Below are 112,567 nucleotides of genomic sequence, written 5' to 3' on the forward strand. Positions count from 1 at the left end.
GGCGCCCGTGCCGGTCACGACCCAACAGCGCGAGCTTCGAACTGCACGGTCCATCCGTCACGGCACGGCGAGAATCTCGGCGCCCGTGCCGGTCACGACCCAACAGCGCGAGCTTCGAACTGCACGGTCCATCCGTCACGGCACGGTGAGAATTTCGGCGCCCGTGTCGGTCACGACCAGTGTGTGTTCGAACTGCGCCGTCCACTTGCGGTCCTTGGTGACCACGGTCCAGCCGTCGTCCCAGATTTCGTAGTCGATACCGCCGAGGTTGATCATCGGCTCGATGGTGAAGGTCATGCCCGGCTCGATCACCGATTCGATGGCGGGCTGGTCGTAGTGCAGGATGACCAGGCCGCTGTGGAAGGTGGGGCCGACGCCGTGCCCGGTGAAATCGCGCACCACGCCGTAGCCGAAGCGGTTGGCGTAGGACTCGATGACGCGCCCGATCACATTGAGCGCCCGGCCCGGCCGAACCGCCTTGATGGCCCGCATGGTCGCCTCGTGCGTGCGCTCGACCAGCAGTCGCACTTCCTCGTCGACATCACCGGCCAGGAAGGTCTTATTGGTGTCGCCGTGCACGCCGTCGATATAGGCGGTCACGTCGATATTGACGATGTCGCCGTCCTCGATCACCGTCGAATCCGGAATGCCGTGGCAGATCACCTCGTTCAGCGAGGTGCAGCACGACTTCGGAAAACCCTTGTAGCCCAAGGTCGATGGATACGCGCCGTGGTCGCACATGTATTCGTGCGCGATGCGGTCCAGCTCATCGGTGGTGACACCGGGCGCGACCGCCTTGCCGGCCTCCTCGAGCGCCTGCGCCGCGATCTTGCCCGCGATCCGCATCTTCTCGATGGTCTCGGCCGTCTGCACCCAGGGTTCACGGCCCTCGTTCACGGTCTTCTTCCACGCATACTCCGGGCGCTCGATCGAGCGCGGAACCTCACGAGTGGGCGAGAGCGTGCCGGGAACAAGCGGCTGGCGGGTACGCACTGACATGGAACAAGAGTATCCGCACCGGTCATCGGGCACTGTCCTTGCCCGAGCCGCGAACGCGCGGTCAACCGAAGGAATAGTTGCGGACCACGGTCCGTTTAGACTAATGGTTGACGTAGAAACTTCACACGAACAGGACTCGAGCTGTGGAACTGGGACTCACGACTTTCGCGGAGCTGTACCCGGTCGGCGACCGACCGGCGCCCACCGCGGCCGAACGACTGCGCGAGGTGGTGGACGAGGCGGTCGCCACCGAGCGCGCCGGACTCGACGTCTACGGCGTCGGCGAACATCACCGCAAGGATTTCGCGGCATCCGCGCCGGCGGTCGTTCTGGCCGCGATCGCGGCACGGACCGAACGCATCCAGCTGACCAGCGCGGTCAGCGTGCTGAGCTCGGACGATCCGGTACGGATGTACCAAGATTTCGCCACGCTGGACGGTCTCTCGAACGGTCGCGCCGAGCTGATGGCCGGACGCGGTTCGTTCACCGAGAGCTTTCCCTTGTTCGGTTACGACCTGAGCGATTACGACGAGCTCTTCGAGGAGAAACTGGCGCTGCTGCTGCACATTCGCGCGGACGAGCCGGTTACCTGGAACGGCAAATTCCGTGCCCCGCTGCGCGATGCGGTGATCTACCCGCGCACCGACAACCGGCCGCTGCCGGTCTGGATCGCGGTGGGTGGCAGCCCGGAATCCGTGGTTCGCGCCGGACTTCTCGGCCTACCGCTGGCGATCGCGATCATCGGCGGCCAGCCCGCACGTTTCAAGCCGCTGGTGGATCTGTACCACCGGGCACTCGAAGAGGGCGGCCACGAGAAGCAGCCGGTGGCGGTGCACGCGCACGGCTATATCGCCGATACCGACGAACAGGCCGTCGCCGACTTCTACGCGCCGTATGCCGGGGCGATGAGCACCATTGGGCGCGAACGCGGTTGGGGCCCGATGACCCGCGCACAGTTCGATGCCCTGCGCTCCCAGAGCGGTTCCCTCTTCGTCGGCACCCCGGACTACGTCGCGGAAAAGATCACCGACATCCGCGACACCCTCGGCCTGGACCGCTTCATGCTGCACACCAGCGTCGGCACCCTGCCGCACGAAAAGGTGCTACACACTATCGAATTGCTCGGCGCGAAGGTCGCACCGCAGGTGCGCTGAAGGACCCTCACGAGGTCAGGACATTCTCCTGGTGCCGTGGTTGCGGTGTCGGAAGCGCGGTGAGAATTCCCAAATCGGGTCGCGCGCAGGCGTAGAAGCGGTCTCTGCCTTCCGACGCCGTCGCGAGTGCCAGTCCGACGGCCTCCGCGGAGACCGACTGATCGGTGTGCAGTACTCGCAGGTCCCACACCTTCTGCTGCCAGGTCCGCGCCGCCGCCACGGTCGGACCATCGGCGAGCAGGAGTATCGCTTCGAGCAGATCAGCGCGGGCATCTTCGGCCGCGACCAGCATCGGCCAACCTTCCGACAGCTCCAATGTTTCATGCCCCGGCCACAGTTCCGGATGTCTGGCCGCCGCCATCTTGATATGCAGCCGAACCTCGTGCTTGATGGCCGCGGCGAAGGCGACGTACGCCTCCCGCCGAGCGCCGTCCCATCGTGTCGCATGCTGGCGGTCCCACTGCAAGCGGTCCTTGCGGATGTTGAAGTAGTAACCGATCCAGGCCGAGGTGGCGCCGGTCACGATCGCGATCGCAGCACTGTAGAGGGCAAACACCGGCCCAGCGTAGTTGGCCGACCATCCACGCGCGCAACAGATCTCGGCCTCAGCGGTCGCACTCGCGCCGCGCGATACGGAGGCTAGAGCCGTCGCGGCGAGCAGTGGATGTAGCCCAGGGGCCTATCCGCCGAGTTGCGCTTCGAAGGCGATGCGGTCGCCCCGGTAGAGCGCGCGGACGCGTTCGACGGGCGCACCCTGTTGGTCCACGCTGCGCCGGTGCAGGAGTAGCAGCGGCAGAGCCGTAGTGCACTCCAGCAGGGCCGCCTCACGTGGAGAGGCCAGGACGGTTTCGATGCGTTCGGTGGCCTTGCCGAGTACCACGCCCGAGGCGCGCACGGCAGCGTAGAGCGATGTCGTCGGATCGTAGGTATCCCGTAGGTGGCCGAAGCGGTCGAGAGGCATGAAGGTGCTCTCCAGGCCGATGCGTTCGCCGTCGGCGAGGAGTACGCGTTCCAGGTGCATGACCGGGGCGCCCAGGGTGAGCCCGAGGTCACGGGCGGTATCGGCGTCGGCGGGGACGTCCTCCCAGCCGACCAGCAGCCGACCCGGCACACGGCCGTGACTGATGGCCCCCTCGGTGTAGGAGCGCAGCGACAGCGGCTGCACCATCTTCGGCCGGGACACCACCGTCCCCCGGCCCTGGCGGCGGATTCGGCCCTCCACCAGTAGATCTCGCAGCGCCTGCCGGACGGTTTCGCGGGCGACCTCGAATCGAACGGCGAGGTCGCGCTCGGAGGGGACGGGGTCACCCTCCTCCAGATCGGTCAGCAGCTGCTCGAGTTCGGTGCGCACCAGGTACGACTTCGGCAGCCGCGGCGCCGAATCGATACGCCCGCCGCGCATTTCATCGGCCCCGGCTCTCGTCGCACCTGATGTGTCCATACCGTCAGCCTACCCCGGATTGGTCTATACCAATTGTTAACCCAGCGTTCGCGCGCGCAACACTCCTTGGTCTAGACCATTGCGCATCATGTATTCATGCGATTGGTCATCATCGGCGGCGGAATCCTCGGCACCGCGCACGCCCTGGCCGCCGTCGGCCGTGGTCACGAGGTCGTGCAGCTGGAGCGGGAGCCCGAGGCACGCGGTGCGACGGTGCGCAATTTCGGCCTGGTGTGGGTTTCCGGACGCTCGGCCACCGAACTGGACTTCACACTGCGCTCCCGGCAACTGTGGGAGGAAATCGGCGGCAAGGTGCCCGGTGTCGGATTCCGGCCCGCCGGATCGATCACGCTGGTGCGCACCCCCACCGAACTCGCGGTCGCCGCGGCCGCCGCGGCGAGCCCGCATGCCGGAGCACGCGGCTTCGAACTGCTCGAACCCGAACAGGTGCGCGCGATCAATCCGGCCTTGCGCGGCAAATTCCTTGCCGGACTGCACTGTTCGACCGATGCCGCCGTGGAATCCCGGCAGGCACTGCCCGCGCTGCGCGCCTATATGACCGCATCGGACCGCTACGCCTTCCATGCGCGCACCGAGGCGCGTCAGGTCACCGATACCGGTTCCGGCGCAATGGTTCTCGACGATCAGGGCCGCACCTTCGAGGCGGATCTCGTGTTGGTCTGTCCGGGCGCCGCGCATACCGGCCTGACCCGCGAGCTCGTCGGCACCATCCCGGTGCGCCGGGTCCGGCTGCAGATGATGCAGACCGCGCCGCTCGGCGAACCGCTGACCACCGCGATCGCCGACGGCGACAGCTTCCGCTACTACCCGGGCTTCGCCGGTCCGGAGTTGGACATGCTGAACGCGGAGCAGTCGCAGGCCGCGATCGCCGCCGAGCACAGGATGCAGCTGCTGTGCGTACAGCGCTTGAACGGCGGTCTCACCATCGGCGACACCCACGAATACGAGGAGCCCTTCGCCTTCGATGTGGAGGAGGCGCCGTATGAACACCTCACCGCCGTTACCGAGGAACTGCTGGGACGCAAACTCCCGCAGGTGGTGCGGCGCTGGGCGGGCGTCTACAGCCAGAGCAGCGATCCGGCCACCATCGTGACCCGTGTGAAGGCCGATACGCACATCTGGATCGTCACCGGTCCGGGCGGCCGCGGTATGACCCTCGGCCCCGCGATCGGCGCGGAAACCGCCGACCTGCTGAATCTTTGAGGAGCATCGTGTCGGATAAGAACATCACCCTCGCCGTCCTGGATATGGCGGGCACCACGGTCGCCGACGGCGGACTGGTACTGCGCGCCTTCGATGCCGCCGCGACCAGTGCCGGTATCGAAACCGAAGGGCCGCAACGTGATAAGGCCCGCCAGTATGTGCTCGACACCATGGGCCAGTCGAAGATCGCGGTCTTTCGCGCCCTGCTCGGCGACGAGGAGCGCGCACGGGCCGCCAACCTCGCCTTCGAGGCCGCCTATGACGCACTGATCGACGAGGTCGATATCACTCCGATACCCGGTGCGGCCGAGGCGATTTCCGCACTGCGCGTGGCCGGAATCAAGGTCGCGCTCACCACGGGCTTCAGCCGCACTACTCGGGATCGGCTGCTGAATGCGTTGGGCTGGAACGACATCGCCGATCTGACGCTGGCCCCCGCGGACGCCGGACGCGGACGCCCATACCCCGATATGGTCCTGACCGCGCTGCTGCGGCTCGGCATCGATGCCGTGGATCAGGTTGCGGTACTCGGTGATACGACCAGCGATATCGCCAGCGGTCTGGCCGCCGGTGCGCGAATTGTCGCGGGGACGCTGACCGGCGCACATAACGCAGCGCAGTTGCGTGCGGCGGGAGCCACCCATGTGCTGGCCTCCGTGACCGAATTCGCGGACTTGATCCTCGACCGAACCTGATCGCCCCGAATCCCCCGTCCCTTCGATTCCACACCCGACACGAACCGAAAGTTGCAGTCATCGTGCGTACTTCGAACACGCAGGGCCGTCTGGCACGCACCATTTCCCGGACCGCGCTGGCCGTCACCGCCGTCACCGCCGTCGCGCTCACCGCGGCCTGTGGCGGCACCGGCACCGACAGCGGCGGCGGCAAAACCATCACCGTGTACTCCGCCGACGGTGTCGGCAGCTGGTACACGACCCAATTCGACGAATTCAAGAAGAAGACCGGCATCTCGGTCAACCTGGTCGAGGCCGGTTCGGGTGAGGTGGTCAACCGGGTGGACAAGGAGCAGTCCAACCCGCAGGCCGATGTGCTGGTGACGCTGCCGCCGTTCATTCAGAAGGCGAAGAGCTCGGGGTTGTTGCAGGACAGCGGAATCGACACCAGCTTCGTCGCGGCCGGCGATAAGGATGCCGACGGCAAGTACGTCACGCTGGCGGGCAACTACCTGTCCTTCATTGCCAATCCGTCGGTCGACACCAGCAACCTCACCTGGGACGACCTGCTGAAGCCGGAGTTCAAGGGCAAGCTGCAGTATTCGACGCCGGGTCAGGCCGGTGACGGCACCGCGGTGCTGATCCTGCTGCAGAATCTGCTCGGCAAACAGGGCGCACTGGACTACCTGGCCAAGTTGCAGGCCAATAATGTCGGCCCGTCCTCGTCCACCGGCAAGCTGCAGGCCAAGGTCGACAAGGGTGAGCTGGTTGTCGCCAATGGCGATGTCCAGATGAACCTCACCACCGTCAAGGATAAGGGCTCGAAGTTCAATATCTTCTTCCCGGCCGCCGCCGGCGGTAAGCGCTCCACTGTCGCCGTGCCGTACGTAATGGGCCTGGCCGAGGGCGCTCCGCACCAGAGCGAGGCGAAGCAGCTCATGGAGTTCCTGCTCTCGGCCGACGCGCAGAAGTCGCTGCCCGACACCTTCGCGGTGCCTGCCCGCAAGGAGCTGCGTGATGCCCCGGCGACCGGTTCCGGTCCCTCGGCCAGCGCCGTGCTCAAAGGGGTCGAAGTCGTGAATGTCGATTGGACCAAGGTGCTTTCGGACCTGGACACCGATGTGGTGGCTTACAACAAGGCAACCGGGCAGTAGGTCCACTGAAACCGAGGAGCCGAAATCATGTCCGTCGGTGACGCGCATCCCAGGTCGGTAATCGCAGCCGAAATGACCACCACCGCAATCGAACCCGCGATTGTGTTCGACCGGGTGGGGGTCAGCTACGGCCGCGGCCGCAAGACAACGGTCGCACTGACCGATTTCAATCTGCGCGTCGCCGCCGGTGAGACGGTCGCGCTCCTCGGACCGAGCGGCTCGGGCAAGTCGACCGCACTCGAGGCGCTGGCCGGATTCGTCCGGCCGACCTCGGGTGCGGTGCGGCTGGCTGGGCGCGACGTCACCGACCTGTCGCCCGCCAAGCGCGGGATCGGTGTGGTCGTGCAGTCGTATGCGCTGTTTCCGCATATGCGGGTGCACGACAATGTGGCGTTCGGTTTGAAGGCACATCGGGTGCCGCGCAAGGAGATCGACGGGCGCGTCGCCGAGGCGCTGGCAATGGTCGGCATGGCCGCCTATGCGAAGCGGCTACCCCGCGAACTGTCCGGTGGTCAGCAGCAGCGGGTGGCGATCGCGCGGGCGCTGGCGATCCGGCCGAGGGTGCTGCTGCTCGACGAACCGCTGGCCGCGCTGGATGCCCAGTTGCGGCAGTCGATGCTCGGTGAGTTGCAGCAGTTGCGAAAGGCATTGCCGGATACGGCGATGCTGTATGTCACCCATGATCAGGCCGAGGCGCTGGCCTTGGCGGATCGGATTGCGGTGATGCGTGATGCCCGGCTGGTCGATATCGACACCGCCGAGAATCTGTGGCGGCGGCCGCCGAGTGACTTCACGGCGGCTTTCCTCGGTGGCGCAAACCTGTTGCCCTGCATCGTGAATCGGGTATCGGGCGCCACAGCGCTGGTTACCGTCGGGACTTTTACGCTGCGGGCCGAGGCACCGGATATCCCCGGCGGTTGGGGCGTGGACGCACCCGGATTGCTTTGTGTGCGTCCGCATACTGTGCAGATCGGTGCCACCTCCGAGCGGAATGCGGTGCGCGGCACCGTTGTATCGAATGTGTGGCGTGGAGCTTCGACGCGATTGCGGCTGACGGTCGACGGATTGGGTGACGAGATCACCGCCGATATGCCCGGCCATCTCGATACCGAGGTCGGCGGGATCGTCGGCGTGCGGTTCCCCGACCCGGCGGGAGTTCTGATTCCACCGACCATCGGTGCGGCAGGGACTTCGGCCGCGCACGAGCCAGGCGTGCCGAAATGAGGGGCGGCACGATTCCGGCTCGGTGGGGCGCCGTGTTCCCCGTTATCAGGGGACATCTCCGCTGTCCCGGCGACGACCAGAGCCCAACCGCCGAGTGGGTGCCGGTCTTCGCCGGGACCACGGTGGGACTCACCTCGACGGGCATATCGGAGCCGGGCGGCAGTGAGGCTCAGGCATGAGCACTTCTGCCCTGCTCGAACCACAGCTCACCGAGAACGCTCCGCCAGTTCAGCACAATTGGCGGCCGGTGCTGTGGACCCTGCCGCCGCTACTCGTGGTGCTGCTCATCGCGGTGTATCCGATATTGCGGGTACTCGCCGAATCGACCGAGACCGAGGACGGTCGGGGGACGGCCGTCTGGTCGCAGGTGCTCAGCTCGGAATCGTTCCGTAATGCGTTGTGGCGCACCATTTCCATTGCGGTCTGCTCGACCGCCGGGTGTCTGGTGCTCGGCACGTTTCTCGCGATTGTGCTGGCATTCGTGCCGTTTCCCGGTTCGGCGCTGGTCGGCAGATTGATCGATACGGTGCTCACGCTGCCGTCATTCCTGATCACCTTGGCCTTCACGTTTCTGTACGGCACTGCCGGTGCTGTCAACGCGCTGATCGCCAGGATCGCCGGGGACAAGACGCCGGTGCTGGATTTCCTGAGCACACCGCTCGGTGTGATCCTCGCCGAGATCACCTTCTTCACGCCGTTCGTGGTCCGCCCGCTCCTGGCCGGATTCACTCAACTGCCGCGCGAACAATTGGATGTAGCGGCCAGCCTGGGCGCATCGCCGTGGCGGGTGCTGCGTCAGGTGGTCATGCCGGAGGCATGGCCCGCGCTGGCGGCGGGCGGCAGTCTCGTACTCCTGTTGACGCTCAACGAATTCGGCATCGTGCTGTTCACCGGCGCGAAGGGCGTGACAACCCTACCCGCGCTGATCTATACCCGCGGCATCGTGACCTTCGACCTGCCGGGCGCGGCAGTACTGGCCTCGGTGCAGGTGCTGCTGTCGCTGAGCCTGTATATCGGGTACCGGCTGATCTTCGCCCGGCTCGCCGGCCGCGTCGGAAGGGAGAGCTGACCATGCTGGTCTGGACGCGTCGTGGCCGGGGAATCGTGTTGGCTGTTTTCGCGCTTGTCGTGGTCGTGGTGTTCGTCGCGCCGATCGCCACGGTCGTCGCGGCGGCGCTGGCGGGCAGTTGGACCGGTCCGCTGCCCTCGAATCTCGGACTCGCCAACTTCCGTGCGGCGCTGTCCGGCCAAGAGGCCGCGAGTCTTTCGGTCAGTCTGCAGACCGCACTGCTCTCCGGCGGGGTCGCCCTGATCCTGGGTACCTGGGCCGCACTTGCCGCGCACGAGGCCCCGGGCTGGTGGCGCAAACTCACCGACGCGGTCTTCCATCTGCCGGTGGCGGTGCCGTCGGTGGCCATCGGTCTCGGCGTGCTTATCGCCTTCAATGAGCGGCCGCTGCTGCTCGGTGGCACCAAATGGATTGTCATCGTGGCACATTCGGTGCTGGTGCTGGCCTACGCCTTCAGCGCGGTCTCGGCCGCACTCGACCGGCTCGATCCCGCCTACCGGCAGGCCGCGGAATCCCTCGGTGCGGGTCCGGTTCGCGTGCTGATCCAGGTGACGGTGCCGCTACTGCTGCCCGCGCTCGGCGCTGCCGCGGGTTTGGCGATCGCGCTGTCGATGGGCGAGCTCGGCGCGACCGTCATGGTTTATCCGGCCACCTGGAAAACATTGCCGGTCACCATTTTCGGGCTCACCGATCGCGGTGCGGTATTCGACGCGGCCGCGAGTACCTGCCTGCTGTTGGCGGTGACGCTGATCGCCTTGGTCGTCCTCGGTCGGCTGCGTGGTCGCGCCGCGCTGCGCTGAGCACCATACGATGGCTCCATGTCAGCACTGCCCCTGATCTTCACCGCGGGCTGGGCGAGTGGGGTCAATGCCTATGCAGTGGTCCTGCTGCTCGGCATCTTCGGCGTGACCGGCCTGTCCGATGAGGTACCGGAGGCACTGCAGCGCACCGATGTACTGATCGCGGCCGGTGTGTTGTTCCTCATCGAGGCCGTCGCGGATAAGGTCCCCTATCTCGACAGCTTCTGGGATGCGGTGCACACCATCGTGCGCCCGGTATCGGGTGCGGTTGTCGCGGCACTGCTCGCCGGCCAAGACGGTTCGCTTCCCCAGCTGGCGGCCGGTGCGGTCGGCGGAACCACCGCCCTGGCAAGCCATCTCGTGAAGGCCGGAACACGGATGGCGATCAACACCTCGCCGGAGCCCGCGAGCAATATCGTCATGAGCCTCATCGAGGATCTGACCGTCGGCGGCATCGTCACCATCGCGATCTTCCACCCGGTCGTCGCGGCCGTCTGCGCGGGCACACTGCTGGTGATCGGCTTGATCCTGGTCTATCTGCTGGCGAGCCGAATCCGCCGCTACCGCATTCGCCGCAGACAACATCGCGAGGCCAAACGCGCGGCGGCCGTCTAGGCGGGTTTGCGCCACACCAACGAGTAGCGCCAGAAGACCAGCCGCCGCACCCGCGCACCCGGCAGAACCGCCGCGACCCGCGCCCGCACCTGCCGCGTCGTCAGCGGCGGATCGAGCACAACCGGCATGACATCATGGGTCTCCTCGATCGCATACCAACTTCCCCGCCCACGCGCCCGAAGAATCCGAAACACCATCCCGAACAACCGATGCCCGATCACCGCCACCAACTCGACGGGCAATTCCCGAAGCAGATCGGGCCGCGGCAATGCCACCGCAGCGATCACACCACCCGGCCGCACCGCCCGCGCCAACACCGGCAGCACCTCATCGAGCGGCATATGGTGCAACGTGCTGATCGACACGATCGCGTCATAGGCGCCCACGGCCAGCGGCTCCGTCAGCACATCCCCGAGGATGCAACCGACATTGTCCGGCGTCGCCTGCTTCGCGGCATCGATCATCACCGGTGACCGATCGATCGCGTCGACCTGCTCCACCCGCCGCGCAAGTTCCCCCGCGAAAGCCCCGGCCCCACAACCGACGTCCAACACCCGAGTACACGGGGTGGGCAGCTGCCGTATCAGAAACCGTTGGTAGTACGCGTTGTGACTCCACTTGAACTTGCTCATCAAGCACACCCTGCCACGCGTCTGCCGAAAGTACTTCCGCGCCCGAAATTATGTTCCGGTCGCGGCGAAATTCCGTTGCGGAGCAGAGGTTATCGATCGGGTGCGCCGCGGCGTGGCGGCTGATCGACACTGACCTCGCACGAACTCGGATGGACGGGGATGCCATCCGTCGATCACACCAATTTGGAGACAGAATGTCCGAGTCGGTCATCCAGCTGCCCACCGACGGCGAAACGGTTATCGAAACCTATGAGCGAATCGCTCGACGCGGGACGCTGGTTCCGGTCGAGCTGGCCGGCGGCGTCGCCGCCTGGAGCGCCGCGAGCTACCAGGCGGTGAGTGAAGTACTCGCCGGTGACGGCACACTCTTCAGCAAGAACGCCAAGAACTGTCCGGCCCTGCACGACGGCACCATTCCGGCCGACTGGCCGATGCGTGCGCTGACCGATATCGACCATATGCTGAACAAGGACGGCGAGGACCACCGGCGGTTACGCAAGACGATCAGCGCCGCATTCACACCGGCTCGGGTGGCCGGACTCGAGCCCCGGATTCATCAGATCGCCACCGAGATCATCGATGACTTCGCCGACGAGCCGGGCGAATTCGATCTCGTCCCGCGCTTCACCACGCCGTTTCCGGTGCGGGTGATCTGTGAACTGTTCGGTGTGGAGAAGGCCGATCGGTCCCGAATCCGGGACTGGTCCACCACGATCGTGTCGCACACCAGCACCATCGAGCAGATGCAGACGGCCATGGGCGAGATGATCGCGTTCTTCACCGAGCTCATCGAAGGCAAGCGGCGCGAGCCGGGCGATGATATGACCTCCGCCCTGATTGCAGCCAATACCGACAATCTGACCACTGACGAGCTGGTCAATATGTTGTGGCTGGTGATCGTGGCCGGACACGAGACGACGGTGCACCTGCTGGCCAATGCGATCATCGCCCTCAGCGAGAACCCCACGCAGCTGGAAAAGGCGCGCACCCAGGACCGCTGGGCGGATGTGGTCGAGGAGGCACTGCGATACCGGTCCCCGGTGTACAGCGCCAACCTTCGCTACGCCCAGCAGGATGTCACCATCGCGGGTGTGGACCTGCCGAAGGGCGCGATCGTCATCTGGAACGGCAATGTCGGACGGGACCCGGACCGATACCCGAACGCCGATGTCTTCGATATCGATCACGATCACCGCGGTCAGCTGGCCTTCGGCCGCGGGCCGCACATCTGCCTCGGCGCTCCGCTGGCCCGGCTGGAAGCGCGCATCGCGCTCTCCACACTGTTCAACCGCTTCCCGCAGTTGCGCCTGGCGGGTGACTCAGCGTCACTGCAGGTCAGCCCGCAGATCCTGACCGCAGGCCCGCTCACTCTGCCGGTGCGGTTGCATCCGGACGAGTGATCACCGGCGCCGGCTGGTCGATGGTCTCGGCCAGCCGGCGTTTGCGGAAGTCCCTCGGGGTTTCGCCGTAGCGCGTCTTGAACGCGGCGGAGAACCAGGTGACGGTGAATCCGCTGCGCGCGGCGATTTCGCCGATTGTCAGTGTCGTGCTCAGGCTTTCGAGCATGGCGCGCGCCGCACGCAGTGATTCATCCTGACGCACTTCACGATACGTGGTTCCGGCTTGCTCCAACGCGGTGCGCAACTGCCGTGGCGACCAGCTCAATGCCCGAGCCACGGCGGCCAGCCGGAGGTCGGCGACGCCGGTATTCTCACGCACATACCGGCGCACGGCCTCGGCTGTCTCGGCCAGCTGGGGTCGCTGCGGGGTGCTGTCGCCCATGGCCATCATGCACAGCAGTTCGGTGGTCCGGTCGCAAACCGCGTTGAATTGCCTACCCGTGAGCCGGGATCGCTCGGCATGGGTGTCGCGGATCATGCTCCGGGTGATGCGTCCGAGTCCAGAGTCGAGATCGAATACCGGACGGCGCGCGCCGAGGGGCGATATCGCGTGGTCGACCTCGGTGCGTGGGATCTGGAAGCCGAATGCCACCGAGCTGGGCACCCCCAGCCGCAGGGTCTGATCCAAACCCATCAGCACCGCCTGACCCGGTGCGATACAAGTGATTTCGCGATCATCGGCGACCGTGAATGTGCCCCGCTCCGGGACCACCAGCCAGTAGAAGTTATCGGCAGGTCCCCTGCGGATATTCGACGGCGTGCGGAAGGCCAGCCGATCACCGGGCTGATCCCAGCGCAGCAGGTTGTAGCTCCCCGCGTGCTGGGTGATCAGCGTGACCTGCCACCGGTTCCGGTCGCGATACCGATGATCCATCGGAACGATGCTGTTCGCCACGGCGGTCCATTCATCGACGCCGGTCACGTGCAGTTCGTCATATCTCATGCCGACACCCCGATCACCCTCAACGAATAACGATATCCGCTCCGCTGAACAAAAGGTCGGCCGGACGGATTCGAGGCGACGGTGCCGGGGCCACCAGCTGCGCGTGCGGTGCCCGGCTGTGCAGTTCGCGCAGAAACACTTCCACCGCCAGCTGTGCCAACTGTCTTCCGGGACAGATATGCCTACCGAATCCGAAGGTGAGTGGCGCTTTTCCGGTGCTATCCATGACCAGTGGATCCGCGAATGCCCTTGGATCGCGATTGGCGGCGGCGATCAGCACGAGCACCGGTCCTCTCGGAAGCGTTGTGCCGCTTCGCAAGGCGATGGGACGCACGACATTCCGCTTCCATCCCACCAGCCCCGTGTCGAGCTGTAGCACCTTGGCCGCGACGCGTGTGACACCCGCGGGTTCGCCGAGCAGCTTCCACCACTGCCGATCCGGGTCGCCGAGCAGCCGCAGCAGGCCCTGCTGGATGGTGCCGCTGATGGTATGCACACCAGCCGCCAACGAGTTCGCGACCGCGGACACGGCCACTCTGGGCGGGATACCGGCCGCACGAAGGTGCCGAGGAAACCCCGTGACGTGCTGTCTGCTGTGCGCCACCGCCATGCCGCTGACCGTGAATAACCGGCCGAGTGCGCCGACCGCGTCGGCCAACTCGCGTCCGCGCATCCGCCGACCGAGCAGCCCCGACTGAGCACCGCTCCAAACCGCCACCGCAGACCAATCTCGTTGGGGCAGACCGACAGTTTCGCCGATGACGCGGCTGGCGTAAGTGATCGACATCGCCGTCACGTCGAGCGGTTCGGTTGCCGCTGCCGGCAGCGATTGCCGGAAATGCTCGGCGAGCGACTGGGCCCGCTCGGATCGCATGTGCGCAGGCACCGTGAAGTATCCGGTCGGACCCGCCATGGCGGCCCACACCCGCTGGTGCAGGACGTCGTCGGTCAGGTCCGCTGTAGCCTTCGCGGGCAGCGGGAGCAGGTGCCGACAAAGATGGCCGACGGCACGCGGATTCGCGGCAATGCGCCCGAAACCGACCAGCGGTTGCAATGATTGCGCATTCGAGATCTCCGGGGCGCCGGCTTCCAGCAGTTCTCGCACATCGTCGTAGCGCCACACCATGCGTAGCCCGGAATCATGGTGATAGCTGGGTTCAGGCCACGCGTGCAGCCGCCGGTACCCCTCGTCACGTTCGGAGTAGCTCAACTGATTGGGAGTCAGTTGCGCGAAGGGAAATTCCGCTGACATGCTGCCTGCCTGTCGCTCGATCGATGCAGCAGATATTCTGCCCGACAGGCGAACTCGCGTATTCAAAGCACACCGCAAAACGCAGGTTCTCTGCCCCGAAACATAATCGGCACCGAACCAGCGTTCGCCGGCGGAAGGGATCGGACCTCAGCTGCCGGGCCGCGTTGGCATAGGTCCGGCCCCCGGGTTACGCATGAGCTATGCACAACGATCGACGAATCTGATCGTGGGCACGCTACTGGCGTTGGTTTCCGCGTTGAGCTACGGGCTTTCGGATTTCTTGGGTGGGGTCGCGTCACGGCGTGTCGGATTCGGGCGTGTTGCCCTGCTCGGCCAACTCGGGGGTTTCGTCGGCACCGCGCTCGTCGGCCCATTCGTCTCGCACACAGTGCCCCAGCCGGTGGATCTGTGCTGGGGAGCTCTATCGGGCGTGGGGACCGGCATCGCGATGACCTTCCTGTTCCGCGGAATCAGCCGCGGGGCAATGTCGGTGGTCGTACCGGTGAGCGCCGTTGGCGGTGTCGCGCTGCCGGTTCTGATCGGAACCGTTCTGCTCGGTGAACATCCGGCACCGTCGGCATGGGCCGGGATCGTGCTCGCGCTGCCCGCTCTCTGGCTTGTCTCAGGCGGCACCACCGGCACCGGTCCGATGGCCGGGGGCCGTCATCGGTGACGGACTGATCGCCGGCCTCGGCATCGCCGTGCAGTATCTGGCGCTGGCACAAGCGGCGCCCGCGGCCGGGATCTGGCCGGTGACGGCGGGCCGGGCCGCGACCGTTGTCCGCGCTACAGGAGCGACTGCGCCGCAGCCAAGTCATCGGGCTGGCCGCCGCATTGCTCGCCAGCACGACTATCGCGACTTCCTGATCGCGACGACTCGGTAACGGAGGCTGCTCACAACAGCTGGGGCAGCATGATGAACTCGGCGGTGAGTGCGAGGACGGACAGGACGATTCCCGTGACCGCCAGTGCCTTGGCACCGCGCTGTCCGGTGCAGCCGACGATCCCGAGGACGAGTCCGGGAATTGCGAAGGGGAGGCCGACCAACGGTCGCACGCCGGTCAGGTCGATCATCGGCAGGAACGGGAGTACGCAACCGATGATCCCGAGGATCGCCGACGCTACGGCGAACCATGGACCCTGCCGCTGACCGGTCGCGTGTGGACCGCCTTGCCATCCGGGATCGTTGGTATATACCCAGGGTTGTTGCTGCTGATAAGGATTCGGACCCGGCGGCGGGGTGGGCGCGGAGTATCCGGCGTTCGGGCCGGGGTGCCAGGCCGGGTTGGCCGGTTCCGGCGGCGGGCTATACGACATCGGTAATCCTCACTCACGAAATCCCCGAGAATGGCCTTCTATCGTTCGCGAGCCACGATAGCCGCATACCTGACGTTCGGCCCGATGCCTATGCGCTCGGTACCGCCGTCGTCACAGGAATAATGGCCGCGGTCGTCGCAAACCATGCGCACCTGCTGGCCGAACTCGATTCGGAAGGAATGGAATTCGCTACGCAAAGCGCCTGGTCGTGCTGGGCACGGCGACCGAACTCGCCGATGCGGCCAGGTCCGTGGCGGGCGCGCGCTCGCCGACCAAGCCGTTCTGACGCGCAGCGGCCCGTCAACCTGTGTCTGGCCCAAATCCGCTGGGCCGAAAGCAAACCGACCGCGCGGTTGATTCAACAGGCGGGTGCGGTCGCGGGTGGCACGCTGATCGACCATCCCGCGCAGCGATCGAAGGCGACCTTGCCGAGCACACTGCGCATCGCGCGGCCGGAGACAATGCTCGCGATACAGGTGCCCTACCGGGTAGCAGTGAGTTGGCCAGCCTGCTTGCCGCGATGACGCTGATCCAGCAGTGCGGGAATCACTCCGGCCGGTCGGCACCGTGGGTCGAACCGCTCGGCGCACTGCGCGCACACGACACGATCGGTATTCGCGCCGCGGCGGCAGCGGCCTGGATGGTCGCCGAATGAGTTCTGACACTGTCGAATTCACTGGCAGTGGCGAATTCGGTGGCGGGCGTGCCGCGCCAGTCGACCACGCGGCACGCCGGGCGGTGCGCCCCGTTGCGCCCGCCGTCACTGTGCCGGCGACGTTGGCGTCCGGGTCGGGTCATTGGTCGGACAACGCCGACCCGGGACGTCACCAATTGAGCAGTAACGCTGTCGGGGCAGTGTCACTATTGCGGACGAAGGTCGCCGTCGAGACTTTACTGTTCAGGCAAACGGCGGCGGCCACCGGCCACGTCGGTTACCAGATCAGTGTAGCCGTCGACGAGTTCCGCCAAGTGGTACCAGTGTTTATGGGTATTGTCGCTACGCGCGCCATCGACATCGATGGCCGTGTTGGCATCCACCCAGCTGCGCGCCATGCGATCCACCACCGCACCGAGGCTCTCGGTATGTAGCGAAGCACCATTGCGATGCTGCGGGATCTCCTGCGCAATCCACTCATTGATATCGTCGACGAGTTCGCTACGACGGCAATCGATTTCGGCCACGAGGTTCATGTCCTGAATCTCGGCACGGCGTGCGTGCAGTTCGGCCAGGGCGTGTGCGGAACGCAGTAATTCACGATCTTGAAAACGTCGTCCCTGAAATGCACACAATATCTGCGGAGCGGTCGGCAGCACCCCTACCGTAGGTGCGCTCATCGCCGTACCCCGAATTCACCCGACACCAACGCGCTTTGTACCAACATGATTGGCTCTCGATTCGGTTATCCCGGTCATCGGATCGGTTCTTCACAACTAGCGTAGCTGGATCATGCTCTTACAAATGCAAGAACGCAAGAGTGCGTTCTCATTGCTGCGGTAACGACGTGGTCACCGACCAGCGACCCCACAGACAGCTAGTGACAACGACTTTCACGCTCGATACTCGCGGGGAGCTGGACCGGTGGCCAAGAGTTTGCCACATCATCGCCCGGCGCGTGGGCGGTATGCGATCGCCGCCTACGGTCGGGGAGTCCCGAGGTAACCAGTCACCCAGCGGCGCCTTGTTCGGATCGGCGACGGCGCCTGCGCGTAGATGAGCGCGCGTGCCACCCGGCGCGATACGCGCGGTGCATTCGATCGGCGTACCCCGGCGGCAGCTCGGACAGACCGGCGGCCACGTCGATACCGGTGCCCGACAACGCGATCCAGATCTCTGCCGGATGCCGGCGCCGGTAGATCGGCGAATCGCCGAGTCCGGTGTATGCGAGGGGATTCCGTCCCACACGATATCCACTCGCTCATCGGTGAGGCCGCGATCCTCGAGGAACTTCGCGACGAAGTCCGCGCCGTCCATTTCGAATCGCTGTTCACCGTTGGCTATTTCGGCGAGGCCGATATCGTGCAGCCCTGTTCGTGCGCGACCAATTCCGTGCGGCACGAGCCAACGGAGTCGACGGCAATGAATCCGGTTGTGCCGCAGCCGGTCTCCCCGTCCACCGCAGCGTAGATCCGATCCCGAGGACAGTGCGGCGTGAAACGGCATGGGCCAACCCCTGATCTGATCGTGCCGTCCTGAATTCGGAGAAACCAGATGTTCGGCCGATGCGCGCGCCAATTCGGCGCCGTGATCCGCAACGAGCGCGAGTGCCATAGTTGATGCCCGCGGCCACGCCCGCCGAAGTGAGGATCGGACCGTCGCGCACTAAATGGCAGTGGCGTCCACATCGATTCCGGGATAGCGCACCGCGAGCTCACCGCATGCCGGCCAGTGCGTGGTGGCCCGCCGCCCCGTCGAGGAGCGCGGCCGCGGAGAAGACGAATGCCCGGCCAGATCGAGCAGCAGCACACCATCCGAAACCGCCACCACGAAGTCGCCGCGCTCGGCCGAACTCATGCCCCATTCTCGAGACGACGGTGCCGCGACTACAAGGACGAGCACCCCATAGATCCGGCCACCGAGCCGCGATCTACCGTGACAAGGGAATATCGCAGCGAAAACTCCGAACTTCGTTGCTGCAAAAGGCGGTAGTCTCTGACCACGCTGCGAATGCATATTTGCGTGTGTGGCGGGCACTTACTACAGACATGTACGCAAGAGTGCTAACGGGTGCGCCGGGCGAAAGGGTTGTCATGGCAGGCAAGCGCACAGTCCTCACCGCGGGTTTGCGGCGGCTCTCGGTGCTGCTGACCGAGATGCGCGAACACGCGGGGCTCAGCAAAGAGGACGTCAGCGGCAAGACGGGCATCAATATCACCACGCTGTACCGCATCGAGACGGCGCAGGCGCGCCCGCAGCGGCGCACGCTGATGGCGATGCTGGATCTCTACGGCGTCACCGAACAGCAACGTGACGATGCGCTCGAACTCCTATCGGACGCGCTCAAGCCCGGGATGTCGCGGCCATACGAGGCGACGCTGACGGAGGTGCACGCGGCCTATATCAACTTCGAATCCGAGGCGCTCTCGGCTCGGCACTACCAAACCTCCTACATCCCGGGACTATTGCAGACCTCGGACTATGCCGAGGCGGTCATCGACACCAATATGCCGAAGCTGGACGGAGCCACGGTGTCGCACAATGTGCGGGCGCGGATGGATCGGGCCATGCATCTCACCAAGGCGGATCCGCTAGAACTGTGGGTGGTGCTGGACGAAGCCGCCATCCGGCGCATGGTCGGCGGCCCCGATGTCATGAAGGCACAGCTGAAGCGGCTGCTCGACGATTCGCAGATGAAAAACGTCATCCTGCAGATACTTCCGTTCAGCGCGGGGGTGCATCCCGGCATGGCCGGATCCTTCACGCTGCTGGACTTCAAGGATCCGGCCGATCCGGAGCTGGTGTACGTCGAGGGCATCGCGGGTGATCAGCTGATCGAGGGCCATCCCCAGATCCGCCGCTTCGGCATTATTTTCGACCAGCTGCGCGCCATGGCGCTCAGCCCGCGCGACTCCATGGCGCTGATCGACAGGGCCTCCAAAGAGATGAGCTGATCAGCTGCGGCTGGCTCGTCGATAGCCGACCGCGGCCGGGATCGCGAAGACTACGAGCGCACCGATACACCAGGCGATGGTGGCCAGTAGCGGGTCGCGCACCGGCCCGCCGACGGATAGCCCCTTCATGGCATCGATGGCGTAGGACATCGGCTGATGCTTCACAATCGGCTGGGCCCACGGCGGATAGGCGACCAGCAGCACGAACCCGGTGCTGAAGAACATCATCAACGATGATCCGAGCGAAACAGCCTCCACCAGTGCGGCTTTCGCGCTGAACACGGCCACCGCGGTGACCACGGTGGCGAAGGCGATGCCGAACAGCAGCGGCACCGCGAACAGCGCGATTCCGGCGAGCAACCCTTGCTGGAATCGGAAACCGAGCGCAACGCCCACCGCGAACATCACTGCCGTGCACAGCACAATCCGGATCCCTTCGGCGACAATGCGCGCGATCAGTCCGGACGCGCGGTGCACCGGCAGCACCCAGAATCGGGCCAGCAGACCTTCGTCGCGCTCGCGTCCGAGGGTGATGGCACCTGCCACCGAACCGGACATCACGCCGACCAGCGCCGACATCGGCACGAAACCGTACAGCGCACTCACCTCGGAGAACTCCGAAATCTGTTTTCCGAGAACGGTATTCAGTACGATAAGCAGGAGCGCGGGAAAGACGAGCGACTGCACGACGGTCAGCGGATCACGCCACCAGCGCATCAGCAGCCGCTTGGTCTGGATCATCGTCTGCGGGATCAGTAGACGCCAAGTCTCGGTCCGACCATAGACCTTGGGCAATTCCGCCGTGGGAGTCAGTACCTCGGTCATGCCGACCTCCGGATCGAAACGAATACCGCGCCCGCACCGAAGAGAATGATCTGACCGAGTATCCAGGCCAGCCCGGGCCCGAGGACCGACCAGCCGACCACGCCCGCGTGGCCCGATGGATCACCGGCCAGCGCCCGCAGCCCGTATACGTACTGCGAGACCGGCTGGTTGCGTGCGAACCCCTGGATCCAGTGCGGGAATTGGCTGACCGGGGAAAGTCCGCTCGACACCATGCCGAGGATCAGCTGCGGCAGGATCAGTGCCTGGGTGGTCGCCTCCGGGCTCTTGGTCAGACTGCCGAGCAGATCGGCACCCAGGCACAGCGCCAGCCCGATCAGCATCGCGAACCCGATGAAACCGATTGTTTCCCACCAGCTTCCATAGAAGCGGAAGCCGATCACATGGCCGCACACGAGGGCCGCGGCCAGCGCGATTCCCGCCCGGCCCAGCGCGGTCGTGACTCGCGCGGCCAGCGGCACCGTCGAATGCATCGGCATCGATCCGAACCGCACATTGAGCCCGTCCTTGGCATCGGCGGCCGCCCGGAATGCGGCCGTAATGGCGCAGAAGGCGATCGCCTGCATCGCGATCATGGGCATGAGGAATTGCGCGTAGTTGCTCAGCCCGCCCCGCCGGAGCGGGTTCAGCGACATCACGAGGTTCAGCGGGACGTAGAAGCCGACGGTGAAGACCACCGGCGCGAGCAGCGCGGTGAATAGTTCACCATTGCGCCAAGACGGCCGGACCAGGCGCGAGGTCAGCGCCCACCATTGCGCCACCGTCGCCATCCGCGGCGGTGGCGCGTCCACCAGCCGCTCGCTGCTCAGGCGGCGGTTTTCCCCGTCGTCGCGTTCCTGCTGAACGGTGCTCGATACCGCGTCGCTACCGATGCTCATCTGCACGCTCCCATCCTGCGCGTCAACCGTGCTTGTCGGTGGGGAACCGGCTGTTCCCAGCATGTCGCACGCAGCCGCGGCCGGTACTGCTTTCCGCACTCTTCGAGTACGTATCGCATGATCAATCTCGCTCGCTCTCGATCCCCTGCCCACCGAAATCGGGCGCGCGCCGCCACCGTGTCGGTTGAGCGGCTCGTCGTCCAATCTCGCCGCACCGATGACGTTTCGATACCGCCCCCGGGTGTCGCAACGACGACTCCGAGGTGGCGATGAATCCCACCAAGGTGTTCTGCCGACTCGAGCAGAACAACGTCCCGAGGGTGCGCGAATTATGCAGTGTCGCTATCGGTTTCGACGGAATGTCCGATTCGCGAGGTGACTACCGTGCCCGGGGTGAGTAATGTATGCCCCGATGACCAGCATGGAAGCCCGTTTCCGTGAAGCAGCGCGGACCGTGCCCCTCCCCAGTCCTTGGAATCTGTCCGCCTACCTCGCAAGTGTCGCCGCGCACCGTGGTCGTTCCATCTCGCTGCAGGCGATCCCCGCGGCCGCGCTCGCGGATATCGGGTGTCGTGGCAGCGGACTCTGGATCGCGCGCGGTCACGACGACATCATCATCTACGACGCGTCCGCCACCGAGCGCAATGCGGATCACATCATCCTGCACGAGATCGGTCACATGCTATTAGGGCACGGCAAGGAAGGCACGGGGGCGAGCGAACCGATCACCCCGTCGCTGGCCGCACTGCTGCCGTCCATCTCACCGTCCTCCATCAAGCATGTACTCGGCCGCGAGCATTTCGGCGCCGACCGCGAACGGGAAGCGCAGGTATTCGCCGATATGACCATGGTCTATGCCACCCTGCCGCGCCGCCCCGCGCGTTCGTTCCGACTTTTCGGGCGCGGGCGCTAGCCACCGGGTAGTCGGCGGGTGCCCTCACGTAATCCGTCGACGAGATCCTGATAGCTATCCGCCAGCTCGTTGAGCTGCACCCACGCGTCATAGAAGACAGGTTCCGGCGCCTCGGACAGCGGCACGAACGCCTGCGTGGTCATTCTGGCCAGCCGATCCACGATCTCGCCGACAGTTTCGGAGTACAACTGCGCCTCGGAGCACGGCACCGGCATCGCCAGCGTCACCCACATATCGATCGACCGCACCAGTTGGCCCCGCCGCCGATCCAGCTTGGGGATCTCGCGCCCGGGCGTCCGCTCGCGAATTTCGTGCAGTTGCGCCAACTCCCCCGCCGCCTCCAGCATCGGATGATCGTCGTGCGGTAGCCCGCGGCATGCGGCCAGCAACATATCCCGGCCCGGAACCATCCGGTTATCTCCGACATCCCTCATCTGAGCCTCCCACCGACGCCGGAATGTGCCGCCATCGGCGAACCACCCGACCAGCAATGTCGTTTCCGCACCGCACGACCGCACGTCACACTTCGATTATCGACCCAGATCCGTGCCCGCGACCGGAAACGCCGATATCAATCTGTTACAGACCGGCGCGCTCGTGGCAAATGCGCAGTAACCCGAACTATGGTCCAGATGATCAGCGACCGAGTGCGGCGAGAGCAGCTCCGACTACGCGGGTACACCGTCCGCCAGATAGTCCTGACCGCCGACATAGAACGTGCGACCGGATTCGCCTGCGGCACTTGCGGCCTCGCCGACGGCGGCGGCGAACGCCTCGACGCTGGGCAGTGCACCGTGATCGCGGCGAGCCGAAACCGCCTCGGGATTACGGCGTTCCAGCAGGCGGACAATGATCGTGCCGTCGATCATGTCGCCGGACACCACATTCAGCCCGATACCACGCTCGGTCAGCTCCGGAATCATTGCGCGCAAGGCGTCTTCACCCGCTCGCTTGCTCGCCGCGATCGGCTCATAGTCCGCCGGAACGGGTTTGCGGCCGTGGAAGTGGGCCTGATGGCTGGTCACGAAGACGATCCGGCCACCGGATGGCAGGTGCGGCAATACCTCTCGTACCAGACGGACCTGCGCGTCACGGTTCAACGCCATCGCGTAGCCGGGTGCGGCATTGCGCTCGAGACCGCCGGATGCGTTGAGCACCAACACATCCAGCCGACCGAACTCCGTCACCACATCGGCGATCATCGCCCCGGTGGCGTCCGCATCCGCGATATCCGCACCGACGATCGAGGCACTGCCGCCGGCGGCGCCGATCTCATCGGCGATCGCCTGGGCGCGCTTGCGCTTCTCCCGATAGTTGATGATCAAGTGATCACCGGTCGCCGCCAGCACTTTCGCCGTCTCGGCCCCTATCCCCCGCGACGCGCCGGTGATCAGCACAATCCGTCGTTCCGTCGAGTCGCCCACCATCTGCCTCTCGTTCATCAGCCCACAGCAACGCTTCTAATTTAGAATCACTATGGTAGTTCGAAATGAGAAGTGCAAATGGAGCCAAGCCGTCGCGCGGGCGAAACGATCCGGCGCACGCGCCCATGCTGGCCACCATGGAGCTCATCGGCCAACGCTGGATCCTGCGCGTCCTCTGGGAGTTGGAACCCGGCCGCCTCGGCTTCCTCGAACTGCGCCGCCGCATGGGCAACTGCTCGTCGAGCATGCTCTCGACCCGCCTGCAACACCTCCAGACCGCGGGCGTGATCACCAAGAACGCGGACAAAACCTACGAACTCACCCCCGCGGGCCTCGACCTCACCGCGGCCCTCCAGCCACTCTGGAACTGGTCCGAACGCTGGACCCCGCCATCCCCCGATCCCGAGTAGGACATACGACAAAGGCGGTCCCCGGCGCACTACCGGGAACCGCCTTCGCCTAACGACAGGGTTACTTCAAGCGGAGCTTGCCGAACAGACCTTCCTTCTCGTCATCCGGGCCCGCGGTGAAGTACAGCGAGTCGGCATCGCCGAGGCTCTCGCCATTGCCGAACATCAGGGCCCACAGACCCTCGATCTCGACCGGCCGGCTCTTCTCATCGCGCAGGTAGTCGACGAACTTGCCGGTGGCGTCGTCGTAGGCGAGCACGTGGCCGAGGCCACCGAAGTTGCCGACGAGCAGCTTGCCGCTGAGTGGACCGAAGTTCGCGGACGCCACCGCGACACCCCACGGCGCATTGAGGCGACCGCCGTCGTCGAGGATGCGGACCAACTTGCCGCTGCCGTCGAATTCCGCGACCTTGCCTTTGGCTGGCTTGCCCTTCGCGTCCTTCTCCTGGTCCTTGTCGAGCGAATCCTCTTCGGCCTTGTCGAACTTGGACGCGTCCTGCTCATCCGGCTTGGTGTCCGCGTACGAGATGAATACGCGGTTGCCGATGGTGGTCACATTGAACGGGGCGGGATCGCCGGGCTTGGCCTTCTTGCCCTTATCCGGCGCGGCCGCGTCGATCTGGTCGCCGGTGGCGAAGGGGTTGGCGAAGCCGACGGTCGGGATCAGCTGCCAGTCCTTGTCGAAGGTGCGGACCTGCGGATTCTCGCCGAAGTCGGCGGCGAGCAGCTTGTCACCGGACGGAGCGAGCGCGATGCCGAAGAACGCCATGCCCTGGGACTCGCCGTCGAAGACCAGATTCGACGGACCGTCGTGCCGGATGATCGCGCCCTCGGGCCCCTGCTCGGTCCAGGCCGAAATCTTGCCGGAGTCGGTGGCGAAGATGAACCGCGACGAACCGGTCAGCAGCACCGGCGCACCGTCGACATCCACGGGCTGGTCCCGCACGACGAACAGATCGGAGGTGATGGGAGCGCCGTTGAACACGACGCCGGTGGTCTTGCCGATGCTCTTATCCGAGGTGTCGGCATCCGCACCCGGAACCGTGACGATCTTCAGCGGATCCTGGAACAGCTTCTGCACCTTGGGATCCGCGGACGCGCTGACATCGCCGACGAATTGGAAGGATTTACCGCCCGCGCCGACCCAGAAGTGCCCGCCCGCACCCTTCGGGCGATCGGCTAGGCCCCACGCGTTCACCATATCCGGAAAGGTGTACTGCGCTTTGTATTCGGCAGTGTTGGCAGCGAGGTTGGTCTGCGCGTAGTGATTGCCGTCGAGGGCAGGCACTTCATCGTTAGACGACTTCGAATCCGAGCATGCCGCGGCCACGACCAGGGCAGCGCCGAGCACCGAGGCGCGCAGCAGACCGTTGCTGGCCCGCGACCGCCAGGCACCGTTGCGGCGCAATTCACTAAGGCGTGCTTTCAACTTCTTCGTCCTTTCCAGCCACTCGCAACCCTCATTTGGCGATTAGGCGACGCTAACCTTAGCTTGATGGAATTTCGACCGTATCGGAACGTCCCGAATCCGACGGGTTTAAGCTGTCGCGCGTGGTCGCCCCCCAACCTTCCGTCGCCCCCCATCCGGATATCGCTCCGCTCGCTCCATTGCTCGGCACATGGCGCGGACCAGGGCACGGTGAGTACCCGACCATCGAGTCATTCGACTATGTCGAGGAAATCAAGTTCGGCCACCTCGGCCGACCGTTCCTCACCTACCGGCAGCGCACCCGCGCCGCCGACGGCAGCCGGCCGATGCACGCCGAAACCGGTTATCTGCGGTGCCCGCGCCCGGATCACGTCGAATTGATCCTGGCCCACCCGACCGGCATCACCGAGATCTGTGAGGGCAGCCTCACCGTCATCGATGGCGAACTGCGGATGGAATTCGACTCGACCAGCATCGGCCGCAGCAGTACCGCGAAGGTGGTGACCGCCCTCGGCCGTTCGATCAAGCTGGTCGGGGACACCATCGACTACACGCTGCGCATGGCCGCGGTCGGCGAACCACTGACCCACCACCTCGCGGCGACCCTGCACCGCGCCTGATCAGTCACGGGACGGATCAGGGCGCCACGGCACATACGGACGGCCCGCGGCCTGAGCGGCGGCCTCGGCCGAATGCAGTTGGTACGGCGTGATACCGCCCGTCTCCCAAGCGCCGACGGAACCCGCCGCAACGGCCTCGCGTGACTTCGTGGTCAATCCGATCTCGTTGCGCACCACCGTGATCGGCCGATCGGCCAGCGTGAACCAGTCCAGGTCGAGGAAATCGTGGCTGCCATGGGTGAGCGCCCCGCGTCGCATGGCATCGCCGAGGCGCGTCGCCATGCCCGCGGTGCTCAAATGTCCTTCGTTGGCTTCGAACAACCCGGCTCCGGCATGTAGGTAGCCGGTTTCGAAGAGCGAAATCACCATGGCGAGCAGGCTGAACGCGCGCGGGTCGTCATTGGCGCGCGCCATGAATGCGAAGACCTCGATCTCGTTTTCCAGCGTGGTGCCGTATCCGGCGAGCACATGCACCCAGTCGTGCTGGGCGAGCAGCGGCGGCGCGGAACCCGGCAGGCCGGGCGTGACGAAACCACGGTCGGCATAGAAATCGGAGACGCCGCGGCCCAGCGTACCGACGGGCAACTCGCGCAGGGTGGCCCAGTGCGCCGCCAACGCCGGATCATCGCTGACCTGCCCCCAGGACGAATCCAGACTTTCCGTGTGCAGCGCGGTCAACCGGCTCGGATCCAGCCCGCCGAGATAGCCGTTGCGGTCGAAGTCGACCGCGGCGAGTTCGATCGCGCCCTCGGCATATTTCTGCGCCACCGCGATCATCTCGTCGTCGACCTCGAGCGCGTCGGCGAACTCCCGCAGTTTGGTCGCGACCGCGGCTGGCAACGGCCGCACCACCAGCGCGGACAGCAGCATCGTCTGCACGATCCGCTCCCGGAAGATCCGGTTGCGCCGGGCCAGCCCGACCGCGAAGGTCTCGGCATCGACGGGTGGCAGCGTCTCCACCTCGACTCGATGTCCGGTCATCGACAGGAACAGCGACGGAATCAGCAACTGCTGCAGCGGGGTCAGCCCGTCCGCGCCGGACGCCGCGGCGACCACACCGCTGGCCAGCAGCTCCACTTCGGCCGCATCGGGCGGGGTCAGCAGTACATCTTCCATCCGGTCAACTCCAACAAGATCGCCGACAATGTCCACCACGGCGGTGGACGATCACATTATCGATCCGAATCCGGCACGGCGCGTAGTCATTTCGCCGACGGCGTAGTCGCGACGGGCACGGCGTGCCATCGGTGCGTATGCTGAATTCCATCGCGTGACGCTTCCGTCGGCGAAACAGCCGTGGGGCAGCGGCGGTCCGGAAGCAGATTGCGTTCGGAGGGAATCTGGTGGGCTCTGCGGGCTCGAATCGACCGGCGCTCGATCTTCGAGTGCTCGGACCGGTGCGCCTGCTGGTCGATGATCGGGCAATACCGTTGCCCGGCGCCAAACTCCGCGCGCTGCTCGCCATGCTCGTCATCAACCGCCGCAATGCCGTCGCGAAAACCACGCTGGCGAACAGCATCTGGGAAGAGGAGATGCCGAATCGCTCCGTCGACGGCCTCTACGCCTACGTCTCGAATCTGCGCACCGTGTTGCGTTCGGCCGGGGTCGACGACCGGGCCATCCTGCGCACCGTGCACGCCGGATACCTCCTCGATATCGGCGAGGATCAATGCGATGTCGGCCGCTTCGAGCGGGCCAGGACCCAGGGCTCGCTGGCCTTCACCACCGGCGATCTGGAAACCGCGGCCGAATGTTTCGCCGACGCGCTCGCGGAGTGGAGTGGTGAGGCGGTCGCCGGACTGCGCGGACTGCGCTTCGCCGACAATTTCGCCACCGACATGGACGAACGCCGGTTGAATGCCATCGCCGATCGCTTGGACGCGGATATCGCATGCGGGCGCGAAGGCGCGGTGCTTGGCGAACTGACCGCACTGACCACCGAACACGCCGTGAACGAGCGGCTCTGGCGGCTGTTCATCTCCGCGCTCTACCGCACGGGCCGCCAGGCCGACGCCCTCGCCGCCTGTCTGCGCATCCGCCGCAACCTCGCCGACCAGCAGGGCATCGACCCGGATCCACGCACCCTGGCACTGGAGGCGGCGATCCGCAGCCAGCAGGCACTGCCGACGGTCTCCTCCTCACCCGGGGCGACCAAGCGGGATCTGCCCGATGTGCTGCGGCAGGCCTGGCTGCGGGTCGGCGACGGTGAGGCGATCGCCATTCCGGCGACCGGGCTGCGGATCGGCCGGGAATGGGATAACGACATCGTGCTCGACGATGCCCGGGTCAGCCGTAAACACGCGCGCATCGTGCCGCGCGAGAATCGGATCTTCATCCGGGATCGGGATTCGGCCAACGGCGTCTACGTCAACGGTGTGCCGATCGGTGCCGATACCGCACTCGCGCACGGCGATGTCATCCGAATCGGTTCCACCACACTGCGTTACGAGATGCCCGATCGCGGCGCCCCGCCGGAGTCCACCAGTCGCACCAACTGAGTCGGGTTCAGTATCCCGCGGGCAGAGCGGCGAGCAGATCGCGCGTCACCGCGACGGCATTATCCGAACTGCCGCCCTTGACCAGCAAGGTCGCGAAGGCCAGATCCCCGCGATAGCCGACGAACCACGAATGCGAGCCGCCGTCGACCTCGGCCTCCCCGGTCTTCCCGTATACCTCGCCCTGGTCGGCAATGCGTTCGGCGGTACCGCCGGTGACCACCTTGCGCATCATCATGCGCAAACCATCGATCACTTCGGCCCCGATGGCCGGACGGTCCCCTTTGATCTCCGTGGTCCGCCCGGCGATCAGATACGGCACCGGCGCCGACCCGTGCGCGACGGTCGCGGCGAGCACCGCCATTCCGAACGGGCTCACCACCACCTTGCCCTGGCCGATGCCGTCCTCGGTGCGCTGGATCATATCGTCGGCCGGTGGCACCGAACCCGATTCGGTCGGCAGGCCCGGAACCGTATACCCCTGTCCCACACCGAGTTTCGCGGCAGTATCGTGCAGTGCGTCGCTGGGCAGGTCGCTGGCCAGTTTCGCGAATGCGGTGTTGCAGGACCGCTCGTAGGCGGTGGCCATCGGTACGTCACCGAGTTGGAAGAGGTTGTAGTTCGGAATTGTCCTCTCCCCGATGACAATTCGGCTCGGACACGGCAAAACCGTTTCGGGCGTGGCCTTTCCGAGCGACATCGCCGCAGCTGCGGTCACCGTCTTGAAGACCGAGCCCGGCGGATACTGGCCGATGGTGGCCACCGGACCGGCACGGTCGGCCGCCCTGTTCTGTGCGACAGCGAGAATCGCGCCGGTCGACGGCCGCAGCACCACCATCATGGTCTGCTCCTCGCGGCCGCTGACGGCGCGCTGCGCGGAGTTCTGCACATTGCGGTCGATGCTGAGCGAGAACGACGGGGCGGGTTGTGCGGGCACCTCGGTGAGTACGTCGGTATCGGCGCCGTTGGCGTTCATGGTGACAACGCTCCAGCCCGCCTTGCCGTCCACCTCGGCGATCACCGTCTTGCGCACCTGCGCTAGCAGATCGGGCGCGAAATCCCGGTCGGTGGGGACCATATCCCACTGCTGGGTCAGCGTTACCCCGGGCAGACCGATGAGATCTCCACTCACCTGGTCGAATTCGTACTCGCTCAACAGCGCGACGGTGTACTCGCCCTTGGCGGCGGACGCCGCGCTCAGGATCGCCTCGGGGGTGAGCCGGTCGTCGAAGCGGTGCAACGCCGCCGCCAGCGAGGTCGCCGTATGACCCGGATCCGGTGCGGAGGCCACGGTGAACGCGATCCGAGATACCTTGCCCGGCACCAGCACATCGCTGCCGGACTGCTCGTTCACCCTGGCACGCGGGGCCGGGTTGGCGCGCAGTGCCATGGTCTGGGTGGCGCCGAGTTTGGGGTGGATATCGGAGGAGGTCCAGCGCACCATCCAGCGGCCGTCGCTGCGGCCCATCTGCAATTGGCCGGTGTATTTCCAGATCCGGTCCTTGGGCAGGCGCCACTCGTAGGTGTATTCGACGGTCGCGGTATCGCCGGTGACCCTGGCGGCGCCGGTATGCGCGGTCAACTTCTCGGCCTGCAACTCATCCCATGCGGAACGCAGTGCGGCGGTTGCCTTCTCGGGCTGACCGGTGAGTTCGGCCGCGGCCTCGATGTCGTGGCCGGCGAAGGCGGCAAGGAAGGCATCGGCCGCGGGCACCGGTCCCTGCGGGTCGGCCGAACAGCCGGATCCCGCCGCCGCGAGGGCCGCGACGGCCAGCGTAATGAGCATGCGAGTCGACATCGGGACCGATCGTATAGTCAACCGCGAGCAAACGGCTGTGGCACACCGATGTTCGGTGCCACGTTCAGTCGAGCAGCACGGTCGCGAAGGTGGCGATCTGCCGGAATCCGACCCGGCTGTAGGCGCGGCGGGCGATGCTGTTGTAGTCGTTCACGTACAGGCTCGCGGTGCGGCCCGAGGCCACCACCGCATTCGCCACGGCGGCCGTACCGCGGGTGCCGAGACCGGCGCCGCGACGTTGCGGATGTACCCACACGCCCTGGATCTGCCCGGTACGCCGGGACAGCGATCCGACCTCGGCCTTGAACACCACTTCGCCGTCCTCGAAACGCGCCCAGGCGCGGCCGGATTCGATCAGGCTCTGGATCCGGCGCCGATAGCCACGGCCGCCGTCACCCGCGCGTGGATCGACCCCGACCTCCTCGATGAACATGGCGATCGCCGCGGCGAGATAGCGCTCCAGCTCATCCGGCCGAACCCGGCGGACCTGCGCATCGGCGGCGGCCAGCGCGGGCTGGCCGAGGGCTAGCAGCGGCTGCGCACCGCGTAGCTCGCGTTCCGGTCCCCAATGCGCGGACAGCATCTCCCACAGCGGCAACGTCAATTCCTGACGCCCGACCACCGACGAACACACCCGCGGCCAGCGGACCGCCCGCGTGGCAAAGGCGCGCAACGCATCCTCGTCACCGCGCAAAGGCACCAGATTCGCGCCGGAGAAGCAGAGGGATTCCGACGGTCCACCCCGACTCCACAGTTCACCGTGTCCGACACCGGTATCCAAGCCGAATTCCTGTAGCCGCGCCGCCACCATGCACGAGGCGATCGGATCGCTGTCCAGCACCCGCAGCACCTGTGCCAGATCCCGATTCGCGAGCTGACGCGCGGGGGCATCCTTGGCCCGTCGCGCTGGCTCCAGCAGACTCCGCACATCGACAGCCTGCCACGAATCGGTCGACTGTGGTACGGCTACTCGGGAACTCCCGCCCGTAACGACCGCTTGCGGGTCGCTCGAAAGGTCAGCCGACGGTGACGACGGGTTCGCCCGCGCCTTCCGTCTCGCCCATCTCTTCGGCGATGCGCATGGCCTCTTCGATCAAGGTCTCCACGATCTGCGCCTCCGGCACGGTCTTGATGACCTGCCCCTTGACGAAGATCTGGCCCTTGCCGTTGCCCGAGGCGACACCGAGATCGGCCTCGCGCGCCTCACCCGGACCGTTCACCACGCAGCCCATCACGGCCACCCGCAGCGGCACCTCCATGCCCTCCAGACCGGCGCTCACCGCATTGGCCAAGGTGTACACATCGACCTGGGCGCGACCGCAGGACGGGCAGGAGACGATCTCGAGCTTGCGCGGGCGCAGGTTCAGCGACTGCAGGATCTGCCCGCCGACCTTGACCTCCTCGGCAGGCGGCGCGGACAGCGATACCCGGATCGTGTCGCCGATGCCCTCCGACAGCAGCGAGCCGAATGCGACGGCGGACTTGATCGTGCCCTGGAACGCCGGGCCGGCCTCGGTCACACCGAGGTGCAGCGGGTAGTCGGACTGCGCGGCCAACTGGCGGTAGGCCTCGACCATGATCACCGGATCATTGTGCTTGACCGAGATCTTGATATTGCCGAAGCCGTGTTCCTCGAACAGGCTCGCCTCCCACAGCGCCGATTCGACCAGCGCCTCCGGGGTCGCCTTGCCGTACTTCTCCAACATCCGCTTATCCAGCGAACCGGCGTTCACGCCGATGCGAATCGGGATGCCCGCGGCGCCCGCGGCCTTGGCCACCTCGCCGACCCGGCCGTCGAATTCCTTGATATTGCCCGGGTTTACGCGCACCGCGGCACAACCCGCATCGATGGCGGCGAAGATATAGCGCGGCTGGAAATGAATATCCGCGATCACCGGGATCTGGCTCTTGCGCGCGATGGTCGCCAGTGCGTCGGCGTCCTCCTGACGCGGGCAGGCGACGCGCACGATATCGCAGCCCGAGGCCGTCAGTTCGGCGATCTGCTGCAGGGTGGCGTTGACGTCGTGGGTTTTGGTGGTGGTCATCGACTGCACGGAAATCGGGTAATCGCTGCCGACGCCCACATTGCCCACCATCAATTGGCGGGTCTTGCGGCGAGGCGCGAGAACGGCCGCGGGTGCGGTCGGCATCCCCAATCCGATTGTGCTGGTCACTTTCGGCTGCCTACTTTCGTGCGTACTGTTTCGGGCCGTTCGCCTACCGAGGATAGCCGCGTGTTGCGGCTGCTCACCCTGTGACAGCCATGACATGAGTCATGACACACAGATGTCCCGAAATGCCAGCAATCCGGCGTACGCGGTGGTTATCGCGGAACAACCGCGACAGGTTAGCGCGTCAGCGGAACAACTGGATCGGATTCACGATGTCGGCGACCAGCGTGAGCACCATATACGCACCGCCGATCACCACTGCGATGTAGGTCACCGGAAGCAGTTTCAAATAGTCGACCGGAGCGCCCGGCGCCAGTCCCTTCCAGCCACGGACGGTATTGCGGACCTTCTCGTAGAGCACCACCGCGATATGGCCGCCGTCCAGCGGCAGCAGCGGCAGCAGGTTGAACGCGCCGAGGAAGAAATTCAGGCTGGCCAGGACCAGGATGAACACGCCCCACAGGCCCCGCTCGGCGGTCTCGCCGCCGATCTTGCTCGCGCCGTAGACACTGACCGGGGTTTCCGGATCGCGCTCGCCACCGGTCACCGCGGTCCACAGCGCGGAAACCTTCTGCGGCATCTGGGCCAGCGATTCCACCGTGCGCACGAACATCTGCCCGGTGTACGCACCCGCGGCCGGGATCGCGGCCAGCGCGTTGTACTTCAGGGGTTCGTAGTACTCCGAACCGACGCCGACCGCGCTGACCTCGCGGCCCGGCCCGCCGTCGTCGGGATAGCGGGTGACGCGTTCCGGGGTGACCTCGATGGTCCTGGTCTGACCGTCGCGCTCGATGGTGTAGGTGAACGAACCGGTCTGCTTCTGGGTTTCGGCGGTGAACTGCTGCCAGGTCGTCACCTTCACCCCGTTGACGGCCTTGACCACGTCACCGCGCTGCATACCGGCCTGCTGCGCCGGTCCGGTGCCCTGGCAGTCGGCCAGCGATTTATCCGGATTCTGCTGGGCGACGCATTTCATCGCGCCGATGGTGGTCGCGGGCGGCTGGTCGAAGCGCGGCAGTCCCCAACCGATGGCAAGTACGACCAGCAGGAGGAAGCCGAGTACGAAGTTCATCGCGATCCCGCCGAACATCACGACCAGGCGCTTCCAGGTGGCCTGGCGGTACATGGCCCGGTCGAGATCCTCGGGTGCGAGTTCGTCCAGTGCGGTCATGCCCGCGATATCGCAGAAGCCACCGAGCGGGAGCGCCTTGAGACCGTATTCGGTTTCACCGCGCCGGAACGAGAAAATCTTGGGACCGAAACCGATGAAATAGCGCCGCACCTTCATACCGGTGGACTGGGCGGCCCACATATGCCCGCATTCGTGCAGCGCGATCGAAATCGTGATGCCGAGGGCGAACAGTACGAACCCCAACGCGAACACCATTTGCTGTACAGCCCTCCTGCGTTGCGCAGCTCGCCTCAAATGAAGTGCGGCCGCCCGCAGCGGCCGCGATTACCCGCACAGGCACGTCCATCCGCGCCGCGGGCACCCCGACCACAGTAACCGGACGCCGACCAACCCTCTCCGGTAAGTCTGCCAGGCCGCCGTCCTGCGGCGCGCCCGATACGGTTCTATCAGCGATTGACGAGGGTGCGCGCGTAGTCGCGGGCCCAGGTATCGGCGGCGAGTACGTCCTGCAATGTCTCCGGTTCGGCGCGCCACCGATCGGCCGCCTCGACCGCGCGGGCGACGGTGCGCACGATATCCGGGAAACGGATGATCCCGTCCAGAAAGGCTTGCACCGCAATCTCATTCGCCGCGTTGTAGACCGCGGTGACGCTGCCGCCCGAGGTACCCGCCTGCCTGGCGAGCTCGACCGCGGGGAATACCGCATTGTCGACGGGCTCGAATTCCCAGGTCGACGCGGTGCTGAAGTCGCAGGCGGCGGCCGCGCCCGGTACCCGATCGGGCCAGCCGAGTGCCAAAGCGATCGGCAGCTTCATATCGGGCGGGCTGGCCTGGGCCAGCGTGGAGCCGTCTTTGAAGGTAACCATCGAGTGCACGATCGACTGCGGATGCACCGTGACATCGATGCGGTCGTATGGCACCCCGAACAGCAGATGTGTTTCGATCAGTTCGAGGCCCTTGTTCACCAGCGAGGCCGAATTCAGCGTATTCATCAGGCCCATCGACCAGGTCGGATGCGCCTTCGCCTCGGACGGATTCACCGATTCCAGCATTTCGGTGGTCCAGCCGCGGAACGGACCTCCCGACGCGGTCAGCACCAGCCGATCCACCTCCTCGGCCCGGCCGCCGCGCAGGCATTGGGCGAGCGCGGAATGTTCGGAGTCGACCGGCACGATCTGCCCGGGTGCGGCGGCGCGGGTCACCAGCGAGCCACCCGCGACGAGGGATTCCTTATTCGCCAGCGCCAGCCGGGTGCCCGATTGCAGGGTGGCCAGGGTCGGCTCCAGGCCGAGCGAACCGACGAGTGCGTTGAGTACCACATCGGCCTCGGTGCGGCGCACCAATTCGGTGACCGCGCCGGGGCCGCTCAGAGCCAGGTCGAGTCGGGTGCCCGCGGCCGGATCGGCGACCGCGACATTGCGGGTCCCGGTGGCGGCCATCTGGGCCGCGAGCAGCTCGGTATTGCCGCCGCGCGCGGCCAGGCCGACCACCTCGAACTTGTCGGGATTGGCGGCAATCACCTCGAGCGCCTGGGTACCGATGGAACCGGTGCTGCCGAGCAGAAGGACTCTCACGATGTCGGACACGGCCCCATTGTGGCAGCGGGGCTAGCGACGCGCGCGGAGGCGGTAGCCTGCGTAACCACGTAGGGCGCCGTTCGCCGATCGAACACAGCCCTGCTGGCTACGACGAGCGGTCGTATGCCACGATATCGGCAGCAACGCTTACACCGAGCTAAGGAGCGATCGTGGCCGCCACGGAACTCGAACCCACCAGTGACCGCGCAATCGTCACCCACGTGGATACCGCCGAGGTTCCGTCCGCCGAATGGGGCTGGAGCGGGGAATCGCACCGCACCTTCCGTGTCGCGGGCTGGATCGTCTGCGTGATCCTGGTGGCCATGACGATCGGCAACCACAAGGGCCACATCGAGGACCTGTTCCTGGTCGGTTTCGCCGCCGTGATCGCGGGCATCATGATCCGCGACTCGATCCTGCGCCGCAAGCCTCGGTAGTCCACACCGAAAGGTATCGACTCGCTCGGGGATTCGCCCGCCTAACGCCCTCGTCGCTTGGCGGGCTTTTTCTTGGCTCCGGCGTTCTTGACGACATTCCTCGTCGAACGCTTGGCGGCGGTCTTCTTCGGCTCGGTCTTCTTGCGCTGAGCCTGGGCCCGCGAGCTGCGTTCCGAGCGGCCGCGCACGATGCCGACGAACTCTTCGATCAGTTCGGTGCTGTGTGCGGCCGGCCAGGCCAGGGCGATTTCCGTAGCCGGGACGCCCATCATCGTCCGGTAGACGAGATCGCGGCGAGCGTACAGCCGGGCAATGGAATGCGGGACGATGGCGACGCCGACACCGGCCGCGACCAATTCCATGGTGCCCGCGATCGCATCGATATCGCTCGAGTCCTGGATCCGTTCACCCTCCAGATCGCCCATGCCCACCTGTTCGAACAGCGACAAGGTGTGGTCTTTGGGTACCACGACGACGGGAAGCTCGCGGTAGAGCGGAATCGCGCTCAGACCTTCGCGATCGATGGGCAGACGGACGAAACAGGCGTCGACGCGCCCGTCACGCAGCGCGGCGAGTTGTTCGGCCATCGGGATCGGGAGCATCTCCAGCGGGGTGTCCGGAAACCGCTCATCCCAGATCCGCGTCCATTTGGAGACCGTCACGCCAGGTACGAAGCCGACCCGCAATGCGACATCCTCGGCCACGGGCTCGGGCTCTTCTTCGGCGCGCGCGACGATATCCCTGGCATCGCGCAGCAACTGCTGTCCGGCGTCGGTCAGCTGCGTCGGCTGCGCTCCGGGCACAAAGAGTTTCATTCCGAGTTCTTGCTCCAAGTCGATCACCGTGTGACTCAACTTCTGCCGCGAAATGTGCAGCGATTTCGCAGCACGGGCGAAATGCAGTTCCTCGGCAACCGCGACAAACCAGCGCAGGCGCGTCACGTCGATGGACTCGGGGTTCATTCGTACGAGGGTATTGCCATCGGGGCTGTCGACTCACGAGGCGGGTGGTCTGAGGGCACGCCCGGGCCGGATACGCGGTGGCCTCGCATTCGCTCGTCCAAGCGCAACAGACTGCGGACGGACTACGTCCGGCTGCGCCCATTAGGCTGTACCGGTGAGCCCGGATAAGAAACCGCAGACCATGAAGCCGCTGACCGCGGCGAACAAGCTCGGCATCTACCTTCCGGCGACGCCCGAGGAATTCCGCAACTCCCCGATCTCCCGCGCCGAACTCGAAGACTTGCGCACCAACCCCCCGGCCTGGCTGACCGAACTACGCAAGACCGGCCCCTTCCCCCGCGATATCGTCGCCCGCAAACTCGGAGTTTCCAATGCCGGCCTGGCCCGCGCCGAAGTCTCGGACGCGATGAACGCCGAGGAAATCGCCGCCCTGCTCGCCGACCCGCCCGAATGGCTGACCCGCGAACGCGAGAACTACGCCGCGGTGCTGAAGGAGAACGAGCGCATCAAAACCCAACAGGCCGAACGCCGCGCCGCTTCCAACCGCCCCGCCAAGAACCGCACGTAGAACAGCCGCACCCACCTTGGGTGCGGCTGTATTCGGGTGGTGGAAGCGGTTATGTCGCACCGGATTTCGTGGTGACCAGTTGGCAGGATCCGTCGGCGCACGAGCGCTGCAGTCGGCCGCGAGAGAGCGTCTGGAGCAAGCCGATCGCCCAGCAGGTCGGGCAGCCACGCAGTGCGACGAGACCGACCGGCAGGAGCAGCAGACCGACGGGGCCGACCGCCGGGATCAGTGCGAACGAACCGATCACAGCACCGAATCCGATTGCGCCACGGGCCAAATGGCGCGATAGCGACGCACTGGCGAACTCATCGGCCATTACCGACCTCCAATCTCTCCTGCACCGCCATACGCGCCCGATGCAGCCGTGATTTCATGGCCGCGGTGCTCAGCCCGAGCAGATCCGCGACCATTCGACCGCTGTACCCCTGCACATCTCGCATGATCAGCACCCGCCGCTGATCGCCGGGCAGTGCCGCGATCGCCGCGGCCACCCGCTCGGCCTCCCAGCGATTGATCGCCTCCTCTTCCGCCGATGCGATGGCCGAGTCGGGAATCAGTTCGGCCCGACGCACGCGTAACCGCAGTTGCCGCAGGCATTCATTGCGCACAATGCGAAACATCCACGAGGCCAACGCACCCGATGCTCGCAATGTCCCGATCTTGCGGTACAGAATGATCAGCGCCTCCTGCGCCGCATCCTCGGCATCCTCCGGTGTCGCGCACAGCGAGTACGCGAAGCGCCGCACATGCGGATGCGATCCGGACACAAGGGAGGTGATCGACTCGATATCGCCCGCCCGCGCCGCGGCGACGAGATGTTCGTCGGGCCAGCACACCTCGGTCATTCCGACCGGCTCCGCCGCCGCAGCACAGTGATGCTGCACGCGCAAATCAGCAGCGCCCCAACAACAATCGCGGCTATGATCACGACAAACCTCCCGATTTCGTGCCGACCGTGTTGCCGACACAAGTATGAGAGGTGTAAACCCGCACAAAGGATTCACCGCAATCGAGCATTGCAGCCCGATCCATGCGGACAAACGACCAGACGTTGTTACGATGTGCCGAGGGGCATCAAGGGAGGTGCGGTGGCTGAGGCCGATCGGGCGCCGGTACGCGTCGATCCATCCAAGCCGAACGCTGCTCGGGTGTACAACTATCTACTCGGCGGTAAAGACAACTACGAGGTAGACCAGCGGGTCGCCGAGCGAATGCTCGCGGTCGCGCCGGACACCAAGACGACGGCCTGGTTCAGTCGTAAATTCCTGCTCAACGCTGTGGAAGAGGCGGCCCAGGCGGGGATTCGGCAATTCATCGATATCGGTGCCGGAATCCCCATCTCGCCCAACGTGCACGAGATAGCGCAGAAGGTCGACCCGGCGGCACGCGTCGTGATGATCGACTACGACCCGGTCGTGTACGTGCACACCAACGCGCTGCTGTCCGGCACATCCGGTGTCACATCGATACTCGGTGATATCCGCCGCACGGACGAGATCATCGAGAATGCGCGGACCGAAGGACAGATCGACTTCGACCAGCCGGTAGCGATTCTGATCGTCGGCGTGCTGCACTTCTTGATGGACGACGAACACCCGGCCGAGATCATCGCGCGACTGCGCGATGTGATGGCACCGGGAAGCATCCTGGCCTTCACCCATGGATCGGTCGACACGCACACGGAGTTCGTCGCGCAGTCGACCGGCGATACCAACGGCAGCTCGGCGCAGGTCCAATTCCGGACCCCGGATATGGTGGCCGCCTACCTGGACGGCTTCGAGATAGTCGAACCCGGTCTGGTGCCGGTACAGGATTGGCTCGACGACGACCTGCCGCGCACCAAGTTGGTGCTGTTGGGCGGAGTCGGTCGCAAACCCTAGCTCGCGGCGAGCGTATCGGCGCGTGCCGCGAGCGCGTCGGCGATCGGACGTGGACGGCGACCGAGTCCACATGCAGTCGCGACGCCGTCCACCGGTCTACTCAGCGCGTTCTCGATCAACCGCAAGGTCTCGACCTGCTCTGGCACCGTGGGAGTGTCGTGGACGAATCCCGCGTAGAAATTGGTGCCCGCGCCGAGTGACAGGTCCGCGAGGGGTGCGTAGAACGCGGGATCCACCGACGGCGGGATATCTCCGGCCGCGAGCGGACCGTGCACGTAGGTCAGCGGCCGATCCGAAGGCCACTGCCGGGCAACGGAATTGGCCAGCTCCACGAAGGGTCGCAGATCACGCATGCTGGCCCGGGACTTGTTGTGCATGCTTCCGACGCACAGGTGCACGCCGAATCTGGTTCCCGCAGGCGTGGATTCGGCCAGCGCCGCAATCCCCTCGCCGAGGCGCAATGCCGCCTCCAGCCGTCGGTGCAGTGGTTGTGCCTTCGCCATGAGCACCATTTCCGCGGTCGCCTCCAATTGCACGACGACGTCCTCGGTACCGACCAGTTCGTGGATGGCCGCGATATCGCGCACAGTCGCGTCACGGAATGCCTTGCGGTGCGACCGGACTCCTGTAATGCCCATGGCGATGAAGGCCAGGGTGAAATCGGTCGGCATCCCGATCTGGAGAGTGAGTTCGGGCAGCTCGCGCGCCGTGCGCAAATCCTGGAATATCGGCAGCGCCTCCTGGGCCTCGGCGAGATAACCGAGCTCCATCATGTCGCCCGTAAGCTCGCGACCGCTCGGAACGCGATGGATGGTCCGCTCCCGACTCGACCGCCATGTACCCGACTTCTTCACTTCCAATGCGCCCTGCGCCACCAGATCCTCGATGATCGGCTGGATGTAGAACTCGTAGCGCCGCGTTTCCCCGGTCGGGAGCGTGCGTAGGCGCGGTCCCGCGGCATCGAGCATCGCGCGCATCGCGTCGTCCGTACTCGCACCCGGAAAGCTGCCGACAAAGTGCACACCACGCGAACCCATGCCGTGCATCGTAGATCGCATCCTCGTCACGCAACCCCATAGCTACGGATCTTCGTGTGCGGTATGGTGATTCGCCAGAAGATGGCGCGGCGCACGATACTCCCATTCGGAGGGAACGCGGTGACGAAGAAGCTCTACGCCCGAATGCTGGTGGCCGCTACCGCGGCGGCGACAATGCTCGGTGTGGTGCCGGGTGGGGCCAGTGCCGATCCGGCCGCCTCGCCAGACCGTTGTCAGGAGATCTCTTTTCCCGTGCCGCAGGGGACGTTGGGCGCGACCCTGTGCCTGCCGGACCGGCCGACCGACGCCGTCATGGTGTTGATGGCAGGGTCCAACTACAACCACACCTACTGGGATTTCCCTTACGCCCCAGAGACTTACAACTTCCGGCGCGCGATGAACGCAGCGGGTTACGCGACGCTGGTGGCCGATCGGCTCGGTAACGGCGCAAGCACCCGTCCGCCGAGCATGTCACTGACCGCGTCCGCCACCGCGGAAGCCCTGCACAACATCGTGCAAGCCCTGCGCCGCGGACTCGCGGGCGCACAGCCGTTCGGCAAGGTCGTCACCGGTGGTCATTCGCTGAGCTCCGGCACCTCGGTCATGGAGGCCACCACCTACCATGACGTCGACGGCGTGCTGCTCACCGGATATTCGCACACCCTGAGCGTGCCGGACGTCCTCGGTGTGATCGGCACCTACTATCAGGCGGTGCAGGATCCCGTATTCGCCAGCCGCGGATACGATTCGGGCTATCTCGTGACCCGGCCGGGCACCCGGGCCAGTGATTTCTTCGGGCCGGACAATTATGATCCACAGGTGCTCGCGATCGATGAGGCGACGAAGGAAACCTTCTCGCTCACCGAATATCCCGACGGCCTCACCTCTACCCTGCCAGGGATGTCCAGCTTGATCACCGCTCCGGTCATGGTCGTCAATGGCAGTTTGGACCGGTTGTCGTGTGGACCCGCCTATGCGATCTGCGCCGACGGCACGACCCTGCAGGCCGCGGAGGCCGCGTTTTTCAGTCCGGCCGCGCGGTTGCGTACCTTCGTGCTGCCCGGCAGCGGACATTCGGTGAATCTCGCACGGAACACAGCGCAATATCATGCCGCCGTCATCGACTGGATGAAGTCGGTCGTCGGATAGCTCGATCTACTTGCGGCAGTTCAGTTTCCGTGATCACAACAACGGACTGATCTGCGGAGGACAAGGGCGCACCACTGCGGCCGCGCGGTCGTGTGCCTCGGGATCGCACAAATAACGCACCGGCTGACCTTCGGCCAGTGCGCGATACCCCGGCACATCGATGCGGCTGTATTCGACGAACACCGGCCATTGCCGTACACCGTCTGGATCGATGAAGCCGAACCCGCGCTGTTCGTCGAACCAGGCCACCATACCGGTCAGCCACACCGAAGTCGGATCGATAACGCTGCCCAATCGCAGCCTCCGCGACGCCGAATTCGGCCTACCCGCGAATACCACTGGTAAACACCATTTTTCAGGCCGCGAAACAGCCGGACCAGGGGTGATATCCACTCGATTAACCGACCGGATCCCGGGTAGATCGCACATGTGGTCCGAACCGGGGCCGCAGATAGTTCCAACTACCGAGAAGGAGTGCCGTCATGGCAGATCCGAAGAACCCCGGGCAGTTCGGCAATCGCAAGGACACCCAGGAGCAGGCCAGCAAGGGCGGCAAGGCCAGTACCGGCAGCTTCGGCCAGCGCAATGCGGCCGACCCGCACGAGGCTGGTCGTAAGGGCGCACAGGCGCAGCCGACGGCGGCCAAGCAGAAGGGTGGCCAGCGCAGCCACAGCGGCAGCTAGCTCCACCTGTCGAACGGGCCTCGGTCATATCGATGCGGGGCCCGTTCGCACGCGTCGAATATCGCGAGCGAACCTGGGTAAGCGCCCGACATGGTCAACTTCGGATATTTCCTCGCCAGCGAACAGTTCGGGCCGAAAGAACTCGTCGAGCAGGCCAAACGCGCCGAGCAGGCCGGGTTCGAGCGGCTGTGGATCTCCGACCATTTCCATCCGTGGAATGACGCCGAGGGCCAGAGCCCCTTCGTCTGGGGCACCATCGGGGCGCTCTCGGAGGCCACCGATCTGCCGATCACCACGGCGGTCACCTGCCCTACCGTCCGCATCCACCCGCTGATCATCGCGCAGGCCGCGGCGACCGCCGCCGTCCAACTCGGCGGCAATTTCATACTCGGCGTCGGCAGCGGTGAGGCGCTCAACGAGCACATTCTCGGCGATCCGTGGCCGTCGCCCGCGGTCCGGCTCGAAATGCTGGAGGAGGCGGTCCAGCTGATTCGCCGGCTGCACCGCGGCGGCAATGTCAACCACCGCGGCGAGTACTACACCGTGCAGGACGCCAGAATCTACACACTGCCCGATGCTCCGGTACCGATCTACATTTCCGGATTCGGCCCGCGGGCAACGCAATTGGCGGCGCGCGTCGGCGACGGTTTCTGCACCGTACTGCCCGATGCCGATACGATCGACACCTTCCGCACCACGGGCGGCGGCGCGAAACCGGTACAGGCGGGTGCCAAGGTCAGCTGGTCCCGCGACGAGGAGTCGGGTCTGGATGCCGCACATCGCCTCTGGGCCAATGAGCTGCTGCCCGGCCAACTTTCCCAAACTCTGCCGCGGCCACGCGATTTCGAGGACGCGATGAGCCTGATCGATCGCGAATCCACCCGTGAGCACTTCGCCACCGGGCCCGATCCGGAACGTCATATCCGCCGACTCCGGCAGTATCTCGATGCCGGTGTCGACGAACTGTACGTCCAGCAGATCGGACCCGATCTGGATGGCTTCTTCGCCGCGTGGGAGAAGGAGATCCAGCCCGCCCTGAGCTGAACCGGGACGGCTAGGCGGGTACGGCGACGGTCGACCGGCGCCAGACCCGGTGCTGGGCAAGCGCATTCGCGAACATCTCGAGGAACTCCTCGGCCACGCCCGCGCCGATGGCGGTCGTGGTGAAGACACCTGTTTGCGCGTCATGATCGGTATCGGATACGACACCGGCGACCCGCAGCAGCGTGACACCGTCGCCGAAGCCGCCGATCGGTTTGGCGTGTTTGAACGCCTCCAGGACGAAGTGCACTGCCGCACCATTGCCCACCAGGGTGTCGGCGGACTGCGCGCCACCCGCTACCAGCACCGCATCGTAGAGAACCGAGGCGACGGTGGCCAGCGACCGGTCCACCGGGAGGGTTTCGCCGTCACTGCCGTCGCCGCCCAACGTACCGGCATGCGGCGCAAGCACTTCGGGGACCGCACCACGGTCGGTCAACCACGATTTGATGCGGCGCACACCGAGTGTGTCCACACCATCGGCGGCCAGGATCGCGATCTTCCGGGTCGCGATGGTGTCGCTGACCGTATTCAGTTGCGATAGCGCGGGAGATACCACCGCCTCGCGATCACCCGAGTCCGGTTGCGGCACCGGCATACCCAGTTCACTCGCGACCCGCTCGGCCAGTTCGGGCTCGATTCGCACCAGATGTTCGAGCACCCTGGTCCGGATGATCGGCCGCTCCACCTTGCCCAGTTCGAAGGCGAAGGCGGCGACGATGTGGTCGGCCTCCGGCGGCGACATACTCCGCCAGAACATCCGCGGCTGCCGGTAGTACTCCCGAAAACTGCTGGCGCGCTCGCGAATAGCAGAACCGGATAGCGGCTCGGCGTAGTGCTGGAACATCTCGGTATCCGCCAATGCCGGACAACCGCCACCGATGGTGTTCTTGGTATACGCGGCCTCGCCCTGCGGAATAGCGTGCTGACCGTAGCCGTCCTGCTGGTGATTGCGCACATCGGCGACCGGCCGGTTGATCGGCAGCTGAGCGAAATTCGGCCCGCCCAAACGGATCAGCTGGGTGTCCAGGTAGGAGAAGTTGCGCAACTGCAGCAGCGGATCATCGCTGAAATCGATACCGGGCACCAGATTGGCGGTGTGGAAGGCCACCTGTTCGGTCTCGGCGAAGAAGTTGTCCGGGTTGCGGTCCAGCACCATGCGGCCGACCGGCTGCACCGGAACCTGTTCTTCCGGAATGATTTTCGTCGGATCGAGCAGGTCGAAGTCGAAGCCGAATTCGCTTTCGTCCGAGACCAGCTGCACACCGAGTTCCCACTCCGGATACTGGCCAGCCGCGATGCAGTCCCACAAATCGCGTCGATTGAAGTCGGGATCACGCCCGGCGATCTGCTGACATTCGTCCCACAGCAGCGAGTGCACGCCGAGTTTCGGCGTCCAGTGGAACTTCACGAAAGTGCCTCGGCCCTCGCTGTTGACGAGCCGGAAGGTATGTACGCCGAAGCCTTGCATCATGCGATAGCTGCGCGGCAGTGCTCGGTCCGACATCAGCCACATGATCGCGTGCAGTGTCTCCGGCTGCTGACCCACGAAATCCCAGAGGGTGTCGTGTGCGGAGGCGGCCTGCGGAATCTCATTGTGCGGCTCGGGTTTCACCGCGTGCACGAAGTCCGGGAATTTGATTCCGTCCTGGATGAAGAACACCGGGAAGTTGTTGCCGACCAGATCGTAATTGCCCTGGGCGGTATAGAACTTCGTCGCGAAGCCGCGCACATCGCGCACGGTATCCGCGGATCCGCGTGAACCGGCGACGGTCGAAAACCGCACGAACACCGGTGTTTCCACGCTCGAATCGATGAGGAAGCGGGCGGCGGTGAAGTCGCCGAGCCAGCCGTCGTAGGGCCGGAAGTGTCCGTAGGCGCCCGCACCTCTGGCATGGACCACTCGCTCCGGGATCCGCTCGTGATCGAAGTGGGTGATCTTCTCCCTGGCATGGAAATCCGCGAGCAGCGTCGGCCCGCGCTCCCCCACCTTCAGGGCGTCGTCGGTGCTGTCCACCCGTACGCCCTGCTGTGTGGTCAGCTTCCCCTGTTCGCGATCGACCCGGTATCGATCCAGCTGGCGCTGCTTCTCATTGGATGTGCCGTTCCTATTGGTTGCGTCGGGCATATCGCTCACCCCTCGGTCTTACGGCGCCAATCGCGCACCGCGTCGCGAATCCGGTCGAAGAGCGCAAGTGGCGGTCCAGCAACGATATTCACCAGCGCCGACGCACCAGCCTCCGGATGCGGCCGGGTCGGGGCGACGGCCTCGGCGACCCGCACGACATCGGCAAGCACCGCGCTCTCGTTCGCGGAGAGCTTTTGGCGCAGCTGGTCGAATTCCTCCTTCTCCTCCATATCGGCATGCTCGATCACCGATTCGGCGAAGCTGCGGAATTTGGTATCGAAATCCTCGTGCTGCACTCCCATGTCGTAAAGCTCGGCCAGCACGCGTTTGGCCTCTTCTTCTTCGTGCAACCTGTCCTCGACGACGCCGGCGGGCACAGATGCGCGCCGTGATGCCGGATGCACCACTTCCTCTTCGGCGCTTTCGTGCACGGCCAGCGCGCGGACCAACTCCTCGAACGGCTCACGCTTGGCCGCACCCTGCGCGAGCTGTACTTTTTCGATCAGGCCCTTGATCAGTTCGTGTTGTGCCAGCAAGAGCGTGACGACGTCTTCCTTCTGACTGGTGGCCATTGCGTACCTCCTCGATCGGGGACGGAGCCACCGCGGCTCCTCTCGTCCGCGCATACCCGCAAGCGGCATACTCACACCTGCACCCAGGGCAGCGCGGACGAGACGGTTCGCAGGTCGCGGTCAGTCCGTCGACACCGCCTCCACCACGCCGCCGGTATCGGCATTGCCGAGCGCGACGGCCACATCGGCCTGCGCCACAATGCCAACCAACTCGTCACCGTCGAGCACCGGCACCCGGCGGATCTGATGCACCGCCATCACATTGAGCACCTCATCGGCATCGGTGCCCGCCTGCACCGTGATCGGTGTGCCCTCGGCCAGTTCCCCCGCCTTGACGCCGATCGGGTCTTTGTTCTCGGCAAGCACCTTCACGACGATGTCGCGGTCGGTCAGTATGCCCTTCAACCGATTGTCCGCACCGCATATCGGCAGCGCGCCCACGCTCAGCTGTTTCATCAGCTTGGCGGCCTCGACCACCGAATCGCTGGATCGCACGCACTGCACGCCTTCGGTCATGAGTTCTCGCGCGGTTGCCATGGTTGCCCTCCTGTTCGTCGCAAGCAGATTCGGGTTCGCGTTACCCGACGCGATCGCGGATACACCCTGATTGATCCGGAACATGTCGGGTAACCGCTCGAACGAGACGATCCATCCGAACGGAGAGGACGCCATGTTTCCTGGACCCGACGCATCCGACCGGCTGCGTTCCGACTTCCCGGACCGCGCACGCAACACCAGAAATCACGCGGGCGAAATGATCGCCGACACCCACAACTGGCCCGGCGTCATCCTGGTGCTGCTCGGAATAGTCGGCGCCGCCCTGACGCTCACCGCCGCAGGCTACGGATTCGCGGGCTGGGCCGTCGTGGCCGGTATCGCCACCGCTCTGTGCCTGATCTGCGGCGGCGGACTCATCCTCGCCGAACACCGCCGCGTCAAAGCGGACGAAGGCCGCGAACTCCTCGATCCGGGCGGCCACTGACCCGATGGCTTCGCAAAGGGAAGCAGCCTAGCCTTCCGCGGCCAACTGCCCACAGGCCGCGGCGATTTCCTGGCCTCGCGTATCGCGCACGGTGCACGGAACGCCCTGCGCGTTGACGCGCCGAACGAATTCCTGCTCAACAGGTTTCGGGCTGGCATCCCACTTGCTGCCCGGCGTCGGGTTCAGCGGGATGACATTCACGTGCACGCGGGAGCCCAGGGCCTTGTGCAGTTTCGCGCCGAGCATATCCGCGCGCCACGGCTGGTCGTTGATATCGCGGATCAGCGCGTATTCGATGGACACCCGGCGACCGCTCTTGTCGGCGTAGTAGCGGGCGGCATCGAGGACCTCGGCGACCGGCCATCGGTTGTTCACCGGCACCAGGGTGTCGCGCAGTTCGTCATCGGGGGTGTGCAGTGACACCGCGAGGGTCACCGAGAGGTCCTCGTCGGCGAGCTTGCGGATCGCCGGAGCCAAGCCGACGGTGGAAACGACCACGTTGCGCTGAGAGATACCGAAGCCGTCGGGCGCGGGTGAGGTGATGCGACGAACCGCGGCGACCACCCGCTTGTAATTGGCCAGCGGCTCACCCATGCCCATGAAGACGATATTGGACAGGCGGCCCGGACCGCCCGAGACCTCGCCATCACGCATGGCAGCGGCTGCGGCGCGGACCTGGTCGACGATTTCGGCGGTGGAGAGATTGCGGTTGAGGCCGCCCTGACCGGTGGCACAGAACGGGCAAGCCATACCGCAGCCGGCCTGGCTGGAAATGCAGAGAGTGGCGCGGTCCGGGTAGCGCATCAACACGCTCTCCAGCAAGGTGCCATCGCCCGCACGCCACAGGGTCTTTCGCGTCTCGCCGCCATCGCACGCGACATGCTTGACCACCGACATCAGCGGAGGAAACAGCGCCGCGCCGACCTTTTCGCGCACAGTGGCGGGCAGATCGGTCATCAGCTCCGGATCAGCTTGCAGGCGGCCGTAGTACTGGCGCGCGATCTGATCGGCACGGAACTTCGGCAGACCGAGCTCCTCGACCGCGGCCTTGCGCCCGTCGGCATCGAGGTCGGCGAGGTGCCGCGGCGGCATGCCACGGCGCGGAGCATCGAAGACGAGGGGCAGGGAGACGGTCATAGTCTCTCCAGTGTCCCATCTCGCGTGTGCGGCCCGGACCGAAGGTGACCATCACGACGCCCTACGCGACGAACGTCACCTTCGGTCGGGCCGGGGAGCAGCTCCGCTTCGACATCACGACATGCCGGTCACCGGGCAGAAATGCGTGCACCGACGATAGCGATCGGCAATGATCGAAGGATGACCAGTCACGCCGAATCGTCCGAGCCGGAGCGCACCGAAGATGCCGCACCTGCGTCGACCGGCCGTGAGACGGTGGAGCCGACCGGCCGCAAGTCGGTGATGAAGTCCCGTACCGGCGACACCTGGGTCGCCCTGGTCGCCGCGACGCTGATCGGCATCGTGCTGCTGATCTTCATCCTGCAGAATCTGGAACAGCAGCGGGTGGATCTGTTCTTCTGGAGCTTCGCCATGCCGGTCGGCATCATGGTGCTGCTGTCGGTGATTGCCGGTGCGCTGGTGATGGCGCTGGTCGGCGGGGTACGGATCATTCAGCTCCGCCGCGCTGCGAAGCGCTAGAGCAAGCTGCTGAGCACCAGCCAGGACACGAAGGCCGAGGGCAGCATCGAATCGAGGCGGTCCATGATGCCGCCGTGGCCGGGCAGCAGGGTGCCCATATCCTTGATGCCCAGTTCCCGCTTGACCTGGGATTCGATCAGATCGCCGACCGTCGCGACCAGCACCAAACCGACGCCGAGCACCACGCCGATCATCGAATTGGCTTCCAGCAGCAGGGTCACCGTCAGCAGACCGCCGATCACGCTGAACACCAGCGAACCGCAGAAGCCCTCCCAGGACTTCTTCGGGCTGATCGCGGGCACCATCGGATGCCGCCCGAACAGCACACCCGCGACGTAACCGCCGACATCGGAGCAGACCACCAGGATCATGAAGGTCAGCACCCGCAGATTGCCGTCGGGCTCGAGCAGCAGCAGCGTCGCGAACGAGGCGAGCAGCGGAATCCAGGCCAGGGTGAAGATCGTGATCGCGGTGTCGCGCAAGAAGTTTCGCGGCGCGGTCTGCAAGCCGTGATCGAAGAGGCGCCACACCATGCAGATCAGCGTGGTCGCGGCAAAGGCGCCCGCCACGCCGCTGGCGCCCCACGGCCAGCCGAGCCAGAACACCGCCTGACCACCGACGATGAGCGGGATCCGCGGAACGAGGACATCGGCCTCCCGCAGTCGCTTGGCGACCTCCCAGGTGGCGACGCCGACTCCGGCGGCCGCAACGCCGATGAATACCTTCGGCACGAACAGCAGGATCGCGATGAGCGAGAGCCCGAGACCGAAACCGACGGCCAAGGCGGCGGGGAGATTGCGGCCGGCGCGCGAGGCGGGTGCCGCGGGTTCGTCCGAGTTCTGTTGCTGGGCTGCGGGATTCACGGGCTCGGCGGCAGAATATTCGGAGGTCACGGAACCGTCGTTTTCGGGTCCGGGCGTCGGAGGTCCCCAGGTCGAAGGCCCATCGGTCGCAGGTCCCGGAGTCGCAGGGTCATCAGTCGCGGGGCCGGGTGTCGCGGGACCATCGGTCGCCGAGCCGGGCGTCGCGGGGCCGACGGTCGCGACACCATCGGTCGCGGCTCCGGATGTCGTCGGTCCTGAGGGTGCGACGGTCGCATCGCCCGGAGTCGCGGGCCGACCGGTCGAGGCCACCCGCGCCGAGGATCCCCGACGTTCGGCCTCGGACGTCGCGGAGTCGGTGCGCACGGGTTCGGGAGGTGCGGCTTCGGGAATCGCGGCATCGACCGCGCGCCCGTCCGTCGCATCAACAGTGCCGTTGGCCGGCCTCGGCTCCTCGGCCGCACCGGTCGCGGCGGCGTTCTCGGCCACGATTGTCCCGTCGCTCAACTCGTCGTTCCGTTCGTCCCCCGCCCGAGCGGGCCCGAAAGATCCGGCCTCGGACCTCAGACCTCGAGCAGTTCAGCTTCCTTGTGCTTGACCAGTTCATCGACCTGGCCGACATATTTCGCGGTGGTCTTGTCGAGCTCCTTTTCGGCGCGCCCGACCTCGTCCTCACCCGCCTCGCCATCTTTCTGGATCCGCGACAGTTCGTCCATGGCCTTGCGGCGGACATTGCGAATCGAGACCTTGGCGTCCTCGCCCTTGCCCTTGGCCTGCTTGGCCAGTTCACGGCGCCGCTCCTCGGTGAGCTGCGGGACCGAGATCCGAATGATGTCACCGTTGTTGGTGGGGTTGACACCGAGATCCGAATTGCGGATCGCGGTTTCGATCGCGCCGAGCGTCGACTGCTCGTACGGCTTGATCACCACCATCCGCGGCTCGGGCACGGTAATGCTCGACACCTGGGTAATCGGCGTCGGCGAACCGTAGTAGTCGATGACGATCCGTTGGAACATGCCCGGATTCGCCCGACCGGTACGGATGGACCCGAGGTCGTCCTTCGCCACCGAGACGGCCTTCTCCATCTTCTCCTCGGCGTCGAAGAGCGCTTCTTCAATCACGACCGTTTCCTCCACAGCGTCGTCATCGTCATGATCCGCGGGCGCGGGGTCAGGACCGAACCAATGTGCCGATCTTCTCACCGGCGACCGCACGGGCGATATTGCCCTTTATCAACAAATTGAACACCAGCATGGGCATCTGGTTGTCCATACACAGGCTGAACGCCGTCGCGTCGGCGACCTTCAGGTCACGCTCGATGACCTCTTTATGCGTGATTTCGGTGTACATGGTCGCACTCTCGTCGACCCGGGGATCCGCGGTGAAGACCCCGTCGACGGCCTTGGCCATCAGCACCACCTCGGCGCCGATCTCCAGCGCGCGCTGGGCGGCGGTGGTGTCGGTGGAGAAGTAGGGCATGCCCATGCCCGCGCCGAAGATGACGACGCGGCCCTTCTCCAGGTGCCGCTTGGCGCGCAGCGGCAGATACGGCTCGGCGACCTGTCCCATGGTGATCGCGGTCTGCACCCGGGTGTCGATGCCCTGCTGCTGCAAAAAGTCTTGCAGCGCAAGGCTGTTCATCACGGTGCCGAGCATTCCCATGTAGTCCGAGCGGGCGCGTTCCATACCGCGTTCCTCGAGTTCGGCGCCGCGGAAGAAGTTGCCGCCGCCGATCACCACGGCGACCTGAACACCGCTGGAGACCACCTCGGCGATCTGCTCGGCGACCGTCTGCACCACATCGGGGTCGAGCCCGACCTTGCCGCCGCCGAACATCTCCCCACCCAATTTGAGGAGCACCCGGCGATATCCTGGGCGGTCGGTCCCGGGGTCCGTCATGGGTGTTCGTCTCCTTCGGCGATAGATTTCGGTCTGTCGACACAGCACGTGGGCCGGATGGCAACGCGGAGGCTCAATACGGAGCGCCCTTATCCTGCCCTACTCGGATTCGATGTGGGTAGAAGACCCCCTCGGACGCAACGAACTCGCCCGGTCAGGCTCGGGAATTGCGGATGAACGGCCGGCGTCCGGACAGCCGAAACCCCTCGTACACCGTATCCGGAGCACGAGGGGTTTCGCGGGCGTTGTCAGGCCTGGCCGACCTCGAAGCGGGCGAAGCGGGTCACGGTGACACCGGCCTCGTCCAGCAGCGCCTTGACGGTCTTCTTCGAATCGGTGACCGACGCCTGCTCCAGCAGGACGACGTCCTTGAAGAAGCCGTTGACGCGGCCCTCGGTGATCTTCGGCAGCGCGGCCTCGGGCTTGCCCTCTTCCTTGGCGGTCTGCTCGGCGATGCGGCGCTCGTTCTCCACCACGTCGGCCGGCACATCCTCGCGGGTCAGGTACTTGGCCTTGAGCGCGGCGACCTGCATGCCGACCGCACGCGCGGCGTCGGCGGCGGCGTCACCCTCGCCCTGGTACTCGACCAGCACACCGACGGCGGGGGGCAGGTCGGTGGCACGCTTGTGCAGGTAGACGGCGACCGGGCCGTCGAAGGCGACGACACGACGCAGCTCGAGCTTCTCGCCGATCTTGGCGGCGAGCGCCTGCAGCGCCTCCTCGACGGTCTGACCGTCCAGCTTCAGCGCCTTCAGCGTGTCCAGGTCGGCGGGCTTGGCAGCCGCGGCGGCGGTCACGATCTTGTCGGCGAGGCTCTGGAACTCGTCGTTCTTGGCGACGAAGTCGGTCTCGGAGTTGATCTCGATCAGCACGCCGTCTTTGGCGACGACCAGGCCCTCGGCGGTGGCGCGCTCGGCGCGCTTGCCGACATCCTTGGCACCCTTGATGCGCAGCACCTCGACGGCCTTGTCGAAATCGCCGTCGGTCTCGACCAGCGCGTTCTTGCAGTCCATCATCCCGGAGCCGGTGAGCTCCCGCAGCCGCTTCACGTCAGCGGCGGTGTATGTCGCCATGGGTGGCGATCCTCCTGTGTGTTGTTTCGGGTGGTAACACCACCTTGCCGACCGCTCCTATGCAGGAGAGGTCGGCAAGGTGAACAAACGCGACGATCAGGCGTCGGCCGGGGTGGCAGGGGCCTCAGCGGGGGCCTCGACGGCAGCCTCGGCCTCGGTCGCGGCGGGGGCGGCCTGCGCGAGCAGCTCCTGCTCCCACTCGGCGAGCGGCTCGCCCGCACCGGCTTCCGGCTTCTCGTCACCGGAGGAGATACCGGCCCGCGCCTGCACTCCCTCGGCCACCGCGGAGGCGACGACCTTGGTCAGCAGAGCGGCGGAACGGATCGCGTCGTCGTTACCCGGGATCGGGTAGTCGACCAGGTCGGGATCGCAGTTGGTGTCCAGGATCGCGATGACCGGGATGTTCAGCTTGCGCGCCTCGCCGACGGCGATGTGCTCCTTGTTGGTGTCGACGACCCAGATGGCCGAGGGCACCTTGGCCATATCGCGGATACCGCCGAGGGTGCGCTCCAGCTTGTTCATCTCACGCGTGAGCATGAGGATTTCCTTCTTGGTGCGACCCTCGAAGCCACCGGTCTGCTCCATCGCCTCGAGCTCCTTGAGGCGCTGCAGGCGCTTGTGCACGGTGGAGAAGTTGGTGAGCATGCCACCCAGCCAACGCTGGTTGACGTAGGGCATCCCGACGCGAGTCGCCTCGGCCGCGATCGACTCCTGGGCCTGCTTCTTGGTGCCGACGAAGAGAACGGTGCCACCGTGGGCGACGGTCTCCTTGACGAACTCGTAGGCCTTGTCGATGTAGGTCAGCGTCTGCTGCAGGTCGATGATGTAGATGCCGTTGCGGTCGGTGAAGATGAACCGCTTCATCTTCGGGTTCCAGCGCCGGGTCTGGTGTCCGAAGTGTGCGCCGCTGTCGAGCAGCTGCTTCATTGTTACGACAGCCATGGTGCCGTATCTCTCTTTCGTTGCCGGTTGCCGCGGCGAATCGGTGATCCGCCGCCCTGGCGCCTCCGAATCATCGGACCCGATCGCGAGGATCAGGACCAGCCGATGATTCCCTGCTCCGCATGCGCTGCCGATTCACGAAGTCGAGCTCCGGTTCGAACAGCGCCGTTACGAACAAGCACGGGGTGGCGCGCGAAGTCGGTCCGTGCACGCACAGACCGCTCGACCAGTCTACGGGCTGAGGGGGTGAGTTTCTAAATCGCCCTGTCATGGGTCGAAACGGGCCATCTCCACAACCGAGCAAGTTGTCCACACTCGCCGAAGCGAGGGTACTGCGGGGGCCGTACGCGGCCGACGCTTGAAACATGAATCGCATAGCTATCTCGATGACCATGCTCATCCCACCGCTGTTCCTGCTGTCACTGGCTCTGGCACAGCCGGTTTCGGCCGCACCACCGAATGGCGGGGCTCCGGTGGCGCTGCCTTGGGGACCTGCGGCAACCGCTGCGCCTGATGGCGGTTTCCCTGGATCGGAAGTCGTGTTCGGGGAGTGCACGGGTTCAGCCTGTTCGGCGGGTAGCGGGTCGGCGCGGGTGCCGGATCCGCTTCGTGCCGCGCCGCTGGTGGTGAATGTCGCGCCTGGCGTGCTGGGTGCGCGAGTCGCGCCGGATGCAGCCCACGTGAACATCGCGCTCGGCGCAACCCGCGTGAATATCGCACCAGGTGCGCTGGGCGCATATGTCGCGCCTGACGCACTGCACCTGGACGTCGCGCCAAATGCTGTCCACGTAAACGTCGCGCCGCATGCGCTCCGGGTGAATGTCGCGCCGGATGCATTGCGCGTGAACATCTCTTCCGACGGACTCCGCGGAAATGTCGCCTCCGAGACATTCCAGGTAAACATCGCGTCCGATGCACCGCGCGTGGACGTCGCGCCGGACGCTTTCCGCGTCGATATCGCGCCCGACGCACTTCGCGTCGGCATTGCACCCAACATGCTCTGGGTGGACAGTGCGTCGGACCTGCGTTCGGCCGACGGGGCGCAGACGCCGGTCTCCGAGGAGGGCGCGACGCCGCCCGCCGCCGACATCGCGCGTGGGGGTGGCACGGGGTCGGCGAGTTCCTTGCCGCGGGTTTTCAGCGATCTGCTGTCGCGGCTGCTGGATCTGGTTCAGCGGGCTCCGCTCCCGCTGCCGCGCTGATCTCGGATGAACCGCCTCAGCAGAATCGGCGGCCCGCATGGGCGGCGGCTGATTTCGATCGTCCTCGGGGTCATCGCTCTGCTGGGACTCGTTGCGGAGCAGTCGGTTTCGGCTGCTCCGCACGGGGAGTTCAGCTGGCCGCTGCAACCACGGCCCGTGGTCGAGCGGCAATTCGACAAACCGGCGCAGGACTGGCTGCCCGGACATCGCGGAGTCGATCTGGCAGGTACGAATGGGCAGGCGGTACTCGCGGCCGGAGACGGAATCGTGGTGTTCGCGGGAAAGGTCGCAGGCAAACCGGTCGTGTCGATCGATCACCCCGGTGGGCTGCGAACCACATACGAGCCGGTGCAAGCAGAGGTTTCGGTGGGCATGCGAGTCGGTCGCGGAACGCGCATCGGCGCTTTGGAGGCGGGACACGAGGGTTGCGTGGCGGCGGCGTGCCTGCATTGGGGTGCGAGACGAGAAGCAAGCGGTCACAGCCGACGTGAGTACATCGATCCGCTCGGACTACTGCACCCGACTCCCCTGCGACTCAAGCCGGTGACTTGACCAGGGCCGAGCAGCCGCTACGGAGGATGCTCTTCCGCAGTGACGCTTCGGGCGCGAGGATCTGGTTATGGGATATGCGTTCGGAGATCCGCCGTTCACCTATACCGAGGTCGGCGCGACGAAGGAGGTGCTGCCTGCGGGCTATCACCGGTTTCGGCTGCGCCGCCGCATCGGGTCCGGGCGGGGGCTGTTCGAGCGCGCGGGTGCGGAGATCCTGGCGTATCGAATGCAGAAGGGCACCGGCATCTTTCGGGAGGCCGACACACCGACCGCAGAGCCGGGGACGCGGCTGACAGTGCGGTTGGGCGTCGGCCCGGTCAGCATCACCGCACCGTGCCGGGTCGTCTACGTCCTCGACGAACCCGACCGGCGCGGCTTCGCGTACGGCACGCTGCCTGGACATCCAGAGATCGGCGAGGAACTGTTCGCCGTCGAATACGACACCACCGATGACGCCGTCTACGGCGTGGTCACGGCCTTCTCCCGCCCCGGCGCCTGGTACGTCCGGCTCGGCGGCCCGGTGGTGCGAGCCATCCAACGCATCATCGCCGGAAAGTACATCGATACGCTCCCGACCTCCGCCTAGGATCCGCACAACGCCCAGGTCAGGACACCGGATTCCGCTGCAGAGCAGCCGAATTCAGCGCAATTGTCTGGATGGGCGACAACACCACAAACATGCGGCAATGATGTGCTCGACGGCCATCCGGGCGTCGCGTAACCAGCTCGGCTCACGCAAGAGCACACGGCTCGGGTACCTAGAGCTGCGCCTCGAGTGCGGCAGCTTCGGCACGCAACAGGTCACCGTGATCGGTGCGTCCGAGGGTGTCGTATTCGGCGGCCGCCTGCTGCCGGTCGGCGATTTCGGTGCGGACGATCTGTTCGATATCGGCCTCGGTGAGATCGCGACGGCGAGCTTCGGCGGCGCCGAGTCCCACCGCGCTGCTCTCGACGGCTCCGGCCTTGATGTCCACCGTGTCGATGGCTTCGGCGTTATCGATGGCACCGAGCGCAGAGCGCAGTCCGGAGATCGCGCTGCGATCGCGGGTCTTCATAGCGGCCGACAACGCGGTGCGGAGGCGCGCACGCAGAGGTACGGAGCTGTCGATAGCTTCGGTGGACATGGTCGCCGACCGTACGCACCGGTACCTCGCGGGTCGAGCGATTCAGCCGAGCGGCACGCGAGCGCTATCTCAGGGGGTGACGATGGCGAAGTCCGGATCCGGCGCGTCGATCACACCGACCACCGCGTTCAGCCCGCTGGGATCCCCGGCAATGGCGATATCGCCCGCAGCGACCAGTGCGCCGAGATTCTCCCCTGCCAACAAGGCTCGAATCAGGATCGACCTCGTCAAGGTGAAAGAGGCGTCCGGATCCGGTAAGTCGGCGCCGTCGGGCTTGTCGTAGTGGACCATCAGGCCGTTGCGCAGTTCGAGGCGATAGGTGCGTTTTTCGTCGGTGATGTGCCAGTCGATCACCACGCGCAGATTCCACGCCTTCGGTCCATCGATGCGCAGCGCGATCGCATCGAAGATCTGCTCGATGGTCAGTGCGTCGAGCATCGTGGGCGCATTGGTCGTCGTCGGCGTGCCGAACGAACCGTTGCGCAACTCATAGGCTCCGCTGAGATAGAAGTTGCGCCAGGTGGCGTTCTCCGCACCATAGCCGAGCTGCTCGAAGGTGTCGGCCTGCAACGTTTTCGCCGCCTCATTGGCCGGATCCGCGAAGATGACATAGTTGACCACCTGCGCGACCCACCGGTAATCCCCTGCGTCATAAGCGGTTTGCGCCTTACGCAGCACCTCGTCGACACCGCCCATGAATTCCACGTGACGCCTAGCGGATTCGACCGGCGGATGCTCCCACAGATGCGCAGGATTGCCGTCGAACCACCCCATGTAGCGCTGGTAGATGGCCTTGACATTGTGGCTGACCGAGCCGTAATACCCGTGCGTATGCCACGCGTCGGAGATGGCCGGTGGCAGCTCCAGCATCTCGGCGATCTCACCGCCCAGATACCCCTGATTGAGCCTGCGCACCGTCTGATCGTGCAGGTATCCATACAGATCCCGTTGCAGCGAAAGGTATTCCACCAGCCGCTCGGTATCCCAGGTCGGCCAGTGATGTGAGGCGAAGACCACATCGGACTTGCGGGCGAACAGGTTGATCGACTCGGTCAGATACTTGGCCCACACATGCGGGTCACGTACCAGCGCGCCACGCAGCGTCAGCAGGTTGTGCAGTGTGTGCGTTGCGTTCTCGGCCATGCACAGCGCGCGCATCTCGGGGAAGTAGAAGTTCATCTCGGCGGGCGCCTCGGTGCCCGGGGTGAGCTGGAAGACCATCCGGATTCCGTCGACCGTTTCTTCCTGACCGGTGCAGGTGATATCCACCGTCGGCGGAATCAAGGTGATCGTGCCCAACGACGTGGTCTGTCCGAGCCCGGCCCCGACCTGCCCCTTCGGCCCCCGCGGCAGCGCAGCGCCGTACATATAGGCAGACCGGCGCCCCATCGCAGTTCCCACATAGATGTTTTCGGCAACCGCGTGTTCGAGGAATCCGGCCGGTGCGAGTACCGGGCAGCGGCCCGCCGCAACATCGTCGACCGTCGTCACACCCATCGCACCGCCGAAATGGTCGGCGTGCGAATGGGTATAGATCAACCCGGTTACCGGCCGATCGCCTCGGTGCGCTCGATACAGCGCCAAGCCCGCCGCGGCGGTCTCCGCCGAGATCAGCGGATCGATCACGAGCACACCGGTGGTTCCCTCGATCAGCGTCATATTCGACAGATCGAGCCCGCGAATCTGATAGATGCCCGCTGCGACCTCGTACAGCCCCTGCTTGACGACCAGCCCGGACTGCCGCCACAGGCTCGGATTGACCGACGCCGGGCAGGTTCCCTGCAGGAAGGCGTAGGAGTCGTTGTCCCACACCAACTTTCCGTTGGATGCGCGCACCTCTCCGGGCTCGAGTGCCGCGACGAACCCGCGGTCCGCATCCGCGAGATCGGCCGTATCAGTGGGCAGTGCGGCTGCCGCTCTTTGCTGCTCGGCGACGATGAATTCGCTCGGCTCGGTCACTGTGCTCATATCCATCCTCCTGTGCTTGTCAGCCGAACATGTCCGGCCCGCAACGCATTAGGGCCGTGGATCCGTCAACCCGATTGCAGCCGCGACGCATGCGACGGCCAGCACCGCCAGCATCGTCGCAGCAATGACTCGCCCGCCGTGGCCGACGCGCCCCTGATGCAAGGCGCGATTGCGCGAAAAGGACAGGGCCGCAACGGCTGCCATGGTGATCGCCGCCCCTGTCGGCGCGATGGCGACGGCGCGCCACCCGTTGGTCGCGGCATGGTTGACGAAAAGCGCGGCGACGACCATCGCGGCAATGGCCGTACGCCGCCACGCCAATGCGGTACGTTCGGCGGCCAGACTCTTGGGGGTCATCGGAACAACACCACCACGCAGGCAAATACCGACACGACGGCGATACCCCACGACAGAATCGGCACCATGATGGTGTCGGGTAGCGGTTCACCGTTCCGCATGGCCCGACCGACGCGCCGCCAATGTCCATACGCACCGACCGCGATGATCACGGCGAGCACGATGCAGCTCATCGCGAGCGTCCGGCGCAACCCCGACATCCGCACCGGCTGCACCAGCGTATGCACCGCGACACCGCCCGCGAGCAGGCCGAGCGAGGTGCGCATCCAGGCCAGGAAGGTGCGTTCGTTGGCGAGAGTGAAGCGGTAATCGACCTCCTCCTCCCCCTCCTCGGACTCCTCGGCGGGGTTGGGGAGTGTCATGGCGCCTCGGCTCGGACTGCACCATGGTGGTCGTCGGAATTCACGGGCACCTCTCCATCGCTGGTCGGTTTACTGCCGCATGCGAACGCTCCGCTACGTCAGGTTAACGAGCGGCGTTGTCGTCGTCTACGAAGATCACCATCGCGGATGCCGCACTCCCGGTCAGACGGGTGTGGCGTCCTGGAAGGTCATCGCGAGCCGATCGACGGTCGAGGCCATGAGTGCGCGCTTGGGTAAGCCGAGGGAGCGTAATTCGCCGGCCCAGGCGTGCTCGCCGAGAGACAGTTCGGCGCCGCCGAGGCGAGCGCGCATGCCGGACGGTTCCATCTGCCACTGCGTGCAGCGGGTGACGCCGTCGATGTGGGAGTACGCGTCGAAGGAGGAGCCCTTGCGGCGTTGCGGGACCGCGAGGCCGGGGCGGATGGTGAGATCGACGATCAGCTGCCCGTTCTGGTGCAAAATGCCGTGTCGCACGCTTGCGTCGTGCTGCGCGTCGAAATCGGCGATTTCCTTGGGGAAGCCCCAGATGCCGCGGCCGGCGGCCAGGGTGAATTCGCCGTCGACCGGGAGACGATGAATGAAGACGCCCGCGCCGCCCGTGGACAGAGCACGCAGATCGCCGAGCGAACTGGCGGGCCCAGCGGTGTGGTGCCGGACCATGAACGACACACCGAACTCGTTGTACGGCCCGAGGTCGCCATCGACGTAATCGACGAAAACGAGTGTGCACATGGCGCGACCACCCGGTAAACGAAGAATCTCCAGGCCGGAGTAGTCGATGACTCGCTGCGCGGCCGCCGAAGGTACCGAGTAGGTCGCCATAAAGGCATGTGCGAGCCGAATCCGCACCGGCATCTGCACTTCCTTGCCCAGCACAGTATGCGTACTCATCGGTCCCACCCCGAGACAGCAATGCGGCATGCGTCGACCACCGAGCGGTCGACAAATCGTGCGGCGTCCACGAATCCTCCAAACTAGAATTCGTGTCAGAATAGCGATTATTTCGCGCCTACCGGATCACTTTCATTAGCAAGAACACGTTTCAGAACCACAGCTGAGTCGTTTGCTGGGCAGTTCAGGTCCAACTCGCACACGACCGGCCGCCGCACAAGAGCGGGCCCCCATCGCGCCGCAGATCTTCGGTCGCCGCGCAATAGACGGTCAGGCTCGGGGGTGGGCTTGGTCGTGGACCTTTTTCAGGCGCTCGATCGAGACGTGGGTGTAGAGCTGGGTGGTCGCCATGCTGGCGTGGCCGAGAAGTTCCTGTACTACGCGCAGGTCCGCGCCGCCCTCGAGCAGATGGGTTGCGGCCGAATGCCGCAGGCCGTGCGGACCCATATCGGGTGCGCCCGGGATTGCCGAAACGACCTCGTGGACAACCGTTCTGGCCTGACGTTGGTCGAGCCGTTTGCCGCGACGGCCGAGCAATAGCGCACGGCCGGAATCGGCTGTCGCGAGGGCGGGACGGCCGTACTGCAGCCAATTCGCTATCGCCTCGTCGGCCGGAACTCCGAAAGGCACCGAGCGCTCCTTATTGCCTTTGCCGATAACGCGGACCAGCCGCCGTTCGCGATCGATATCGTCGAGATCCAAGCCGCACAACTCGCTCACCCGAATGCCGGTCGAGTACAGCAGCTCCACGATCAGCCGATCCCGCAATGCCATCGGATCACGTTGCACCGCACCGGATTCCGCCGCATCCATAGCCGCGACAGCTTGCTGCGTACCGAGTACCGCAGGCAGTATCCGATGCGCCTTCGGCGACCCGAGCCGCAACCCCGGATCGATCGACAGCCGCCCGGTACTGGTCAACCACGCGGTGAACGTCCTCGCCGAAGATGCCCGCCGTGCCATGGTTGTCCGCGCCGCCCCACCTGCCGACTGCGCCGCCAACCACGAACGCAGCAACGCCAAATCCAGTTCCCGCACCGCCGAATCCGCCGACCGCGCAACCAAATGCCCCAACAACGACCGCGCATCCCCCACATACGCCCGCGCTGTATGCACCGACCGATTCCGCCCGAGCCGCAAATGCCGCTCATACTCGGCCAGCAACGCCTCGAGATCCTCCGGCAACTCCATACCCCCACCGTCACCGCCCCCACTCCCCTTGGCAAGTAAGCACGCCGCAACGCCGCAGGTTTACTGCGAGAACCGCGTCACCGCGTCTCGACCGGATTTCCTCCGACCGCAACGGACGAACCACTCCGAGCCTCCCCTGCACCGATCCGCGCCGACCTGAATTCTTGACCGCGTAGCGACCGGCCAGCTCGCCCGGTCGCGGAGCGTGATCGGCCCGGTGCGTTAGCGGTCATAGGCCCGGCACGCAACCGCTCATCGGCCCGGAGGGTTTTCGGTTCGGTGCCAGCCGTTTTCGTCCATGCCTACTAGGCCTGCGAGTTCGAGGGCGGGGAGGATGGCGCGGACGGTCGGGAGGTCTAGGCCGGCGTTTTCGGCGATGGCGCGGGGTTGGCGGGAGCCGATTTCGGGGAGGGCGGCGTAGACCGATGCTTCGTTGCCTTGTAGTCGGTCGCTGGGATCGGACGGCTGGGTGGTCGGTAGTGAAAGGCGTAGTGGGCCTGCTTCATCGATAACCTCATCGGCGCGGGTGACCAGAAGGGCCTCGCCTTCGCGGATCATGCGGTGGCAGCCAGCCGATGAGGCGGCGGTGACCGGGCCGGGGATGGCGAGGGCGGGGCGGCCGAGGCGGCGGGCCCATTTCACGGTATTCCGGGCGCCGCTGCGTAGTCCGGCCTCTACGACGAGGACGCCGTCCGCCAGCGCGGCGATCACGCGATTACGGGCCAGGAATTGATTCTTGTGGGCAACCGTGCCCGGCGGGTACTCGCTGATCACCAAACCGGTTTCGGCGATCTCGGCCAAGAGTCGTTCGTGCTGGGCCGGATAGGCGCGATCGACGCCGCAAGCAAGAACGGCGATCGTCGGAGCACCGACGGCGAGGGCAGCACGATGCGCCATACCGTCGATCCCGAACGCGGCTCCGGAGACGATTGTCCAGCCCTGGGCGGCCAGATCACCAACGATCTCGCCGGTGACATGCTCCCCGTATCCGCTGCTGCAACGCGAACCGACCACCGCGATCGCCCGCTCGCTCGACGCCAACAACGACTGCGGCCCACGCACCCACAACACCAATGGCACCGCCCCATCACGATCGCGTCCGGGCTCGAGTTGCCGGAGCCCGAGCATCCGCCAGGCCGGCCACTCCGGATCGTCCGGGGTCACCAACCGCCCACCCATCCGCTCCATCACCTCGAGGTCCCTTGCTGCACTATCGATCTCCCGCCGCCGAGCGGTCGGCCCGAGCAACGACTCCGGCAGCTCACACTCCCGTACCGCCCGCGCCGCCTCCACCACCCCCACCGATTCGATCAACGACGACAACGCCGCACACGGCCCCTGAACAACCCGTGACAAATACGCCCAAGCCAACAGCCGCTCATCAGCGTCCCCGCCAGAAACAGCCGACTCCGATCCCCCCGAATCCCAACCATCCAGATCCACAACCCCATGCCCCGAACCACGCGCGCGCCCTCCCCCCGCCCCGGCATACCTCGCCGCATCCACCTTCCCGACTACCAATGCGACCGGGTAGGTATCGCTTCCCGCCGCCGCACCGGAGGCTCCCGTTGCCGCAGCACCACTGGCCGACTCAGCGGATCCACTATCTGCCGTCAGTTCTGCACAACCCGACGTGGCTTCCGAATCCCCCGTCGCACTCGGGTCGTCGCCCATCAGAGGTCCTGTTGCGCGACGGCCACCACAGGCTGCCGGAGCTCGGCAATCCGAGAAAGTGTTCACCGACATGCCCACACTCCCGGCAGCAGCAGTTCCGCCGCCGACCCCAGCCTGTGCCCGTCCTGCGACATCGACGGCTCGCGTCGCGCAAGACCCGCGGCCTACCGAGGTACCGGTGGCACCGACTACAGGACTGCCGCCACATACCGTCAGTGGTGCGCAATCCGAGGCACACGAGACAGTGCCCGTCGACCTGCCCGCACACCCGACAGAGGCGGAACCACCACCCACCGATTCCACCACCCTCCCATTTACAGTGGCAGAGCCGTTGCGCGTCGACGCGGCCGCACACGAATCGGCAGCAGAGCCATTGCCCGTCAACTGGCCCGGACACCCGACGCCAGCAGGGCAACTCTGTTCTGTCGCCGCGAGATCCGGAGCTGTTGCACCGATATGCGCCATAACAGTGAGCTCGCAGGCGTTTGCACCGCCACCCACGTCTGGCGCCCCGGACCTCGCTCCAGAAATCTCACCGCTGATCGAGCGTTCGTCTCCCGTTGCCGCGCTCAATGTGAGCCCCGTTGGCGGAAGTTCAAGGCGGCCAGTACGTCTTGGGCGCTGGGTTGCTCGGCGATGCGGAGGTCGCAGATGGTCCAGGCGACGCGGAGGGCGCGGTCGGCGCCGCGGGCGGACAGGCGGCCCAAGCGGAGGGCGGCTTCGATAGGGGCGGTTGCTTCGTGGGGGAGCCGGAAACGTTGGCGCAGGATGTGGCCGGGGACTTCGGCATTGGTTGCCCAGCCGTAGTCCTTCCAACGCTGTATTGCGGCTTGCCTTGCGGCCGCGACTCGACTGCGCACGACCTCGCTGCTCTCGGCGTCCGCGGCGGCGAAGGATGCGCCGGCGTGGCCGTGCATCTGGACCCAGATATCTATGCGATCCATCAATGGTCCGGACAGCTTGCCCAGGTATCGGCGACGCGCGAGCGGGGCACAGATGCAGTCGACATCGCGGGCTGGGGCACAAGGGCAGGGGTTCGCGGCCAAGACCAATTGGAAACGGGCCGGGTAGCGAGCCACACCATCGCGACGGGCGATGCGAACTTCGCCCTCTTCCAAGGGGGTTCGCATCGCTTCCAGGACCTTGGTTCCTATCTCCGCACATTCGTCGAGAAACAAGACCCCGCGATGGGCACGGCTGACGGCGCCCGGACGTGCGGTACCCGATCCCCCGCCGACCATGGCGCTGGCCGAGGTCGAGTGATGCGGAGCGACGAAAGGCGGCATGGTGATCAAGGGGTGGTCATCGGAGAGTGCGCCTGCGACGGAATGGATGGCCGTCACCTCGAGTGCTTCGGATTCGGTGAGCGGCGGCAGCAGACCCGGAAGACGTTGCGCCAGCATGGTTTTACCGATTCCAGGCGGCCCGGTGAGCAGCAGGTGGTGCCCGCCGGCCGCGGCCACCTCCAATGCCCATCGGGCCTCCTCCTGACCGACCACCTCGCTCAGATCGCCACCGCAGCGCACGGTGTCGGGCAGCATGCCATCGGGCTCGACCAGACCGCCTTCACCACGCAGCCAAGCGACGACGGTGCGCAGGGTCGTGGCCCCGAAAACCTCGATGCCATCCACCAGCCCGGCTTCGGCCAGTGCGGATTCCGGCACGATCACCCGCATCCAGCCCGCATTGCGTGCCGCGAGCACCGCGGGCAGGATGCCGCGCACCCGGCGGACCCGCCCGTCCAGCGCCAATTCCCCGAGCAATACGGTCTTTCCGAGCCGATCGGAGGGGACCGCGCCCGCCGCGTCGAGCACCGCGATCGCAAGGGCAAGATCGTAGACACTGCCGATTTTGGGCAGCGTCGCCGGGGACAGTGCCAGGATCACGCGGCCGTCCGGCCATTTCTCCCCGGTATTCGCCACCGCGGAACGGACCCGGTCGCGGGATTCCTGCAGTGCGGTATCGGGCAGCCCGACCAGATGCACCGATGGCAGCCCCTGCCCGATATCCGCCTCGATTTCGACAAGCTGGCCGTCCACCCCGCTCACCGCGACCGAATACGCCACCCCTAGCGCCATCAGAACACCGCCTTGAGGTGATCGATGACCGGTCGGTGGCCGCGGTGCAGCAGCACCGAAATGACATCGAAGCGGATATCGCGCCACGGGCCGGCCTGTTCGGCCAGCCACACCAGCGCCAACCGCCTGATCCGCTGCTGCTTATCGAAGGTGACCGCCTCGGCGGGCGCGCCGAATTTCGTTCCGGTTCGCGTTTTGACCTCGACGAACGCGGTGACGCGGCCGTCCCGGGCGATCAGATCCAGTTCGCCGTACTTGCACCGCCAATTCCTGCTGATGATCTCCATCCCGGCGGCCTGCAGGAATCGGGCCGCCAGTTCTTCCCCTTGTGCGCCGAGCGCCTGGTTGTCTGCCACCAGCTCAGCGTGCTCGGACCACACTCACGCCCGATGACACCGACCTGCGCAAACAGAAAACCTGTGGATATCCGCTCAGCTGTGGACAACCCGGGCATCCGACCCCCGTACTCCGTCTGGTTGTCGGTGCCCAATGCTATTGGGCGGGCGGCGGATCAGCACCAACGCGACCGCGGTCCGCGTTGATCAGAGCGCCTACTCGGGTAACCGCAGATCCGGCTTCTCCAGCTCCTCGATATTCACGTCCTTGAACGTGATCACCCGAACATGCTTCACGAAGCGCGCGGGTCGGTACATATCCCACACCCACGCATCGCTCATGCGCACCTCGAAGTACACCTCGCCGTCGGCGTTCTGCGGCCGCAATTCGACGGAGTTGGCCAGATAGAAGCGGCGCTCGGTCTCCACCACGTACGAGAACTGACCGACGATGTCCTTGTACTCCCGGTATAGCGAGAGCTCCATCTCGGTTTCGTATTTCTCCAGGTCCTCGGCACTCATCGGGTGGGACGTCCTCCTTCTCGCCGCACTGCGTCTGCTGTAATCATCATCGCGCATGCGCCGCGTCGGTAGCCACTCGGCTATCCGGTTCGACGCCCTCCAGCAAAACCTCATCGGCCAGTTCCGCGTCGGCGTACTCCGCCGCGGCTACCGGCCGCAACCCCGCTGCCGAGCGCACATTGCGCCAGGATCGGCGGTGCTCACTGCTCGGTCCGAGCCGTTCCAACGCGGCCGTGTGCTCGGGCGTGTTGTAGCCCTTGTGCGCGGCGAATCCGTAGCCGGGGAACCGCTCGTCCAGCTCGACCATCATCCGATCCCTGGTCACCTTGGCCAGGATGCTCGCGGCGGCGATGCAGGCGGCGGCCGCGTCACCGCCGATGACGGGCAGCGACGGCACCGGAATTCCGGGCACCCGGAATCCGTCGGTCAGCACATACCCCGGTGTCTGTCCGAGCCCGGCGACCGCGCGGCGCATGCCCTCGATATTGGCGACGTGGATGCCGATCGAGTCGATCTCCCAGGCCGGAATGACAACCACCTTCCAGGCCAGCGCCAACCGGGTGATGATCGGGTACAGCTGCTCGCGCACGGGTTCGGTGAGCTTCTTGGAATCGTCGAGTCCGGCCAGCCTGTCGTAGGCCTTGGGAGCGAGCAGGCAGGCGGCAACTACCAGCGGCCCCGCACACGGTCCGCGCCCGGCTTCGTCGACCCCGGCGACCGGGCCGAGTCCGCTGCGAATCAGCGCCGCCTCCAGGGTGCGCAACCCACCGGCTCGGCGCATGACTACACGCGGCGGCCACCCGTTGCCCGGAGTCGCGCCATCAGCCCTAGCCACTCGACCCTGCCCCACCATCCAATTATCCTGCGGCCCGCAACAATCAGTTCGTCTGGGGATCCTGTGCTTTCACCGGACCGATCCGGCTGGGCGGCCAGATCTTGAAGACCGTCTTGCCGCGCACATTGTCGATCGGGACGGTGCCCTGCAGGTTATCGCTGACGTGGGCGCGTGAGTCGGCGGACTGGTTGCGGTTGTCGCCCATCACCCACAGGTTGCCCTCGGGCACCTTGACCGGGCCGAATACCCGGCCCGCCGGGTAGGTCGCATTCTGCTGACCCGGGTACCACGGGTAGTCGTTCAGGACGTATGGCTCGTCCAACGGCTTCCCGTCCACCATGACCCGCCCCTGCGCGTCACAGCACTGCACGGTCTGGCCGCCGACGGCGATCACCCGCTTCACCAGGTCGTTCTCATCCGGTGGCACGAGCCCGAAGAAGGAGAAGAAGTTCTGCACGCCGCGCACCGCGACATTGCTGGACCGGATCGACTGGTAGCGGGTATTCCAGGACGGTGGGCCGACGAACACGACGACGTCACCGGGCTGCGGCTCGCTCCAGTAGTAGCTCGGCTTCTCCACGTAGATGCGGTCGCCGATGAGCAGCGTGTCTTCCATCGACTGGGACGGAATGACGTACGGCCGCCCGACAAAACTGACCATGAGTGCCGCGATGACCGCGGCGATGACAATGAGAACCGGCAGTTCCTGCCAGAAGGGGCGCTGCTTGCGCTTCGAGCGCCGTGAGCGGCGGCTCTTGCCCTCGTCGTCCGAATCGGACACCGTCATCGACCCACTTTCGTCTGCCACGCCGAACAGATTAGCCCGGCACCAAGACTGACGTCCGGTGCCGGGCTAGCTGAAGAACATTCGTGCCGAGCGGTGCCGCTAGTAGCTCAGCGCTTTTCCTTGATCTTGGCGGCCTTGCCGCGCAGATCGCGCAGGTAGTACAGCTTGGCACGGCGGACGTCACCGCGGGTCACGACATCGATGTGGTCGATGTTCGGGCTGTGCACCGGGAAGGTGCGCTCCACACCGACACCGAACGACACCTTGCGGACGGTGAAGGTCTCGCGGATGCCACCGCCCTGACGCCGGATCACGACGCCCTTGAAGACCTGGATGCGCTCCTTCGAGCCTTCGATGACCTTCACGTGCACGTTGAGCGTGTCGCCCGGACGGAAGTCGGGGACGTCGCTGCGCAGCGACTTTTCGTCGACGAAGTCAAGGGTGTTCATTTCATCCTTCTGATGTTTGCGCGAGCAGAGGACCCTGGCGGCACTCGCGTGCTCGACCGGTTCATGCTCCGAATAAGGGGTGCTCCGTGGGCCGAATGCACCCAGGGCAACCTATGCATTGTGCCAGATCGGCGGGTCGCGGAAAAATCGGGCCAGCCTCACCGGGTGGCCGCGCAGTGCACGGCGGCCGCCAAGCGGTCGTTCTCCAGTGCGCTGAACCCAAAGGCCGCGCGCCGCCGAGTGTAGCCATAGGCCAACCCACTCCGCGGATCCGCGAAGCCATCGCTGCCCGCGGCGCCGGTGTGACCGAAGGCGTTCGCGCTCAGGAACGGGTAGTACAGACCCTTGGCCTCGAAGCCGAGCGCATAGGGCGCACGGTCGCCGCGCACGAGATCCGGATCGGTGCTGTGGATGGCGGTCACCGCCGCGAGCGTGTCGGGCTTCAACAGCGGAGCGTGTCCGGAGATCGCGGCGGCGTACATGGCCGCAAGTCCGCGAGCGCTGCCGACTCCTCCCGCCGAACCTTGGCCCAGTGCGCGTACGCCCGGATCGTTCGGCAGGGTCAGGACGTCGACGGGGGTGAAGCCGGCGGCGTGCAGGTTGTAGGCGATGCCCGGAATACTGTGCGGACCAGGTGAATTCGCTTCGAATGCGGCCTGCATCTCCGGTGGGGCCAGCCACGGCAGGATCGGTCGATAGCGATCCTCCAGCGCGGCGGGTAAGCCGAGGTAGACATCCAGCCCATAGGGAGCTCGGACGCGTTCTTCGAACAGTTCCTGAATCGAACCGCCGGCAGCACGACGCACCACCTCACCGATGATCGCGAAGGTGACGAAGCCGCCGTAGGCCTGCGCCGAATTCGGCCGGATGTAGGGCCACTGCGCCGCGACTCGCTCGGCGATGCGCCGGTCGTCGGCGAGTTCGGCAATGGTGAAACCGCCGTCGACGCCGATGACGCCCGCGCGGTTGGTCAACACCTGTCGCAGGGTGATGGCGGATTTCCCAGCCGCGCCGAATTCCGGCCAATAGTCGGCGACGGTGCGATCGAGGTCGAGCCAGCCCTCTTGCAGCAGCAGCGCGACGACCAGCGAGGATGCGCCCTTCGTCGAAGACAGCAGCCCTGTCAGAGTGTCGCCGGTGACTTGCGGACCGGCCCACAGGTCGACCACCTGCTCACCGTGGACGAACGCGGCGAGCTGGGCGCCGGATTCACCGTTCTCCTCGGCGACCACTGCGGCGAATTCCTCGCGCACCCAATCGAATCCCGGTGCGACCGTGCCGTTTATCTCGTTGTCCATGATCGATTCCACTCCCGTCAGACCGCGAGTGGCCTGGTCGGGCGCAGGACCCACGACGCGAGGGTGAGCCCGGCGAAACCCAGTGGTCCGAGCCAGGCCTTCGGCTCGTCACCGACGGCGATATGGGAGGCGGCCGCGCCGCCGTAGACGAAGGTCAGGCCCGCGTACGCCCATTCCTCGGCCCGCGGGAAGCCCGGCGTCACGATCGCGGCGACCGCGGCTGCCTTGGCGACGCCCATGATGGTGGCGAAGTACATCGGGTATTCGAGTCGTCGGAAAACTTCGCGTACGTAGGAGATTCGCGCGAGATCCCAGTAGGACCCGACGACGGTTTCGGTCAGCAGGATTCCGGTGGCGCCGAGGTAGGCCAAGCGGGCGGTTTTTCGTAGGTTCATATCTGTGTGACGGATGGCGACCCGGCAAGGTAACGGCTTGTCACACTCACGGCCTCGGCGCCGTCATCTCTTCGAGCAACCTCGAGGAGGTCCCTGTGGGCGAAAACGATTCTTTGGCAGACCGATTCGTGGCGCATCGGGCGCACTTGGCCGCCGTGGCCTATCGCATGCTCGGTTCGCTGAGCGAGGCCGATGATGCGGTACAGGAGGCCTGGTTACGGCTGTCCCGGGTCGACCCCGCCGAAATCGACAATCTCGGCGGCTGGCTGACCACGACCGTGGGGCGGGTGTGCCTGGATACGTTGCGGTCGCGCAAGTCCCGCCGCGAGGAAGCCTATCTGCCCGACCCGATCGTCACCGCCGATGACGCAACGCAGCCGGAACAGCAAGCGGTACTCGCGGATTCGGTCGGGCTGGCGTTGCTGATCGTGCTGGACTCACTGAATCCCGCAGAGCGCGTGACCTTCGTGCTGCACGATATGTTCGTGGTGCCGTTCGACCAGATCGGCCCGATCATCGGCAGATCCGCGGCCGCGGCGAAGATGATGGCCAGCCGCGCCCGCCGCCGGGTCCAGGGGCAAGCGCCGCAACCCGACCGGGATCTACCGCGTCAACGCCGCGTGGTCGAAGCCTTCCTCGCGGCCGCCCGCGGCGGTGAATTCGACGCACTGCTGGCCATTCTCGACCCCGATGTGGTGTTGCGCGCCGACGCCGGAGCCCGCTTCCCCGGCGGCATGCGCGTACTGCGCGGTGCCGCGACGGTGGCCGGTCAACTCGATGCCTTCCAGCGCGCCGCCAATGCCTTTGCCTCGCAACATGTCCTCGTCAACGGCGCGCCCGGCCTACTCAACACCGCCAGGGGCAAGACAGTCTCCCTGATCGCCTTCACCATCGTCGACGACAAAATCACCGCCATCGACCTGCTCTCGGACTCCGTCCGCATCCCACACGCAGTCTTGGGCGCTTGATCACCATGCAACGGTTGAGGCAAACGTCGAGAGCACCCCTCCACCAGAGCATTCTCGTGGGGCTGTAGTTGCGCTGGGAGGCGCGGATCAATCTCGAAGGGAGTGGTCGGACACTGAGGGCAGGTGCCAATGGGTGGGGGCGGGGGGTGCGGGGACGACGGTGCGGGCCAATTCGGCCTCCGCGGCCTCGCGCACGTGGACGACGTCGGGTTTTCCGGCGACCAGGTCTTGTACGAATATCTTGGCGCGGATCACCGGGCGTCTATAGCGACGTTCACGGACTATCGCCCGATACATGAGTCGTCGCCTGCCTGGGTAGCGCCAGCGAGCCCACGGTGCGCCCGGTCTGCTCAGGCGGAATGCGCCGACCACGAGTAGGGGCAGGAAGAACATCCCGAACAGGCCGGTCCAGATCTTGCCCTTGGCGATGACAACTGCCGCCAGGCCCAGATTCACCACAGCGAAACAGACGATGAAGATGCGGACTTCGGTGCTGGGGTCGCGGCGGAAGTCGTTGATGTCCAATAGCCACAGCGGGTGGAATCCGAGTAGCAGCAGTCCGGTCACCGCGAGCGCGACGAAGACCGCGTCGACCGAGGTGCGGCCCTGTTCCTCCCAGTACACGTCGCGCAGGTAGAAGATCAGCGCGAATTCGTCGAGGGTCAGGGCCGCGCCGACACCGAAGACGGCGGCGAGCAGGCTCGCGGTGAGTGTGGTGGCGCTCTGGTACATGGTGACCATCCCGATGCCGGACAGCAGCACCAGGATGACCCCGAACACCATGTGGTGGATGTGCACACCGCCGGAGCGCACATTGCCCGGCCACCAGCGGACCTGCTTGCGGATCAACCGGACGCTGAGCCGGATCAGCAGGAAGCCGACGATGAACCCGAGGAGGAAGCACAGCAGCGGAAGGCGGCCGTGCCCGATCACATCGTCTTCGAGCCACCGTCGCATGGCCGCCTGCAAACCTCCGCCCGTATCGCCCTACTGCCCGAAACCGGCCCGCCGCAGCGCATCCGCCATCGAACCGCTCGGTGCGGGAGCGTTGCGCCGCTGGTTGCCCTGGTTGCGGCCCTGATTCTGCTGTCGACCCTGGCCCTGTTGCTTACCCTGTCCATTCTGCCGCTGCCCGCCGCGATCCTGTCCGCCGCGACCGCCTTGACCACGGCCGCGACCGCCGTCGCCCTTGGTCGCCGGACCCGGCTCATCGTCCAGCCGCAGCGACAGCCCGATGCGCTGGCGTGCGACGTCGACCTCGAGCACCTTCACCTTGACGACATCGCCGGACTTCACGACCTCGCGCGGATCCTTGACAAAGTTGTGCGACATGGCCGAGACGTGCACGAGTCCGTCCTGGTGCACGCCGATATCGACGAATGCACCGAATGCGGCCACATTGGTCACCACACCCTCGAGCACCATGCCCGGCTGCAGATCCGCGACCTTCTCCACGCCCGCCGCGAATTCGGCGGTCTTGAATTCCGGACGCGGGTCGCGACCCGGCTTCTCGAGTTCGGAGATGATGTCTGTGACGGTGGGGATACCGAATTTCTCATCGGTGAACTCGGCGGGCCGCAACGAACGCAACGCCGTGGTGTTGCCGATCAGTTCCGCCATGCCGCGTCCGGTCGATTCCAGGATGCGCCGCACCACCGGGTACGCCTCGGGGTGCACGGCGGAGGTGTCGAGCGGATCATCGCCGCCGCGGATGCGCAGGAAGCCCGCGCACTGTTCGAAGGCCTTGGGGCCCAGGCGCGGCACATTGAGCAGCGCGGTGCGGCTGCGGAAGGGACCGTGCTGATCACGGTGGGCCACAATGCTTTCGGCGATCGAATTGGCAACACCGGATACCCGCGACAGCAGCGGCACCGATGCGGTATTCACATCGACACCGACCGCGTTCACCGCATCCTCGACCACCGCACCCAACGAGCGCGCCAGCAGAGTTTCGGAGACATCGTGCTGGTACTGACCGACGCCGATGGACTTCGGGTCGATCTTCACCAACTCGGCCAGCGGGTCCTGCAAACGACGGGCGATGGATACCGCACCGCGCAGCGAGACGTCCATATCCGGTAGTTCCTGCGAGGCGTAGGCCGATGCGGAGTACACCGACGCGCCCGCCTCGGAGACCACGATCTTGGTCGGCTTGTTCTCCGGAATCCGCGAAATCAGCTCGGCGGCAAGGGCATCGGTCTCGCGCGAAGCGGTGCCGTTGCCGATGGCGATGAGCTCGACGCCGAACCGGGCGACCAGCGCGCCGAGTACGGCCAGAGACTTCTCGGTCTGGCCCTGCGGCTTGTGCGGGTAGATGACCTCGGTCGCGACGGCCTTGCCGGTGGCGTCGACGACGGCGACCTTCACACCGGTGCGGTAGCCCGGATCCAGGCCCATGGTGGTGCGGGTACCCGCGGGCGCGGCCAGCAGCAGGTCACGCAGATTCGCGGCGAAGATGTCGACGGCGTCCTTCTCGGCGGCCTGACGCAGGCGCATGCGGGTGTCGATACCAAGACTCACTTGCAGTTTCGTGCGCCACGCCCAGCGCACCGTATCCAGCAGCCAGGTGTCGGCCGCCCGGCCACGGTCGGCGATATCGAACTTCACCGCGATGCGGCCCTCGTAGACCGACCGCTCGCCCGGCGCCAACTCCTCGGTGTCGGGTTCGAGCTGCAGCTGCAAAATCTCTTCCTTCTCACCGCGCAGCAACGCGAGGATCCGGTGCGAGGGCAGCTTGCCGAACGGCTCGCTGAATTCGAAGTAATCGGCGAACTTCGCGCCCGCCTCCTCCTTGCCCGGCCGCACGCTCGAGCTGACCTGGCCGCGGTTCCACATCAGCTCACGCAGCTCGCCGACCAGGTCGGCGTCCTCCGCGAAACGCTCGACCAGGATGGCGCGGGCGCCGTCGAGCTGCTCGGCGGTGTACTGCGCGGGATCGGTGGACGGATCGCCGATCAACGCATCGGCGACGGGCTCGTGACCGGCCTCGCGCGCGATCTGCGCCTTGGTGCGCCGCTTCGGCTTGTACGGCAGATAGATGTCCTCGAGGCGGGCCTTGGTCTCGGCCATCATCAGCTGCCCGAGCAGCGCGTCGTCGAGTTTGCCCTGGCCCTTGATGGATTCGATGATCGCGCCGCGACGCTCGTCGAGTTCGCGCAGGTAGGTCAGGCGCTCGTCGAGCTGGCGGAGCTGGGCGTCGTCGAGGCCACCGGTGACCTCTTTTCGGTACCGCGCGATGAAGGGCACCGTCGAACCCGCATCCAGCAGCTCGACGGCGGCCCGGACCTGGGTCTCGCGCACGCCGAGCTCATCGGCGATGCGCCGGCCCACGCTGGCCAGAGCTGTGGTCGCGGCCGGTGCGGCGGCGGTCGTGTCGGTGTTCGTCGCTGAACTGGCGATCTCGGGCGCTGTCGTCACGCCCGAGACACTACCGTTGTCCCCTGACAAACGGCCCACGCCCAGGTAAACCGGCATGGTGATGCGTTGATTGCACGGTGTCAGTGCTGGTCCGGAAGGTCGGGTAAGGACTGCACAACTCGCGCTCCCCGCCTCCCCGGGTCTTTTGCCGGTCGTGGGTGCTCGAAGACTTTCGTCGCGGGCCAGCAGTCGAGTTGTCGGCAGAGTTTTGGACGTTCCCGACGAGTTACCCATGTGCTCACGAAATCAGTCGTCGCGGTTCGAAGATGCGAGCAGTTTTGCAGCCAGCTCACGCATTTCGGCCTTGCGGATCTTCCCGGTAACCGTCATCGGGAATTCTTCGACGATGTGCACGTAGCGCGGGATCTTGAAATGGGCGAGCTTGCCGGTGCAGAAGGCGCGGATCGCGTCGGCATCCAATGGTGTTGTGCCGTCCTTCATTCGGATCCAGGCCATCAGCTCCTCACCGTATTTCGGGTCGGGGACGCCGATCACCTGGGCATCGAGGATGTCCGGGTGGGTGTAGAGGAATTCCTCGATCTCGCGCGGGTAGATGTTCTCGCCGCCGCGGATCACCATGTCCTTGATCCGGCCGGTGATCGCGAGATACCCGTCGTCGTCCATGACGCCGATATCGCCGGTGTGCATCCAGCGGGCGGCATCGATGGCCTCGGCGGTCTTCTCGGGTTCGGACCAGTAGCCGAGCATGACCGAATAGCCGCGGGTGCACAGCTCGCCGGGTTCGCCGCGCGGCACAGTCAAACCTGTTGCGGGATCGACGATTTTTACCTCCAGGTGTGGGCCGACCCGGCCGACGGTCGCAGTGCGGCGGTCGATGCCGTCGTCGCGACGGGTCTGGGTCGATACCGGAGAGGTTTCGGTCATGCCATAGCAGATGCACACCTCGCTCATGCCCATGCGATCGATCACCCGCTTCATCACCTCGACCGGGCATGGCGATCCGGCCATGATGCCGGTGCGCAAGCTGGAAAGGTCGACGTGTTTGCCCGAATCCAGTTCCGCGAGTACAGCGATGAACATCGTCGGCACGCCGTAGAGCGAGGTGCACCGCTCCGCGGCGACCGCATCCAGGGTTGCGACCGGATCGAAGGCGGGTGCCGGAATCACCACGGCCGCACCGTGACTGGTGCTCGCCAGGTTGCCCATGACCATGCCGAAGCAGTGGTAGAAGGGCACCGGCACGCAGATCCGGTCCTGTTCGGTATAGCCACAGAGTTCGCCGACGAAGTAGCCGTTGTTGAGGATGTTGTGGTGGCTCAACGTCGCACCCTTGGGAAAACCCGTTGTGCCGGAGGTGTACTGGATGTTGATCGGGTCGTCCATGGACAACGTCGCGGCGATCTTCGCGAGTCGTTCGCCGTCGACATCGGACTGCGCCACCGCATCCCATTCGGGAGTTCCGAGTACCAGCACTTGTTCCAGGCCAGGACAATTCGGCCGGACCTGCTCGATCATGGCGACGTAGTTGGAGGTCTTGAATTCCGGCGCGGCGATCAGCATGCGCACACCGGCTTGGCGCAGCACATATTCCAGTTCGCTGGTGCGGTAGGCCGGATTGATATTGACCAGGATCGCACCGAGTTTCGCGGTCGCGTACTGGGTGAGGAACCATTCCGCGCAGTTCGGGGCCCAGATGCCGACCCGGTCGCCCTTGGCGATACCGCGTTCGGCCAATCCGGTGGCCAGTGCGTCGATCGCGGTCGCGAGTTCGCGATAGGTCCAGCGGCGACCGGATGGACAGTCCACCAGGGCTTCTCGGTCCGCATAGGCGGCGGCCATGCGATCGAAGTCATCGCCGATGGTGTCCCCGAGCAGCGGGGTTTCCGCCGTGCCGGATGTGTAACTCGCCAGTGCCGACATCACCGAACCCCCTGCTGCCGCAGGATGAACCGCTGCACCTTGCCGCTGGGCGTCTTGGGCAGCGCGTCCACGAAATGCACCTTGCGTGGATAGGCGTGCGCGGCGAACTTGCGTTTCACCAGGGTCTGCAATTCGGCCTCGAGTTCGGCATTCCCTTCGAAACCGTTGCGCAGCACCACGAATGCCTCGAGCACTTCACCGCGCAATTCGTCGGGCATGCCGACCACCGCGGCCTCGACCACCCGCTCATCCAGCACCAGCACGCTCTCGACCTCGAACGGGCCGATGCGGTATCCGGCCATGATGATCACATCGTCGTCGCGGGCCGAGAAGTGGAAGAATCCGTCCGCATCCTGGGATCCGGCGTCCCCGGTCAGATACCAGCGGCCGTCGGCGGTATAGCGCTGGGCGGTGCGTTCCGGGGCGTCGAGGTAGCCGAGGAACCACAGCAGCGGGCTGCGTCGGGTATCGATGGCGACTCGGCCCAGTTCGCCCACCGGAGCTTCGACGTCGGCGTCGTCTGCGAGCACCGCGCAATGCCAACCCGGCATCGTCCGGCCCATCGAGCCCGCGGGTGCGTCCACCCGCAGCGCATCGTGCCAGGAATTGCAGATGAGCATGCCGTGCTCGGTCTGCCCGTAGTGGTCGCGCACCGCGACGCCGAGTGTTTCGACCGACCACGTCACCACATCCGGGGTCAGCGGTTCGCCTGCGGACGAGGCGCGCCGCAACCGGAGATCCGTTGGGGCGGCAGCACTATCGGCACGCAATGCGCGGTAGACCGTCGGCGCGGCGGTGAAGTTGGTGACGCCGAAGCCGTCGAGCACCTGCCAGGTCAGCGGCGCGGAGAAGGCGGCATGCAGCAGCAGGCTGCGGATACCGGAGGCCAGCGGGCTCAGAATCGCCCAGTACAGCCCGTACGCCCAACCCGGATCCGCCGCATTCCAGTAGACGTCGTCCGCGCGCACGTCCAACGAAAACTCTTGGTACGCATGGAATGCCGCGAGTGCCCGCACCGGAATCGGCACGCCCTTCGGAGTGCCCGTCGTGCCGCTGGTGAACAGCTGCACCAGCAGCCCATCCCCGCCGACCACCACAGCGGCCGCGCGCGGGTCGTCGGCGGAATAAGCGGCAAGCAGATCCGCAAGCCGCAGCGGCGCCTCAGCCGCGAGCTCTGCGACCGTCGGATCGTGTGCCCCGATGGACCCAGCGATTATCGGATTGTCCGCCTCCGGCCGATCGACGGAGTGATGCACGTGCTCGGCGGCATCTCCGGTCGCTCGCGCATCGCCACCGCCCTGCGCATTGGTCGCATCGGCCGCGGGACTGTCAGCGACTGCCCGGCCGTTCCCGGCAATGATGACGCGCCAGGGCGGATCGGCCGGAATGTCGTCGCCCGGCACCAACTTTGTCGCCTGATCCGCGTCGGCGATGACGATCGTCGTGCCGCTCGCCTCGAGCCGGAAGGCGATGGCGGGTGGGGCGAATGCGGTGAAGAGCGGGACGTGGACCGCGCCGCGACGCCAGATGCCCAGCAGTGCGACCACCAGGTCGGCGGATTTCGACATCAGGGTGGCTACGCGGTCGCCGGGTTCGACACCGAGGTCGGCGAGGGCGACGGCGAAGCGCTGGGAGCGCTCGCGCAGCTCGCCGTAGGTGAGGTTGGTCGAGGTCAGGTCGGGGTCGACGATGGTGAACGCGGTGCGGTCGGCGGGGTGCCGGTCGCACAGCAGATCCGCTGCGCTGACGTCGGGTCCGTCGTAGGTCTCCAGTAGCTCGCGCACGCGCGCGTTCAGGTCCGCGGTCATCTCGCCTCTCCTCATCGGTGATCCAGGCCACCTCGTCTCCAATAGGATGTGGGTCACATCACGTTCGGCACTACCCCCGAAAAGGGGTGAGTCTTTTGACCCACACCACCGCGCTGCTGCGGCCGCGCGACGGCGATGCGCTGCGCGCCGAGATCCGCTGGGTGGCGAACAAGGCCGGCGTGCCGGTCGTTTTCGGGGGCGAGGTGCACGATGATGCGCTGCTGCTCACCGAATTCGTCGGCACCGTCACCAATGGCCTGCGCGGACTGACCGTGCTGCGCACCTCCGGGCTGGGCGGCCGGGTGATGGATATGCGCCGGCCCGCCTCGGTCGCCGACTACCGCAATGCCTCCGAGATCACCCATCACTACGACGGTCCGGTCTCCGGCGAACGCATCCGCTCGGTGCTCGCGGTGCCCGTGGTGGTCGACGATCGCTCCCGCGCGGTGCTCTACGCCGCCAACCGCGGCGGCACACCGCTCGGCGACCGCATCGCCGATCTGGTCGTCGCGGCCAGCCGACGCCTGGCCACCGAAATCACCGTCCGCGACGAGGTGGACCGCCGCCTGCGCCTGCTGGAAATGACGACTCCCGCGCCCGAGACCGCACCCGCCGTCGCCGAGGAACTCCGCGAGATCAATGCCGAACTTCGCGGCGCGGCGCGCTCGGCCGAGGACGAACGCCTACGCGAACGCCTGCACTCGGTGTGTGAACGCCTCACCCGAGTCCTGGTCGGGGATCCACCCGCGGACGCCCCGCGCCTGTCCCGACGGGAACTCGACGTGCTGTCCCAGATCGCGCTCGGCTGCACCAATCACGAAGCTGCCCAACGCCTTTCGCTCGGACCGGAGACGGTCAAGAGCTATCTACGCAACGCGATGACCAAACTCGACGCACATTCCCGCCACGAGGCCGTTGTCACCGCTCGGCGCTTCGGTCTGCTGCCCTGACCAACTCCCGCGCACGCATTCGCACGCCGCGAAAAGAATCTCGGACGATCCGATGCGCGGCGTGCGAATTCATGCGCGGCACAATGACCGTCAGCGGCCGCCGGTGCAGACGCCTTCGGGGGTGTACTGGCAAGGGCGCTCGTTCCGGCCTTTGTATTGCCCGTGGTTACTGCTACGGCCGCGCTGACCTGCGCTGTTGCGGCTACGGCCAGCATCGGGCTCATGGGTGTCCCGATCGGCGGCGAGTCTGACTTCGACCAGTTCGGGCGCGGCCAGATCCGATAAGACGATCATCGCGCCACCGATCAGAGTGGAGACCACCGCCCGACGCACTGTCCCGAAGCGAGCCACTGTCACCATAGCCACCTACCGTTCACCGTTGATTAATGTGCCGTTAATTAACGATACATTCGATAGGGCGTCGAGTCTGTGGTTTTATTCCTCGAGCAGATCCGGACGCCGTTCGCGCGTCCGGGCAAGTGACTGTTCGCGTCGCCACGCGGCGACCTTGGCGTGATCACCGGAGAGCAGAATCGGCGGCACTTCGAGGCCGCGCCAGGAGACGGGGCGCGTATAGCTCGGCCCTTCGAGCAGTCCGTCGGAGAACGAATCCTCTTGGTGGGACTGCTGATTGCCGAGAACGCCAGGGAGTAGGCGGACCACAGCCTCGGCCATCACGAGGACTGCGGCTTCGCCACCGATCAGAACGTAGTCGCCGATGCTGACCTCTTCGACACGAACCCGGCGGGCGGCATCGTCGAAGACGCGTTGATCGATGCCTTCGTAACGGCCGCAAGCGAATACGAGGTGCTTCTCGCTCGCCCAGCGTTGCGCGGTGGCTTGAGTGAAGGGCACTCCGGCGGGGGTCGGCACCACGAGCAGGGCGTCGTCGGGGCATACCTCGTCGAGGGCGTCACCCCAGACGGTCGGCTTCATGACCATGCCCGGCCCACCGCCGTAGGGCGAATCGTCGACGGACTTGTGCACGTCGTGCGTCCAGCGACGCAGATCGTGCACGTCGAGGGAGATCAGGCCCTTGTCGATGGCCTTGCCCAGCAACGCCGTTCGCAGCGGCTCCAGATACTCCGGAAAAATTGTGACGACATCGAGTTTCATGCTGTCCTCTGTTCCCGGTGGACCGGCGATCCGCTACTCCGGATCGAGCAGACCCTCGGGCGGATCGATGACGACCAGTTGATCGGCCAGCGACACCGTCGGCACGATCGCGGTGACGAACGGGATCAGGATCTCCCTGCCGTCATCGGCGGCGCGCACCGAAAGCAGTTCTCCCGCAGCCGAATGCAGCACCTCGGTGACTTTGCCGACCACAGTGCCATCGGTGAGTTGGACGGTCAGTCCCTCCAACTCGTGGTCGTAGAACTCGTCCGGATCCTCCGACGGCGGCAGCTCCGCACTCTCCACCACGAACAGCGTGCCGCGCAGTGCATCGGCGGCGGTACGGTCGCTGACCCCGACGAGCTGCACGAGAAGCCGGCCCGAATGCTCTCGGGCCGACTTCACGGTGAATTCACGAACTTCTTTGGATCGCGCCCGCCCGCGCAGCCGCACACCGGGTGCGAACCGCGCATCGGGATCGTCGGTACGTACCTCGACAACCAACTCGCCGCGCACACCGTGCGATTTGGCGACCCGGCCTACGACGAGTTCCATCAAGCGTCGGTATCGACCACGTCGACCCGGATACCCCGACCGCCGATCCCGGCGACGAGGGTGCGCAGCGCGGTCGCGGTACGACCACCGCGACCGATCACCTTGCCCAGATCATCGGGGTTGACGTGCACCTCTACGGTGCGTCCGCGGCGGCCGGTGATCAGCTCGACCCGGACATCATCCGGATTCGCGACAATGCCGCGAACCAGGTGTTCCACGGCATCGGCGACGACGGCGCTCATGACTGCGCCTCGCTAGCGCTCGGCTCCGTCATGATCGCCGTTGGCGCTGTGCCTATGGTTCGCTCGCTGCGCTCGCTCACGGTTACTCGGCAGCCTCGGTCTCGGCGGCCTCGTCCTTCTTGGCGGCCTTCTTCTTGGGGGTGACGGCCTCGGCGACCGGCTCGTTGTCGGCGGCGGCCAGCGCGGCGTTGAACAGGTCCAGCTTGGACGGCTTCGCGGGCTTCACCTTCAGGGTGCCCTCGGCGCCCGGCAGGCCCTTGAACTTCTGCCAGTCGCCGGTGATCTCCAGCAGGCGCTGCACGGCCTCGGTCGGCTGCGCGCCGACACCCAGCCAGTACTGCACCCGCTCGGAGTTGATCTCGATCAGCGAGGGCTCTTCCTTCGGGTGGTACTTGCCGACGTTCTCGATGGCGCGGCCGTCACGACGGGTGCGAGCGTCCGCGATGACCACGCGGTACTGCGGGTTGCGGATCTTGCCGAGACGGGTGAGCTTGATACGAACAGCCATGTGCTGATCTGCCTTTCAGTGGTTGGTCACGGCGCAATTCAGCGACCCGCACGGTCTGCGAGCCCGGTTTTGCGCTTGGAGTGTGTGACCGCCGCGCGGTACGTAACCGGAGACGGGCTGACACTTGTCCAGGAAGGACGGTGGTCCATTCTGCCAGACCGGTCCCCCGCTCCTGAAATCGCGTCGTCGGTAAACGAACGACCGCCCGGCACGGATAACTACACCATGAGGATCTTCAGAAGGCGCCGTCGGCGCGCGCGGGGCGAGGTTGCCGAGGCCGCCGCCGAAATCGGCGGTTTCGCGGTCCTGGAACCCGACCTCATGCAGGCCGCTGTCGGCGGTATACGCGGCGTGATCAGCGGGATCGCGAACCTGCTCAGCTGAGGGTTACACGGTTCGATAGCGCAGCAGTACGACGCCGGACCGGAAGTTACGGCTCTCGGTCAGCGCAGATCCGCCGTGTTGACTGTGATCGGAACAGGTCCCGGGGCCACTGCCGTCTCGCCCGCCGCGACGTATACCTCCTGACGGTATCCGCTCTCACCGAGCCGATAGCCCCAGAAACGTGCCGGCTTGTCCTCGGGCAACTCGACAACCCACAGGTACGGGACACGCGCGGCCGCGTATGCGGCGATCTTTGTATCGCGCTCCTCGCGGGTACTGCCCGGAGACCACACCTCGACGGCCAGCACGAGGTCGTCGGGCGCGAAGCTGGTGTGGTTGATGTCGACATTCACTACAGCGATATCGGGAATGACCCCGGTTCGGAAAGCTGTGCTGATCCGCACAGCTACCGCCGGCAGTACATTCAAATCGCTCCGTCCCGCGGCCCGTAGCGCGTCGCGCAACAGAATCGCCAACTCCAACGACGCATACTGATGCGGACCGCCGGGTGCTGGCGTCATGTAGAGGTACCCCAGGATGAGTTCGATTCGAGATCCATCGGACGGCTGCTCTTCGGCCAGCCAGTCTTCCGCAGTCGTTGGGCCCAAGGGATGAATCATCGCAACGTCGGCGCTCATCGTCATGTCCCGTCCGATCTCCGTCGCCTGCGAGCATCACCATGCGATTTTGTCTGGCATGCAAACTCGAGTTTCCATCGTAACCTGACCATTGTCACCGCTGGAGATGTCACAGCATCGACCAGACGATGCGGTACCAGCTGATTCAGGGGCAGGGTGTCGGCGACTGCGGTAGTCGACATGAAGGGGCTGCCCACTAGATTCGCCAGCCGAGCGGGCGAAGAGTGATCTGCCGCGGTAGGCCTTCACCAGAGCGGCCCATTACTCGGCCAAGGAATGGGTGCTCAGGTCAAACCGGCTCAGCGGACCAGCGGGGCGAGGGTGCGTCCGGCAAGATCCACGGCGCCCGGCTCGTGGCCGTTCGTCACCATGTTGACGATGAGACCCTGCACACCCTGGTCGAGCACCTTGGTCTGCAGTTGCTCGGCGACTTCGGCTGGGCTGCCGACGAATTGGCGGTCGGCGATGGTTTGCTTGCGCTCGTCCTCCGAGATGGTGGACAGGTCGACGCCGATGCCGCGCAGAAGATCGTGCTGTTGTTTGCGTGCACGGTCGCCGTCTTCATCGATCATCAGGAAACAGAGGTAGCTGACCTCCAAAGTCTCTGGGTCACGGTCGATTTCGGCACCGCGCTGGTGCAGTGCCTCGATTTTGCGCGGCAGTTCGGAGGCATTGCAGATGATGTTGATGTGGTCGGCGAAGCGGGCGGCCAGCGCGAAGGTCTTCTTCTCGCCGCCGCCGCCGAGCAGAATGGGCAGGTCATTGCGCAGCCGCGGCTCGTTCATGGCGTTCTCGGTGTGATACCACTTGCCGTCGAAGGTCGAGTGTTCACCGCGCAGCATCGGGGTGATGATCCGCAGCGCCTCGTCGAGCCGCTGGAATCGTTCGGTGAAGGTGCCGAATTCGAACCCGTAGGACTGGTGTTCGAGCTCGAACCAGCCGGCTCCGATGCCGAGTACCGCCCGTCCGCCGCTCACCAGATCCAGGGTGGTGACGGTCTTGGCGAGCAGGGCGGGATTGCGGTAGTTGTTGCCGGTTACCAACGCCGACAACTGAATTCGTTCGGTGGACGCAGCGATTCCGGACAGTGCGGTGTAGGCCTCGAGCATCGGCTCACTCGGCTCGCCGAGACCGGGCAGCTGGTAGAAGTGATCCATGACGAAGACCGTGTCGAAACCGGCGGCTTCGGCCTCCCTGGCCTGCGCGACCACGGTCGGAAAGAGTTCGCTGACGGGCTGGCCATAACTGAAGTTGGGCATCTGATAACCGAGGCGAATGGTCATAACCCGACCCTACGCGCGCCCCACCCGCCTTCCCGATCTTGGCCACATAAACCCGCTGACCTGAGAGTCTGTCGTACAGCGGCTGACAACCTCGCACAAGCTACAGCCCGCGCGCGGTGTGGTGGGTCAGCGGTGGCCGGTGACCGGATTGTGGGTTTTGACGAGGCGGCCACGCAGGATGACGTACTGGGGGTCGTTGAGGGCGGCCGGGTTGATGCGCGGATCTTCCTGGTAGACAACGAGATCCGCTGGCGCACCGGCCTCGATGCCCGGTCGGCCGAGCCAAGTGCGGGCGTTCCAGGAGGCAGCGCCGAGGGCGTCGTGGTTCGACAGGCCCGCCCCGGACAGGGCGGCGATTTCGTCGGCAATGCGGCCGTGGCGGATGGAGCCACCCGCATCGGTGCCCGCGAAAATCGGAACGCCCGCATCGTGCGCATTGGCGACGGTGCGCCGGACGCGCGCGTGCAGATCGCGCATATGTGCGGCATAGATGGGGAATTTGCCTGCGCTGTCGGCGATTCCGGGGAAAGTATCGATATTGATCAGCGTCGGGACCAGCGCGGTGCCCCGTTCGACCATCAACTCGATGGTGTCGTCGGTGAGGCCGGTACCGTGTTCGAGGCAGTCGATGCCCGCGTTGATCAGGCCGGGCAGGGCGTCCTCGCCGAAGACGTGTGCCGTCACCCGCGCGCCGTTGGCGTGCGCGGCGTCGATCGCCTCCTTCAGGATCGAGTCGCTCCACAGCGGCCGCAGATCGCCCGCCGACCGGTCGATCCAGTCGCCGACGATCTTCACCCAGCCGTCGCCGAACCGAGCCTGTTCGGCGACGATCTCCGGCAGATCGCGCTCGTCGTCGAGTTCGATGCCGAGTTCCCGGATATACCGCCGCGGTCGGGCGATATGGCGGCCCGCGCGAATGATCCGCGGCAGTTCCTCGTGCTCATCGATGAAATGCGTATCGATCGGTGACCCAGCATCGCGCAGCAGCAGCGCACCCGCGTCCCGCTCGGTCTCGGCCTGAGCGATCGCGCCCTCGCGATCCTCGTGGCCTCCGCCGTACCGGATGCCGACGTGGCAGTGCGCATCGACGAGTCCGGGCACGATCCACCCTGTGCCGCACAGTGTTTCGGCCCCCGCGACGGGCTCGAACGACACCAGCCCATCCCGCACCCACAGGTCACGCACCTCGTCATCAGGGAGAACCACACCCCGCAGATGCACACCAACCTCCTCGACCGTCGTCGGCACCTAACCTACTGCCCACCCCTTTGACGGTCACCCCGCCCGCATGCGGCAGCGCTCCCAGCCGACGTTCGTCAGCCGAGCATGGCGGGCTGGCCGTTACCTTGCGCCGCAACGGCGTTGCGGAAGGCGGAGCCGCCTACTTCTTGGGGAAGTTCAGCTTCGACAGGTCGAAACCCTCGAGCCCAGGCGGCAGCTGGTCCAGTCCGGCGGGCATTCCGGACAGATCCGGCATCCCTGCGGGCATTCCGGGCATGCCGGGGAACCCGCCGCGCACCTTCGGCGGTGTCGGCCCGCGGCCACCCTTCTTACCCTTCTTGCCCTTCTTCGCGTTGGCCCGTCGCGAGCCGGGCAGCCCCATTTGGCGGCCCATCATGGCCATCATCTTCTTGGCCTCGAAGAAGCGGTCGACGAGTTGGTTGACCTCGGAGACCTGCACGCCGGAACCGTTGGCGATGCGCAGGCGGCGAGATGCGTTGATGATCTTCGGGTTCGCGCGCTCGGCCGGGGTCATACCGCGGATGATCGCCTGCACCCGGTCGAGCTGCTTATCGTCGACCTGGGCCAGCACATCCTTCATCTGGCCCGCACCGGGCAGCATGCCGAGCAGGTTGCCGATGGGGCCCATCTTGCGGATCGCGAGCATCTGATCGAGGAAGTCCTCGAGCGTCATCTCGCCGCTGCCGATCTTGCGGGCGGCTTCTTCGGCCTGCTGCTGGTCGTAGACCTGTTCGGCCTGCTCGATCAGGCTCAGCACGTCACCCATGCCGAGGATGCGCGAGGCCATCCGGTCCGGGTGGAAGACGTCGAAGTCCTCGAGCTTCTCACCGGTGGAGGCGAACATGATCGGCGCACCGGTCACATTGCGGACCGACAGCGCGGCACCACCGCGGGCGTCACCGTCGAGCTTGGTGAGTACGACACCGGTGAAGCCGACGCCGTCGCGGAAGGACTCCGCGGTGTTGACGGCGTCCTGACCGATCATCGCGTCGAGTACGAACAGCGTCTCGTCGGGCTTCACGGCATCGCGGATGCCAGCGGCCTGCGCCATCAACTCGGCGTCGATACCGAGACGACCGGCGGTATCGACGATGACCACGTCGTACTGCTTGCTGCGCGCCTCGGCGACACCGGCCTCGGCCACCGCGACCGGATCTGCCGCCGAGATGCCCAGCGGATTCTCGCCGCCGCCGATGGAGGTGCCGGGATGCGGCGCGAAGACGGGCGCACCCGCGCGCTCACCGACCACCTGGAGCTGGGTGACCGCGCCGGGGCGCTGCAGGTCACAGGCCACCAGCAGCGGCTGATGTCCCTGTCCCCTGAGCCATTTCGCGAGCTTGCCCGCCAGGGTGGTCTTACCGGAACCCTGCAGACCGGCGAGCATGATCACCGTCGGCGGGTTCTTGGCGAGGGTCAGCCTGCGGGTTTCGCCACCGAGGATTCCGACGAGTTCCTCGTTGACGATCTTGACGACCTGCTGGGCCGGATTGAGGGCGGCGGAGACCTCCGCGCCCTTGGCCCGCTCCTTGATCTTGGCGATGAAACCGCGCACCACGGGCAGCGCGACGTCGGCTTCGAGCAGGGCGAGGCGGATCTCGCGACAGGTGGCGTCGATGTCGGCCGGTGACAGACGCCCCTTACCGCGAAGATCCTTGAGGGCACCGGTAAGCCGGTCGGACAGGGATTCGAACACCGATCGCGCTCCTGATCTCGTGGGACGTCACTTGGTATCCCAGGGTAATGGGACTGCCCACCTGTTCGCGCAAGCGGTGCTCGCTTCGTGGCATTATTCCATCGCGCGGCGGCGCGGCCTGGCGGTTTTGCGGTAGTCGTGGTTCTCCAGAGCAACCATGAAAACCGCCTCCCGACCGGTGAGGCCGAGCTCGAGGGCCAGGTCGTCGAGCATGGCCCAGTCCGTGCCTGTCGGCACATCGTGGGTGGCAACGGTGGTGGCAATCGTCATAGCGGTCACAGCCTGCTGACCGGTCAGTGTCCGGCCGGGCAGCCAGGAGACCACCCACCGATCACCGCCGACGCAGCGCGCCATATGCGTGGTCTCGTCACTCGTCATCATCGACGCCGAAACGACTTCAATTGCCACCGACCTGCTCCCCTCATGCTCGCGATAGCCAGACGCTCTGATAGTAGGGTGCGCCGGGCCCGCCGCATACGCTTTCAGCAAATCATGTGCAAATGTCAATCACTCCGTCAGGAGTTCGAGCTGGTACCGGGTGGTCCGACTCCCTCCGGAGGCTTCGGGGCGGGCCGCGGGACCACGGCCAGAACCGCCTTTTCGACGGTTTCGCGACGCTCCGGAATGTCGACGCCGAGGTCGAGACCGAAGGCGTCGACCACCGCGGAACCCATGGTCACCACCTTCGCCCAGCGCACATCGGCACCGCATTCGGCAAACACCGCGGCCAGACGGCTGAGCAGGCCGATCCGGTCCTCGGCACGCAATTCGAGGACCACCTGGCCGGGCGTCGACGCCGCCGACCAGATCACCCGGGGCTGCGCCTGCGCGTACGGGCTCGGGCGAGTACCTGTGGCCTCGCGCTCCCGCTTCGCCAGCACCGCGGACAGATCCAGATCGCCCGCGGTCGCCCGGATCAGCTCCTGCCGCAGCAGTCCGCCGTCCGGCGGATCGCCGAACTTCGGGGAGACCACGAAAGTATTGATGGCCGAGCTACCTTCGCTGCCGACAGTTGCCGAGAGCACCCGCAGCGAATGCAGGGCCAACACCCCGGCGGCATCCGAGAGCAGGCCAGGCGTATCCGGCGCGATCACCGTGACCGTGTAGGTGTACTTGCCCTCGCCGGGCCGCAGATCGACGTGCACCCCACCCGCCGCGGCCCTGGCCAGCAGGTCCGGTGCGATCGGCTCCGGCTCCGGCAGCTGATCCCCCGCCATGACCAGGCGGCAGCGCCGCACGAGTTCCCCGATCAGCGAGGCTTTCCAATCACCCCACACGCCCGGTCCGGTGGCCAGCGAATCGGCCTCGGCCAGGGTGTGCAGCAGTTCGAGCAGTTGCACGTCGCCGCCGAGGGCATCGACGACCAGTTGCACGGTGTCGGGATCGGCCAGATCGCGGCGAGTCGCGGTGTCGGGCAATAACAGATGGTGGCGCACGATGGCGCTGAGCGTGCGCACGTCCGATGGCCACAGGCCCAGACGCCGTCCGATATGGGTGGCCAGTTCGGCGCCGACAATGCTGTGGTCACCGGCGCGTCCCTTGCCGATATCGTGCAGCAGCGCACCGAGCATCAGCAGGTCGGGACGGGCGACGCGGGTGCTCAAGGCGCTCGCATAGGCGACCGTCTCCATCAGGTGCCGGTCCACGGTCCAGGTGTGCAGGGCATCGCGCGGCGGCAGGTCGCGCACCGCACCCCATTCGGGAAGCAGCCTGCCCCACAAGCCCGTTCGGTCCAGTGCCTCGACCGCATCGATGACGCCGCGACCCGCGCCGAGCAGGATCAACAGGTCGTTGACCGCGTCCTTGGGCCAGGGTTCGCGCAGCTCCGGCGCATCCTCGGAAAGCCGGTTCAGGGTGGTCGCGGACATCGGCAGCCCGGTCTGCGCCGACGCCGCGGCCACCCGCAGAATCAGTCCGGGATCGCGCTGCGGCCGCGCATCCCGGGCCAACACAACCTCCCCCGCATGTTCGACCACCCCCTCATCGAGTGGTCGGCGAACCGGCATGCGGCGCAGTCGCGCGAGACCACGACGCGGTAGCGCATTGGCGGCGGTGCGCAGACCGACATCGACCGAGTAACTCACCGTCCGCGCCGAATCGCTCAGTGTGCGAGCGAGATCGAAACGGTCACCGATGCGCAAGGCCGCGCCGATCTCGTCGGCATCCTGGGCGCGCAGCTGATCGCGCGCCCGGCCGGCCACCCGATGCAGCTCCGTGCGAACATCCAGCAAACGGCGCCGCGCATGTTTCACCCCACCGCCCGGCACATCCGGCCCGAGACCCGGCATCGCATCCGTCAGCTGTGCGATGGCCAGCGCGTCGAGCAGTTGGATATCGCGCAGTCCGCCGCGCCCGTTCTTCAGATCGGGTTCGGCACGATGGGCGATCGCACCGCTGCGATCCCACCTGGTCTCGGCCTGTTCGATCAATTCGTCGAAGCGCGAACGGATTCCGGTCCGCCACTCCCGGCGCACCCCGCCGATCAGCAGATTGCTCAACTCGATATCGCCGACGATATGCCTGACCTCGAGCATGCCGAGGGCCGCGATGAGATCGTCGGAGGCCACGCGCAATGCCTGCGGCACGGTGCGCACGCTGTGGTCGAGCTTGATATGCGCGTCCCACAGCGGATACCAGAGCTGATCGGCCACCTCGGCCACCCGCGCCGGATCGACGTCATCGTGCAGCAACACCAGATCCAGATCGGAATACGGCAGCATCTCCTTGCGTCCGAGTCCGCCGACGGCGACCACGGCCAGACCGCTGTCGCGGCCGATGCCGAGTTCGGTGCCCTTGGTAGTCAGCCACAGTTCGAACAGATCGACCAGCGCCGAACGCAGGGATTCCGCGTCCAGACGCGGATTACGGGGCAGTCCACCCTCGAGCAATTGATTGCGTGCCCGGACCAGGTCGGCCGCGCCGTTGGAGACGTTGTCGGTTACATGTCTGCCATCTTGCTCGTGACTACCCACAAACCACCGTCCATCCAGATGCGTACGGCCCCGCCCCGACCGGGCTATCCGGTGGGAGCGGGGCCGCCGCTCGATTTCGATTTTCCGTTTACAGAGCGTCGGTCCCGCGTTCGCCCGTCCGCACCCGGATGATCGCTTCCACCGGCGTCACCCAGACCTTGCCGTCACCGATCTTGCCGGTGCGGGAGGCCTCGACGATCACCTCGACGACCCTGTCGACCGACGCATCGTCCACGACAACCTCGACCCGAACCTTCGGAACGAAATCCACCGAGTACTCAGCGCCGCGGTAGACCTCGGTGTGCCCCTTCTGGCGGCCGTAGCCCTGCACCTCGCTGACGGTCATGCCCAGCACACCAGCCTGCTCGAGCCCGGATTTGACGTCCTCGAGAGTGAACGGTTTGACGATTGCGGTGATCAGTTTCATGTCGTCATGCCTCCTTGACGGCGGTACGTGCCGTGCCACCCACAGCAGCGAAATCGTATGCCGTTTCAGCGTGCTCGGACTCGTCCATGCCCACCGACTCGGCTTCCTCGCTGGCGCGCAGCCCAATGGTGAACTTCACGATATAGGCAATGATCAGGCTCGCGATGAAGGAGAACGCAAGTACCGCACCGGCGCCGACGGCCTGACGCCACAGCTGGTCGAAACCGCCGCCGTAGAACAGGCCGGTCTTGCCCGCGCCCGCCTCCGGCGCGGCGACCAAGCCGACCATCAGGGTGCCGATGATGCCGCCGACGAGGTGCACGCCGACCACGTCGAGCGAGTCGTCGAAGCCGAACTTGAACTTCAGGCCGACCGCCAGCGCGCAGATCGCACCGGCCACGAAGCCGATCACCAGGGCGCCGACCACGTTGACCGAGGAACACGACGGGGTGATCGCGACCAGACCGGCCACCACACCCGAGGCCGCGCCCAGCGAGGTGGGCCTGCCGTCGCGGATCTTCTCCACCAGCAGCCAGGCCAGCATCGCGGCACAGGTCGCGAGGGTGGTGGTAATGAAGGTCGAACCGGCCAGACCACCCGAGGAAACCGCGGAACCGGCGTTGAAGCCGAACCAGCCGAACCACAGCAGACCGGCACCGAGCATCACGAACGGCAGGTTGTGCGGACGGAACGGAGTCTTCGGCCAGCCCTTGCGCTTGCCGAGCACCAGCACCAAGGCCAGGCCCGCCGCACCGGCGTTGATATGGACCGCGGTACCACCGGCGAAGTCGACCGCCAGCAGTTTGTTCGCGATCCAGCCGCCTTCGTGCACGACATTGCCGTCGGCGTCCTTGACGTCGAAGTCGAAGACCCAGTGCGCGATCGGGAAGTAGACGACCGTCGCCCAGATACCGGCGAACAGCAGCCAGGAGCCGAACTTCAGGCGGTCTGCGACCGCACCCGAGATGAGGGCAACCGTGATGATCGCGAACATCAACTGGAACGCGACGAACACGGTCGCGGGGATCGTGCCCGCGAGCGGGATGTTGACTGCCGCAGTGGTGACAGCGCCGCTGGCGTCCTTGACCTCGGCAACCGAATTGCCGCCGATCAGACCCTTGAGACCAAAGAACTGCGCCGGATCGCCGATCACGCCGAACTTGTTGTCACCGAATGCGGTCGAGTATCCGTATAGCGACCACAGCACGCCGACCAGACCCATGGCACTGATGCTCATCATGATCATGTTGAGCACGTTCTTGGAGCGGACCATGCCGCCGTAGAAAAACGCCAGGCCAGGCGTCATCAACAACACGAGCGCTGAACTGGCCAGCATCCAGGCGGTGTCACCGGTGTCCGGTGCACCGGTAAGGGGAAAAGCCACCTTAATGTCCTCCTCATCTCGGGCCCTGCCGACTCCGGCAATTGGACCTGCACAGAAGGGTCCTCATTCGGTGTTTCATCCGTGATGATGCTGTGTTTCACCTAAGTGAACGCGTGGGGCAGTTGTGTTGCTACCACGTTTCCCGGCGCACACAGCCGCTTCATCGCCGGTGTGCGATGCGTGTCGGAGCAAACCGACAGCTGTTTGGCGAGGAGAAGGATTCGGTGGCCGCGGAACTAGCCGAGCAACGCGTCCACGAAGGCGCCGGGCTCGAAAGGAGCGAGGTCGTCGGCGCCCTCACCGAGGCCGACCAGTTTCACCGGAACGCCGAGTTCGTGCTGCACCTGGAAGACGATGCCGCCCTTGGCCGTGCCGTCCAGTTTGGTGAGCACGACGCCGGTGATATCGACCACATCCGCGAAGACGCGCGCCTGCATGAGGCCGTTCTGGCCGACGGTGGCGTCCAGGACCAGCAGGACCTCGTCGACCGCGGCCTTCTTCTCCACGACGCGCTTGACCTTGCCGAGCTCGTCCATCAGACCGGTCTTGGTGTGCAGCCGGCCCGCGGTATCGATCATGACGACATCGACGCCGCCCTCGATGCCCGCGCTGACCGCGTCGAAGGCGACGGCAGCCGGATCCGCGCCCTCCTTGCCACGGACGGTATGTGCACCGACCCGCTCACCCCAGGTCTGCAGCTGATCGGCCGCGGCGGCGCGGAAAGTATCCGCGGCGCCGAGCAGGACCCGGCGGCCGTCGGCGACGAGTACGCGGGCGAGTTTGCCGGTCGTGGTGGTCTTTCCGGTGCCGTTGACGCCGACGACCAGCAGGATCGACGGATGATCGTCGTGCGGGAGCGCGCGCACCGACCGGTCGAGTTCGGGGCGTAGCGCCTCGATCAGTACCTCGCGCAGCACGGCGCGGGCCTGTTCGGTGTTGCGGACGCTGCGCACGGCCATCTCCTCGCGCAGGCGATCCACCACCGCGGTGGTGCTTGCGGTGCCGAGATCGGCCAGGACCAGGGTGTCCTCTACCTCTTCCCAGGAATCGTCGTCGAGATCGCCGCCGCCGAGCAGGCCGAGCAGACTCTTGCCGACGGCATTCTGAGAGCGGGACAGGCGGCCGCGCAGGCGGACCATGCGGCCCGCGGTCGGCTCGATTTCCTCGAGGGCAGGGGTGGTGGCCGCATCGGCGGCGGTGGGTTCGGGGGCGGTTTCTACGGAGTTCTTGTCCGGCGTCGGCGCTGGTGCGGTGCCTGCGGGCGGGGTGGTGCTCGTCGGCGGGGCTGGTTTGGTGCCCATCGGTGCGGCAGTGTCCGAGGGCGCGGCGGTGTCCGAGGGCGCGGCAGTGTCCGAGGGCGCGGCAGTGTCCGAGGGCGCGGCAGTGTCCGAGGGCGCGACGGTGTCCGCAGGCGCGGTTACGTCCGAGGGCGCGGTGGCATCTGCGCTGGCAGGCGGGGCCGTTCCTGGTTCAGCGGTCGCCTCGTCCGATTCGACCGCGGTATCCGAATCGACCGTGGCCGTAGCGGATTCGGCCGTGGTGCCCGCGCCATCGGTTTCGACCGGCGCCGATTCCGCGGTTTCCACATCGCCCTCGGGCAGGGGCACATTGGTGATGCCACGCTTCGGTGCGTCACGCGGAATCGCCGCGTCGTCGCCGACATGGGGTTGCCCCTCCGTATCGGTCCGCTCGATCGGCGCGGGCTCCGGGCGTGTCGCGGTGGCCGTGCCGCCCTGACTGAAGTTGAAGCCACCGGAGGCCGCGTATCCGCCGGACCGGTCGGTCAGTTCTTTCTCGGCGGCAGGTGGCGTCAGCGTGACGCGACGGCGCTTGTACAGGACGAATCCGGCGACAAACGCCACCACCAGCAGGGCGGCGACAGCGGCAATCAGGATCCAGGCTTCGGAGCTCACGCCGACCATCCTTGCAGAACCAGGTCCTTCGCCTTACCACAGCGTCCTGGACCCGACACACAACCCCCGAGATTTCTTGTCCTGCGGAACTTCTCGCGAAGGGACAATAGTATCGGCGACGTGACCGATCGAAACGTGCTTGGGGGGCCGCTGGAAGAGTGCGGCACCGATCCTCTCACCGGCTTCTACCGGGACGGCTGCTGCAGTACCGGGCCGGAGGATCTGGGCAGCCATACCGTGTGCACCGTCGTCACGGCCGAATTTCTCGAACACCAGGCGTCCATCGGCAACGATCTGAGTACGCCGCGCCCGGAGAACAACTTCCCGGGCCTGCAGCCGGGCGACCGGTGGTGTGTGGTGGCCGTGCGCTGGTTGCACGCCCACGAGGACGGTGTCGCCGCGCCGGTGGTGCTGGCGGCCACCCATGAAAATGCCCTGGAAGTGATCTCGATGGACATCTTGCGCAAATACGCCGTCGACGTACCGGACGACGTGAGCGACCTGCTCTAGCTCCCCCACCCTTTGCCGACCGTCGATGCCCGGAGCCTTCCTGGGCAGACGGTCGCCGAACATTCTGTCGTGTTATCGCAGAACGGCCGCCTCGGCCCGCGCCGCGCGGGTGGTTCGTTGGCGGTGTGCCTTCTGACGGCAGGCCGCCGAGCAGTATCGGGCCGGGCGGCCGGTGCCGGTGGGGTGGATCTCGGTGCCGCAGATCGGACAGGTTTCGTTACGAGGGTCGGTTTCGTTACTGGACTTGGCCTCGGCATCGGGTTTCGTTACGGCGCGGATTCCAGGATTCGCACGCATGGCATCGAGCATGATCGCGACAGCCCGAATCAGTGGTCCACCGGGCCGCTGACGTCGTTGGATCGCGACGCATCCGGTGAAAATGTCCAGCACATCGGCGATTTCGAGATCAGAGCGGACCGCGCCTCGACGCTGCGCCGCCGTCAGCAGTGCGCCGAGCGCGTGATGAAAGCGGTCGCCCGCGCCGCGTAGCAGCGCCTTCGGCCAACCGTCATCGGACTGGACGACATCGCAGAGCGCCTCGCTGCCCGGGGCTGAGATGACCACCTCGCTGCAGACCGCGAAGAACGCGGCACCCGGATCCGGCGCGTCGAGATATTCGGTGGCCAGTGTCGCGAGCCGGTCGACACGGTGCTGCATAACCGCTTCCAGCAGATCGGTTTTCGTGGGGAAATGCCGATAGACGGTGCCCGCGCCCACCCCGGCTCTGCGGGCGACCTCGGCCAGTGAGACCGAGGTGCCGTGTTCGGCGAAGGCACGTTGCGCGGCGGCCAGCACCAGCGCGCGATTGCGGCGGGCATCGGCCCGCGCGGCCACCGCGGACGGCGGCGGAGTGGACAGCGAAGCAGACATTTCGTTACGGCCTTCCATCCCTGGACCTGGCCAAGCGGGTGGCCACACCCATATCGTCCGAATACGGGTTATCCGACCCGATTGTATCGAGCAGAGAAGGCGAGCATGTCCCTTCAGCAGAACCCCATCCTGGTCACCGGTGCGACCGGCAAGCAGGGCGGCGCGACCGCGCGCCGACTGCTGGCCGACGGTATCGCGGTGCGTGCGCTGGTCCGCGATCCGCAGGCGCCCGCGGCCCGCGTATTGGCCCACGCCGGTGCGGAATTGGTGACCGGTGACTTCGACACTCCCGCAACGCTGGACACCGCCGTCGCCGGAGCTCGCGGCGTATTCCTCGTGCCACCAGCCGCTTTCGGACCGAACGGCTGGCAAGCCGAGTTGGAGGCAACTCGCGGCATCGCGACGATCGACGCGGCCAAGCGTGCGGGGGTCGAACAGATCGTCTTCACCGGTGTCGCTTCGATGACCGATGACGCAGCGTGGGGCCAGTCCGGAAAGAGCAGCATCGAGGCGGCTGCGGCGGCCAGCGGTCTGCGCTACACCGTGTTGCGTCCGGTGCGCTTCATGGAGAACTACGTCCTGCGTGGCAGTCCGGTGGACGGCATCATCGACGGCGTGCACAAGCATCTGTTCCCGGCGGACCAGCCGCTGCAGATGATCGCGATCGACGATATCGCTGCCTTCGCCGCACTGGCCTTCGCCGACCCGGATCGCTTCCACGGCCGAACCCTCGAATTGGCCGGTGACGCGATAACTCCCGTCGCGGCCCTGGCGGCGATCACCCGGGCCACCGGATATCCGGTGCGCTATCACGAGGTCACCGAGGCCGAAGCGGATGCCATCGGCGAACAGATCGGCAACACCTGGCGGCTGCTGCGCAAGTCCGCGGGCTGGCACGCCGACATCCCCGCCCTCCGGGAAATCTACCCCGCCCTCACCACCCTCGAATCCTGGCTCACCACAACCGGAGCCGCCATGATCAAGGCACAACAGGACAGCGACCGCCTCGCCGCCTCGCACTGACCGGAGTCGTCGGGATCCGCACTAGTGCGGATCCCGAGGAGACGGTGCAGGTTTTCCGTTGGGGCAGGCGGCTCGGGTACGACGGGTATCGGGGTGGTCGGGCCCCAGCACACAGAGCTGGTCCGCGAGGAGTTCTGCGTATTCCGTCGCGGCGGTCGCGGTATCGCCCGCGCAGTCGCGGGCGTGCGCCAAGTGGAAGCGGGTGCTGAGCGTACGCGGATGGGACCGGCCGAATATTCGATATTCGTCGGTGAGTAGTTGCTCGAAATCGCGTACCGCGGATTGCGGGTCACCGGATTCACAACGCCAGCGAGCCAATTCGTTGCGGTTCAACAGCGTATCCGGATGATCGTCGCCGAGCACTCGGACACGATCGATGAGCAGCAGCTCGAGACGCTCGACCGCGATGGCCGGATCACCTTGCGCACCAAGCCAACACGCCATGTCATGGCGGGTGCGGAAGGTGTTGGGATGTTCCGGTCCGTGCACCCGGATGCGATTCACGAACACGTACTCGAATTCGGGCAGGGCCGTGGCGATATCGCCGCTCTCGGCCCGATAGTGCGCGAGATTCGCACGGGTACGCAGGGTGTCGGGGTGATCCGGTCCGAGTACGCGCTCTCGGTCGACGAGCAGATGCTCGAATTCGATGACCGCCGCGGCCGGATCACCGCTTTCACCGCGCCAATAGGCGAGATTGTGCAGGGTCGTCAGCGTGTCGTGGTGATCAGCGCCGAGAATGCGCCGCCGGTCGTCCAGCAGTTCCTCGTATTCGGCTATGGCGGTGGCGTATTGGCCCGCTTCTCCGCGCCACTTGGCCAGATTGTGCCGGGTGCGCAATGTATCGGGATGGTCGGGACCGAGGATGCGTAGCCGCACCGGTAGCAGCTCCTCGAGGTCGGCGAGCGCCGCGGCGGTATTGCCGCTCTCGCCGCGCCAGAGCGCGAGGCGGTGCCAGGTGTGCAGGGTTTCCGGATGCAGGGGTCCGAGTATGTTGCGTTCATCGTCGAGCAGTTGTTCGTATTCGGTGACCGCCGCGCCGATCTGGCCGCTCTGGCCGAGGAAGAATGCGAGACAGTGCCGGGTACTGAGGGTTTCGGGGTGCTCAGGGCCGAGGATGGCCAGTTGATCGCGCAGCAGCAGCCGGTATTCGGCGACGGCCGCTGCCGGGTCGCCGCTCTCCCCGCGCCAGTAGGCGACCGCGTGGCGGGTGCGCAAGGTGTCGGGATGGTCGATCGGCAGTACCCGCTGCCGGTCGGCCAGCAGCTGCTGGTACTCCAGCACCGCGGTGGCCGGATTACCGCTCTCCCCGCGCCAGAAGGCGAGTTCGTGACGTGTGCGCAGGGTATGCGGGTTATCGGGCCCGAGGACCCGAATTCTGGCCGGGAGCACCTGCTCGAATTCGGCGACGGCGGTGAGGTAGTGACCGATTTCGCCATACAGGTGGGCGAGGTTGTGGCGTGACTTCAGGGTGAGCGGCTGATCCAGGCCGAGGATGCGGCGCTCGTCCTCGATCAGCTGCCGGAATTCGCCGATGGCCCTGCGGTGTTCGCCGCTCTCGCCGCGCCAGTAGGCGATGCTGTTGCGAGTGCGCAGCGTATGCGGATGTTCCGGACCGAGAATGCGGGTCCGATCGGTCAGCAGCTGCTGGAATTCGGCGATGGCGGTGGCGTGGTCGCCGCTTACACCGCGCCAGCGCGCAATATCGTTGCGAGTGATCAGGGTGTGCGGATGATCGGGACCGAGCACCCGATCCTGTTCCGCGAGCAGCTGCTGGAATTCGGCGATGGCGCGCATGTGATCGCCGCTCTCGGCATGCAATTCGGTCAGGTGATGCCGGGTCTTGAAGAAGGCCGGATCGGCCGTGCCGGAAATGCGTTGCTGATCGACGAGCAGTTGGTGCAGCTCGATGATGGCGGCATCCAGGTCGCCGCTCTCACCGCGCCAGTACGCGAGTTCATAACGGGCGGTGAGGGTGTCGGGATGATCCGGTCCGAGGACGCGCAGCCGGTCGGCGAGCAGCTGCTGGAAATCCGTGATGGCCTGAGGCGTTTCGCCCTGTTCGCCACGAAAATGCGCGAGGTCACCCCGGGTGCGTAGCGTCGCAGGATCGTCGACGCCCAGCAGACGGGTCCGGTCGGCGACCAGCTGCTCGAATTCGGCTACGGCAGTGCGGAAATCACCGCTTTCGCCGTGCCAGCGGGCAAGGTTGGTTCGAATGGTGAGGGTGCCTGGATCGTCCGCACCGAGCGCGCGTATCCGTTCGGCGAGTAGCTCCTGGTGCTCGGTGATGGAAGTGGCCAGATCGCCGCTTTCCCCGCGCCAGAAGGCGAGATTATTGCGGGCGGTGAGTGTGTCGGAGTGATCGGGGCCGACCGCGGATTCGAACGACGGTATCCAGGCGGCCCACAGATCACGATTATCTGCTGCTCTCGGAGTGTTCAACCGTTCCAGGAAAGCCATCGCGGCCGCCGAATCGCCGTAGCCGAGATAGTGGCGAACCGCCGATCGCCGTGCGTAGTCGGTGATCTGTGGTGCAGGTGTCGACGAGCCCGCATCCAACTCGATCGCCTCGGCGAGCGCCCGATGCGCATCGCGCCGCCATTCCAGCTGCCCGGCGACCATGAGGGAGCGCCGAAAGGCGTTGTGCGCCAATCCCAGCGTTTCGCCTTCGGTGCCGGGGCGGCCGCGGCTGACCAACACTCCCAACCGGACGATCAGATCGCGAATCCGGTTGGTGCTCAACTCGATACCGAGAAATTCCAACCCGCGCTCCAGCAGCTCCAGCGGCAGCACCGGCCCGGCACCGGCCGCAACCAGAATGCCGAGCAATGCGTATACCGCTGCGCCCGTGGCGGAATCGGTGTTGTCGACGACGTCGCGGACCCGCCGCGACACCAGCGTATCGATGCCGATTCCCCGCTCCAGATCGGAAGAGGTTATATCGGAACGGATTTCCATCAGCAGGCGCGCCAGCAGCCAACCGCCGGTCGGCGTCTGCTGCAGCAGACCGTCGATCCATTCGCGCCAATTCGTATGCGCGGTATGGCCGCGTGCCACCGCGACGGTATTTGCGATATCCGGTGTCGTCGGCGCGGGCAGTTCGATGCGGCGCATATGGGCGAGTCGCGGCGAATTCTCGATGCCGGTGCCCTCACGGATCCCGACGATCAGATGGACATGCGCGAGCTGCGGGCGACGGGTCAGCTCGGCGACCGCATACGACAGCAGCATACGGCTGCCACGCTTGGGCTGATCGAGTCCGTCGACCAGAAGGTGCACCGGCTTCGAGGTGCGCAGCCTGGCCAGCGGCTGCAGAATCCTGATCTCGAACAGATCGAGCCCACGACTGTCCTGCTCGGCCAGATCGAATTCGACCATGCGGGTCGCGGCCTTGAAACCGTCCAGCCTGCTGCCCAACTGCTGGGCCAGCTCGGCGGTGAACGATTCCATGGAGCTGGTGACGTCGAGAAATATGGCGGCCGTGACGTATTCGGCCTTGATCGGCAGCGTATCCACCCAGCCCGGGCGGATCAGCGTGGCGAGCAGGGTCGACTTTCCGCAGCCCGCCGGCCCGAGCACACCGCGCAGCCGTTCTCCGCCGGAGTCGACCACCTGGGTCAGCCGCTCCCGCAATGGCTCCGAAATGACCAGACCGTTGATCAACTGGTCGATGAAACCGGCCGCGGCGGTGCCGCTGACCGCGTCCTCACGACGGGCGGCATTGGGCACCAGCCAGAGCCCGGGATCGCTACTGGCTGTACGGATTCCGGAGGTGAAGGAGAACGACTGCGGCTCCAGCGCGGGGCACTGGCGCAGCGGCTGCACCAGATCCGAGGGCAGCAGACTTTCGCCGCCGTGCGGTACCCCTTTGCCGAAGGTGGTGATGATCGTCCTGGTGAAGCAGCCGAAATAGGCTGGTCCGTTGCCGGTGGCGACCAGCAGTTCAACGCGCCCGTTCGGGCCGGAGGCCTCCGGCCAGCGCCGGGCGGCGCCGCGCACACCCTCCCCGGTCTCGCAGGCGTCGATCAAGACGATCAATCCGTCCAGCGTCGCGGCACTGTTCAGTCGCTCCTGGATTTCCTGCGTCAGGTGAAAGGCGGTGCGCAGCTTGGGCAGCTGCGGTGAGTCATGGGCGAGCAGGTAGAAGTTCTCCGCAGCGGTGGTCATGCCATGGCCGACGAAGCTGATCAGCAGTGTCGCTTGCCGATTCGACGCGGTGTCGAAGGCTTCGTCTACGGCGCAGACCAATTCGTCGATCGTCGGATCGAGCAGCGGGCCATCGGTGGCGGTGGCCGGTTGCCAGCCACCGAGTTCGCGCAGTTCGGTGTAGAGGCCGGTGGCGAGGTCATCGGTGAAACCCAATCTCGGCAGCGCTGTGCACTCCGAGCCGACTACCAGCGCCACCCTCCCGCCCATATTTCGCAACGTACTCGGCGAGCGTCGGCGACGGGCAACAACGCGGAATCGAAAAGGCCACGATCACAAGGGGATCGTGCAGCGGCCTTACGTTCAGCTGGCCGCGCCGACCGGAGTCAGGGTCTCTCCGCGCAGCCGCTGACTGATCACCTGGGTGATGCCGTCACCGCGCATGCTGACGCCGTAGAGGGCGTCGGCGATCTCCATGGTCGGCTTCTGGTGGGTGATGACGATCAGCTGACTCTTCTCGCGCAGCTGCTCGAACAGGCCGATGAGGCGGCGCAGGTTGGTGTCGTCCAGCGCGGCCTCGACCTCGTCCATCACGTAGAACGGCGAGGGGCGGGCACGGAAGATGGCCACCAGCAGGGCAACCGCGGTCAGCGATTTCTCACCACCGGACAGCAGCGACAGTCGCTTGACTTTCTTGCCAGGCGGGCGGGCCTCCACCTCGATACCGGTGGTCAGCATGTCCGACGGGTCGGTGAGCACCAGCCTGCCCTCGCCGCCCGGAAACAGTTTCGCGAAAACGCCGACGAATTCGCGCTCGACGTCCTCGTAGGCCTCGGTGAAGACCTGCAGGATGCGCGCGTCCACCTCGGCGACCACTTCCAGCAGATCCTTGCGCGCACTCTTGACGTCCTCGAGCTGAGTAGCGAGGAAGTTGTAGCGCTCCTCGAGCGCCGCGAACTCTTCCAGCGCAAGGGGATTCACCTTGCCGAGGGTGGCGAGGTCCTTCTCGGCACGCTTGGCGCGGCGCTCCTGGGACTTGCGGTCGAACGGCATCGGTGCGGGCGCGGTAACCTGCTCGCCGCGCTCCTTGGCCTGTTCGTACTCCTGCCACTCCAGATCCGATGGTGGCATCGGCACATCCGGACCGTATTCGGCGATCAGATCGGCCAGTGCGATGCCGAACTGTTCGGCGATGGTCGCCTCGATCTGCTCGATGCGCAGTGCCGCTTGGGCTTTGGCGACCTCGTCGCGGTGCACGGCGTCGGTGAGTTGGGCCAGCTGGGTGGTCAGCGCGCGAGCCCGCTCCTTGATCTGCTCCACTTGGGTGGCGCATTCGGTGCGGCGGCGCACGAGTTCGTCACGGCGCGCACCCGCTTGCGCCACAACGGATTCCAGTTCGGCGGCGACCTTGGCACCGGATTCGGCAACGGCGGCAGCGACTTCGGCGGCCTGCCTGCGCGCGGCCTGTGCGCGTTCGGCGCGGGCCCTGGTCTCGCGTTCGGCGCGTGCGGCCCGACGCAGCGAATCCGCTTTGCCGCGAACCGATTCCGCGCGTTCCTCGGAGGTGCGCACAGTCAGGCGGGCCTCGACTTCCATGGACCGCGCCTCGGCCAGTGCGGCGGCGGCTTCCTCGCGGTCGCGGCCGGCGGATTCGGTGCCCGCCGCGCCCATGCCGTCGTCGTCGACCTCGGATTCGAGTTCGGTGCGGCGCAGCCGCTCTTCGAGATCGGCCAGCGCCGCCAGCGCCTCGTCCCGGCCCGACTCGGTTTCCGCGCGCTGGCCGGTGAGCCGGTCGATATCGGATTGGGCGGTGCGCGCCACCTCGCCGAGCCTGCCCAGGCGGTCGTAGATCACGACCAGGGCCTGATCGGATTCGTGCAGTGCGAGCAGCGCCTGGTCGACGGCATCCTTGCGGTCGGCTTGTTCGGCAAGTGCACCGGAAAGGGCCGCCTCCAACTCTTCGGCGCGGCGTTGCGCGGCGACCAGATCGGCCTTGGCGGTATCGATATCGGCCTGGATCTCCAGCTGACTCGGGGCGCGATCGGATCCGCCGAGCACCCAACCGGTTCCGGTGAGATCGCCGTCGCGGGTGACCGCCCGCAGTTCCGGCCGGGCCCGGACCAGCTCGGTGGCGGCGGCGAGATCGTCCACCACGGCGACACCGGCGGTCAGCGCGGCAATGGCGCCGCGCACGTTGTCCGGTCCGTCGACCACGTCGACCAGCCAGCGCGCCCCGCCGGGCAACCCGCCGTCGGACGTGATCGGCGCAGCCGCGGCATCGAAGACCAGCGCGGCACGACCGCCGTCGGCCTCCTTCAACGCCCGCACCGCGGCGTGTGCGGAGTCTCCGGTATCGGCGGCAACAGCGTCGGCGAGCGGTCCGAGAGTCGCGGCGACCGCGGCCTCGAAACCACCGTGCACCCGAATCAGCCCGGAGAGCGGACCGAGCAGGCCCTGTGCGCGATTCTCGACCAGCCAAGCCGCGCCGTCCCTGCGCGCCAAACCCATACCCAATGCTTCGATGCGGGCGCTCAGCGAAGCCACCCGCTTACTGGCGTCGCGATCCTGTTCCCGCAGTTCCGTGACGCGCTGATCGGCCAGTGCGAGGGCCTGCACCGCATGCTCGTGCTGGGCGTCCAGACCGGTCTCACCGGCCTCGAGTTCACCGAGTTCGCCCTGGACCGTATCGAATTCGGCCTGTGCCGCCTCACCGCGCAGGCGGGCCTCGCCGATCGCGACCGTGAGCCGGGTGATCTCCGCATCCACCGACTGCGATCGGGTGCGCAGGGTATCGACCTGACCGGACAGCCTGGCCAAGCCCTCACGACGGTCCGCGATGGCGCGCACCGCGGCCAGATGTGCCTGCTCGGCGGCCTTCGCGGCCTGCTCGCGTTCGGCGAGCGCCTCGCGCGCGGCCTCCAGGGTTTCGGCCGCGATCTCGACCGCCTCGCGCAGTTCGGCCTCCTCGGCCTCCACCCGTTCGGCCTCGGCCTCGAGCTGCTCCGGATCGCGCCCGCTGCCGACGGGCATTTCGGTGTGCAGGTTGCGGGCTCGATCGCCCGCGATTCGGATGGTGGCATTGACACGCTCGGCGAGCGCGGACAGCTGGAACCAGATCTGCGCGGCGGCCTCGGCGCTCGGGGTCAGCCGGGACAGCTGGAATTCCTGCTGTGCCAGTGCGGCATTCGCGGCATCGAGTTCGGTCTGCACCGTGATCTGCTGTTCGCGCGCGTACGCCTCTTTGCTCTGCTGACTCTCCAGCTCATTGCGTCTGGTGACCAGGTCGTCGGCTGCCAGGCGCAGGCGCGCGTCGCGCAGGTCGGCCTGGACGGTCTGGGCGCGGCGAGCCACCTCGGCCTGTCTGCCGAGCGGTTTGAGCTGGCGGCGCAGTTCGGTGGTGAGGTCGGTGAGGCGGGCGAGGTTGGCCTGCATCGCCTCCAGTTTGCGGACCGCCTTTTCCTTGCGCTTGCGGTGCTTGAGCACACCGGCGGCCTCTTCGACGAAGGCGCGGCGGTCCTCGGGACGCGATTCCAGGATGGCCGAGAGTTGACCCTGTCCGACGATGACGTGCATTTCCCGGCCGATGCCGGAGTCGCTGAGCAGTTCCTGCACATCCATCAGGCGGCAGGAGCTGCCGTTGATCTCGTATTCACCCGCGCCGTCGCGGAACATGCGCCGGGTGATCGAGACCTCGGCGTAGTCGATCGGCAGCGCACCGTCGGAGTTGTCGATGGTCAGCGTGACCTCGGCGCGACCCAGCGGCGCGCGTCCGGAGGTACCGGCGAAGATGACGTCCTGCATCTTGCCGCCGCGCAGCGCCTTCGCACCCTGTTCGCCCATCACCCAGGTGAGCGCATCGACGACATTGGATTTACCCGAGCCGTTCGGGCCGACCACACAGGTGATGCCCGGCTCGAAACGCAAGGTCGTCGCGGACGCGAAGGACTTGAAACCCTTCAACGTCAGACTCTTCAGGTGCAAATTCGACGACCCTTCCCTGCGCGGTGGTCGGACAATTCGTCGTCCACTCGGGGCGACCAGTCATGGTATCCGTCTGGCAACGGTTACCCCGTAAGCGGGCGGATACCTCCGTAGGTTATCGACTCCGCACCCGATGTCCCGCATTTCCGTGTGCTCCACATTTGCTGGCCGCGCGTCAGTTTCGCACCCCTTGTCGGTGTTCGCACCTTGGGCGTTCAGGGTGTGGTGACGGGGTATGACCTGTGCGCAGGTGGAAACTATTGGGAGAAGTCGGAGGGGTCGTCGAAGCCGAGAAGGTCGGCGATCTCGGGCGACCGAGTCAGGTGTGTAGTTCAGCAACCGATTGGCCTCCAGGATGATTCGCTCACCGATGAGTTCTTGGCGCTGACGCCCGCGTTCTGCCTGGCCAGGCGGTTGAGCGTGCGGGTGAGGTAGCCGAGGCGGGCCGCGTAGTCGGTGACCTTTGCATGGTCGGGACGTCTGTTTCGCCGCGGAGCCAGAGGTAGGCCTCGTGGCGAGTCCCGGGGTCCTCGGCCAGCAGCCGGGCTGAACCGCGCTGTCGATCAGCAGGTCCCGTTGTTCGAGTGACTCGGCCGCGCTGGCCATTGCGGCCTGATGCGCTGGCACACTGCCGAAGCGGCCGGATGCGTTGTAGCAGCGCGGGCGTGGAGGACTTCGAATGCAACCGGGTACGCAGCAATATCACCACCCCGGATGGGGTCTTCGTCGACTTGGCGCGCATCCTCCGACTCCGCGGACTGACCGGTTTGTCCTTGCGGTATCGCCGGACTGCTGGGGCGCATACGATCCAGTCTGATTCGCCAGCGGACCGTTAGTTCGGGAGTGCAGAGCATGTCGGACAAGACCAGCAGCGTGCTCGGTCTAGTCCGCCATGCGACGACGCTGCGGCTGACGCGCATCGGGACCCTGGTGGCAGGGAGCTTGGTTTTCCTGTATTCGTGCGAGGTCAGCCGGAAGAGCGATCTGTCCGATGTCTGGGTGCCGGTCGCGTTCGCCGCCGCGCTCGCACTCACGGGCCTGACGACCGCCTGGTTCGAGGTGAAAGCCGCAGACCACGCCGCCGCCCGCACCCGCACCGACATCCGTGGTTTCCTCATCGAATCCGACGGCATCTCGGTGCGGGCCCGTATCACCCGCTCCGGCGACCTCGTCTTCCACGGCCACGACACCGGCGGCAGCGATCCGGCGTACGAATGGGACTGGGCCTTCCGCGCCACCAGCTTCCCCGCCATCCGCGCCGCACTCGGTGGCGGCAAGGGCGACCTGCTCGACCTCCTCGAACACACGGTCCCCGACCTGGACCGCCAAGAGCGCTACGACCCCGGCGCCTGGCTACACAACCAGGGCATCCCCGCCGCCTTCCGCGAACGCGGCGATACCTCCCACCGCATCACTCGCGAGCTGCCGGTGGTCAAGCCCGAAGGTCTGCAACGCGAATCGTCCCGTGAATCCACTGGGGCACAAAAGCTATCGAGCAAGCGCCACAATCCGGTAGACCCGCCCCGCCCCAGCCGCTCGAGCCGCCGCGAACCACCCGGCCAAGACACTTTAGCCCCCACCCGCCGCCGGGCCTCGGACTCCCAAGATCCTCGGAACTCAGCCAAACGCTACGACGAACCACCAACCCGACGCCGCGACCAGCCGTCGAACACGCGCCGAAGAACGAACGATCGGCGGGAGGCAGAGTCGGACCCTTACGCGGATAGAACACCGGCTCATCGCCGGGACGCACCACCAAGCGATCGCTGGGACACACCACCCAGTGACCGCTGGGACACACCACCCAGTGACCGCTGGGACACACCACCCAGTGACCGCTGGGACACACCACCCAGTGACCGCTGGGACACACCACCGAGCGACCATCGGGACACACCACCAGCGACCCGTCATAGGGAGCAAGTGGACTACCGCCAGCCCACCGGTCGGCCCGGGAACGAAAGTTCCGGCGCACACCGGCACGTGCTATCCGGCGCGCACCCCAGCGAATCGCCTCGGCGCGAACCGCAGGGGCGGCAGGACGAGTCACCTGACCGACGTCACCGCAGGTCATAGGCGCATAGCCGACACCCACAGTTCCAAAACCTGGACGAGCTAGACGTATCGCCGGAACCCCGCGGATCTATGGCAGTCCGAGCCGTCGCCGGAGCGAACACACCCGCCGGCACGCGCAATCCCGCGCACACCCCGGCGAACCGCATTGGCCGAGCGGGCGAAAACAACTGGCGCAGTGCCGAACCCGGCACCGGTCCGACATCACCAAGGTCATCGGCCGTGCGGCAGTTGACGCACTGTGTAGCCCATCTCGTCGCGGCATAGCCCATCTCATCGAGGCGGCGACAGCCCCACCTCAGCACACATCGGTGCTGAGGCAACCGACCGTGCAGACCAGGCGTGTCTGCAGGTCCTCGGCCGAACACATTGCAGAGTGCGTCGAGGCCACGGCAGCGGCCGGAGTCTCGTACTCGTCGGTGATCGGGCCAGCACAATGGCTACCTCACCCGGAGGCTTGACATTCCACATTGGAGGGTGCATGCTGAATTTACCTTCCAATGTGGAATATGGAACTAGTCGTTAGGAACTGGACATGGAAATCTCGCCTGGTACTCGGGCCTCCGATGCGGAGCGCGAGAAGGTTGTGCGGCTGCTCGGACGACACATGGCGGACGGTCGGATCGACCTTGCCGAATACGATCAGCGCGTCGCCCGCGTCTATGAGACCGGCGTTCGCGACGACCTGCAGCTGGTCCTCTCGGATCTGCCGAAGTTGCCGAAAGAGTCTGCCGTACAGAAGAATTCGACGAATCGGTTCCCGATCTGGCAGCAGATCGAAGGTACCTCGTGGCTCGGAGTGAGCGCGCTGGTGCTCACCATCTGGGCCGCGATCTCGATCAGCGTCGGAGAATTCATCTACCCGTGGCCGATCTGGGTCATCGGCCCGTGGGGCGCCGTACTCGCCTTCCGCATACTGACCGGTTTCGAATCGGGCCGATTCGGACGCCACACCAACTGACACCCATCACGGTCAGCGATCGAGCCATAGAACCAGCACTCCATCGCTGCTCCCGCCTCGAACCCCCGCACCTTCACCCCACCTGGACACTCGATCACCATGCGCTGACGCAGGCAAACACCGAGAGCCCCTCTCCACCAAAGCATTCTCGACGCCGAGGCGCAGGGGTGGGAGTTGGGCACGTGATCACCATGCGCTGGTGGAGGTAGATGTCGAGTGGCCGCCGCCGGTGGATTCTCGGCTGAGATGTCGGTGGGGTGGGGGAGGATGTGGGGTATGGGGGATGTTTTGGATGGGCCGTTTCGGGGGTCTTGGGCGGTTGCGGCTGGGGTGGTTTCGCGGTGGGAGTTGCGGCGCGGGTTTGTTCGGTTGCTTCCGGATGTTTATGTGCGGCGGGGGTGTGAGGTGGGGGCTGTCGAGCGGGCCGTGGCGGCCGGGCATTGGGGGAAGGGTGAGGGTGTTCTGGTTGGGCGGTCGGCGGCGGCGCTGCATGGGACGCGGTGGTTGGACGGGGAAGGGCCTGCGGAGATCGCGCGCGTCGGTTGCACCAGGGGGCCGCGTGGAATCGCGCTGCGGCAGGACGTTATTCCGGTGTCGGAATGCTGTGAGAGAGCGGGCTTTCGAGTGACAACGCCCGCTCGAACGGCCTTCGATCTGGCGCGGCGATTGTCACGGGAGAATGCGGTGGTAATCCTCGATGCCCTCTGTGCCGCAACCGGATTGCGCACAGAAGAAGTCGTCGAGCTGAGCGATTCGCATCCGGGAGCACGAGATATCGCGAGATTGCGCGAAGTGCTGCCACTGGTAGACGGTGGCGCCGAATCCCCGCAGGAAAGCCGCACGAGACTGCTGCTGATCGACAATGGTCTCCCCCGTCCGGAGACCCAGATCGTTGTCCGAGATCACTACGGATCATTCGTCGCCCGCGTGGATATCGGTTGGAAGCAATGGAAAGTCGCCGTCGAGTACGACGGCGCCCAACACTGGACAGATCCAGCACAGCGATCCAGGGACATCGACCGCCACGCCGAACTGACCGCCCTCGGCTGGCTGGTAATCCGAATCAGCGCAGACCAACTCCGCACCCGCCCCCACATAATCCTCGACCGAGTCCGAACCGCCCTCCGCACCCACGGCGCACACCTGAACTCCTGACCACCATGCGCTGGTGGCGGCAAACACCGAGATACCCACTCCCCCAGTACATTCTCGATGCCAGCGAATGCGGTGGGGCGACATGTCGAGCGCGAGCTGTGGGCAGTTGGGATTGATGGTGCGGTGGGCAGGGAAGATTATGATGAGGTCACGGGACTGACCCCCTGATCACCATGTGCTGATGGCGGCAAACGTCGAGATATCCACTCCACCAGCACATTCTCGACGCCAGCGAATGCGGGTTAGGCAACATAACCAGTGCTAGCTGTGGGCACTTGGTGCGGTCGCGGAACTGGACCCTTGATCACCATGTCCTGATGGCGGCAAACATCGAGAATGCCCCTCCGGGAATACATTCTCGGCGAATGCGGGTGGGGGATATGTCAGCGAGTAGTCGCGGCCATCCACGCACAGGTCGACCCCGAAAAGCTCGAGCGCATCACCCGTCGGTGGGCAACTTCCGAACGCAGCAGCGTGGGGGCCTGCATTGCAGAAGAACCAAGCGGCCCCCGCGCCGCCCCACCCCGAGTCATCCCCACTCCAAGCGCCGACATTCAGCGCCCTGGCCGACGTGGCGTGCACATGGGATTGGGGGTGCGCAGGTTTGGGATGTGGGTGGTGGAGGGGGACCGATGTTCACCATGTATCGGTGACGTGAACCCAAGCGAGAGCGCCACTCCACCAGTACATTCTCGACGCCAGCGGGCGCGGGTGCGGGGACTCGGAGAGGATGCCGAGCAGGGGGACAGGGGGACCGAGCTGGCTGGGACGATTAATGGGGATGCGGCGACGATGAGTCCTGGGCTTGTGGTGGCGTGGGGCGGGTGGTTGGGGGCGTAGTCCGAAGCTGTTGGTACGCATTGGGTTTGCGGTTTGATCTTTGGTGGTATTACGGAATGGTGAGGGCTTCAAAGGTTTTGGCCTCGCTCGTGGGTGTGCTGGTGGCCAGTTTCGCTGTTTCTGTTCTGTCTGTGCGTCCTGCTGTTGCGGCGCCGCAAGTGGTCGGGGAGACGCCGCTGGACGGTTCGGTCTCGCAAGTGGACGTTTACTCCCCCGCGATGGATCGGGTGGTGAGCAACAGGGTGATTCGAGCCGCGGGTGGGCCTGCGCCGACGCTGTATCTGCTTACCGGAATCGGTGGCGGCACCGATGGCATCTCGTGGTGGGACGATACGGATGTCCGGCAGTTCTTTGCCGATAAGCATGTCAACGTGGTGATGCCGATCGGTGGCGCGTACAGCTTGTACACCGACTGGCTCAACGACGATCCGGCGGTCGGCCGGAACCGGTGGCAGACGTATCTCTCCCGGGAACTTCCGGCCGTTCTCGATACCCGGCTCGGCAGCACCGGACGCAATGCGATCGCGGGTGTGTCGATGAGCGCGGGGTCGGCGGTGGATCTGGCGATCCAGGCGCGCGATGTGTACAGCGCGGTGGCGGCCTACAGCGGATGTCCGTGGACTTCGGATGCGCTCGGAGTCGCGATGGTCAGCGCGCAGGTGATCCGCGGCGGGGCCAATCCGGTGAATATGTGGGGGGAGCTGGGCCAAGGGATCTGGCGGATGCACGACGCGTTCGCCAATGCGGGTGCGTTGGCGGGTAAGACGATCTACCTCTCGGCCGCCACCGGCACCCCCGGCGCGATCGATGAAGGCGGACTCGGCTTCCCACCGGTCGAAGCCATCGCCAGCTCGTGCACCGATGCATTCGCGGACCGGCTCAGCGAGCTCGGCCTCCCCGCCATCCACGTCAACCGCCCCGAAGGCTCCCACACCTGGGGCCAGTTCGAAACCGACCTCCACGATTCCTGGCCCCACCTGGCCCGAGCCCTCGGCGCATAACCGTGCCGCGCCGACAATCTCCGGCCGCTCCCGCTGCGGAGAAGACGGCGGCACCGAACGTATCCTGACCGGATGGACGGCAGCCAATTATTGGAGGCGCGGGGTGCCTGTGTCTCGCGCAGGATCGAGCGAACGCGCTGACATCGACCAGGTGGGGCCACGGCTGAACCGGACGTGACAGCGAATCGGTGCGTGGCGCACCAGAACGTGCGTGCGCGGGCGGCGCGCGGCGCGAAGCTGTCGCGGGTCCAGGGCGTGACACTACGGTGGGGTGACATGGATACCGTTGCCGTGCCGAAGTGGGTTGACGTCGCGCCTGCGCGGGTGGGTGAGGCGGGGCGGGGTGTTCTTGGCGCGGTGGCGTTTCTTGTGGTGGTGCAGTTGGTGGTTCGGGGGTGGGTGGCGGGGAGTGGGTTTTTTTATTGGGATGATCTGATTTTGGTGGGGCGGGCGGGGAGTTATTCGCTGTGGTCTGTGGATTTGCTGTTGTACAACCATGATGGGCATTTCATGCCGTTGGCGTTCGCTACGGCTTGGGTGGTGACTGCGGTTGCACCGCTGACGTGGGCTGGGCCGGTGGTGTCGCTGGTGCTGTTGCAACTGGCGGCGTCGGTGGCGGTGGTGCGGATGCTTGTCGTGCTCATGGGGGTGCGGTGGGCGATTCTGGTGCCGCTGGGGTTCTATCTGTTCTGTCCGCTGTCGCTTCCGGCGTTCGCGTGGTGGGCTGCTGCGCTCAATGCGCTGCCGCTGCAATTCGCGCTCGCGTGGGTGATCGGGGATGCGGTGCGGCTGGTCGAGACGGGGCGGCGCCGGTATGCGGTATCGGGAGTCGTGGTGCTGGGGGTGGCGCTGCTGTTTTTCGAGAAATCGGTGATCGTGCCGTTCGCGGCATTCGCTGTTGCGGTGCTCATTCGGCACATCGACGGTCGCGGATCCGCACTGCGCGTCGTGGCGCGGCGTGGCGCGGCGCTGTGGGCCGGATCCGGTGTGGTGATCGCCGGTTGGCTGGGCGGATATCTGACTGTGGTGGATATTTCGGCGGTGCACACAAGTCCGGCGGAATTGCGTGACTTATTGCCCGGCGCAACGTCATTGGGGATTGTGCCGACGCTGTTCGGCGGACCGTGGAGTTGGGAGCGCTGGTTGCCGTCGACGCCGTGGGCGGATCCGCCGAGTTGGGCGGTCGTGGCGGCTTGGGTCGCATTGGCCGCGCTGGTCCTGCTGTCACTGCGTGCCCGGCTTCGTGTGGGGCCGGTGTGGCTGACAGCGGCGGCATACCTGCTCGTCGCCCAACTGCCGGTCGCATTGGCCCGCAGCGGACCGAACACCGCCGCCGAACTGATGCAGTCCCTACGCTATTTCGCAGATATCGCAGTGGTGTTGACCGCCGCGGGTGCGCTGATACTGCGTGCGCGGCCGCGAGACAACGATGCGAAGTTGCTTCCGGATACGCGCGACCGCACCGCTCGGTTGATGTACCGCGAGGCTCCTTCCGATTCGCGGGACGCGGCGCGCGTGCCACGGGGTCGGGTCGCCGTGTTGCTTCCGGTGCTGGGTGGTCCGGCGGCCAGGTGGATTCTCCGAATGGGTGGTCGCATACCGATATTCGTGCCCGGATCGCGGGTCACGGCGGTGTTGGGGGTGGCGTTTCTGGTGAGCTGTCTTTGGTCTACTGCGGCTTTTGTGGAGTCTTGGCGGGTTAATCCAACGAAGACGTATGTGACGAATGTGAAGGCGGCGTTGGCGGAGGGTGATGGGTTGCCGCTGCTCGAGCAGGAGGTGCCGTGGAATGTGTTGAACCCGACGGCATATCCGCAGAATCTGACAAGTCGAGTGCTTGCGCCGCTCGCGAAGCCGACTACCTTTGCTGATTCGACTCCGCGGCTGCGGATGATTACTGATAGCGGGGAGATCGTCGAGGCGGCGGTTTGGTGGAATCGCAGTATTCTGCCTGGGCCCGAAGATGGCTGTGGGTATCGAATACGGGGGCCGCAGCCGAGCGATATTGCGCTCGACGGCCCGATGCTCGAACACGAATGGACTGTGCAGCTCAACTACCTGGCCAACGAAGATGGACGAATTACCGTCTCGTTCGAACACGGCGAGCCCGTGGGCGCGCCGGTTCGCAAGGGGTTGAATACCGTCTACGTTCGCGTGGTCGGCAGCGGGGCCATGCTCCGAATCAGTCCTCGCACACCAGGACTCGACCTCTGCTTGGGGGTTGGGCCCGTAGGAGTTGCCTCCTACGACAACTGACCTCTGGGCCCGAGTGCCTATGGCCTGTCGAATTCGCTGCCTCGCACCCCCGCGGTGAACGCATCCCACTCGCCCGGAGTGAAAACCAGCGCGGGGCCGGTCGGGTTCTTGGAGTCGCGCACCCCGAACATGCCGCCTTCAAGATGCGCGACCTCGACACAGTCCCTACCACCCGAACTGCGGGTCGAGTTGAACCACTCGGCCTCAAACAGATTCGGAGTCATGGCCTGAACTCCCTTTACTCAGGGCGCTTGAACCCGCCACCGCGCACGCCCACAGTGAACGCATCCCACTCGCCCGGAGTGAAAACCAACGCGGGCCCGGTCGGGTTCTTGGAGTCACGCATCCCGACCATGCCGCCCTCGAGGTGCGCAACCTCGACGCAGTCTCCACCGCTGGTACTCCGACTGCTCTTGAACCACTCGGCACCGGATAGATCCATGCTCACCCTTCCAGCTCCCTAACGATGGCCCCGATAAAGCGTCGGCTGTCATTCTCGTTCAACGCTACCTGTCGGATATCGGCACAGGCGGCCTGATACTGCTCGATCTCGCTGGGCTTGTCCAGGTAAAGCATTCCAGTGAAGCCCTCGACGTAGACCACGGGTGGCTCGCTCAGTGTCGGGTTCAAATGTTTCGGGAACTCGAGATAGACGAAATCACGTGTCACCAACCCCAAGTGGTTCGGTGCGTCGAACCGGACGACTCGGATCGAAACGTTCGGCAGCATGCTCACCTCGATGAGGTGGTTCAGCTGTTCAGCCATGCCTTCGACCCCGCCGATCTGTTGTCGAAGAACGGACTCGCTCAGCAGCGCTTCTAGTGTGAAGTTTTCCGAATCATGCAGTCGTTCTTGGCGCTTCGCGATCATTTCGATGTCGCGATCGATGTCTACGGGTCGCCCCTGGGCCTCCCCCAAGGCGCGCCGGTAGCCGGGCGTCTGCAGCAAACCCGGCACCAGAGTCGAGTGATAAGTAGTGATTCTGCTGGCAGACTGCTCGAGCCCGATGAACCACTCCAGATTCGGCCTCAGCACGCCAACCTGGGACTGCCACCAACCGTCTTTGCGGGACTCTTGCGCAAGCCACAAAAGCGCCTCCCGATCGTCAGCACTGGCTTCATACAGATCACACAGCGCATTGACCACCATCCTCTTCACCTCGCTGCTCCGCCCAGACTCCAAGCGCCACAGCGTCTGCGACCCCATCTCGCACTGCTGCGCAGCCCGCGCCCGGCTCAGCTGCCGTCCCTCCCGCAGCTCACGCAACCGTCGTCCGAGCACCCGACGCGGCAAGGTCGTGTTGTTCGATTCAGTCGGCAA

Annotated in this window: 111 protein-coding genes (1 of these 111 running past the window's edge); 38 read left to right on the plus strand and 73 right to left on the minus strand. The window is 65.8% G+C overall.

Going from position 1 to position 112,567, the window contains the following annotated elements; all coding sequences use genetic code 11:
- Window positions 1-135: 135 nt before the first annotated feature.
- Window positions 136-999 carry a type I methionyl aminopeptidase gene (gene map, locus ACZ60G_RS29185; protein WP_465813929.1) on the minus strand — a complete coding sequence of 288 codons (864 nt, stop codon included), beginning with the start codon at window positions 997-999 and terminating at the stop codon, window positions 136-138.
- Window positions 1,000-1,142: 143 nt separating this feature from the next.
- On the opposite strand from map, the gene ACZ60G_RS29190 reads away from it, so the two are divergent.
- Window positions 1,143-2,153, plus strand: coding sequence for an LLM class flavin-dependent oxidoreductase (locus ACZ60G_RS29190; RefSeq protein ID WP_465813931.1), 1,011 nt, complete (start codon window positions 1,143-1,145; stop codon window positions 2,151-2,153).
- Window positions 2,154-2,160: 7 nt separating this feature from the next.
- Here ACZ60G_RS29190 and ACZ60G_RS29195 read toward each other — a convergent pair whose 3' ends face one another.
- Window positions 2,161-2,709 (minus strand): hypothetical protein, encoded by a 549-nt coding sequence (locus tag ACZ60G_RS29195; protein ID WP_465813933.1) that lies wholly within the window; start codon window positions 2,707-2,709, stop codon window positions 2,161-2,163.
- Between the two features lie 123 nt (window positions 2,710-2,832).
- Window positions 2,833-3,555 (minus strand): GntR family transcriptional regulator, encoded by a 723-nt coding sequence (locus ACZ60G_RS29200; RefSeq protein ID WP_465814174.1) that lies wholly within the window; start codon window positions 3,553-3,555, stop codon window positions 2,833-2,835.
- 135 nt (window positions 3,556-3,690) lie between these two features.
- Between ACZ60G_RS29200 and ACZ60G_RS29205 the strand changes: the two genes are divergently transcribed.
- The 7 genes from ACZ60G_RS29205 (at window position 3,691) to ACZ60G_RS29235 (ending at window position 10,354) form a co-directional block, all read left to right on the plus strand.
- A complete protein-coding gene (locus ACZ60G_RS29205) occupies window positions 3,691-4,818 on the plus strand; it encodes a TIGR03364 family FAD-dependent oxidoreductase (RefSeq protein ID WP_465813935.1) in 1,128 nt (375 codons plus the stop codon).
- Window positions 4,819-4,826: 8 nt separating this feature from the next.
- A complete protein-coding gene (locus ACZ60G_RS29210) occupies window positions 4,827-5,513 on the plus strand; it encodes a phosphonatase-like hydrolase (protein ID WP_465813937.1) in 687 nt (228 codons plus the stop codon).
- Window positions 5,514-5,575: 62 nt separating this feature from the next.
- The gene (locus ACZ60G_RS29215; RefSeq protein WP_465813939.1) at window positions 5,576-6,646 is read left to right on the plus strand and encodes a 2-aminoethylphosphonate ABC transporter substrate-binding protein; all 1,071 of its coding nucleotides are present in this window, start codon (window positions 5,576-5,578) and stop codon (window positions 6,644-6,646) included.
- A 27-nt stretch (window positions 6,647-6,673) separates the two neighbouring features.
- Window positions 6,674-7,870: an ABC transporter ATP-binding protein gene (locus tag ACZ60G_RS29220; protein ID WP_465813941.1), complete on the plus strand. Its 1,197-nt coding sequence runs from the start codon at window positions 6,674-6,676 to the stop codon at window positions 7,868-7,870.
- 175 nt (window positions 7,871-8,045) lie between these two features.
- A complete protein-coding gene (locus tag ACZ60G_RS29225) occupies window positions 8,046-8,939 on the plus strand; it encodes a 2-aminoethylphosphonate ABC transporter permease subunit (RefSeq protein ID WP_465813943.1) in 894 nt (297 codons plus the stop codon).
- A 2-nt stretch (window positions 8,940-8,941) separates the two neighbouring features.
- Window positions 8,942-9,739, plus strand: a complete 798-nt coding sequence (locus ACZ60G_RS29230) for an ABC transporter permease (protein WP_465813945.1) — start codon at window positions 8,942-8,944, stop codon at window positions 9,737-9,739.
- Between the two features lie 18 nt (window positions 9,740-9,757).
- A complete protein-coding gene (locus tag ACZ60G_RS29235; RefSeq protein ID WP_465813947.1) occupies window positions 9,758-10,354 on the plus strand; it encodes a DUF4126 domain-containing protein in 597 nt (198 codons plus the stop codon).
- Here ACZ60G_RS29235 and ACZ60G_RS29240 read toward each other — a convergent pair.
- Window positions 10,351-10,986, minus strand: coding sequence for a class I SAM-dependent methyltransferase (locus ACZ60G_RS29240; protein ID WP_465813949.1), 636 nt, complete (start codon window positions 10,984-10,986; stop codon window positions 10,351-10,353). The genes ACZ60G_RS29235 and ACZ60G_RS29240 overlap by 4 nt on opposite strands.
- A 194-nt stretch (window positions 10,987-11,180) precedes the next feature.
- Here ACZ60G_RS29240 and ACZ60G_RS29245 point away from each other — a divergent pair, with 194 nt between their 5' ends.
- Window positions 11,181-12,386: a cytochrome P450 family protein gene (locus ACZ60G_RS29245; RefSeq protein WP_465813951.1), complete on the plus strand. Its 1,206-nt coding sequence runs from the start codon at window positions 11,181-11,183 to the stop codon at window positions 12,384-12,386.
- On the opposite strand, the gene ACZ60G_RS29250 is transcribed toward ACZ60G_RS29245, so the two are convergent.
- A complete protein-coding gene (locus ACZ60G_RS29250) occupies window positions 12,352-13,329 on the minus strand; it encodes a helix-turn-helix transcriptional regulator (RefSeq protein WP_465813952.1) in 978 nt (325 codons plus the stop codon). The genes ACZ60G_RS29245 and ACZ60G_RS29250 overlap by 35 nt on opposite strands.
- A 19-nt stretch (window positions 13,330-13,348) precedes the next feature.
- Complete coding sequence (locus tag ACZ60G_RS29255; RefSeq protein ID WP_465813954.1) at window positions 13,349-14,581, minus strand: hypothetical protein; 1,233 nt, start codon at window positions 14,579-14,581, stop codon at window positions 13,349-13,351.
- Between the two features lie 193 nt (window positions 14,582-14,774).
- Between ACZ60G_RS29255 and ACZ60G_RS29260 the strand changes: the two genes are divergently transcribed.
- Window positions 14,775-15,254 (plus strand): EamA family transporter, encoded by a 480-nt coding sequence (locus ACZ60G_RS29260; protein WP_465813956.1) that lies wholly within the window; start codon window positions 14,775-14,777, stop codon window positions 15,252-15,254.
- Window positions 15,255-15,475: 221 nt separating this feature from the next.
- Here ACZ60G_RS29260 and ACZ60G_RS29265 read toward each other — a convergent pair whose 3' ends face one another.
- A complete protein-coding gene (locus tag ACZ60G_RS29265; RefSeq protein WP_465813958.1) occupies window positions 15,476-15,898 on the minus strand; it encodes a DUF4190 domain-containing protein in 423 nt (140 codons plus the stop codon).
- 499 nt (window positions 15,899-16,397) lie between these two features.
- Between ACZ60G_RS29265 and ACZ60G_RS29270 the strand changes: the two genes are divergently transcribed.
- Window positions 16,398-16,553, plus strand: a complete 156-nt coding sequence (locus ACZ60G_RS29270; RefSeq protein ID WP_465813960.1) for a hypothetical protein — start codon at window positions 16,398-16,400, stop codon at window positions 16,551-16,553.
- A gap of 236 nt (window positions 16,554-16,789) precedes the next feature.
- Here ACZ60G_RS29270 and ACZ60G_RS29275 read toward each other — a convergent pair whose 3' ends face one another.
- The gene (locus ACZ60G_RS29275) at window positions 16,790-17,233 is read right to left on the minus strand and encodes a DUF4254 domain-containing protein (RefSeq protein WP_327101072.1); all 444 of its coding nucleotides are present in this window, start codon (window positions 17,231-17,233) and stop codon (window positions 16,790-16,792) included.
- A 544-nt stretch (window positions 17,234-17,777) separates the two neighbouring features.
- On the opposite strand from ACZ60G_RS29275, the gene ACZ60G_RS29280 reads away from it, so the two are divergent.
- Window positions 17,778-18,023: a hypothetical protein gene (locus ACZ60G_RS29280; RefSeq protein WP_465813962.1), complete on the plus strand. Its 246-nt coding sequence runs from the start codon at window positions 17,778-17,780 to the stop codon at window positions 18,021-18,023.
- 195 nt (window positions 18,024-18,218) lie between these two features.
- Here the strand turns inward: ACZ60G_RS29280 and ACZ60G_RS29285 are convergent, their stop codons facing one another.
- Entirely contained in the window at window positions 18,219-18,410 is a 192-nt protein-coding gene (locus ACZ60G_RS29285; protein ID WP_465813964.1) for a hypothetical protein, read from the minus strand.
- Window positions 18,411-18,646: 236 nt separating this feature from the next.
- On the opposite strand from ACZ60G_RS29285, the gene ACZ60G_RS29290 reads away from it, so the two are divergent.
- Entirely contained in the window at window positions 18,647-19,507 is an 861-nt protein-coding gene (locus ACZ60G_RS29290; RefSeq protein ID WP_387289024.1) for a helix-turn-helix domain-containing protein, read from the plus strand.
- Here ACZ60G_RS29290 and ACZ60G_RS29295 read toward each other — a convergent pair whose 3' ends face one another.
- On the minus strand, window positions 19,508-20,332 hold the full coding sequence (locus ACZ60G_RS29295; RefSeq protein ID WP_465813966.1) for an ABC transporter permease: 825 nt from the start codon (window positions 20,330-20,332) through the stop codon (window positions 19,508-19,510).
- A complete protein-coding gene (locus ACZ60G_RS29300; RefSeq protein ID WP_465813968.1) occupies window positions 20,329-21,228 on the minus strand; it encodes an ABC transporter permease in 900 nt (299 codons plus the stop codon). Before ACZ60G_RS29300 ends, ACZ60G_RS29295 begins: the two co-directional genes overlap by 4 nt.
- A gap of 412 nt (window positions 21,229-21,640) precedes the next feature.
- Here ACZ60G_RS29300 and ACZ60G_RS29305 point away from each other — a divergent pair, with 412 nt between their 5' ends.
- A complete protein-coding gene (locus ACZ60G_RS29305; protein ID WP_465813970.1) occupies window positions 21,641-22,141 on the plus strand; it encodes a hypothetical protein in 501 nt (166 codons plus the stop codon).
- Here ACZ60G_RS29305 and ACZ60G_RS29310 read toward each other — a convergent pair.
- The gene (locus ACZ60G_RS29310; RefSeq protein ID WP_465813972.1) at window positions 22,138-22,575 is read right to left on the minus strand and encodes a DUF4254 domain-containing protein; all 438 of its coding nucleotides are present in this window, start codon (window positions 22,573-22,575) and stop codon (window positions 22,138-22,140) included. The two genes, ACZ60G_RS29305 and ACZ60G_RS29310, sit on opposite strands and share 4 nt — an antisense overlap.
- Before the next feature lie 234 nt (window positions 22,576-22,809).
- On the minus strand, window positions 22,810-23,583 hold the full coding sequence (locus ACZ60G_RS29315; protein WP_465813974.1) for an SDR family oxidoreductase: 774 nt from the start codon (window positions 23,581-23,583) through the stop codon (window positions 22,810-22,812).
- Window positions 23,584-23,630: 47 nt separating this feature from the next.
- Between ACZ60G_RS29315 and ACZ60G_RS29320 the strand changes: the two genes are divergently transcribed.
- Entirely contained in the window at window positions 23,631-23,975 is a 345-nt protein-coding gene (locus ACZ60G_RS29320; RefSeq protein ID WP_465813976.1) for a winged helix-turn-helix transcriptional regulator, read from the plus strand.
- 61 nt (window positions 23,976-24,036) lie between these two features.
- Here the strand turns inward: ACZ60G_RS29320 and ACZ60G_RS29325 are convergent, their stop codons facing one another.
- Window positions 24,037-25,341: a TIGR03118 family protein gene (locus ACZ60G_RS29325; protein WP_465814176.1), complete on the minus strand. Its 1,305-nt coding sequence runs from the start codon at window positions 25,339-25,341 to the stop codon at window positions 24,037-24,039.
- Window positions 25,342-25,517: 176 nt separating this feature from the next.
- Between ACZ60G_RS29325 and ACZ60G_RS29330 the strand changes: the two genes are divergently transcribed.
- On the plus strand, window positions 25,518-26,024 hold the full coding sequence (locus tag ACZ60G_RS29330; protein ID WP_465814178.1) for a peroxynitrite isomerase: 507 nt from the start codon (window positions 25,518-25,520) through the stop codon (window positions 26,022-26,024).
- Here ACZ60G_RS29330 and ACZ60G_RS29335 read toward each other — a convergent pair whose 3' ends face one another.
- Window positions 26,025-27,140, minus strand: coding sequence for a hypothetical protein (locus ACZ60G_RS29335; RefSeq protein ID WP_465813977.1), 1,116 nt, complete (start codon window positions 27,138-27,140; stop codon window positions 26,025-26,027).
- A 227-nt stretch (window positions 27,141-27,367) separates the two neighbouring features.
- Between ACZ60G_RS29335 and ACZ60G_RS29340 the strand changes: the two genes are divergently transcribed.
- Window positions 27,368-28,522, plus strand: coding sequence for a BTAD domain-containing putative transcriptional regulator (locus ACZ60G_RS29340; protein WP_465813979.1), 1,155 nt, complete (start codon window positions 27,368-27,370; stop codon window positions 28,520-28,522).
- A gap of 7 nt (window positions 28,523-28,529) precedes the next feature.
- On the opposite strand, the gene ACZ60G_RS29345 is transcribed toward ACZ60G_RS29340, so the two are convergent.
- The 5 genes from ACZ60G_RS29345 to dxr all read right to left on the minus strand — a co-directional run bounded on the left by ACZ60G_RS29345 (window position 28,530) and on the right by dxr (window position 35,206).
- The gene (locus ACZ60G_RS29345; protein ID WP_465813981.1) at window positions 28,530-30,317 is read right to left on the minus strand and encodes a penicillin-binding transpeptidase domain-containing protein; all 1,788 of its coding nucleotides are present in this window, start codon (window positions 30,315-30,317) and stop codon (window positions 28,530-28,532) included.
- Window positions 30,318-30,381: 64 nt separating this feature from the next.
- On the minus strand, window positions 30,382-31,245 hold the full coding sequence (locus tag ACZ60G_RS29350) for a GNAT family N-acetyltransferase (protein ID WP_465813983.1): 864 nt from the start codon (window positions 31,243-31,245) through the stop codon (window positions 30,382-30,384).
- Between the two features lie 88 nt (window positions 31,246-31,333).
- Window positions 31,334-32,491 carry a flavodoxin-dependent (E)-4-hydroxy-3-methylbut-2-enyl-diphosphate synthase gene (ispG, locus tag ACZ60G_RS29355; RefSeq protein WP_465813985.1) on the minus strand — a complete coding sequence of 386 codons (1,158 nt, stop codon included), beginning with the start codon at window positions 32,489-32,491 and terminating at the stop codon, window positions 31,334-31,336.
- 181 nt (window positions 32,492-32,672) lie between these two features.
- Complete coding sequence (locus ACZ60G_RS29360; RefSeq protein WP_465813987.1) at window positions 32,673-33,875, minus strand: M50 family metallopeptidase; 1,203 nt, start codon at window positions 33,873-33,875, stop codon at window positions 32,673-32,675.
- 191 nt (window positions 33,876-34,066) lie between these two features.
- Window positions 34,067-35,206: a 1-deoxy-D-xylulose-5-phosphate reductoisomerase gene (dxr, locus tag ACZ60G_RS29365; protein WP_465813989.1), complete on the minus strand. Its 1,140-nt coding sequence runs from the start codon at window positions 35,204-35,206 to the stop codon at window positions 34,067-34,069.
- A gap of 161 nt (window positions 35,207-35,367) precedes the next feature.
- Here dxr and ACZ60G_RS29370 point away from each other — a divergent pair, with 161 nt between their 5' ends.
- Window positions 35,368-35,634, plus strand: a complete 267-nt coding sequence (locus ACZ60G_RS29370; RefSeq protein ID WP_465813991.1) for a DUF2631 domain-containing protein — start codon at window positions 35,368-35,370, stop codon at window positions 35,632-35,634.
- 41 nt (window positions 35,635-35,675) lie between these two features.
- Here the strand turns inward: ACZ60G_RS29370 and ACZ60G_RS29375 are convergent, their stop codons facing one another.
- Complete coding sequence (locus tag ACZ60G_RS29375) at window positions 35,676-36,596, minus strand: LysR family transcriptional regulator (RefSeq protein ID WP_465813993.1); 921 nt, start codon at window positions 36,594-36,596, stop codon at window positions 35,676-35,678.
- Window positions 36,597-36,750: 154 nt separating this feature from the next.
- Between ACZ60G_RS29375 and ACZ60G_RS29380 the strand changes: the two genes are divergently transcribed.
- Window positions 36,751-37,164, plus strand: coding sequence for a DUF5997 family protein (locus tag ACZ60G_RS29380; protein WP_465813995.1), 414 nt, complete (start codon window positions 36,751-36,753; stop codon window positions 37,162-37,164).
- 49 nt (window positions 37,165-37,213) lie between these two features.
- Here ACZ60G_RS29380 and ACZ60G_RS29385 read toward each other — a convergent pair whose 3' ends face one another.
- Window positions 37,214-37,480 (minus strand): hypothetical protein, encoded by a 267-nt coding sequence (locus ACZ60G_RS29385; protein WP_465813997.1) that lies wholly within the window; start codon window positions 37,478-37,480, stop codon window positions 37,214-37,216.
- Window positions 37,470-38,009 carry an RNA polymerase sigma factor gene (locus tag ACZ60G_RS29390; RefSeq protein ID WP_465813999.1) on the minus strand — a complete coding sequence of 180 codons (540 nt, stop codon included), beginning with the start codon at window positions 38,007-38,009 and terminating at the stop codon, window positions 37,470-37,472. The genes ACZ60G_RS29385 and ACZ60G_RS29390 overlap by 11 nt, the downstream gene beginning before the upstream one ends.
- A gap of 243 nt (window positions 38,010-38,252) precedes the next feature.
- Here ACZ60G_RS29390 and ACZ60G_RS29395 point away from each other — a divergent pair, with 243 nt between their 5' ends.
- Window positions 38,253-39,044, plus strand: a complete 792-nt coding sequence (locus ACZ60G_RS29395) for an SAM-dependent methyltransferase (RefSeq protein ID WP_465814001.1) — start codon at window positions 38,253-38,255, stop codon at window positions 39,042-39,044.
- Here the strand turns inward: ACZ60G_RS29395 and ACZ60G_RS29400 are convergent.
- A complete protein-coding gene (locus tag ACZ60G_RS29400) occupies window positions 39,041-40,081 on the minus strand; it encodes a hypothetical protein (protein ID WP_465814003.1) in 1,041 nt (346 codons plus the stop codon). The two genes, ACZ60G_RS29395 and ACZ60G_RS29400, sit on opposite strands and share 4 nt — an antisense overlap.
- Window positions 40,082-40,201: 120 nt before the next feature.
- Between ACZ60G_RS29400 and ACZ60G_RS29405 the strand changes: the two genes are divergently transcribed.
- A complete protein-coding gene (locus ACZ60G_RS29405) occupies window positions 40,202-41,230 on the plus strand; it encodes an alpha/beta hydrolase (RefSeq protein WP_465814005.1) in 1,029 nt (342 codons plus the stop codon).
- Window positions 41,231-41,263: 33 nt separating this feature from the next.
- Here ACZ60G_RS29405 and ACZ60G_RS29410 read toward each other — a convergent pair whose 3' ends face one another.
- Window positions 41,264-41,524, minus strand: coding sequence for a cold shock domain-containing protein (locus ACZ60G_RS29410; RefSeq protein ID WP_465814007.1), 261 nt, complete (start codon window positions 41,522-41,524; stop codon window positions 41,264-41,266).
- A 188-nt stretch (window positions 41,525-41,712) separates the two neighbouring features.
- Here ACZ60G_RS29410 and ACZ60G_RS29415 point away from each other — a divergent pair, with 188 nt between their 5' ends.
- Window positions 41,713-41,913, plus strand: a complete 201-nt coding sequence (locus ACZ60G_RS29415; RefSeq protein ID WP_465814009.1) for a hypothetical protein — start codon at window positions 41,713-41,715, stop codon at window positions 41,911-41,913.
- A gap of 90 nt (window positions 41,914-42,003) precedes the next feature.
- Window positions 42,004-42,957, plus strand: a complete 954-nt coding sequence (locus ACZ60G_RS29420; RefSeq protein WP_465814011.1) for a TIGR03557 family F420-dependent LLM class oxidoreductase — start codon at window positions 42,004-42,006, stop codon at window positions 42,955-42,957.
- A 10-nt stretch (window positions 42,958-42,967) separates the two neighbouring features.
- Here the strand turns inward: ACZ60G_RS29420 and ACZ60G_RS29425 are convergent, their stop codons facing one another.
- From ACZ60G_RS29425 to ACZ60G_RS29435, 3 genes are all read right to left on the minus strand, one after another.
- Complete coding sequence (locus ACZ60G_RS29425; RefSeq protein WP_465814013.1) at window positions 42,968-45,082, minus strand: catalase; 2,115 nt, start codon at window positions 45,080-45,082, stop codon at window positions 42,968-42,970.
- Window positions 45,083-45,087: 5 nt separating this feature from the next.
- On the minus strand, window positions 45,088-45,654 hold the full coding sequence (locus ACZ60G_RS29430; RefSeq protein WP_465814015.1) for a hemerythrin domain-containing protein: 567 nt from the start codon (window positions 45,652-45,654) through the stop codon (window positions 45,088-45,090).
- Window positions 45,655-45,774: 120 nt separating this feature from the next.
- Window positions 45,775-46,191: a CBS domain-containing protein gene (locus ACZ60G_RS29435; RefSeq protein WP_465814017.1), complete on the minus strand. Its 417-nt coding sequence runs from the start codon at window positions 46,189-46,191 to the stop codon at window positions 45,775-45,777.
- A gap of 133 nt (window positions 46,192-46,324) precedes the next feature.
- Here ACZ60G_RS29435 and ACZ60G_RS29440 point away from each other — a divergent pair, with 133 nt between their 5' ends.
- Window positions 46,325-46,636 carry a hypothetical protein gene (locus ACZ60G_RS29440; protein ID WP_465814019.1) on the plus strand — a complete coding sequence of 104 codons (312 nt, stop codon included), beginning with the start codon at window positions 46,325-46,327 and terminating at the stop codon, window positions 46,634-46,636.
- Between the two features lie 27 nt (window positions 46,637-46,663).
- On the opposite strand, the gene rlmN is transcribed toward ACZ60G_RS29440, so the two are convergent.
- Window positions 46,664-47,773, minus strand: a complete 1,110-nt coding sequence (rlmN, locus tag ACZ60G_RS29445) for a dual-specificity RNA methyltransferase RlmN (RefSeq protein WP_357468738.1) — start codon at window positions 47,771-47,773, stop codon at window positions 46,664-46,666.
- 180 nt (window positions 47,774-47,953) lie between these two features.
- On the opposite strand from rlmN, the gene ACZ60G_RS29450 reads away from it, so the two are divergent.
- Window positions 47,954-48,292: a LapA family protein gene (locus ACZ60G_RS29450; RefSeq protein WP_465814021.1), complete on the plus strand. Its 339-nt coding sequence runs from the start codon at window positions 47,954-47,956 to the stop codon at window positions 48,290-48,292.
- Here the strand turns inward: ACZ60G_RS29450 and ACZ60G_RS29455 are convergent.
- The 5 genes from ACZ60G_RS29455 to rpsB form a co-directional block, all read right to left on the minus strand.
- On the minus strand, window positions 48,289-49,155 hold the full coding sequence (locus tag ACZ60G_RS29455; protein WP_465814180.1) for a phosphatidate cytidylyltransferase: 867 nt from the start codon (window positions 49,153-49,155) through the stop codon (window positions 48,289-48,291). The two genes, ACZ60G_RS29450 and ACZ60G_RS29455, sit on opposite strands and share 4 nt — an antisense overlap.
- A 521-nt stretch (window positions 49,156-49,676) precedes the next feature.
- Window positions 49,677-50,234 carry a ribosome recycling factor gene (gene frr / locus ACZ60G_RS29460; RefSeq protein WP_040693344.1) on the minus strand — a complete coding sequence of 186 codons (558 nt, stop codon included), beginning with the start codon at window positions 50,232-50,234 and terminating at the stop codon, window positions 49,677-49,679.
- Between the two features lie 49 nt (window positions 50,235-50,283).
- Window positions 50,284-51,012: a UMP kinase gene (gene pyrH / locus ACZ60G_RS29465; RefSeq protein ID WP_397046684.1), complete on the minus strand. Its 729-nt coding sequence runs from the start codon at window positions 51,010-51,012 to the stop codon at window positions 50,284-50,286.
- A 248-nt stretch (window positions 51,013-51,260) separates the two neighbouring features.
- Window positions 51,261-52,085: a translation elongation factor Ts gene (gene tsf, locus ACZ60G_RS29470; RefSeq protein WP_465814024.1), complete on the minus strand. Its 825-nt coding sequence runs from the start codon at window positions 52,083-52,085 to the stop codon at window positions 51,261-51,263.
- A 96-nt stretch (window positions 52,086-52,181) separates the two neighbouring features.
- Window positions 52,182-53,027: a 30S ribosomal protein S2 gene (gene rpsB / locus ACZ60G_RS29475; protein ID WP_387289080.1), complete on the minus strand. Its 846-nt coding sequence runs from the start codon at window positions 53,025-53,027 to the stop codon at window positions 52,182-52,184.
- Between the two features lie 365 nt (window positions 53,028-53,392).
- On the opposite strand from rpsB, the gene ACZ60G_RS29480 reads away from it, so the two are divergent.
- From ACZ60G_RS29480 to ACZ60G_RS29490, 3 genes are all read left to right on the plus strand, one after another.
- Complete coding sequence (locus tag ACZ60G_RS29480; protein ID WP_465814026.1) at window positions 53,393-54,229, plus strand: hypothetical protein; 837 nt, start codon at window positions 53,393-53,395, stop codon at window positions 54,227-54,229.
- Between the two features lie 6 nt (window positions 54,230-54,235).
- Window positions 54,236-54,781 carry a M23 family metallopeptidase gene (locus ACZ60G_RS29485; RefSeq protein WP_465814028.1) on the plus strand — a complete coding sequence of 182 codons (546 nt, stop codon included), beginning with the start codon at window positions 54,236-54,238 and terminating at the stop codon, window positions 54,779-54,781.
- Between the two features lie 67 nt (window positions 54,782-54,848).
- A complete protein-coding gene (locus tag ACZ60G_RS29490; protein ID WP_465814030.1) occupies window positions 54,849-55,367 on the plus strand; it encodes a DUF1990 family protein in 519 nt (172 codons plus the stop codon).
- Between the two features lie 172 nt (window positions 55,368-55,539).
- Here ACZ60G_RS29490 and ACZ60G_RS29495 read toward each other — a convergent pair whose 3' ends face one another.
- The 15 genes from ACZ60G_RS29495 to ACZ60G_RS29565 all read right to left on the minus strand — a co-directional run bounded on the left by ACZ60G_RS29495 (window position 55,540) and on the right by ACZ60G_RS29565 (window position 69,047).
- Window positions 55,540-55,905 carry a GatB/YqeY domain-containing protein gene (locus ACZ60G_RS29495; RefSeq protein ID WP_465814032.1) on the minus strand — a complete coding sequence of 122 codons (366 nt, stop codon included), beginning with the start codon at window positions 55,903-55,905 and terminating at the stop codon, window positions 55,540-55,542.
- 69 nt (window positions 55,906-55,974) lie between these two features.
- Entirely contained in the window at window positions 55,975-57,873 is a 1,899-nt protein-coding gene (locus tag ACZ60G_RS29500; RefSeq protein WP_465814034.1) for an alkyl/aryl-sulfatase, read from the minus strand.
- 48 nt (window positions 57,874-57,921) lie between these two features.
- Complete coding sequence (locus tag ACZ60G_RS29505; protein WP_465814036.1) at window positions 57,922-58,230, minus strand: DUF202 domain-containing protein; 309 nt, start codon at window positions 58,228-58,230, stop codon at window positions 57,922-57,924.
- A complete protein-coding gene (locus ACZ60G_RS29510; RefSeq protein ID WP_063045812.1) occupies window positions 58,227-58,592 on the minus strand; it encodes a YidH family protein in 366 nt (121 codons plus the stop codon). Before ACZ60G_RS29510 ends, ACZ60G_RS29505 begins: the two co-directional genes overlap by 4 nt.
- A 162-nt stretch (window positions 58,593-58,754) precedes the next feature.
- Window positions 58,755-59,483 (minus strand): acetoacetate decarboxylase family protein, encoded by a 729-nt coding sequence (locus ACZ60G_RS29515; protein WP_465814038.1) that lies wholly within the window; start codon window positions 59,481-59,483, stop codon window positions 58,755-58,757.
- A gap of 270 nt (window positions 59,484-59,753) precedes the next feature.
- A complete protein-coding gene (locus ACZ60G_RS29520; RefSeq protein WP_465814040.1) occupies window positions 59,754-60,674 on the minus strand; it encodes a tyrosine recombinase XerC in 921 nt (306 codons plus the stop codon).
- 252 nt (window positions 60,675-60,926) lie between these two features.
- The gene (dprA, locus tag ACZ60G_RS29525) at window positions 60,927-62,045 is read right to left on the minus strand and encodes a DNA-processing protein DprA (RefSeq protein ID WP_465814042.1); all 1,119 of its coding nucleotides are present in this window, start codon (window positions 62,043-62,045) and stop codon (window positions 60,927-60,929) included.
- Window positions 62,046-62,917: 872 nt separating this feature from the next.
- On the minus strand, window positions 62,918-64,426 hold the full coding sequence (locus ACZ60G_RS29530; protein ID WP_465814044.1) for a YifB family Mg chelatase-like AAA ATPase: 1,509 nt from the start codon (window positions 64,424-64,426) through the stop codon (window positions 62,918-62,920).
- Window positions 64,426-64,782 (minus strand): YraN family protein, encoded by a 357-nt coding sequence (locus ACZ60G_RS29535; protein ID WP_465814046.1) that lies wholly within the window; start codon window positions 64,780-64,782, stop codon window positions 64,426-64,428. The genes ACZ60G_RS29530 and ACZ60G_RS29535 overlap by 1 nt, the downstream gene beginning before the upstream one ends.
- A 195-nt stretch (window positions 64,783-64,977) precedes the next feature.
- Window positions 64,978-65,283 carry a DUF2469 domain-containing protein gene (locus ACZ60G_RS29540; RefSeq protein WP_011210678.1) on the minus strand — a complete coding sequence of 102 codons (306 nt, stop codon included), beginning with the start codon at window positions 65,281-65,283 and terminating at the stop codon, window positions 64,978-64,980.
- A gap of 46 nt (window positions 65,284-65,329) precedes the next feature.
- On the minus strand, window positions 65,330-66,118 hold the full coding sequence (locus tag ACZ60G_RS29545) for a ribonuclease HII (RefSeq protein ID WP_465814049.1): 789 nt from the start codon (window positions 66,116-66,118) through the stop codon (window positions 65,330-65,332).
- Between the two features lie 43 nt (window positions 66,119-66,161).
- Window positions 66,162-66,905 (minus strand): signal peptidase I, encoded by a 744-nt coding sequence (lepB, locus tag ACZ60G_RS29550; protein WP_465814182.1) that lies wholly within the window; start codon window positions 66,903-66,905, stop codon window positions 66,162-66,164.
- A gap of 107 nt (window positions 66,906-67,012) precedes the next feature.
- Window positions 67,013-67,354, minus strand: a complete 342-nt coding sequence (gene rplS / locus ACZ60G_RS29555) for a 50S ribosomal protein L19 (RefSeq protein ID WP_011210681.1) — start codon at window positions 67,352-67,354, stop codon at window positions 67,013-67,015.
- 158 nt (window positions 67,355-67,512) lie between these two features.
- On the minus strand, window positions 67,513-68,652 hold the full coding sequence (locus tag ACZ60G_RS29560; protein WP_465814051.1) for a serine hydrolase domain-containing protein: 1,140 nt from the start codon (window positions 68,650-68,652) through the stop codon (window positions 67,513-67,515).
- Between the two features lie 17 nt (window positions 68,653-68,669).
- On the minus strand, window positions 68,670-69,047 hold the full coding sequence (locus tag ACZ60G_RS29565; RefSeq protein WP_465814053.1) for a DoxX family protein: 378 nt from the start codon (window positions 69,045-69,047) through the stop codon (window positions 68,670-68,672).
- A gap of 95 nt (window positions 69,048-69,142) precedes the next feature.
- Between ACZ60G_RS29565 and ACZ60G_RS29570 the strand changes: the two genes are divergently transcribed.
- On the plus strand, window positions 69,143-70,015 hold the full coding sequence (locus ACZ60G_RS29570) for a sigma-70 family RNA polymerase sigma factor (protein WP_465814055.1): 873 nt from the start codon (window positions 69,143-69,145) through the stop codon (window positions 70,013-70,015).
- Between the two features lie 87 nt (window positions 70,016-70,102).
- On the opposite strand, the gene ACZ60G_RS29575 is transcribed toward ACZ60G_RS29570, so the two are convergent.
- From ACZ60G_RS29575 to ACZ60G_RS29590, 4 genes are all read right to left on the minus strand, one after another.
- Entirely contained in the window at window positions 70,103-70,972 is an 870-nt protein-coding gene (locus tag ACZ60G_RS29575; RefSeq protein WP_465814057.1) for a hypothetical protein, read from the minus strand.
- A 30-nt stretch (window positions 70,973-71,002) separates the two neighbouring features.
- Complete coding sequence (locus tag ACZ60G_RS29580) at window positions 71,003-73,414, minus strand: Tex family protein (protein ID WP_465814183.1); 2,412 nt, start codon at window positions 73,412-73,414, stop codon at window positions 71,003-71,005.
- Between the two features lie 264 nt (window positions 73,415-73,678).
- On the minus strand, window positions 73,679-75,313 hold the full coding sequence (locus tag ACZ60G_RS29585; RefSeq protein ID WP_465814058.1) for an AMP-binding protein: 1,635 nt from the start codon (window positions 75,311-75,313) through the stop codon (window positions 73,679-73,681).
- Window positions 75,313-77,121: an AMP-binding protein gene (locus tag ACZ60G_RS29590; RefSeq protein ID WP_465814060.1), complete on the minus strand. Its 1,809-nt coding sequence runs from the start codon at window positions 77,119-77,121 to the stop codon at window positions 75,313-75,315. Before ACZ60G_RS29590 ends, ACZ60G_RS29585 begins: the two co-directional genes overlap by 1 nt.
- A gap of 95 nt (window positions 77,122-77,216) precedes the next feature.
- Between ACZ60G_RS29590 and ACZ60G_RS29595 the strand changes: the two genes are divergently transcribed.
- Complete coding sequence (locus ACZ60G_RS29595) at window positions 77,217-78,071, plus strand: helix-turn-helix transcriptional regulator (protein WP_465814062.1); 855 nt, start codon at window positions 77,217-77,219, stop codon at window positions 78,069-78,071.
- A 90-nt stretch (window positions 78,072-78,161) separates the two neighbouring features.
- Here ACZ60G_RS29595 and ACZ60G_RS29600 read toward each other — a convergent pair whose 3' ends face one another.
- From ACZ60G_RS29600 to rpsP, 5 genes are all read right to left on the minus strand, one after another.
- The gene (locus tag ACZ60G_RS29600; RefSeq protein ID WP_465814064.1) at window positions 78,162-78,431 is read right to left on the minus strand and encodes a hypothetical protein; all 270 of its coding nucleotides are present in this window, start codon (window positions 78,429-78,431) and stop codon (window positions 78,162-78,164) included.
- A 75-nt stretch (window positions 78,432-78,506) separates the two neighbouring features.
- Entirely contained in the window at window positions 78,507-79,187 is a 681-nt protein-coding gene (trmD, locus tag ACZ60G_RS29605; protein WP_465814066.1) for a tRNA (guanosine(37)-N1)-methyltransferase TrmD, read from the minus strand.
- 33 nt (window positions 79,188-79,220) lie between these two features.
- Window positions 79,221-79,742, minus strand: coding sequence for a ribosome maturation factor RimM (rimM, locus tag ACZ60G_RS29610; protein WP_465814068.1), 522 nt, complete (start codon window positions 79,740-79,742; stop codon window positions 79,221-79,223).
- Window positions 79,742-79,984, minus strand: coding sequence for an RNA-binding protein (locus tag ACZ60G_RS29615; RefSeq protein ID WP_040693288.1), 243 nt, complete (start codon window positions 79,982-79,984; stop codon window positions 79,742-79,744). Before ACZ60G_RS29615 ends, rimM begins: the two co-directional genes overlap by 1 nt.
- An 82-nt stretch (window positions 79,985-80,066) precedes the next feature.
- Complete coding sequence (gene rpsP / locus ACZ60G_RS29620) at window positions 80,067-80,492, minus strand: 30S ribosomal protein S16 (RefSeq protein ID WP_063045795.1); 426 nt, start codon at window positions 80,490-80,492, stop codon at window positions 80,067-80,069.
- Between the two features lie 225 nt (window positions 80,493-80,717).
- Here rpsP and ACZ60G_RS29625 point away from each other — a divergent pair, with 225 nt between their 5' ends.
- Window positions 80,718-80,876 carry a hypothetical protein gene (locus tag ACZ60G_RS29625; protein WP_465814070.1) on the plus strand — a complete coding sequence of 53 codons (159 nt, stop codon included), beginning with the start codon at window positions 80,718-80,720 and terminating at the stop codon, window positions 80,874-80,876.
- A gap of 59 nt (window positions 80,877-80,935) precedes the next feature.
- Here ACZ60G_RS29625 and ACZ60G_RS29630 read toward each other — a convergent pair whose 3' ends face one another.
- The 9 genes from ACZ60G_RS29630 to ftsY all read right to left on the minus strand — a co-directional run bounded on the left by ACZ60G_RS29630 (window position 80,936) and on the right by ftsY (window position 92,437).
- Window positions 80,936-81,514 carry a Uma2 family endonuclease gene (locus ACZ60G_RS29630; RefSeq protein ID WP_465814072.1) on the minus strand — a complete coding sequence of 193 codons (579 nt, stop codon included), beginning with the start codon at window positions 81,512-81,514 and terminating at the stop codon, window positions 80,936-80,938.
- 299 nt (window positions 81,515-81,813) lie between these two features.
- On the minus strand, window positions 81,814-82,797 hold the full coding sequence (locus tag ACZ60G_RS29635) for an LLM class F420-dependent oxidoreductase (protein ID WP_465814073.1): 984 nt from the start codon (window positions 82,795-82,797) through the stop codon (window positions 81,814-81,816).
- Between the two features lie 126 nt (window positions 82,798-82,923).
- A complete protein-coding gene (locus tag ACZ60G_RS29640) occupies window positions 82,924-84,018 on the minus strand; it encodes a metal-dependent hydrolase family protein (protein ID WP_465814075.1) in 1,095 nt (364 codons plus the stop codon).
- A 160-nt stretch (window positions 84,019-84,178) separates the two neighbouring features.
- On the minus strand, window positions 84,179-85,732 hold the full coding sequence (gene ffh / locus ACZ60G_RS29645; RefSeq protein ID WP_465814077.1) for a signal recognition particle protein: 1,554 nt from the start codon (window positions 85,730-85,732) through the stop codon (window positions 84,179-84,181).
- Window positions 85,733-85,825: 93 nt separating this feature from the next.
- The gene (locus ACZ60G_RS29650; RefSeq protein ID WP_433525644.1) at window positions 85,826-86,140 is read right to left on the minus strand and encodes a hypothetical protein; all 315 of its coding nucleotides are present in this window, start codon (window positions 86,138-86,140) and stop codon (window positions 85,826-85,828) included.
- A 107-nt stretch (window positions 86,141-86,247) separates the two neighbouring features.
- A complete protein-coding gene (locus tag ACZ60G_RS29655; RefSeq protein ID WP_465814079.1) occupies window positions 86,248-88,704 on the minus strand; it encodes a [protein-PII] uridylyltransferase in 2,457 nt (818 codons plus the stop codon).
- 88 nt (window positions 88,705-88,792) lie between these two features.
- Window positions 88,793-89,131, minus strand: coding sequence for a P-II family nitrogen regulator (locus ACZ60G_RS29660; protein WP_040693378.1), 339 nt, complete (start codon window positions 89,129-89,131; stop codon window positions 88,793-88,795).
- A 4-nt stretch (window positions 89,132-89,135) separates the two neighbouring features.
- Window positions 89,136-90,515, minus strand: coding sequence for an ammonium transporter (locus tag ACZ60G_RS29665; protein WP_465814080.1), 1,380 nt, complete (start codon window positions 90,513-90,515; stop codon window positions 89,136-89,138).
- Window positions 90,516-90,751: 236 nt separating this feature from the next.
- Window positions 90,752-92,437: a signal recognition particle-docking protein FtsY gene (gene ftsY / locus ACZ60G_RS29670; RefSeq protein WP_465814082.1), complete on the minus strand. Its 1,686-nt coding sequence runs from the start codon at window positions 92,435-92,437 to the stop codon at window positions 90,752-90,754.
- Between the two features lie 111 nt (window positions 92,438-92,548).
- Between ftsY and ACZ60G_RS29675 the strand changes: the two genes are divergently transcribed.
- Window positions 92,549-92,938: a DUF2237 family protein gene (locus ACZ60G_RS29675; RefSeq protein ID WP_019048221.1), complete on the plus strand. Its 390-nt coding sequence runs from the start codon at window positions 92,549-92,551 to the stop codon at window positions 92,936-92,938.
- Window positions 92,939-93,010: 72 nt separating this feature from the next.
- Here ACZ60G_RS29675 and ACZ60G_RS29680 read toward each other — a convergent pair whose 3' ends face one another.
- Window positions 93,011-93,808 (minus strand): TetR family transcriptional regulator, encoded by a 798-nt coding sequence (locus ACZ60G_RS29680; protein WP_465814084.1) that lies wholly within the window; start codon window positions 93,806-93,808, stop codon window positions 93,011-93,013.
- Window positions 93,809-93,913: 105 nt separating this feature from the next.
- On the opposite strand from ACZ60G_RS29680, the gene ACZ60G_RS29685 reads away from it, so the two are divergent.
- Window positions 93,914-94,831: an NmrA family NAD(P)-binding protein gene (locus ACZ60G_RS29685; RefSeq protein ID WP_465814085.1), complete on the plus strand. Its 918-nt coding sequence runs from the start codon at window positions 93,914-93,916 to the stop codon at window positions 94,829-94,831.
- Window positions 94,832-94,852: 21 nt separating this feature from the next.
- Here ACZ60G_RS29685 and ACZ60G_RS29690 read toward each other — a convergent pair whose 3' ends face one another.
- Together ACZ60G_RS29690 and smc are read right to left on the minus strand one after the other, a co-directional pair.
- Complete coding sequence (locus ACZ60G_RS29690) at window positions 94,853-99,250, minus strand: tetratricopeptide repeat protein (RefSeq protein WP_465814087.1); 4,398 nt, start codon at window positions 99,248-99,250, stop codon at window positions 94,853-94,855.
- A 93-nt stretch (window positions 99,251-99,343) separates the two neighbouring features.
- Complete coding sequence (gene smc / locus ACZ60G_RS29695; RefSeq protein WP_465814089.1) at window positions 99,344-102,961, minus strand: chromosome segregation protein SMC; 3,618 nt, start codon at window positions 102,959-102,961, stop codon at window positions 99,344-99,346.
- An 852-nt stretch (window positions 102,962-103,813) separates the two neighbouring features.
- On the opposite strand from smc, the gene ACZ60G_RS29700 reads away from it, so the two are divergent.
- From ACZ60G_RS29700 to ACZ60G_RS29720, 5 genes are all read left to right on the plus strand, one after another.
- Window positions 103,814-105,037, plus strand: coding sequence for a hypothetical protein (locus ACZ60G_RS29700; protein ID WP_465814091.1), 1,224 nt, complete (start codon window positions 103,814-103,816; stop codon window positions 105,035-105,037).
- 532 nt (window positions 105,038-105,569) lie between these two features.
- A complete protein-coding gene (locus tag ACZ60G_RS29705; protein ID WP_465814093.1) occupies window positions 105,570-105,995 on the plus strand; it encodes a DUF1707 SHOCT-like domain-containing protein in 426 nt (141 codons plus the stop codon).
- A 624-nt stretch (window positions 105,996-106,619) separates the two neighbouring features.
- Window positions 106,620-107,150 (plus strand): endonuclease domain-containing protein, encoded by a 531-nt coding sequence (locus ACZ60G_RS29710; RefSeq protein ID WP_465814095.1) that lies wholly within the window; start codon window positions 106,620-106,622, stop codon window positions 107,148-107,150.
- An 896-nt stretch (window positions 107,151-108,046) separates the two neighbouring features.
- Complete coding sequence (locus ACZ60G_RS29715) at window positions 108,047-108,991, plus strand: alpha/beta hydrolase (RefSeq protein ID WP_465814096.1); 945 nt, start codon at window positions 108,047-108,049, stop codon at window positions 108,989-108,991.
- Window positions 108,992-109,267: 276 nt separating this feature from the next.
- Window positions 109,268-111,247 (plus strand): hypothetical protein, encoded by a 1,980-nt coding sequence (locus tag ACZ60G_RS29720; protein WP_465814098.1) that lies wholly within the window; start codon window positions 109,268-109,270, stop codon window positions 111,245-111,247.
- Between the two features lie 17 nt (window positions 111,248-111,264).
- On the opposite strand, the gene ACZ60G_RS29725 is transcribed toward ACZ60G_RS29720, so the two are convergent.
- The 3 genes in view from ACZ60G_RS29725 to ACZ60G_RS29735 are tightly spaced (at most 14 nt apart) and all read right to left on the minus strand, a layout consistent with a single transcriptional unit that may run on beyond the window.
- Window positions 111,265-111,471, minus strand: a complete 207-nt coding sequence (locus ACZ60G_RS29725) for a DUF397 domain-containing protein (protein ID WP_465814100.1) — start codon at window positions 111,469-111,471, stop codon at window positions 111,265-111,267.
- A 14-nt stretch (window positions 111,472-111,485) separates the two neighbouring features.
- Entirely contained in the window at window positions 111,486-111,695 is a 210-nt protein-coding gene (locus ACZ60G_RS29730; protein WP_465814102.1) for a DUF397 domain-containing protein, read from the minus strand.
- Window positions 111,692-112,567, minus strand: partial view of a helix-turn-helix domain-containing protein gene (locus ACZ60G_RS29735; protein WP_465814104.1) — the 3' portion only. The gene runs 6 nt beyond the window's last position; only the last 876 of its 882 coding nucleotides appear in the window; the start codon falls outside the window, past its right edge — the gene reads right to left on this strand; it ends in the stop codon at window positions 111,692-111,694. The genes ACZ60G_RS29730 and ACZ60G_RS29735 overlap by 4 nt, the downstream gene beginning before the upstream one ends.

This window comes from Nocardia sp. NPDC102475 (genome assembly GCF_055584605.1).

What these genes read in the sequence shown, in the direction of transcription:
- map (WP_465813929.1), bottom strand. Translation starts at nt 999, where the DNA reads ATGTCAGTGCGTACCCGCCAGCCGCTTGTTCCCGGCACGCTCTCGCCC.
- ACZ60G_RS29200 (WP_465814174.1), bottom strand. Translation starts at nt 3,555, where the DNA reads ATGCGCGGCGGGCGTATCGATTCGGCGCCGCGGCTGCCGAAGTCGTAC.
- ACZ60G_RS29205 (WP_465813935.1), top strand. Translation starts at nt 3,691, where the DNA reads ATGCGATTGGTCATCATCGGCGGCGGAATCCTCGGCACCGCGCACGCC.
- ACZ60G_RS29220 (WP_465813941.1), top strand. Translation starts at nt 6,674, where the DNA reads ATGTCCGTCGGTGACGCGCATCCCAGGTCGGTAATCGCAGCCGAAATG.
- ACZ60G_RS29225 (WP_465813943.1), top strand. Translation starts at nt 8,046, where the DNA reads ATGAGCACTTCTGCCCTGCTCGAACCACAGCTCACCGAGAACGCTCCG.
- ACZ60G_RS29230 (WP_465813945.1), top strand. Translation starts at nt 8,942, where the DNA reads ATGCTGGTCTGGACGCGTCGTGGCCGGGGAATCGTGTTGGCTGTTTTC.
- ACZ60G_RS29235 (WP_465813947.1), top strand. Translation starts at nt 9,758, where the DNA reads ATGTCAGCACTGCCCCTGATCTTCACCGCGGGCTGGGCGAGTGGGGTC.
- ACZ60G_RS29240 (WP_465813949.1), bottom strand. Translation starts at nt 10,986, where the DNA reads ATGAGCAAGTTCAAGTGGAGTCACAACGCGTACTACCAACGGTTTCTG.
- ACZ60G_RS29245 (WP_465813951.1), top strand. Translation starts at nt 11,181, where the DNA reads ATGTCCGAGTCGGTCATCCAGCTGCCCACCGACGGCGAAACGGTTATC.
- ACZ60G_RS29250 (WP_465813952.1), bottom strand. Translation starts at nt 13,329, where the DNA reads ATGAGATATGACGAACTGCACGTGACCGGCGTCGATGAATGGACCGCC.
- ACZ60G_RS29255 (WP_465813954.1), bottom strand. Translation starts at nt 14,581, where the DNA reads ATGTCAGCGGAATTTCCCTTCGCGCAACTGACTCCCAATCAGTTGAGC.
- ACZ60G_RS29260 (WP_465813956.1), top strand. Translation starts at nt 14,775, where the DNA reads ATGAGCTATGCACAACGATCGACGAATCTGATCGTGGGCACGCTACTG.
- ACZ60G_RS29265 (WP_465813958.1), bottom strand. Translation starts at nt 15,898, where the DNA reads ATGTCGTATAGCCCGCCGCCGGAACCGGCCAACCCGGCCTGGCACCCC.
- ACZ60G_RS29275 (WP_327101072.1), bottom strand. Translation starts at nt 17,233, where the DNA reads ATGAGCGCACCTACGGTAGGGGTGCTGCCGACCGCTCCGCAGATATTG.
- ACZ60G_RS29280 (WP_465813962.1), top strand. Translation starts at nt 17,778, where the DNA reads ATGCGAGGGGATTCCGTCCCACACGATATCCACTCGCTCATCGGTGAG.
- ACZ60G_RS29285 (WP_465813964.1), bottom strand. Translation starts at nt 18,410, where the DNA reads ATGAGTTCGGCCGAGCGCGGCGACTTCGTGGTGGCGGTTTCGGATGGT.
- ACZ60G_RS29290 (WP_387289024.1), top strand. Translation starts at nt 18,647, where the DNA reads ATGGCAGGCAAGCGCACAGTCCTCACCGCGGGTTTGCGGCGGCTCTCG.
- ACZ60G_RS29295 (WP_465813966.1), bottom strand. Translation starts at nt 20,332, where the DNA reads ATGACCGAGGTACTGACTCCCACGGCGGAATTGCCCAAGGTCTATGGT.
- ACZ60G_RS29300 (WP_465813968.1), bottom strand. Translation starts at nt 21,228, where the DNA reads ATGAGCATCGGTAGCGACGCGGTATCGAGCACCGTTCAGCAGGAACGC.
- ACZ60G_RS29305 (WP_465813970.1), top strand. Translation starts at nt 21,641, where the DNA reads ATGACCAGCATGGAAGCCCGTTTCCGTGAAGCAGCGCGGACCGTGCCC.
- ACZ60G_RS29310 (WP_465813972.1), bottom strand. Translation starts at nt 22,575, where the DNA reads ATGAGGGATGTCGGAGATAACCGGATGGTTCCGGGCCGGGATATGTTG.
- ACZ60G_RS29315 (WP_465813974.1), bottom strand. Translation starts at nt 23,583, where the DNA reads ATGAACGAGAGGCAGATGGTGGGCGACTCGACGGAACGACGGATTGTG.
- ACZ60G_RS29320 (WP_465813976.1), top strand. Translation starts at nt 23,631, where the DNA reads ATGAGAAGTGCAAATGGAGCCAAGCCGTCGCGCGGGCGAAACGATCCG.
- ACZ60G_RS29335 (WP_465813977.1), bottom strand. Translation starts at nt 27,140, where the DNA reads ATGGAAGATGTACTGCTGACCCCGCCCGATGCGGCCGAAGTGGAGCTG.
- ACZ60G_RS29345 (WP_465813981.1), bottom strand. Translation starts at nt 30,317, where the DNA reads ATGTCGACTCGCATGCTCATTACGCTGGCCGTCGCGGCCCTCGCGGCG.
- ACZ60G_RS29360 (WP_465813987.1), bottom strand. Translation starts at nt 33,875, where the DNA reads ATGGTGTTCGCGTTGGGGTTCGTACTGTTCGCCCTCGGCATCACGATT.
- ACZ60G_RS29375 (WP_465813993.1), bottom strand. Translation starts at nt 36,596, where the DNA reads ATGAACCCCGAGTCCATCGACGTGACGCGCCTGCGCTGGTTTGTCGCG.
- ACZ60G_RS29385 (WP_465813997.1), bottom strand. Translation starts at nt 37,480, where the DNA reads ATGGCCGATGAGTTCGCCAGTGCGTCGCTATCGCGCCATTTGGCCCGT.
- ACZ60G_RS29390 (WP_465813999.1), bottom strand. Translation starts at nt 38,009, where the DNA reads ATGACCGAGGTGTGCTGGCCCGACGAACATCTCGTCGCCGCGGCGCGG.
- ACZ60G_RS29400 (WP_465814003.1), bottom strand. Translation starts at nt 40,081, where the DNA reads ATGGGTTCGCGTGGTGTGCACTTTGTCGGCAGCTTTCCGGGTGCGAGT.
- ACZ60G_RS29415 (WP_465814009.1), top strand. Translation starts at nt 41,713, where the DNA reads ATGGCAGATCCGAAGAACCCCGGGCAGTTCGGCAATCGCAAGGACACC.
- ACZ60G_RS29420 (WP_465814011.1), top strand. Translation starts at nt 42,004, where the DNA reads ATGGTCAACTTCGGATATTTCCTCGCCAGCGAACAGTTCGGGCCGAAA.
- ACZ60G_RS29425 (WP_465814013.1), bottom strand. Translation starts at nt 45,082, where the DNA reads ATGCCCGACGCAACCAATAGGAACGGCACATCCAATGAGAAGCAGCGC.
- ACZ60G_RS29430 (WP_465814015.1), bottom strand. Translation starts at nt 45,654, where the DNA reads ATGGCCACCAGTCAGAAGGAAGACGTCGTCACGCTCTTGCTGGCACAA.
- ACZ60G_RS29435 (WP_465814017.1), bottom strand. Translation starts at nt 46,191, where the DNA reads ATGGCAACCGCGCGAGAACTCATGACCGAAGGCGTGCAGTGCGTGCGA.
- ACZ60G_RS29440 (WP_465814019.1), top strand. Translation starts at nt 46,325, where the DNA reads ATGTTTCCTGGACCCGACGCATCCGACCGGCTGCGTTCCGACTTCCCG.
- rlmN (WP_357468738.1), bottom strand. Translation starts at nt 47,773, where the DNA reads ATGACCGTCTCCCTGCCCCTCGTCTTCGATGCTCCGCGCCGTGGCATG.
- ACZ60G_RS29450 (WP_465814021.1), top strand. Translation starts at nt 47,954, where the DNA reads ATGACCAGTCACGCCGAATCGTCCGAGCCGGAGCGCACCGAAGATGCC.
- pyrH (WP_397046684.1), bottom strand. Translation starts at nt 51,012, where the DNA reads ATGACGGACCCCGGGACCGACCGCCCAGGATATCGCCGGGTGCTCCTC.
- tsf (WP_465814024.1), bottom strand. Translation starts at nt 52,085, where the DNA reads ATGGCGACATACACCGCCGCTGACGTGAAGCGGCTGCGGGAGCTCACC.
- rpsB (WP_387289080.1), bottom strand. Translation starts at nt 53,027, where the DNA reads ATGGCTGTCGTAACAATGAAGCAGCTGCTCGACAGCGGCGCACACTTC.
- ACZ60G_RS29480 (WP_465814026.1), top strand. Translation starts at nt 53,393, where the DNA reads ATGAATCGCATAGCTATCTCGATGACCATGCTCATCCCACCGCTGTTC.
- ACZ60G_RS29485 (WP_465814028.1), top strand. Translation starts at nt 54,236, where the DNA reads ATGAACCGCCTCAGCAGAATCGGCGGCCCGCATGGGCGGCGGCTGATT.
- ACZ60G_RS29490 (WP_465814030.1), top strand. Translation starts at nt 54,849, where the DNA reads ATGGGATATGCGTTCGGAGATCCGCCGTTCACCTATACCGAGGTCGGC.
- ACZ60G_RS29495 (WP_465814032.1), bottom strand. Translation starts at nt 55,905, where the DNA reads ATGTCCACCGAAGCTATCGACAGCTCCGTACCTCTGCGTGCGCGCCTC.
- ACZ60G_RS29500 (WP_465814034.1), bottom strand. Translation starts at nt 57,873, where the DNA reads ATGAGCACAGTGACCGAGCCGAGCGAATTCATCGTCGCCGAGCAGCAA.
- ACZ60G_RS29505 (WP_465814036.1), bottom strand. Translation starts at nt 58,230, where the DNA reads ATGACCCCCAAGAGTCTGGCCGCCGAACGTACCGCATTGGCGTGGCGG.
- ACZ60G_RS29510 (WP_063045812.1), bottom strand. Translation starts at nt 58,592, where the DNA reads ATGACACTCCCCAACCCCGCCGAGGAGTCCGAGGAGGGGGAGGAGGAG.
- ACZ60G_RS29515 (WP_465814038.1), bottom strand. Translation starts at nt 59,483, where the DNA reads ATGAGTACGCATACTGTGCTGGGCAAGGAAGTGCAGATGCCGGTGCGG.
- ACZ60G_RS29520 (WP_465814040.1), bottom strand. Translation starts at nt 60,674, where the DNA reads ATGGAGTTGCCGGAGGATCTCGAGGCGTTGCTGGCCGAGTATGAGCGG.
- ACZ60G_RS29530 (WP_465814044.1), bottom strand. Translation starts at nt 64,426, where the DNA reads ATGGCGCTAGGGGTGGCGTATTCGGTCGCGGTGAGCGGGGTGGACGGC.
- ACZ60G_RS29540 (WP_011210678.1), bottom strand. Translation starts at nt 65,283, where the DNA reads ATGAGTGCCGAGGACCTGGAGAAATACGAAACCGAGATGGAGCTCTCG.
- lepB (WP_465814182.1), bottom strand. Translation starts at nt 66,905, where the DNA reads ATGACGGTGTCCGATTCGGACGACGAGGGCAAGAGCCGCCGCTCACGG.
- rplS (WP_011210681.1), bottom strand. Translation starts at nt 67,354, where the DNA reads ATGAACACCCTTGACTTCGTCGACGAAAAGTCGCTGCGCAGCGACGTC.
- ACZ60G_RS29560 (WP_465814051.1), bottom strand. Translation starts at nt 68,652, where the DNA reads ATGGACAACGAGATAAACGGCACGGTCGCACCGGGATTCGATTGGGTG.
- ACZ60G_RS29565 (WP_465814053.1), bottom strand. Translation starts at nt 69,047, where the DNA reads ATGAACCTACGAAAAACCGCCCGCTTGGCCTACCTCGGCGCCACCGGA.
- ACZ60G_RS29575 (WP_465814057.1), bottom strand. Translation starts at nt 70,972, where the DNA reads ATGCGACGGTGGCTCGAAGACGATGTGATCGGGCACGGCCGCCTTCCG.
- ACZ60G_RS29585 (WP_465814058.1), bottom strand. Translation starts at nt 75,313, where the DNA reads ATGTCGGCACTGGCGAGTTACACATCCGGCACGGCGGAAACCCCGCTG.
- ACZ60G_RS29590 (WP_465814060.1), bottom strand. Translation starts at nt 77,121, where the DNA reads ATGACCGCGGACCTGAACGCGCGCGTGCGCGAGCTACTGGAGACCTAC.
- ACZ60G_RS29600 (WP_465814064.1), bottom strand. Translation starts at nt 78,431, where the DNA reads ATGGTGACAGTGGCTCGCTTCGGGACAGTGCGTCGGGCGGTGGTCTCC.
- trmD (WP_465814066.1), bottom strand. Translation starts at nt 79,187, where the DNA reads ATGAAACTCGATGTCGTCACAATTTTTCCGGAGTATCTGGAGCCGCTG.
- rimM (WP_465814068.1), bottom strand. Translation starts at nt 79,742, where the DNA reads ATGGAACTCGTCGTAGGCCGGGTCGCCAAATCGCACGGTGTGCGCGGC.
- ACZ60G_RS29615 (WP_040693288.1), bottom strand. Translation starts at nt 79,984, where the DNA reads ATGAGCGCCGTCGTCGCCGATGCCGTGGAACACCTGGTTCGCGGCATT.
- rpsP (WP_063045795.1), bottom strand. Translation starts at nt 80,492, where the DNA reads ATGGCTGTTCGTATCAAGCTCACCCGTCTCGGCAAGATCCGCAACCCG.
- ACZ60G_RS29625 (WP_465814070.1), top strand. Translation starts at nt 80,718, where the DNA reads ATGAGGATCTTCAGAAGGCGCCGTCGGCGCGCGCGGGGCGAGGTTGCC.
- ACZ60G_RS29630 (WP_465814072.1), bottom strand. Translation starts at nt 81,514, where the DNA reads ATGAGCGCCGACGTTGCGATGATTCATCCCTTGGGCCCAACGACTGCG.
- ACZ60G_RS29635 (WP_465814073.1), bottom strand. Translation starts at nt 82,797, where the DNA reads ATGACCATTCGCCTCGGTTATCAGATGCCCAACTTCAGTTATGGCCAG.
- ACZ60G_RS29660 (WP_040693378.1), bottom strand. Translation starts at nt 89,131, where the DNA reads ATGAAACTGATCACCGCAATCGTCAAACCGTTCACTCTCGAGGACGTC.
- ftsY (WP_465814082.1), bottom strand. Translation starts at nt 92,437, where the DNA reads ATGGTCGGCGTGAGCTCCGAAGCCTGGATCCTGATTGCCGCTGTCGCC.
- ACZ60G_RS29680 (WP_465814084.1), bottom strand. Translation starts at nt 93,808, where the DNA reads ATGTCTGCTTCGCTGTCCACTCCGCCGCCGTCCGCGGTGGCCGCGCGG.
- ACZ60G_RS29685 (WP_465814085.1), top strand. Translation starts at nt 93,914, where the DNA reads ATGTCCCTTCAGCAGAACCCCATCCTGGTCACCGGTGCGACCGGCAAG.
- ACZ60G_RS29690 (WP_465814087.1), bottom strand. Translation starts at nt 99,250, where the DNA reads ATGGGCGGGAGGGTGGCGCTGGTAGTCGGCTCGGAGTGCACAGCGCTG.
- ACZ60G_RS29700 (WP_465814091.1), top strand. Translation starts at nt 103,814, where the DNA reads ATGTCGGACAAGACCAGCAGCGTGCTCGGTCTAGTCCGCCATGCGACG.
- ACZ60G_RS29705 (WP_465814093.1), top strand. Translation starts at nt 105,570, where the DNA reads ATGGAAATCTCGCCTGGTACTCGGGCCTCCGATGCGGAGCGCGAGAAG.
- ACZ60G_RS29715 (WP_465814096.1), top strand. Translation starts at nt 108,047, where the DNA reads ATGGTGAGGGCTTCAAAGGTTTTGGCCTCGCTCGTGGGTGTGCTGGTG.
- ACZ60G_RS29720 (WP_465814098.1), top strand. Translation starts at nt 109,268, where the DNA reads ATGGATACCGTTGCCGTGCCGAAGTGGGTTGACGTCGCGCCTGCGCGG.
- ACZ60G_RS29725 (WP_465814100.1), bottom strand. Translation starts at nt 111,471, where the DNA reads ATGACTCCGAATCTGTTTGAGGCCGAGTGGTTCAACTCGACCCGCAGT.